The 115343-nt window shown below is 55.8% G+C and carries 104 protein-coding genes and 1 tRNA gene (2 of these 105 cut by a window edge); 45 read left to right on the top strand and 60 right to left on the bottom strand.

Features of this window, described 5'->3' with window-relative positions; genetic code table 11:
* From M2407_RS15245 to M2407_RS15185, 13 genes are all read right to left on the bottom strand, one after another.
* Positions 1 to 241, bottom strand: the start of a protein-coding gene (locus M2407_RS15245) for an aldehyde dehydrogenase (RefSeq protein WP_259218537.1). It extends 1229 nt beyond the left edge of the window; 241 of the gene's 1470 nt are visible here — the first part of the coding sequence; the start codon lies at positions 239 to 241; the stop codon falls past the left edge of the window.
* A gap of 15 nt (positions 242 to 256) precedes the next feature.
* The gene (locus tag M2407_RS15240; protein ID WP_115058061.1) at positions 257 to 1051 is read right to left on the bottom strand and encodes an aspartate dehydrogenase; all 795 of its coding nucleotides are present in this window, start codon (positions 1049 to 1051) and stop codon (positions 257 to 259) included.
* A 17-nt stretch (positions 1052 to 1068) separates the two neighbouring features.
* Positions 1069 to 1863, bottom strand: a complete 795-nt coding sequence (locus M2407_RS15235) for an SDR family oxidoreductase (RefSeq protein WP_020828538.1) — start codon at positions 1861 to 1863, stop codon at positions 1069 to 1071.
* Positions 1860 to 2678 (bottom strand): alpha/beta fold hydrolase, encoded by an 819-nt coding sequence (locus M2407_RS15230; RefSeq protein WP_122080164.1) that lies wholly within the window; start codon positions 2676 to 2678, stop codon positions 1860 to 1862. Before M2407_RS15230 ends, M2407_RS15235 begins: the two co-directional genes overlap by 4 nt.
* Positions 2678 to 3202, bottom strand: coding sequence for a cupin domain-containing protein (locus tag M2407_RS15225; protein WP_020828540.1), 525 nt, complete (start codon positions 3200 to 3202; stop codon positions 2678 to 2680). The genes M2407_RS15230 and M2407_RS15225 overlap by 1 nt, the downstream gene beginning before the upstream one ends.
* A 33-nt stretch (positions 3203 to 3235) precedes the next feature.
* Positions 3236 to 4498 (bottom strand): MFS transporter, encoded by a 1263-nt coding sequence (locus M2407_RS15220; RefSeq protein ID WP_046372673.1) that lies wholly within the window; start codon positions 4496 to 4498, stop codon positions 3236 to 3238.
* A 24-nt stretch (positions 4499 to 4522) separates the two neighbouring features.
* Positions 4523 to 5734: an NAD(P)/FAD-dependent oxidoreductase gene (locus M2407_RS15215; RefSeq protein WP_130016759.1), complete on the bottom strand. Its 1212-nt coding sequence runs from the start codon at positions 5732 to 5734 to the stop codon at positions 4523 to 4525.
* The gene (locus M2407_RS15210) at positions 5731 to 6672 is read right to left on the bottom strand and encodes a VOC family protein (protein ID WP_115058058.1); all 942 of its coding nucleotides are present in this window, start codon (positions 6670 to 6672) and stop codon (positions 5731 to 5733) included. Before M2407_RS15210 ends, M2407_RS15215 begins: the two co-directional genes overlap by 4 nt.
* A gap of 169 nt (positions 6673 to 6841) precedes the next feature.
* On the bottom strand, positions 6842 to 7636 hold the full coding sequence (locus M2407_RS15205) for an IclR family transcriptional regulator (protein WP_020828544.1): 795 nt from the start codon (positions 7634 to 7636) through the stop codon (positions 6842 to 6844).
* Positions 7637 to 7660: 24 nt separating this feature from the next.
* On the bottom strand, positions 7661 to 8416 hold the full coding sequence (locus M2407_RS15200; RefSeq protein ID WP_217331559.1) for an SDR family oxidoreductase: 756 nt from the start codon (positions 8414 to 8416) through the stop codon (positions 7661 to 7663).
* Positions 8413 to 9456, bottom strand: coding sequence for an aromatic ring-hydroxylating dioxygenase subunit alpha (locus tag M2407_RS15195; protein ID WP_128865418.1), 1044 nt, complete (start codon positions 9454 to 9456; stop codon positions 8413 to 8415). The genes M2407_RS15200 and M2407_RS15195 overlap by 4 nt, the downstream gene beginning before the upstream one ends.
* A 20-nt stretch (positions 9457 to 9476) precedes the next feature.
* Positions 9477 to 9785: a recombinase-like helix-turn-helix domain-containing protein gene (locus M2407_RS15190; protein ID WP_044553351.1), complete on the bottom strand. Its 309-nt coding sequence runs from the start codon at positions 9783 to 9785 to the stop codon at positions 9477 to 9479.
* A gap of 2 nt (positions 9786 to 9787) precedes the next feature.
* The gene (locus M2407_RS15185) at positions 9788 to 10105 is read right to left on the bottom strand and encodes a non-heme iron oxygenase ferredoxin subunit (protein WP_020828548.1); all 318 of its coding nucleotides are present in this window, start codon (positions 10103 to 10105) and stop codon (positions 9788 to 9790) included.
* A 395-nt stretch (positions 10106 to 10500) separates the two neighbouring features.
* Between M2407_RS15185 and M2407_RS15180 the strand changes: the two genes are divergently transcribed.
* A complete protein-coding gene (locus M2407_RS15180; RefSeq protein WP_259218535.1) occupies positions 10501 to 11748 on the top strand; it encodes an MFS transporter in 1248 nt (415 codons plus the stop codon).
* Between the two features lie 49 nt (positions 11749 to 11797).
* On the opposite strand, the gene rluF is transcribed toward M2407_RS15180, so the two are convergent.
* The 4 genes from rluF to M2407_RS26330 all read right to left on the bottom strand — a co-directional run bounded on the left by rluF (position 11798) and on the right by M2407_RS26330 (position 16248).
* Positions 11798 to 12661, bottom strand: coding sequence for a 23S rRNA pseudouridine(2604) synthase RluF (rluF, locus tag M2407_RS15175; RefSeq protein WP_128865420.1), 864 nt, complete (start codon positions 12659 to 12661; stop codon positions 11798 to 11800).
* Between the two features lie 223 nt (positions 12662 to 12884).
* The gene (speB, locus tag M2407_RS15170; RefSeq protein ID WP_044553357.1) at positions 12885 to 13805 is read right to left on the bottom strand and encodes an agmatinase; all 921 of its coding nucleotides are present in this window, start codon (positions 13803 to 13805) and stop codon (positions 12885 to 12887) included.
* Between the two features lie 330 nt (positions 13806 to 14135).
* Positions 14136 to 16112 (bottom strand): biosynthetic arginine decarboxylase, encoded by a 1977-nt coding sequence (gene speA, locus M2407_RS15165; RefSeq protein ID WP_044553360.1) that lies wholly within the window; start codon positions 16110 to 16112, stop codon positions 14136 to 14138.
* Positions 16105 to 16248, bottom strand: coding sequence for a virulence promoting factor (locus M2407_RS26330; protein WP_115058053.1), 144 nt, complete (start codon positions 16246 to 16248; stop codon positions 16105 to 16107). Before M2407_RS26330 ends, speA begins: the two co-directional genes overlap by 8 nt.
* A gap of 758 nt (positions 16249 to 17006) precedes the next feature.
* Here M2407_RS26330 and metK point away from each other — a divergent pair.
* Entirely contained in the window at positions 17007 to 18161 is a 1155-nt protein-coding gene (gene metK, locus M2407_RS15160) for a methionine adenosyltransferase (protein ID WP_020828554.1), read from the top strand.
* 126 nt (positions 18162 to 18287) lie between these two features.
* On the opposite strand, the gene M2407_RS15155 is transcribed toward metK, so the two are convergent.
* The 9 genes from M2407_RS15155 to hrpB form a co-directional block, all read right to left on the bottom strand.
* A complete protein-coding gene (locus tag M2407_RS15155) occupies positions 18288 to 18440 on the bottom strand; it encodes a Hok/Gef family protein (RefSeq protein ID WP_041415673.1) in 153 nt (50 codons plus the stop codon).
* Between the two features lie 379 nt (positions 18441 to 18819).
* Entirely contained in the window at positions 18820 to 19104 is a 285-nt protein-coding gene (gene nadS, locus M2407_RS15150; protein WP_046372668.1) for a NadS family protein, read from the bottom strand.
* Position 19105: 1 nt separating this feature from the next.
* Complete coding sequence (locus M2407_RS15145) at positions 19106 to 19438, bottom strand: type II toxin-antitoxin system RelE/ParE family toxin (protein WP_046372667.1); 333 nt, start codon at positions 19436 to 19438, stop codon at positions 19106 to 19108.
* Positions 19439 to 19701: 263 nt separating this feature from the next.
* Positions 19702 to 21690, bottom strand: a complete 1989-nt coding sequence (fhuB, locus tag M2407_RS15140) for a Fe(3+)-hydroxamate ABC transporter permease FhuB (protein WP_142814453.1) — start codon at positions 21688 to 21690, stop codon at positions 19702 to 19704.
* Positions 21687 to 22595 carry a Fe(3+)-hydroxamate ABC transporter substrate-binding protein FhuD gene (fhuD, locus tag M2407_RS15135; RefSeq protein ID WP_259218534.1) on the bottom strand — a complete coding sequence of 303 codons (909 nt, stop codon included), beginning with the start codon at positions 22593 to 22595 and terminating at the stop codon, positions 21687 to 21689. Before fhuD ends, fhuB begins: the two co-directional genes overlap by 4 nt.
* Positions 22595 to 23392, bottom strand: a complete 798-nt coding sequence (gene fhuC / locus M2407_RS15130; RefSeq protein WP_046372664.1) for a Fe3+-hydroxamate ABC transporter ATP-binding protein FhuC — start codon at positions 23390 to 23392, stop codon at positions 22595 to 22597. The genes fhuD and fhuC overlap by 1 nt, the downstream gene beginning before the upstream one ends.
* 47 nt (positions 23393 to 23439) lie before the next feature.
* Positions 23440 to 25638, bottom strand: a complete 2199-nt coding sequence (gene fhuA, locus M2407_RS15125; protein WP_116691766.1) for a ferrichrome porin FhuA — start codon at positions 25636 to 25638, stop codon at positions 23440 to 23442.
* 253 nt (positions 25639 to 25891) lie between these two features.
* Complete coding sequence (mrcB, locus tag M2407_RS15120; RefSeq protein WP_046372662.1) at positions 25892 to 28396, bottom strand: bifunctional glycosyl transferase/transpeptidase; 2505 nt, start codon at positions 28394 to 28396, stop codon at positions 25892 to 25894.
* Between the two features lie 288 nt (positions 28397 to 28684).
* Positions 28685 to 31147 carry an ATP-dependent helicase HrpB gene (hrpB, locus tag M2407_RS15115; RefSeq protein WP_259218532.1) on the bottom strand — a complete coding sequence of 821 codons (2463 nt, stop codon included), beginning with the start codon at positions 31145 to 31147 and terminating at the stop codon, positions 28685 to 28687.
* 56 nt (positions 31148 to 31203) lie between these two features.
* Here hrpB and thpR point away from each other — a divergent pair, with 56 nt between their 5' ends.
* The 6 genes from thpR (at position 31204) to folK (ending at position 36176) form a co-directional block, all read left to right on the top strand.
* Positions 31204 to 31746, top strand: a complete 543-nt coding sequence (thpR, locus tag M2407_RS15110) for an RNA 2',3'-cyclic phosphodiesterase (protein ID WP_142814452.1) — start codon at positions 31204 to 31206, stop codon at positions 31744 to 31746.
* Complete coding sequence (gene sfsA / locus M2407_RS15105) at positions 31743 to 32450, top strand: DNA/RNA nuclease SfsA (protein ID WP_115058047.1); 708 nt, start codon at positions 31743 to 31745, stop codon at positions 32448 to 32450. The genes thpR and sfsA overlap by 4 nt, the downstream gene beginning before the upstream one ends.
* A gap of 183 nt (positions 32451 to 32633) precedes the next feature.
* Positions 32634 to 33089, top strand: a complete 456-nt coding sequence (dksA, locus tag M2407_RS15100; RefSeq protein ID WP_020828563.1) for an RNA polymerase-binding protein DksA — start codon at positions 32634 to 32636, stop codon at positions 33087 to 33089.
* 72 nt (positions 33090 to 33161) lie between these two features.
* On the top strand, positions 33162 to 34073 hold the full coding sequence (gluQRS, locus tag M2407_RS15095; protein ID WP_259218530.1) for a tRNA glutamyl-Q(34) synthetase GluQRS: 912 nt from the start codon (positions 33162 to 33164) through the stop codon (positions 34071 to 34073).
* A 61-nt stretch (positions 34074 to 34134) separates the two neighbouring features.
* The gene (gene pcnB / locus M2407_RS15090; RefSeq protein ID WP_071844533.1) at positions 34135 to 35685 is read left to right on the top strand and encodes a polynucleotide adenylyltransferase PcnB; all 1551 of its coding nucleotides are present in this window, start codon (positions 34135 to 34137) and stop codon (positions 35683 to 35685) included.
* Positions 35685 to 36176 (top strand): 2-amino-4-hydroxy-6-hydroxymethyldihydropteridine diphosphokinase, encoded by a 492-nt coding sequence (folK, locus tag M2407_RS15085; protein WP_046372659.1) that lies wholly within the window; start codon positions 35685 to 35687, stop codon positions 36174 to 36176. Before pcnB ends, folK begins: the two co-directional genes overlap by 1 nt.
* Before the next feature lie 35 nt (positions 36177 to 36211).
* Here folK and qseC read toward each other — a convergent pair whose 3' ends face one another.
* Positions 36212 to 37570 carry a quorum sensing histidine kinase QseC gene (gene qseC, locus M2407_RS15080; RefSeq protein WP_128865423.1) on the bottom strand — a complete coding sequence of 453 codons (1359 nt, stop codon included), beginning with the start codon at positions 37568 to 37570 and terminating at the stop codon, positions 36212 to 36214.
* Entirely contained in the window at positions 37567 to 38229 is a 663-nt protein-coding gene (gene qseB, locus M2407_RS15075; RefSeq protein ID WP_020828567.1) for a quorum sensing response regulator transcription factor QseB, read from the bottom strand. The genes qseC and qseB overlap by 4 nt, the downstream gene beginning before the upstream one ends.
* 169 nt (positions 38230 to 38398) lie before the next feature.
* On the opposite strand from qseB, the gene panB reads away from it, so the two are divergent.
* From panB to panD, 3 genes are all read left to right on the top strand, one after another.
* Entirely contained in the window at positions 38399 to 39193 is a 795-nt protein-coding gene (panB, locus tag M2407_RS15070) for a 3-methyl-2-oxobutanoate hydroxymethyltransferase (RefSeq protein WP_020828568.1), read from the top strand.
* A 24-nt stretch (positions 39194 to 39217) separates the two neighbouring features.
* Positions 39218 to 40072, top strand: a complete 855-nt coding sequence (panC, locus tag M2407_RS15065; protein WP_259218529.1) for a pantoate--beta-alanine ligase — start codon at positions 39218 to 39220, stop codon at positions 40070 to 40072.
* Positions 40073 to 40207: 135 nt separating this feature from the next.
* Complete coding sequence (gene panD / locus M2407_RS15060; RefSeq protein WP_037416822.1) at positions 40208 to 40588, top strand: aspartate 1-decarboxylase; 381 nt, start codon at positions 40208 to 40210, stop codon at positions 40586 to 40588.
* 39 nt (positions 40589 to 40627) lie between these two features.
* Here the strand turns inward: panD and M2407_RS15055 are convergent, their stop codons facing one another.
* The 3 genes from M2407_RS15055 to M2407_RS15045 all read right to left on the bottom strand — a co-directional run bounded on the left by M2407_RS15055 (position 40628) and on the right by M2407_RS15045 (position 43888).
* Positions 40628 to 41908, bottom strand: coding sequence for a polysaccharide deacetylase family protein (locus tag M2407_RS15055; RefSeq protein ID WP_142814450.1), 1281 nt, complete (start codon positions 41906 to 41908; stop codon positions 40628 to 40630).
* 289 nt (positions 41909 to 42197) lie between these two features.
* The gene (locus tag M2407_RS15050; RefSeq protein WP_020828572.1) at positions 42198 to 42968 is read right to left on the bottom strand and encodes an ABC transporter permease; all 771 of its coding nucleotides are present in this window, start codon (positions 42966 to 42968) and stop codon (positions 42198 to 42200) included.
* Positions 42965 to 43888, bottom strand: a complete 924-nt coding sequence (locus tag M2407_RS15045) for an ABC transporter ATP-binding protein (protein ID WP_020828573.1) — start codon at positions 43886 to 43888, stop codon at positions 42965 to 42967. Before M2407_RS15045 ends, M2407_RS15050 begins: the two co-directional genes overlap by 4 nt.
* Positions 43889 to 44125: 237 nt before the next feature.
* On the opposite strand from M2407_RS15045, the gene can reads away from it, so the two are divergent.
* A complete protein-coding gene (gene can / locus M2407_RS15040) occupies positions 44126 to 44782 on the top strand; it encodes a carbonate dehydratase (protein WP_012146699.1) in 657 nt (218 codons plus the stop codon).
* 36 nt (positions 44783 to 44818) lie between these two features.
* Here the strand turns inward: can and hpt are convergent, their stop codons facing one another.
* Together hpt and cueO are read right to left on the bottom strand one after the other, a co-directional pair.
* Complete coding sequence (hpt, locus tag M2407_RS15035) at positions 44819 to 45355, bottom strand: hypoxanthine phosphoribosyltransferase (RefSeq protein ID WP_071827054.1); 537 nt, start codon at positions 45353 to 45355, stop codon at positions 44819 to 44821.
* Between the two features lie 99 nt (positions 45356 to 45454).
* Positions 45455 to 47101 (bottom strand): multicopper oxidase CueO, encoded by a 1647-nt coding sequence (gene cueO, locus M2407_RS15030; RefSeq protein WP_259218526.1) that lies wholly within the window; start codon positions 47099 to 47101, stop codon positions 45455 to 45457.
* A gap of 173 nt (positions 47102 to 47274) precedes the next feature.
* Between cueO and M2407_RS15025 the strand changes: the two genes are divergently transcribed.
* The 3 genes from M2407_RS15025 to speD all read left to right on the top strand — a co-directional run bounded on the left by M2407_RS15025 (position 47275) and on the right by speD (position 49417).
* Entirely contained in the window at positions 47275 to 47622 is a 348-nt protein-coding gene (locus tag M2407_RS15025; RefSeq protein WP_041415681.1) for a YacC family pilotin-like protein, read from the top strand.
* Positions 47623 to 47731: 109 nt separating this feature from the next.
* The gene (gene speE, locus M2407_RS15020; RefSeq protein ID WP_041415683.1) at positions 47732 to 48595 is read left to right on the top strand and encodes a polyamine aminopropyltransferase; all 864 of its coding nucleotides are present in this window, start codon (positions 47732 to 47734) and stop codon (positions 48593 to 48595) included.
* 27 nt (positions 48596 to 48622) lie between these two features.
* Positions 48623 to 49417, top strand: a complete 795-nt coding sequence (gene speD / locus M2407_RS15015; protein ID WP_020828578.1) for an adenosylmethionine decarboxylase — start codon at positions 48623 to 48625, stop codon at positions 49415 to 49417.
* A gap of 34 nt (positions 49418 to 49451) precedes the next feature.
* Here speD and yacL read toward each other — a convergent pair whose 3' ends face one another.
* From yacL to pdhR, 7 genes are all read right to left on the bottom strand, one after another.
* A complete protein-coding gene (gene yacL / locus M2407_RS15010) occupies positions 49452 to 49814 on the bottom strand; it encodes a protein YacL (RefSeq protein ID WP_020828579.1) in 363 nt (120 codons plus the stop codon).
* Between the two features lie 139 nt (positions 49815 to 49953).
* Positions 49954 to 52551, bottom strand: coding sequence for a bifunctional aconitate hydratase 2/2-methylisocitrate dehydratase (gene acnB, locus M2407_RS15005; RefSeq protein ID WP_046372654.1), 2598 nt, complete (start codon positions 52549 to 52551; stop codon positions 49954 to 49956).
* Positions 52552 to 53117: 566 nt separating this feature from the next.
* Positions 53118 to 53261 carry a hypothetical protein gene (locus M2407_RS15000; RefSeq protein ID WP_153263149.1) on the bottom strand — a complete coding sequence of 48 codons (144 nt, stop codon included), beginning with the start codon at positions 53259 to 53261 and terminating at the stop codon, positions 53118 to 53120.
* A 205-nt stretch (positions 53262 to 53466) separates the two neighbouring features.
* Positions 53467 to 54891, bottom strand: a complete 1425-nt coding sequence (gene lpdA / locus M2407_RS14995; RefSeq protein ID WP_020828582.1) for a dihydrolipoyl dehydrogenase — start codon at positions 54889 to 54891, stop codon at positions 53467 to 53469.
* Between the two features lie 233 nt (positions 54892 to 55124).
* Complete coding sequence (gene aceF, locus M2407_RS14990) at positions 55125 to 57005, bottom strand: pyruvate dehydrogenase complex dihydrolipoyllysine-residue acetyltransferase (RefSeq protein ID WP_115058041.1); 1881 nt, start codon at positions 57003 to 57005, stop codon at positions 55125 to 55127.
* A 14-nt stretch (positions 57006 to 57019) separates the two neighbouring features.
* Positions 57020 to 59683: a pyruvate dehydrogenase (acetyl-transferring), homodimeric type gene (aceE, locus tag M2407_RS14985; protein WP_020828584.1), complete on the bottom strand. Its 2664-nt coding sequence runs from the start codon at positions 59681 to 59683 to the stop codon at positions 57020 to 57022.
* A gap of 165 nt (positions 59684 to 59848) precedes the next feature.
* The gene (gene pdhR / locus M2407_RS14980) at positions 59849 to 60613 is read right to left on the bottom strand and encodes a pyruvate dehydrogenase complex transcriptional repressor PdhR (RefSeq protein WP_020828585.1); all 765 of its coding nucleotides are present in this window, start codon (positions 60611 to 60613) and stop codon (positions 59849 to 59851) included.
* Positions 60614 to 61246: 633 nt separating this feature from the next.
* Between pdhR and M2407_RS14975 the strand changes: the two genes are divergently transcribed.
* A complete protein-coding gene (locus M2407_RS14975) occupies positions 61247 to 62626 on the top strand; it encodes an amino acid permease (RefSeq protein ID WP_046372651.1) in 1380 nt (459 codons plus the stop codon).
* Positions 62627 to 62691: 65 nt separating this feature from the next.
* Here the strand turns inward: M2407_RS14975 and M2407_RS14970 are convergent, their stop codons facing one another.
* The 3 genes from M2407_RS14970 to M2407_RS14960 are packed head-to-tail and all read right to left on the bottom strand — an operon-like array spanning position 62692 to position 67267.
* Positions 62692 to 63930, bottom strand: a complete 1239-nt coding sequence (locus M2407_RS14970; protein WP_020828587.1) for a cytochrome c — start codon at positions 63928 to 63930, stop codon at positions 62692 to 62694.
* The gene (locus M2407_RS14965; RefSeq protein ID WP_116691759.1) at positions 63927 to 64481 is read right to left on the bottom strand and encodes a (2Fe-2S)-binding protein; all 555 of its coding nucleotides are present in this window, start codon (positions 64479 to 64481) and stop codon (positions 63927 to 63929) included. Before M2407_RS14965 ends, M2407_RS14970 begins: the two co-directional genes overlap by 4 nt.
* Positions 64478 to 67267 (bottom strand): xanthine dehydrogenase family protein molybdopterin-binding subunit, encoded by a 2790-nt coding sequence (locus M2407_RS14960; RefSeq protein WP_259218522.1) that lies wholly within the window; start codon positions 67265 to 67267, stop codon positions 64478 to 64480. The genes M2407_RS14965 and M2407_RS14960 overlap by 4 nt, the downstream gene beginning before the upstream one ends.
* Before the next feature lie 204 nt (positions 67268 to 67471).
* Here M2407_RS14960 and M2407_RS14955 point away from each other — a divergent pair, with 204 nt between their 5' ends.
* Together M2407_RS14955 and M2407_RS14950 are read left to right on the top strand one after the other, a co-directional pair.
* A complete protein-coding gene (locus M2407_RS14955; RefSeq protein WP_259218521.1) occupies positions 67472 to 68056 on the top strand; it encodes an NTP transferase domain-containing protein in 585 nt (194 codons plus the stop codon).
* Between the two features lie 7 nt (positions 68057 to 68063).
* On the top strand, positions 68064 to 69110 hold the full coding sequence (locus M2407_RS14950; protein WP_020828591.1) for an XdhC family protein: 1047 nt from the start codon (positions 68064 to 68066) through the stop codon (positions 69108 to 69110).
* On the opposite strand, the gene M2407_RS14945 is transcribed toward M2407_RS14950, so the two are convergent.
* Positions 69034 to 69900, bottom strand: a complete 867-nt coding sequence (locus M2407_RS14945) for a helix-turn-helix domain-containing protein (protein ID WP_046372645.1) — start codon at positions 69898 to 69900, stop codon at positions 69034 to 69036. The genes M2407_RS14950 and M2407_RS14945 overlap by 77 nt on opposite strands.
* Positions 69901 to 70069: 169 nt before the next feature.
* Positions 70070 to 71716 (bottom strand): class I fumarate hydratase FumA, encoded by a 1647-nt coding sequence (gene fumA, locus M2407_RS14940; protein WP_020828593.1) that lies wholly within the window; start codon positions 71714 to 71716, stop codon positions 70070 to 70072.
* A gap of 362 nt (positions 71717 to 72078) precedes the next feature.
* Between fumA and M2407_RS14935 the strand changes: the two genes are divergently transcribed.
* From M2407_RS14935 to ruvX, 6 genes are all read left to right on the top strand, one after another.
* Positions 72079 to 72591, top strand: a complete 513-nt coding sequence (locus tag M2407_RS14935; RefSeq protein WP_041414952.1) for a SprT family zinc-dependent metalloprotease — start codon at positions 72079 to 72081, stop codon at positions 72589 to 72591.
* A gap of 151 nt (positions 72592 to 72742) precedes the next feature.
* Positions 72743 to 73438: a deoxyribonuclease I gene (gene endA, locus M2407_RS14930; protein WP_129983980.1), complete on the top strand. Its 696-nt coding sequence runs from the start codon at positions 72743 to 72745 to the stop codon at positions 73436 to 73438.
* 186 nt (positions 73439 to 73624) lie between these two features.
* Entirely contained in the window at positions 73625 to 74356 is a 732-nt protein-coding gene (gene rsmE / locus M2407_RS14925; RefSeq protein ID WP_130016771.1) for a 16S rRNA (uracil(1498)-N(3))-methyltransferase, read from the top strand.
* 10 nt (positions 74357 to 74366) lie between these two features.
* The gene (gene gshB, locus M2407_RS14920; protein ID WP_020828597.1) at positions 74367 to 75317 is read left to right on the top strand and encodes a glutathione synthase; all 951 of its coding nucleotides are present in this window, start codon (positions 74367 to 74369) and stop codon (positions 75315 to 75317) included.
* A 155-nt stretch (positions 75318 to 75472) separates the two neighbouring features.
* Entirely contained in the window at positions 75473 to 76036 is a 564-nt protein-coding gene (locus tag M2407_RS14915) for a YqgE/AlgH family protein (protein ID WP_041414955.1), read from the top strand.
* Positions 76036 to 76458 carry a Holliday junction resolvase RuvX gene (gene ruvX, locus M2407_RS14910; RefSeq protein ID WP_020828599.1) on the top strand — a complete coding sequence of 141 codons (423 nt, stop codon included), beginning with the start codon at positions 76036 to 76038 and terminating at the stop codon, positions 76456 to 76458. The genes M2407_RS14915 and ruvX overlap by 1 nt, the downstream gene beginning before the upstream one ends.
* On the opposite strand, the gene M2407_RS14905 is transcribed toward ruvX, so the two are convergent.
* The gene (locus M2407_RS14905) at positions 76455 to 77477 is read right to left on the bottom strand and encodes a type IV pilus twitching motility protein PilT (RefSeq protein ID WP_020828600.1); all 1023 of its coding nucleotides are present in this window, start codon (positions 77475 to 77477) and stop codon (positions 76455 to 76457) included. The genes ruvX and M2407_RS14905 overlap by 4 nt on opposite strands.
* 20 nt (positions 77478 to 77497) lie before the next feature.
* On the opposite strand from M2407_RS14905, the gene M2407_RS14900 reads away from it, so the two are divergent.
* From M2407_RS14900 to hemW, 6 genes are read left to right on the top strand one after another with little or no spacing between them, the layout of a single operon-like run.
* Entirely contained in the window at positions 77498 to 78205 is a 708-nt protein-coding gene (locus tag M2407_RS14900; protein ID WP_020828601.1) for a YggS family pyridoxal phosphate-dependent enzyme, read from the top strand.
* 20 nt (positions 78206 to 78225) lie between these two features.
* Positions 78226 to 79047 carry a pyrroline-5-carboxylate reductase gene (proC, locus tag M2407_RS14895; RefSeq protein WP_259218518.1) on the top strand — a complete coding sequence of 274 codons (822 nt, stop codon included), beginning with the start codon at positions 78226 to 78228 and terminating at the stop codon, positions 79045 to 79047.
* A 31-nt stretch (positions 79048 to 79078) separates the two neighbouring features.
* Positions 79079 to 79633, top strand: coding sequence for a YggT family protein (locus M2407_RS14890; RefSeq protein ID WP_044553435.1), 555 nt, complete (start codon positions 79079 to 79081; stop codon positions 79631 to 79633).
* Positions 79630 to 79920: a DUF167 family protein YggU gene (yggU, locus tag M2407_RS14885; RefSeq protein WP_020828604.1), complete on the top strand. Its 291-nt coding sequence runs from the start codon at positions 79630 to 79632 to the stop codon at positions 79918 to 79920. Before M2407_RS14890 ends, yggU begins: the two co-directional genes overlap by 4 nt.
* 17 nt (positions 79921 to 79937) lie before the next feature.
* Complete coding sequence (locus M2407_RS14880; protein ID WP_046372640.1) at positions 79938 to 80531, top strand: XTP/dITP diphosphatase; 594 nt, start codon at positions 79938 to 79940, stop codon at positions 80529 to 80531.
* Entirely contained in the window at positions 80524 to 81663 is a 1140-nt protein-coding gene (gene hemW / locus M2407_RS14875; RefSeq protein ID WP_046372639.1) for a radical SAM family heme chaperone HemW, read from the top strand. Before M2407_RS14880 ends, hemW begins: the two co-directional genes overlap by 8 nt.
* A 37-nt stretch (positions 81664 to 81700) precedes the next feature.
* Here hemW and M2407_RS14870 read toward each other — a convergent pair whose 3' ends face one another.
* The 5 genes from M2407_RS14870 to trmB all read right to left on the bottom strand — a co-directional run bounded on the left by M2407_RS14870 (position 81701) and on the right by trmB (position 85047).
* Positions 81701 to 82135: a DUF29 domain-containing protein gene (locus M2407_RS14870; RefSeq protein WP_122080179.1), complete on the bottom strand. Its 435-nt coding sequence runs from the start codon at positions 82133 to 82135 to the stop codon at positions 81701 to 81703.
* A 100-nt stretch (positions 82136 to 82235) separates the two neighbouring features.
* A complete protein-coding gene (locus M2407_RS14865; protein WP_020828609.1) occupies positions 82236 to 82952 on the bottom strand; it encodes a DUF2884 domain-containing protein in 717 nt (238 codons plus the stop codon).
* A gap of 30 nt (positions 82953 to 82982) precedes the next feature.
* Entirely contained in the window at positions 82983 to 83906 is a 924-nt protein-coding gene (gene glsB, locus M2407_RS14860) for a glutaminase B (RefSeq protein ID WP_130016774.1), read from the bottom strand.
* Positions 83907 to 84001: 95 nt separating this feature from the next.
* Positions 84002 to 84328 (bottom strand): YggL family protein, encoded by a 327-nt coding sequence (locus M2407_RS14855; protein WP_020828611.1) that lies wholly within the window; start codon positions 84326 to 84328, stop codon positions 84002 to 84004.
* Positions 84328 to 85047 carry a tRNA (guanosine(46)-N7)-methyltransferase TrmB gene (gene trmB, locus M2407_RS14850; protein ID WP_020828612.1) on the bottom strand — a complete coding sequence of 240 codons (720 nt, stop codon included), beginning with the start codon at positions 85045 to 85047 and terminating at the stop codon, positions 84328 to 84330. The genes M2407_RS14855 and trmB overlap by 1 nt, the downstream gene beginning before the upstream one ends.
* A 177-nt stretch (positions 85048 to 85224) precedes the next feature.
* Between trmB and mutY the strand changes: the two genes are divergently transcribed.
* The 3 genes from mutY to mltC all read left to right on the top strand — a co-directional run bounded on the left by mutY (position 85225) and on the right by mltC (position 87849).
* Entirely contained in the window at positions 85225 to 86292 is a 1068-nt protein-coding gene (gene mutY, locus M2407_RS14845; protein ID WP_259218517.1) for an A/G-specific adenine glycosylase, read from the top strand.
* Between the two features lie 153 nt (positions 86293 to 86445).
* Positions 86446 to 86718 carry an oxidative damage protection protein gene (locus M2407_RS14840; protein ID WP_020828614.1) on the top strand — a complete coding sequence of 91 codons (273 nt, stop codon included), beginning with the start codon at positions 86446 to 86448 and terminating at the stop codon, positions 86716 to 86718.
* Between the two features lie 54 nt (positions 86719 to 86772).
* Positions 86773 to 87849, top strand: coding sequence for a membrane-bound lytic murein transglycosylase MltC (mltC, locus tag M2407_RS14835; protein ID WP_020828615.1), 1077 nt, complete (start codon positions 86773 to 86775; stop codon positions 87847 to 87849).
* A gap of 52 nt (positions 87850 to 87901) precedes the next feature.
* Here the strand turns inward: mltC and speF are convergent, their stop codons facing one another.
* Positions 87902 to 90064, bottom strand: coding sequence for an ornithine decarboxylase SpeF (gene speF, locus M2407_RS14830; protein ID WP_020828616.1), 2163 nt, complete (start codon positions 90062 to 90064; stop codon positions 87902 to 87904).
* Positions 90065 to 90769: 705 nt separating this feature from the next.
* Between speF and M2407_RS14825 the strand changes: the two genes are divergently transcribed.
* From M2407_RS14825 to M2407_RS14770, 12 genes are all read left to right on the top strand, one after another.
* Positions 90770 to 90845 (top strand) — tRNA-Phe (locus M2407_RS14825).
* Between the two features lie 993 nt (positions 90846 to 91838).
* Positions 91839 to 95036: an autotransporter outer membrane beta-barrel domain-containing protein gene (locus M2407_RS14820; RefSeq protein WP_259218515.1), complete on the top strand. Its 3198-nt coding sequence runs from the start codon at positions 91839 to 91841 to the stop codon at positions 95034 to 95036.
* Between the two features lie 216 nt (positions 95037 to 95252).
* Positions 95253 to 96173 (top strand): alpha/beta hydrolase, encoded by a 921-nt coding sequence (locus tag M2407_RS14815; protein ID WP_128865432.1) that lies wholly within the window; start codon positions 95253 to 95255, stop codon positions 96171 to 96173.
* Positions 96174 to 96517: 344 nt separating this feature from the next.
* Positions 96518 to 96928: a GNAT family N-acetyltransferase gene (locus M2407_RS14810; protein WP_020828618.1), complete on the top strand. Its 411-nt coding sequence runs from the start codon at positions 96518 to 96520 to the stop codon at positions 96926 to 96928.
* 25 nt (positions 96929 to 96953) lie between these two features.
* A complete protein-coding gene (locus M2407_RS14805) occupies positions 96954 to 97643 on the top strand; it encodes a PAS and helix-turn-helix domain-containing protein (protein ID WP_259218603.1) in 690 nt (229 codons plus the stop codon).
* A gap of 20 nt (positions 97644 to 97663) precedes the next feature.
* Positions 97664 to 98959 (top strand): cytosine permease, encoded by a 1296-nt coding sequence (locus M2407_RS14800; protein WP_020828620.1) that lies wholly within the window; start codon positions 97664 to 97666, stop codon positions 98957 to 98959.
* 609 nt (positions 98960 to 99568) lie between these two features.
* Positions 99569 to 100183: a helix-turn-helix transcriptional regulator gene (locus tag M2407_RS14795; protein WP_048759767.1), complete on the top strand. Its 615-nt coding sequence runs from the start codon at positions 99569 to 99571 to the stop codon at positions 100181 to 100183.
* The gene (locus tag M2407_RS14790) at positions 100184 to 101080 is read left to right on the top strand and encodes a queuosine precursor transporter (protein ID WP_020828622.1); all 897 of its coding nucleotides are present in this window, start codon (positions 100184 to 100186) and stop codon (positions 101078 to 101080) included. It abuts the gene before it with no gap.
* Positions 101058 to 101900 carry an NADPH-dependent 7-cyano-7-deazaguanine reductase QueF gene (queF, locus tag M2407_RS14785; RefSeq protein WP_130016519.1) on the top strand — a complete coding sequence of 281 codons (843 nt, stop codon included), beginning with the start codon at positions 101058 to 101060 and terminating at the stop codon, positions 101898 to 101900. Before M2407_RS14790 ends, queF begins: the two co-directional genes overlap by 23 nt.
* A gap of 122 nt (positions 101901 to 102022) precedes the next feature.
* Positions 102023 to 104170: a phosphocholine-specific phospholipase C gene (locus tag M2407_RS14780; RefSeq protein ID WP_130016520.1), complete on the top strand. Its 2148-nt coding sequence runs from the start codon at positions 102023 to 102025 to the stop codon at positions 104168 to 104170.
* A gap of 143 nt (positions 104171 to 104313) precedes the next feature.
* Positions 104314 to 105393: an ABC transporter substrate-binding protein gene (locus M2407_RS14775; protein WP_369982364.1), complete on the top strand. Its 1080-nt coding sequence runs from the start codon at positions 104314 to 104316 to the stop codon at positions 105391 to 105393.
* Positions 105394 to 105554: 161 nt separating this feature from the next.
* Positions 105555 to 107684 carry a TonB-dependent siderophore receptor gene (locus tag M2407_RS14770; RefSeq protein WP_128865436.1) on the top strand — a complete coding sequence of 710 codons (2130 nt, stop codon included), beginning with the start codon at positions 105555 to 105557 and terminating at the stop codon, positions 107682 to 107684.
* A 140-nt stretch (positions 107685 to 107824) separates the two neighbouring features.
* Here the strand turns inward: M2407_RS14770 and M2407_RS14765 are convergent, their stop codons facing one another.
* The 8 genes from M2407_RS14765 to M2407_RS14730 form a co-directional block, all read right to left on the bottom strand.
* Positions 107825 to 109561 (bottom strand): PglL family O-oligosaccharyltransferase, encoded by a 1737-nt coding sequence (locus M2407_RS14765; protein WP_232807856.1) that lies wholly within the window; start codon positions 109559 to 109561, stop codon positions 107825 to 107827.
* Positions 109562 to 109650: 89 nt separating this feature from the next.
* Positions 109651 to 110529 (bottom strand): hypothetical protein, encoded by an 879-nt coding sequence (locus M2407_RS14760; protein ID WP_259218514.1) that lies wholly within the window; start codon positions 110527 to 110529, stop codon positions 109651 to 109653.
* A 76-nt stretch (positions 110530 to 110605) separates the two neighbouring features.
* On the bottom strand, positions 110606 to 111151 hold the full coding sequence (locus M2407_RS14755; RefSeq protein WP_232807857.1) for a fimbrial protein: 546 nt from the start codon (positions 111149 to 111151) through the stop codon (positions 110606 to 110608).
* A gap of 11 nt (positions 111152 to 111162) precedes the next feature.
* Positions 111163 to 111663 (bottom strand): fimbrial protein, encoded by a 501-nt coding sequence (locus tag M2407_RS14750; protein ID WP_232807858.1) that lies wholly within the window; start codon positions 111661 to 111663, stop codon positions 111163 to 111165.
* A 19-nt stretch (positions 111664 to 111682) separates the two neighbouring features.
* Positions 111683 to 112171, bottom strand: coding sequence for a fimbrial protein (locus M2407_RS14745; protein WP_128865438.1), 489 nt, complete (start codon positions 112169 to 112171; stop codon positions 111683 to 111685).
* 10 nt (positions 112172 to 112181) lie between these two features.
* Positions 112182 to 112841: a fimbrial protein gene (locus M2407_RS14740; RefSeq protein WP_259218511.1), complete on the bottom strand. Its 660-nt coding sequence runs from the start codon at positions 112839 to 112841 to the stop codon at positions 112182 to 112184.
* Between the two features lie 17 nt (positions 112842 to 112858).
* Positions 112859 to 113551 (bottom strand): fimbria/pilus periplasmic chaperone, encoded by a 693-nt coding sequence (locus M2407_RS14735; RefSeq protein ID WP_269813943.1) that lies wholly within the window; start codon positions 113549 to 113551, stop codon positions 112859 to 112861.
* 142 nt (positions 113552 to 113693) lie between these two features.
* A protein-coding gene (locus M2407_RS14730) for an outer membrane usher protein (RefSeq protein ID WP_165366280.1) crosses the window boundary here: on the bottom strand, positions 113694 to 115343 show its 3' portion. Its footprint extends 912 nt past the window's final position; 1650 of the gene's 2562 nt are visible here — the last part of the coding sequence; its start codon lies off the right edge, out of view; its stop codon occupies positions 113694 to 113696.

Genomic DNA, 115343 nt, shown 5'->3' with positions numbered 1-115343 from the left:
GTTGCGCCATAATCAGGTTGCTGACGCGGTACAGAATGTTGGCTCGCTGATGCGGCACCAGCCCACGCCACTCGGGGGCCCGCCAGGCGCGTTCAGCCGCGGCTACCGCATCATTGACGTCTTCAATACTGGCGGCACGCAGCCGCGCATTCACGCTGCCGTCGGCCGGGAACTGCGAGGCCATTTCATCGCCACGCCCTTCACACCAACGCCCAGCCACAAAAATCTTTAACCTTTCCATACTCGCTCCTGCCGTTCAGGCAATAAAACCACCGTCGATCAGACGGCGGCAGGCTTGTACCGCGCTCAGCGCCGCCAGGGTTGATGTCTTGGGATTGCTTGCCAGCGGGTTGCCGCTCAGCTCAATGTGAAACTCACCGAAATTGCCGCACACCTGCAGCCGGTGGGTATTGCGTCGGGTCGCGGGATCGACCAGCAACCGCACCCGGGTGGCGTCCATTCCCAGGCCGTTGAGCGCAATGGTTGCCGCTACATTGGCGTTCGCCGGGAATAACCGCGCCGCCTCCCGTGCCGAGCCTTCGAAAAACACCTGCGCCTCGCTTACCGCATCGAGATCAATCAATTGCTCTGCCATACTGCCGCGCCAGCTGGCCGGACTTTTACACGCCTGATAAGTGACGCTGTCCAGACCGCCCTCACGTGCCGACGCCAAGCCGTCCATGCCCGCCACCGCACCGGACAGCACGATCACCTGGCCCCGATGCTGCCGACAGGCTTGCTGCAAACGCTGCTGCAACGCGGCATCCGCTAATGCGCCGGTAGAGATCACCGCTAAAGGCCAACCGCGCGTGACCACCGCCTCACCGAACTCCGCCACCGCCTGCTGGCTGGCGCACTCCAGCACCAGATCCGGTTTTTCAGCACAGTGGTCGGGGTGGGTTAACGCCTGCACCTGGCCACCAAAGGCGTTGGCAATCGCCGCATGATGAGCCGCACGCGCGACAATCCAGCCAACGCTCACCCCGTCCGGCAGGCGGGACAGCACTTCTGTGGCCATTGCGCCGTAACCAATCATCATGATCTTCTTCATCTTTTCAGCCTCTGCGGTTAAAGATGGCGGTTAAAGCCGCCGGAGACGTCCAGCGCGGCCCCGGTGGTAAAGGACGCCAGAGGCGAAGCCAGGAACAGCAGCGCCCGTGCCGGCTCCTGCGGTTTTCCCAGGCGTTTCATCGGGATGCCGCGTCGTTCGGCAATCGCCGCCGTCCACTGCTCCCAGCTTTGATCTTTATCGCTGCGCTCGTCGAAGCGGCGGCGCCACTGGCCGGACTCCACCATGCCCAACAGGATCGAGTTGACGCGAATCCCCTTGTCCACCAGCTCTTTCGACAGCGTCAGCGTCATGTTGAGCAGTGCCGCACGCGCTGCCGAGGTGGCGATCATGTGTTCTTCCGGCTGCAAGGCCAAAAGCGAATTCACACAGGTGATGGAAGCGATATCCGAACGCTCCAACGCCGGCAAAAATGCCTGCACCGGGTTAATCACGCCGAACAGCTTTAGCTCCGCCTCATGCAGCCAGGCGGTGCGCGGCGTTTGATCAAAATGCGCAACGAACCCCTGGCCAGCGTTGTTGATCAACAAATCTACGCCGCCGAAGCGTGCAGTCACCTGGGCGGCAAACTGCGTTACCTGCGACTCATCCAGCACGTCGCAGCACAGTGCCAGGATCTCCGCCTGCGGAAACTCATGGCGCAGGCTGGCTTCGGCACCGGCCAGTTTGTCCGGATTGCGGCCGCAAAATGCCACCTTCGCGCCTTCCGCCAGCAGCAGACGCAGGGTTTCGAAACCGATGCCCGACGAACCGCCGGTGACCACCGCGACCCGTTTCTCAAGCTGAAAATTCATGGTTGAATTGCTCCCGTAAAATCCTGCAGATAGCGGTTAAATTGCCCCGGCGCATCGAGATAGCTGGCGTGCCCGGCCCCCTCAATCAGGCGCAGTGCCGCGTCCTGCTGTTGCGCCAGCACCGCCGCCGCTTCCGGTGGCGTGATCCGATCGCAGTCACCGCACCACACCTGCAACGGGCCGCGGTACTGCGCCAGATAGCGGCCGATATCGTCGTTGGCCAGCATCCAGGCGGCATTGAGAAACCCCTCGGGATCCAGCTGCTGCATGCCGTTGCGTACCCAGGCAATATCTTGGGGATCCGCAGCTTCACGCAGTAACGCCGCCGCCCGCTGCTCGCCGTAGCCCTGCGGCCCAAGCTGCTCAATCATCTGTTTTCTCTGGCTATAAACCTGTTGGCGTTTCTCCAGCGGTGCGTTGGCGTAGCCCTGCGCCGGATCCGCCAGCACCAGCCCACATAATCCGTCGGGATAACCGGCAGCATAGGCGCTACCGATCAAGGCACCGAGCGAGTGGCCGACGATCAGCGGTTGCTCCAACTGCAAGTGCGCCACCAGCGCCGCCAGCGCGGCGGCGTAGGCGGCGGCATCCGGCTCGCTGATCGTCAGCGGCAGGCTGCCGCCGTAGCCTGGGGCGTCCCAGGCCAGCAAGCGATGACCGTCGGCCAGCCCCGAGTCATTGAACTGCTTGATCCACGAAGCCGAACCGGAACTGATGCCGTGCAGCAACACCACCGGGCGACCGTGACCCGCCTCGCGCCAGCTCAGGGTAAACTCCCCGCAGCGCGCCTGCTGACGTTGCGCCAGGCCGTTCATCAGTTGCGTTTCACTTTGGATAACGGGTGATCAGCCGGGTAGGTCGGGGTTTCCGGTTTGGCGGTGCCGAGCATCACGCACATCAACGCCTCTTCTTCGCCGTGGTTGAACAACCCACGGTAGACTCCGGCCGGCACCGAGATCAGATCGCGCTCTTTCAGCTTGGTTTCGTAATATTCGCTACCGTCCTGGATCATCAGCGTGATGCTGCCCTTCAGCATAAAGAACACCTCTTCCACGTCATCGTGCAGGTGCAGCGGGCCCTCGCACTTCGAAGGCAGCACCATGGTGGAGAAGGTGAAGTTGCCTGCCGGAATGGTATTGGTGTCGCTGGCTACCCCGGTGGCGCCGGTACCGATGTAGCGCATCTGCGCACGGCGGTATTTCGGGTCGTAATCGGCCTGGAACTTCAACGCGTTCCAGTCATATTTACGGCCTTCAAAGCGGGCGATACGCGATTCCACCCAATGCTCAATCGATTGATCCTGCGGCTTGACGCCGGCTTGCTTCTCAACCTGAGACATGTTGTAACTCCTCTGTTGAATCAAACGGTTAAATCAATACTTCTTCAGCAACGGCAGCAGAATGATGCAGCCGATCAGGGCCATCACCACCAGGAACAGCAAGCCGTTATCCATGTTGCCGGTGGCGGCGATCAGCGCCCCCATCAGCACCGGTGCCAGCGCACCGGCAAAATTGCCCAATCCGTTAAAAATACCGCCGGCGGTGGCGCTGACCTTGCTGCTGGTGGCTTTCGCCAGCAGGGCAAAGATGTTTGGCGCACCGGCCCCCCACATAAAGGTGCTGAAAGCCATGGCGGCGATCACGCTGTAAGTGCCCTGCAGCTGCAGCACCACGGCCAGCCCCAGCCCGGCGCCGCACAGCGAGACAAAACAGGCCAGCGCGCGACGATCCAGTTTGTCCGACAGCCAGGCGCCGACCACTTCGCCCAGCAGCATGGCGATAAACGGCAGCGATGACAGATAACCGGCGTGCTCCAGATGAATACCTTTGCCCTTGATCAGGTAGCTCGGCAGCCAGCCGTTCATGCCCCACAGGTAGGTCAGGAAGGCGATGTTAAACAGGCAGATCATCCAAAAATGCGGATTGCGCAGCAGCTCATGGCGATGTTGTTTACGTTCGGCAATAGCCGGTTTGGAAACGCTAGCCGCCGCGGGGCGTGACACGTTGAGATGACGCATGCCGAACAGCACCAGCAGCATCACCGGCAGCGTCAGGAACGCCATAAAGAAGAAGGTGGTCTGCCAGTCAAAGGTGTTAAGGATGTACAGCGTGACCGGGAAGCCGAGCGCGGCGCCCAATGGCGTACCCAGCAGCCACAACATGGTGGCGCGTGCCTGCAGGCGCTGCGGGAAGGCCTGGCGAATGATGGCGTAGGCCATTGGCAGCAGCGGACCTTCGGCAATGCCGAGCAAAATGCGCAGCGTCATCATGCTGTGATAAGAGCGCGTCATGCCCATCAGCACCATCAGTACGCCCCACACCACCATCATGCCAATCAGCACCTTGACCGGGTTCAAGCGGTCGCCAATTCCGCTCAGCAACATCGAAGAGATGCCGTAGGAGAACAAAAACGCGCTCATCAGCAACCCCAGCCGCGCCGGGTCAAAACTGATGCCCAGCGCCTGCTGAAATTCAGTATCGGAAAACAGCGCCGCGATGCTGATCTTGTCGAAAAACGCCAGCAGCACGCAGGCAAACAGCGCGATGGGCACCGACCAGCGCACTCGTTGCTGCGGATTTTCGGCAACAGCATCCCCCACCCGTTCAGCGCGGGCGTCAATCTCTTGCGTAGTCATGAAACGCTCCCGAGGTTACGGGCGTTATTTCAACGCCATCAAAGAAAACTCCGCATCCGCCAACTGCTGCGGTTCCAGCACGCGCCCACTGGCCAGCCAGCGTTTGCCCAGCTTGATGGTACGAGCGTCGTTAAACGCCACCATTTGCACCAACTGACGATCGGCATTTAACGTAAAGAACACCTGCGATTGCGGCGTGCGCCGCACCACATGGTGCACGCCACCGGTCGGCACGCCGAGGATCTGGATATTGGCATCGTATTGATCCGACCACAGCCAGGCCACGTCATCGTAAGGGGCGGCAAAGGCGTCCAGCATCGCGCAAGCGGTGCTGATCGCCTGATTCTGCGCATAGGCCCAGGACTGCAGGCACAGGCCCAGCGTCGGGTGACGCGCCACGTCGCCGGCGGCGAAAATCGCCGGGTGGCTGGTGCGCCCCTGGCCGTCAACCACGATCCCCACGTCAATCTTCAGCCCGGCACTGCGCGCCAGTTCCAGATTCAACTCGACGCCAATCCCCACCACCACCAGGTCAAACGGCTGAGGATCGCTGACGCCGCTGCCGATCCAGGCGCTACCGTCACGATCTTCCAGCTGAATGTCACCGCAGCCGCAGTGCAGGGTCACGCCTTGCTGTTGATGCAATTCCAGCAGCGCCAGGGAGACATCCGCGCCGACACTGCGCATGCACAGCGCCGGCTGGCGTTCAAAGACCGTCACGTCAGCACCGAGGCGCCGCGCCGAAGCGGCAATCTCCAGCCCAATCCAGCCACCACCGACGATCGCCAGTCGACGGCATCCTTGCAGCGCCTGACGCAGCTTCGCCGCATCATCCCAGGAACGCAGCGTCATCACCCGAGGGTGACTGGCCCAACGGGCGTCCGGCAGGCGCGGTCGGCCACCGGTGGCAATCAGCAGTTGATCAAACTGCAGCTGCCGACCGTCGCTGAGGCTGACGATTTGTTTTTTTGCATCAATGGATTCGGCACGTAACGGCCGGCACCAGTTGAGATTCAACCCGGCGACCACCTGTTCGCTGAACAATCGGCTGAGCGGCGCTTCGCCGTCCAGCAACGCCGCCTTGGAAAGCGGCGGGCGTTCATAAAAGTCATAGGGTTCGTCGCTGATCACCGTCAGCCGGCCCGCATAGCCACGATCGCGCAGCGTTTTCGCCGCCCAACCGCCAGCCTGGCCACCGCCGATAATGACGATCCCCGCCGCTTCTGGCTGGCTCATAGCGCCTCCGGTTTTTTCTGCTGGCGGCGCGTATCGTGGTCGATCCCCCCTTCCACCGCCCACTCTGTAAACGACACCAGCGAGTGTTCCAGCTCGCGCGGCTGCCAGTTTTCAGTCAGATAGTCATCGTTGGTGTAGTACTCAAACGCGCCGCCGGTCGGGCTGTTGACGTACCAGAAATAGGCTGAGGAAATCGGATGGCGACCGGGGCCGATAAAGGTGCTCCACTTCTCTTTGTTCATGGCGATACCGCCGCCGATCACCTCGTGGATGTCGCGCACGGTAAAAGCTACGTGATTCAGGCCACGTGGACGATTCGGCAATTTCAGCAGGAACAGGTTGTGATGCCCGCCGCGCGCCTGAGTGCGCAGGAACACTGCCCGATCGATATAGCGATCCGAGACCTGGAAGCCCAGTACCTCACGGTAGAAACGTTCGGTGGCGGCCAGATCTTCGACGAAGAACACCACGTGGCCAATATTGATCGGCTGTGCCTGCGCATATACCGGGCTGGGCTGATCGATGCGGCGCACATCTCCCCATTGGTTGATCGGCGATACCGGTAAATCGACTTCGCGCTGTTGGCTGACGCTAAAGCGCAGCGTCATACCGTTCGGATCGATACATTCCAGCTCTTCCCCCACCTGACGGAAGCCCGGCATCTGCGCCAACAGCGGCTGCAAAGCGGCCAATTCCGCCGGGCTGCCCACGCCCCAGGTCATGCGGCGCAGAGTCGAACCGCCCTCAAACGCCGCCGGCAAGGTCTCGCTCTGCAACGGATGCAGCACCACGCGCGCCCCACTCAGGGTGGTGAATTCACGTTGACGTTCGCCCCAGTGCTGTTGTGCCGCCTGCAGGCCGAAGTCCTGCATGAATTTTTCGCAGGTTGGCAGATCTTCGACGCCAAATTCCAGTTTTTCGATTCCGATTACGCTCATTGTTGTGCCTCACGTTCTCGCTGAATGCGGTTTTCAGGCATGACAAACCCCGGCCCCTGTTTGCCATGAGCCTTATCCCTGCCTGATTCATTGGTAGGGGACGAATACAGTCGTCCCGATTAATGCGAACGCAGCTTGCAGCCCCCCTACGAAAACAAGGGGTTGTCAGTTAGCCGACGTTAGCCTGCGGCGGCGCGCCCAGAAAGCCGGAGATTTTCTCTGCGGCGTCACGCACTTCCATGCGCAGCCGTTCGCGATCTGCTTTTGGGATCTCATCGAACGGCACCATGATGCTGACCACGGCCTCGACCCGCTGCTCGCGGTTAAAGATTGGATAGACGATCGAAGAGATGCCATGGCGGAAAAACGACTCGCCAATCACATAACCGCGCGCCTTATCCTGCTGCACCATCTGCCACAGCGCTTCACGATCTGCCGGGGTCCCCGGACCGCTGCCCGGCAATTGTTCCTGCGGATAGAGCTGGTCGAATTCGTCGCGGGTAGCGCTGGTCAGCAGCATGCGGCCCAGTGAGGTTTGGTGCACCGGCAGGCGGGTACCGACGCTGACCTGATTGATTTGCGAACCGGCGGCGCTGACGCGGGCGATGTAGATCACGTCGCGCTCATCACGGATCGCCAGATGACTGCTGCACTGGCTGCGATCGCGCAGTTGCTCTATCACCGGCTGACCGGCCTGGGCAACGTCCAGAGAAGCGATATATTCAAAGCCGAGGCGCAGCACTTTGATGCCCAGCGCAAAGGTGTTGGTCCGTGGGTTGCGCTCCAGAAAACCCAGATGCTCCAGAGTTTGCACCACGCGATAGGCGGTAGCCTTTGGCATGTCGACCAGGCGATGCAATTGGGCAAAAGTCATTTCCTTATGCTGCTCGCCAAACGCCAGCAACAGTTGTAACCCGCGATCCAGTCCTGGGATCAGATATTTACACGCTTGATCGTCCGCCATGTGCTGCTCCTGGCTAAAGGTTGATTAGTTAAAAACAAAGCCGCCGTTAACCGGCAACAGTTGGCCGGTCACGAAATTCGCCAACGGCGACAGCAGGTAGAGCACCGAGCCATTAACGTCGTCAGGGTGCTGTGCCCCGGCCAATGCACGCCCTTGTTCGTACAGTTGATGACGCTCGGCGGGCACGTATTCGGTGGCCTCTACCCGCGTCAGTCCCGGTGCGATTGCGTTCACGCAAATCCCCTGCGGACCCAGTTCACGCGCCATTGAGCGGGTCATGGAGATGATCGCTCCTTTGCTGGCCACGTAAGCCATCAGGCGCGGTGCGCCCCACAGTGCGGTATCCGAAGCCACGTTAACGATCTTGGCATGTGGGGTTTGCGCCAACAGGGGTACCGCTGCCTGACTCACCAGCCAGGTACCGCGTACGTTGACCTGCATCACCCGATCCCACAGATCGATATCGTATTCCATCATGGTTTTGCCACCGACGCCGGTAGCCAGCGCCGCGTTGTTCACCAACCCGTCGATCGCACCGCCTTCGGCAATGGCGGTGAATGCCGCGCTGATCGACGCCGGTTCGGCCAAATCGATCACCTGCGTTTCAACCTGTGCGCCCTGCTCGCGCAGGTTCGCGGCGCTGTCTGCCAGTTCATCCGCCAGAATATCGCACATCACCACTCTGGCACCGGCCTCGCTGATGGCTGCGGCGAAACTCCGCCCCAGCCCGCGCGCCGCGCCGGTCACCACAATGCGTTTTCCCGTCAGCAAGCCGTTCACTGCGCCGCCTCCAGCTCACTGAGCTTCGCCAGCTGCTTCTGCGCTTCTTTTTGCATCATGCGGCGCAAGCGAGACAACCCCACATCATGCTGATACAGATACTCGCGGCCACGCGCGTTCGGGGCCATATTTTCCAGCACGATACGATCCTGCTCCAGTACGTCCCAGTGCAGCGATTCCAGGCGGTTGCGATACATAAACCGCCACATGTCACGCTGCCAGTCTTTCACCTTACGGATACGCCAGAAGAACACCCGGCAGTGATCCTTATCTTCCGGCACCACCATGCCGATGATCCAGAAGTGACCACCCGGCCCGAAGCGCTTTTTGTACGGGATCGACAAACGCATCCAGTAGGCGCCGCTGCTGCCAAACTCCACCCAGTCAAAGTTAACGCCGATCTGACCATTCTTCTTAAAGATGAAACCGTTTTCGGTCGGCTCCAGCGCCATGTCCGCCTTGCGATCCCCTTCCGCCATCGAGTGCGAGGACGAATGCAGGTAGGTGCCGTGCATCGGATCCATCACGTTTTCCAGCGCGTACTGGTAGTTGCAGTCCCAACTGGCGGTGCACAGGAAGTTGCTGTAGGCCGCTTCGTCCGCCAGTTCCGGCGGGAAGGTCAATTCAGCCGGCTCTTCATCCGCCGTCACGCCGAAATAGAGGAACACCGCACCGTAGGCTTCTTTGGCTGGGTAAGAGCGCAGGCATTTCTGCCCCACCAGCGGACAACGATCGACCGCCGGCACGTCTTTTACCGTACCGTCGCCGCCCACTTCCACGCCGTGATACCAGCAGGCGATGCGATCGCCCAGGTTCCAGCCCATGGAAAGGCGCGCACCGCGATGCGGGCAGCGATCTTCCAGCGCATGGATCGCGCCGTCGCCGTCGCGCCACACCACAATCTGTTGCTCCAGACGCGTAATGCCCACCGGGTTATTGCCGATTTCCCAACTGGCCAGCACCGGATACCACATGCCGCGCAGCCCCTGGTCGAGATAGTCCTGTAAGGTCTGTGCGGAGGATGTTGTGTTTGCTGTCATTGTCTTCTCCCGGATGCTGCTCAGAAACCGTTAACGTGAAGGAATTCGCGGAACGCCGTCTCATTCCACGGCTGGCCATTGCGATCGAACAGGCGACGCTGATTCAGGGCGCTGACGATCTGCTCCAGCTCTTCTGCACCCTGATCGAAGATCTCTTCCAGCGCCGTGACCAACGCGGTCTCGAAACCGTCGGGTACGCGAGCGCGGGTTTGCCAGATGACGTTCTGAAATTGGCCCGGCTGATGGATTTGGCCATTGCCGCCTTCGCGCGCCGGGATCACCTGTTGGGTGTCCGGCAGCCAGGGATTGAAATCGGTGATGTGCTGCATGATTACTCCTCCGCAATAAAGGTGATTTGGATTTGATTGTCGATCACCCGGGTGGCATAGGTTTGCAGATCGCGGCCGCCTGGCTCACGCAGGCATTGGCCGGTACGTACGTCGAACAATGCTTCGTGCAACGGGCATTCGACCTTGCCGTCATCAACAAACCCCTGGCTGAGCAAGGCATAGGCATGTGGGCAAACGTCTTCCAGCGCGTAATAGTTGCCGTCGATCAGATACACCCCGACCTCTTTCCCTTCCACGTTGGCGGAGAAAGGAAAATCTTCTTTCACCTGAGACACTTCGCACACTTTCGTCCAGCTCATTGCTTTTGTCCTCTATCTGATTGTTTCATATATGAAACTCAGTTTCTTATTTAATACACTCACTATAAGTCTGGTGAAACTTTCGTCAAGAGAGCAAAGCGGCAATTGTTAATGGAAAGTTGTTTAAACATGACAAATGCGGGAAGGATCACGAAAAAATGCACCGATATGAAAAACTGATGAAATCTGTGCTTTCTATCACTAATTCATGGATAAAAAGACGTTGATCTGGCTGATGCAATGCGAGTAAAAGTGCTATCTCGCTGTCTGAAACACCCTTTTTGATAACAATAAATTTACATAAAAACGACTCAAACCTGCTTTTCATCACTGTGAAATCAGCGGGTTAGTTTACTGCTGTCTAAATTCGTTATTCGCCCGCCAAAGGAGCTTACATGGAGCGCATTGTGCAACAACGTCAACGCTGGTTCGGGGTTGTGGCCCTGCTGTTTTTGATCGTCATCGCCTATGCCGATCGGGTCAATATTGCCGTGATGCTGGTAAACCCCGACTTCTTGCAACACTTTCAGCTCGACGGTAACCGTGCGCATCAGGGCATGCTGATGACGGTGTTTTTGCTCGGTTACGGGCTTTCCGCCATGCTGCTGACGCCCTTTCTGGAAACCCTGATGGGCTATCGCCGCGCGCTGACGCTCAGCATTGTGCTCTGGGCGCTACTGACTGCCGCCTCACCGCTGGCGGGGTCGTTATTGCTGCTGTTTGCGGTACGCGCACTGCTTGGCGTCAGCGAAGGGCCGCTGTTCTCATTGAAAACCATGTACATCGGCGATCACTTCGCCGCCGATGAGCGCGGTAAACCCAATGCCGTCAGCACATTGGGCGTTTCCCTGGGCCTGGTGATAGGCTTTCCGCTGGTCAGTTTCCTGATGGCGCACTTCGGCTGGGCGGTCTCTTTCTATCTGCTGGCGCTGATCAACCTGCTGCTGGGGCTAGCGCTGGTGCGGTTGTTTATCCATCCGCGCTCGTTACCGCCGAGCGCCGTCGATCCTCAGCCGGTTCTGAGCCGTGTCTGGCACACCTTCGCCCTGGCCTGGCATACCCCGATGCTGGGTTGGATCATGCTGATCGAGATCGCGACCCTGAGCTACCTGTGGGGCTCCAGTTCCTGGCTGCCGGCTTACCTGACCGACGAGAAAGGATTCTCCATCAAACAGATGGGCTGGATGGCTTCGCTGCCGTTTATCGTCAGCATCGCCTCCAAATATCTCGGCGGCGTGCTGCTTGACCGCATTCGCCCCTATCAGGCACCGTTGATTTTCGCCTTTGGCGGTGCGGCAACTGCGTTGTGTATCTATGGCGTGATGCACAGTCATCAGCTCGGCTGGATTGCTTTCTTCCTGCTGGCGGCCAATGCCTGCTGGGGGGCTCAGGGGGCGGCGATCCCAACCCTGTTGCAACATTATGCGCAGCCGCAGGCGGTCGGCAGCGCCTACGGACTGATTAACGGCATCGGCAATATGTTCTCGGCGTTTGTGCCGATGATTATGGGCATGGTAATGGCTAGCCAGGGCAAGGTGTCTTCAGGATTTGCGGTGCTGATGGTGTCGCAGCTAGTGACGCTGTTGGCGGGCTGTGTGCTGTTTGGCCGGATGCGGATGACGCGAGAAGCCAGGCGGGCGTAAAGCAGTCGGGCCGCACATGCGCCCCGATCCGTATTTATGTTACCGGGACTCAGCGCCCTTTCTTTTTACGACCCGGCTGAGCAAAGCGCTTGCGCGCAGGCGCGCTGTTGCTGGGTTTGTCGGCGCTTTTCGCCCCGCCGCCGGCCGGTTTTCTCACTGCCGGTTTGGCTTTCTTCGCCGGTTTGGCCTCCGAAGTGGAACCCTCTATCGACTTAAACAGTTCGACCAGTTCGTCGTCGGTTAAATCACGCCATTCACCCGGTGGCAAACCTGCCATGCTCACATTCATGATGCGAGTGCGTTCCAGCTTGGTGACCTCATAGCCGAAATGCTCGCACATGCGGCGAATTTGACGGTTCAGCCCCTGTACCAGCACGATGCGAAACACAAAGGGCGCTTCTTTCTTCACTTTGCATTTTTTCGTCACCGTACCCAGCATTGGCACGCCGGCACCCAAACCACGGATAAAGTCGTCGGTGACCGGTTTGTTGACCGTCACCCGGTATTCTTTTTCATGGTCGTTGCCCGCACGCAGGATCTTGTTCACCAGATCGCCGTGATTGGTGAGGAAGATCAGCCCCTGCGAGTCTTTGTCCAAGCGTCCGATCGGGAAGATACGGGTGCTGTGGTTGACGAAATCGACGATATTGTCTTTCTCGCCCTCTTCAGTGGTACTGACGATCCCGACCGGCTTGTTCAGCGCGATAAAGATCAGGTTGTCTTCGTTACGAGGTTCAATCAGCTGACCGTTGACCTTGACGACGTCCCCTGGGAATACCTGATCGCCAAGCGTAACGCGCTTGCCATTGATAAAAACATTGCCTTGTTCGATATAACGATCGGCGTCGCGGCGAGAGCAAATGCCGCTCTCGCTAATATATTTGTTAAGACGTGTGGAAGGCTTGGTCAGCATGTTTTCTCCATACCCGTCGTCTTTCAAGTCACAGCGTTGTTACCTGCACTCCCCCACCCCAGTAACTTACAAAAGTAAGCTCCTGGGGATGAGCGAGCTGGGTGCCTAGCTGCGACTTGAAATCCATAGGGTATATAGATACCGGTTGTGTGTATTTCTCTATGGTACCGTTACAAGCGACTCGGCTTACCGCCCATAACCGCCTGTTAATACTATTAGGAACTTATTTGGTTTTTTTAGCCGCTTGCAGATACAGCATCTCCAGACCCAGGGTCGCCGCAGCCAGCGCGGTGATTTCGGACTGGTCGTACGCCGGGGCGACTTCTACCACGTCCATACCGACGATGTTCAGCGACTGCATGCCGCGCACCAGTTTCAGTGCACGATCGGACGTCAACCCGCCGATGACCGGCGTACCGGTACCCGGTGCGAATGCCGGATCCAGGCAGTCGATGTCGAAGGTCAGATAAACCGGCATATCACCGACGATCTGTTTGATCTGAGCCAGCAGATCGTCAACGCTACGATCGTTAACCTGTGCCGCGTCCAGTACGGTGAAGCCGTTGTCATGGTCGAACTCGGTACGGATACCGATCTGCACCGAGCGAGTGGGATCGATCAGGCCTTCGTTCGGCGCATGGAAGAACATGGTGCCGTGATCGTATTGGCTGCCGTTGGCATAGGTGTCGGTATGGGCATCAAAGTGCACCAGTGCCAGTTTGCCGAAATGTTTGGCGTGTGCGCGCAACAACGGCAGAGTCACGAAGTGGTCGCCGCCGAAGGAGAGCATGCGCTTGCCGGCTTTCAGCAGTTTTTCCGCGTGCGCCTGCAGCTTGTCGCTCATGTCCTGAGCATCGCCGAAGTTGAACACCACGTCGCCGCAATCGACGACATTCAGACGATCGCGCAGGTCAAAGTTCCACGGCCAGCGGTTGCCTTCCCAAGCCAGGTTGGTGGAAACCTGACGGATTGCCGCCGGACCGTGACGGCCACCGGCGCGGCCGGAGGTTGCCATGTCAAATGGAATGCCGGTGATGACCCACTCTGCATCGCTGTCGTAAGGCATAAAGTTCAGCGGAAAGCGCAGGAAACCAAAAGCATTGGACACTAAGGAATTATCGGGCTGATGGCCTAAGGTACTCATAGTAAACCCTCATATTTCAACGTTTCGCCTGTTGAAAAATCACACAGACGCTGGCAAAAAAAAATCCCTCCCGCGTCGTTAGCCCGACGAGAAAGGGATCCATTCGAAATCTGTTTCAGTACTGCCTATGCAGCAGATTATCGCCGCATTTCGCTCGCGCTTCAAGAGCGCGCATCATCATATCGGCTGCTCGTCGTTAGCCAGTATATACCCTGAATCCTACCGTCGTGTGACCGTTGCCCTTACGGGTGCCTGACATTGTGATTTGGCATCAGGGTATAAAAAAGGCCGGACATCCGTTGGATGCCCGGCCTTTCAGAAGCGCTCTACTTATTCATCTTCTAAATAAGTATAACCGTACAAACCGGCTTCGAACTCTTCCAGGAACTGCGCCTGCAGTTCGCTGTCCAGATCGGTTTCTTTCACCTGATCGCGGAACTTGGCCAACAGTGCGGTAGGGTCAAGCTGCACGTATTCCAGCATATCGGCAACGGTATCGCCTTCATCGGACAACTCGGTTTCTACCGTACCGTCAGGGAACACGAACACGTCAACCGAGGCGGTGTCGCCGAACAGGTTGTGCATGTTGCCGAGGATCTCCTGATAGGCGCCAACCATAAAGAAGCCCAGCGCCGGCGGGTTTTCCGGATCGTACGGCGGCATTGGCATGGTGGTCGCCACGCCGTCACCGTCGATGTAGTGATCGATGGTGCCATCCGAGTCACAGGTGATGTCCAGCAGCACCGCGCGACCTTCCGGCGGCTTATCCAGGCCTTCCAGCGGCAGTACTGGGAACAGCTGATCGATACCCCAGGCGTCCGGCATCGACTGGAACAGCGAGAAGTTGACGTAGAACTTGTCCGCCATACGCTCTTGCAGTTCGTCGATGATTGGGCGGTGTGCACGGTTGCTCGGATCCAACTGCTGCTGGATCTTGTTGCAGATGTTCAGATACAGCTGCTCAGCCCAGGCACGCTTGGTCAGATCCAACATGCCGTGTGCATATTGAGTATGAACGTCGTGCAGATCCATTTGGCTGTCGTGCAGCCATTCACGCAGCGAGCGGCGATTTTCCGGCTCGTTCATTTCCTGCCAGGTTTCCCACATGCTTTCCAGCGCGCGTGGCGCGTCTTCAGCTGGCGGCAATGGATCGCTGAATTCGTTGCGTTCAACGCCGATCACGTTGGATACCAGCACCGTATGATGCGCGGTCACTGCACGACCGGATTCGGTGATCACCGTCGGGTGCGGCAAACCGTGTTCATTACAGGCGTCGCCGATGCCCCAGATCACGTTGTTGGCGTATTCGTTCAGGCCGTAGTTCACCGAACAGTCGGACTGCGAACGGGTACCTTCATAATCTACGCCCAGACCGCCGCCCACGTCGAAGCACTGGATGTTCACGCCCAGCTTATGCAGTTCGACGTAGAAGCGCGCCGACTCACGTACGCCGGTGGCGATATCGCGAATATTGGCCAGCTGCGAACCCAGGTGGAAGTGCAGCAGTTGCAGGCTGTCGAGACGGCCCGCTTCACGCAGGGTTTCCACCAGCTTCAGCACCTGAATGGCTGCCAGACCGAACTTGGACTTTTCGCCGCCGCTCGACTGCCATTTACCGGAGCCTTGCGACGCCAGACGCGCACGCACGCCCAGGCGCGGTACCACGTTCAGGCGCTCGGCCTCTTCCAGCACCATGTTGATCTCGGACATCTTCTCGATCACCAGGTACACCTTGTGCCCCAGCTTTTCGCCGATCAGCGCCAGACGGATATATTCACGGTCTTTATAGCCGTTACACACGATCACCGAGCGGGTCATGCCAGCATGCGCCAGCACCGCCATCAGTTCGGCCTTGGAGCCGGCTTCCAGCCCCAGCGGTTCGCCGGAATTGACCAGAGATTCAATCACGCGGCGATGTTGGTTTACCTTGATCGGGTAAACCAGGAAATAGCCACCTTCATAGCCGAACGACTCACGCGCACGTTTGAACGCGGCATTGATCGAACGCAGACGGTGCTGCAGGATCTGCGGGAAGCAGAACAGTGCCGGTAGGCGTAAACCGTCGTTTTGACGCTGCTTCACCAGCTCGGCCAGATCGACACGTGCCTGCGGGACGTCCGGATCCGGGCACACGCTGATGTGGCCCAGTTCATTGACGTCATAATAATTGTTGCCCCAGTAGGCGACGTTATAAGTGCGCAGCATCTTGCTGGCATCACGATCATTCATGGCAACCTCCTGCATGGAGCGCAAAGATATAGATTCGCCCGTTGCTGACGGACGGTGAATCAAAAGATCATCAGACATTACTCGCCTCACATCGCGTACTGACGATACAGTCAGCCACTATCGCAGCTACAACCCGCGAGAACAACCCAACAAACCGTCCTTGCGGCAGCGAATAAAACTGCCGTTCGCGGTCAGCGATCGGTTTATTACTCATATAATTGTAAGACACCCTGTTCAAACCTCGTGAATCGGGTCAAGAAACATCCCACAGGAAGGCTGCAGGCTACCCTTGTTCAGTTCTTCAGACGACCGTTAACCGGCCCGAGAATCCTGAGTAGCGCCAAGTGTTTATCACACCTGGAAGGTGGTGTAGAGACAAGACGGGAAATAGCAGAAGAATGTGCGCCAGAACGGCACTGCTGTTGAGAACCAACAACCGGTAGACAACGGATCATTAATCCAACCACCTCCACGCACGTCGCCCTCTATGAACGACTGAGCCTCTATTAATAGTGTAAGAACGTGACCGTTCTATGAAGCGGCGACGCCAAAGGTTGGCGTCTGCGGCTGACAATCAGACCACCCGTGGAGGCGTCACAGAAGTTTACAACTTCGTACCCCGCACTGTGCACCAAATGAGCCGCGCGCGCAGTTTATACCGATAACACGGGGAAAATGCAAAATGAAAATTTGTCGGAAACTGTTTCAAGCGATGAAAATGGCGCCGGAAGCTTTGCGCAAAAGAGCGAAAGGGCAAAAAAATACTGGCAATCCGGCTAAGGCCTGACCTAAAATAGACGTCCAGATGTTAATCCATCTATACTGGTTAACTGATAAACTGCTTAACGGCTTTGCCTGAGGGGCGTTGCAGGAAGCATCTCGCGCCATCAGCGGAAGACCCTTCGCTTTGATGCCGGATCTCCAGCGCTGTGCAGTAATTTCTAACCCGTCTTATGCAAGGTAAAGAACACCATGGCTAAACACCTATTCACGTCCGAATCCGTCTCCGAAGGACATCCTGATAAAATCGCTGACCAGATCTCCGATGCCGTTCTCGACGCCATCCTGGAACAGGATCCTAAAGCACGCGTAGCCTGCGAAACCTACGTTAAAACCGGCATGGTTCTGGTTGGCGGCGAAATCACCACCAGCGCCTGGGTAGATATCGAAGAGATCACCCGTAAAACCGTGCGCGAAATCGGCTATGTTCATTCGGATATGGGCTTCGACGCCAACTCTTGTGCCGTACTGAGCGCCATCGGCAAGCAATCCCCGGATATCAATCAGGGTGTTGACCGTACCGATCCTCTGGAACAGGGTGCTGGCGACCAGGGCCTGATGTTTGGCTATGCTACCAACGAAACCGAAGTGCTGATGCCGGCACCGGTGACCTACGCGCACCGCCTGGTGCAGCGCCAGTCCGAAGTCCGTAAAAACGGCACTCTGCCGTGGCTGCGTCCGGATGCGAAAAGCCAGGTCACCTTCCAATATGACGACGGCAAAATCGTCGGTATCGATGCGGTGGTACTGTCCACCCAGCATTCCGAAGATATCTCTCTGAAAGATCTGCAAGAAGCGGTGATGGAAGAGATCATCAAGCCGGTTCTGCCTGCAGAATGGCTGAGCGCCAGCACCAAATACCACATCAACCCGACCGGCCGTTTCGTTATCGGTGGCCCAATGGGCGACTGCGGCCTGACCGGACGTAAAATCATCGTTGATACCTACGGCGGCATGGCTCGTCACGGTGGCGGTGCGTTCTCCGGTAAGGATCCGTCCAAGGTTGACCGTTCAGCGGCTTACGCAGCGCGCTACGTGGCGAAAAACATCGTTGCCGCCGGCCTGGCTGACCGCTGTGAGATCCAGGTTTCCTACGCTATCGGCGTGGCGGAGCCAACCTCCATCATGGTGGAAACCTTCGGTACCGAGAAAGTCCCTACCGAACAGCTGACCCTGCTGGTACGCGAGTTCTTCGATTTGCGTCCATACGGCCTGATCCAGATGATGGATCTGCTGCAGCCGATCTACCGCGAAACTGCAGCTTACGGTCACTTCGGCCGCGAGCACTTCCCTTGGGAAGCGACCGACAAAGCAGAATTGCTGCGCGATGCTGCCGGCCTGAAATAAGCCTGCGTATCGAATGTGAAAACGGCAAGCCTTGGCTTGCCGTTTTTGTTTTTAGCGGATGGGTGCTCGTGGATCCACGCTCAAACAACCAACAGGCGGGAGCAATACTCCCGCCGTTGGGTTGCCTTACCTTTTGGATTCGTAAGCCAGAATGGCCGCAACTTCCGTGTTGCCCGATCGGATCCGCAGCTCACAAAGTTTGCTGCGTGTTATCCATGCCAGTGATATTACAGTGGCACAAATAACGACCAGTTTTAGGACACTCCCTTTGTTCGGCATCATGCCTCCTTCTCCTTGCCTCTCGGCGGGTAAGAAGCTAACCTAACGTTGTCTGGCGTTAGAGTTGGCCTCGGGTTGATGTATATCGACACGGGGCTTTTCTCTTTCTATCCCTTACGAATGCTCGGGACGAAAGCTCCAGAGCACCCGCGCGCAGTATATGCACCGCCCCTCAGATCTTAGCCCCCTTTCCACACTGAATACCCGTACTGCGCAGCCGTACGCAAAGCTTTGCAATGGTATGAAAATACGAAAATAAAAAGCGCCAACAGTTGGCTGTTAGCGCTTAAGTGTACCCAGCAATTTTCTGGCTTTACTTGACTGTAATGATCTACTCATCCCAGACACTTTCATCGTGGATAAGAACACCGGAGATCGTCTAGTGTGAGGCAAGCTCACGGAAGAAAGCGGGGTTAGCCTGGATCGCCGCCAACACTTTTGCAGCCAGCCCGGTTGGGTTACGTCTTTTGGTTTCCCAGCTCTTAATGGTATCAACGCTGGTACCCAATACCTTTGCCATTTCGCTCTGAGAAACATTAAGCTGCGCCCTGATCGCCTTCACATCTGCGATATCATAACGCGTAACATTAGCAGGGGACTTAACCCCGTTCTTAATGGCGACAGCTTCTTCAAGAGACGTTTTCATATCGTCAAAAAAGCTCATGTCACACCTCATCTTTCAACAATTTCGTTAATTTCTTCAGCTCTGATTTTTCCATATCGGTCAGACTGTCTTTAATGCTTTTCGGATAGGCCATCACCAGATAGATCACCTCTTTGGTCGCCAGAAAGTAAATCACTCTGGCACTTCCCCTTTTTCCCTGGGGGCCTGTTGCCATCCTGACTTTCCGCAACCCGCCGGTTTTCTGTATCAAGTCGCCTTTACCCGGTGATTCGATGAGTTCTTTCTGGAGTTCTTTTAGCTCGTCGTCCGTGGCTATTAGCTTGATCTGCCGCGTAAACATCGGGGTCTCAATAAATACTAGCGCATGACTCACTGGCACCCTCTCCATTTAAGGTACAAAGTACACCACGAAATGTACTATGTACACCAAGTTAACGTGAGTATGGGCACTCGAGATAGGATCCTGAGCCCCGCACGCAGTATATGCATCGCCCCTCAGATCTCAGCCCTCTTTCCACACTGAATACCCGTACTGCGCAGCCGCACGCAAAGCTTTGCAATGGTATGAAAAGACGAAAAAATAAAGGCCCAGCGATGCTGAGCCTTGGAGGATAGAAACGGCAGGAAGGACGTCGGTTACGAGGTTTGCTTACGCAGCAAATAAACGAAATATGGCGCCCCGATAAAGGTGGCCAGCAGCCCGGCAGGGATCTGGTACGGGAACATCACCATGCGACCACACCAGTCGGCAAACACCATCAGCAAGCCCCCCAACAGCGCAGCTATCACTATCTGCGGTAACGCACGGCGGAAGCCCAGCATACGTGCCATATGCGGCGCCATCAGGCCGATAAAGCTCAACGGCCCCACGGTCAACGTCGCCATCGCCGTCAGCGTAGCAGCCAGCAGCAGAATGACCACTCGCACCGGCGTTAGCGCAATCCCCACCGAACGGGCCGTGGCACTGCCCAAAGGCAGAATACTGAGCCAGCGGCGACACAATGGCGCCAACGCGATCAGCAGCGCAGCAATGGCCGCCGTACGTATCGCCTGTTCCGGCGTCACCGAGTAGGTGGAACCTGAAATCCAGGTCAGCAACCCGCCCATACGCGGATCGCCGCTTGCCAGCAGCAGGAAAATAGTGGTGGTAAAGGCCGTGCTGAGCGCAATACCGGCCAGCAGCATGCGTTCGGTGGAAAAACCACCGCGCCCGGCGGCGATCATAATCACCAATAGCGTCGCCGCTGCCCCCAGGCTGCCGGCCGGCAGCAGCCAGACAAAGGCATCCCCCGGCACGATAAACAGCATGACCACCACGCCAAAGGCCGCGCCGGAGCTGATACCCAGCACTTCCGGGCTGGCCATCGGGTTGCCGGTCAGCTTTTGGATCAAGGTCCCCGCCACCGCCAGCATCATGCCCGCAGCCAGCGCTGACAGCACGCGTGGCCAGCGCCACGGCATCAATGACTCCAGCTCTGCGCCCTGGCTCCAGTGCCAGCCTGTGGCGTTCTGACCAAACATCAATGCCACGGCAATGCCGGCCAGCAACACCGTCGCTGCCAGTGCTGCCCACCCCCACAGATGACCGCGTTCGGCAGGTACCCTGTCACCCAGGTTCATTGGTGGCGGCGTAGCGGCACTGCGCAACCGCGGCAACAACCACAGCAACAGCGGAGCACCAAACAGCGCCGTTGCCGCCCCGGTCGGGATCTCACGCCAGACCTGCGTCAACCAGATCATCACCTGGTCGGTCAACCACAGCAGCAGCGCCCCCAGCAACGGCGCCAGCATCATGCGATGCGCCAGACGGCGCGCGCCCAGCATTTTTGCCATCAGCGGTGCAAACAGGCCAATAAAGCCAATGACGCCTACCGCATTCACCAACATCGCACTGAAAATTATCGCCACCGCCAGCGCGCAAAAACGCGCCATCGACAACCCTAAACCCAGATTGCGCGCAACACCATCGTCCAGCCCCAGCAAGGTCAGCGGGCGCAACAGCAGCACAGCCAACACCCCGGCAATCAGCAGGCGCGGCAGGATAAACTGCGCGGTGCTCCAGTCCTGCTGGTTTAACGCACCGGTGCTCCACAGGAACAGACCCTGCAGTTGATCGTAGTTGAACAGTGCCAGCAGACTGTTGACCGCCCCGCAATACAGCCCCAGCACCAGCCCGGCCAGGATCAGCGTCACCGGGGACATACGTTTGCCCCAGGCCACGCCGAACACCAGCCCGCCGACCAGGATGGCGCCAGCCATTGCCGCCAGTTGCCGGGTCATCTCACCGCCCGGCAACATCCACAAAGTGGCAATAGTCAGCCCAAGCTGCGCCCCAGCTGACACGCCGAGCGTCGCCGGTTCCGCCAGCGGATTGCGCAGCACCTGCTGGAACAGTACGCCAACCAGCCCCAAGCCGGCACCGGCCAACAGAGACACCGACAGCCGTGGCAACAGGCTGTAGTGGAACAGCATTTGGCGCACATCGTCGATGTTCGGCGCGCTCAGCGCCTGTCCCCACAGTGCCCAGGGCAGCTGTTGCAGCAGATTGTAGATCGTCAGGCCGCCCGCCGCCGCCAACAGTAACAGCAGCAATGTCAGCGGTAATGCGCGAATGCGTGCGCTCATGAATAACTCTCCTGCACCTGCTCCAGCAGATGGCAAAAACGCATCGCTGACAGCGTCGCGCCGTAAAACCACACAGCCGGCACCTGACGCAATTGGTTCTGCCTGACAAACGGCAATGCCTGCCACAGTGGGGTAGAACTGACTTTTTCCATCATGGCCTGATTGCCGTGATCGAGATAAATCGCGCGCGCATTTTTTACCGCCGTCAGGCGCTCAATGCCCACTACCGCCGTACCCCAGAAATTGGTTTCCCCCTCCCAGGCATTTTGGATCCCAAGCTGGTCCATCACCTCCTGGAACAGGCTTTTCTGTCCAATGACCAGCGCATGGCGCGTGTCCAGCAGGGAGAACAGCAGCAGCGGATGTCGGCTGTAAGACTGCAGCCGCTGACGCGCATCCTGGATAAATCGATCGAACTGGATCAGGTGCTGCTCTGCCCGTGCCTCAAGGCCCAGCCGCTGCGCCAGTTGCACTAACGACTTCCGGCCCACCGTCAGCGGTTTGCCGCTGCCGTCATTGAAGCCGAAGCTCATGGTCGGGCCGATAGGGGCCAGCTTTTGCGGCGTCGGCCCGTATCCCCGCGACAGCAGCAACAGCGAGGGCCGCAGCTGCTGCAGCAATTCCAGATTCGGCTCGGTGCGTTGACCGACGTCGATCACCGACGCCGGCATTTTCGGCTCTTCTACCCACAGGTTGTAGTTGTGGATATCCGCGACGGCCAGCGGCGTGATCCCCAGAGCCAGCAGCAGCTCGACAGGCAACCACTCCAGCGCCACAATGCGCGCAAGATCGGGTGGCGTTGCCGCCGCCTGGCTCGGCAAGGAAAATAGCAGGGGCGACAGCGCCATGGCCGTCAGCAGGCGACGGCGAACGGCATCATGATGAAAATCAGAAGAATCAGGCATCAGTAGACAAAACTCACCGGCGCGCCGCCGCTTGGATGCGGCAGCGTACCCATAGGAATACCGTAGATTTGCTCCAGCACGTCACCCTGCATCAACTCCAGCGGGGTGCCCTGGGCAATCATCTCGCCGCCGCGCAACGCCACCAGATGGTCGCAGTAGCGTGCGGCCATATTGATGTCATGCAGCACCGCAATCACCGTCAGGCCACGCTCATGGCTCAAACGTTGGATCAAAGCCAGTACCTCAACCTGATGGGCAATATCCAGCGCCGAGGTCGGCTCGTCCAGCAACAGGCAGCGGCTGTCTTGCGCCACCATCATCGCCAGCCAGGCGCGTTGACGCTCGCCGCCGGACAGGCTGTCGACCAGGCGGTTGGCAAACGGCTTCAGCCCCACCAGCGCAATCGCCTCTTCCACCTGCTGGCGATCGTTAACACCAAAGCGGCCCAAGGCGCCGTGCCAGGGGTAGCGGCCAATCGCCACCAGTTCGCGCACCGTCATCCCTTCCGCGGCGGGCAATTGTTGAGGGAGATAAGCGACCTGACGTGCGAAGGCCTTGCTGTCCCATTGGCTCAGCAGCTGCTGGTTAAGCCGCGCCGTACCGGCGGTTGGATTTTGGTGGCGACCGAGAATTTTCAGCAAGGTCGATTTGCCGGAGCCGTTGTGGCCGATCAGCCCGCAGACTTTCCCCACGGGAAAGGTCAACGACAAGGGTTGTAGCAGCACGCGGCCGGGAACGGCAAAGCTGGCGCTGTCCAGGGTAAAGGTGGCGTCGTGATTGAGGTGTTTATCCTGCATAGGTCCTACTCTGTCCGGGGCGACATGGCGCCGCCCCGGTAATCCGATTAGAAGCGGAAGGTTGCGGTGGCGACCACCTGGCGTTCAGCGCCCCAGTAGCAGCCATAGGTGGCAAAGCAGCTGGAAACGTATTCTTTATCAAACAGGTTGTTCACGTTGATGCCAATCGAGGAGCCTGGCAGATTGAAACGCGCCAAATCGTATTTTATCGCCGCATCTACAACCGTATAGTCCTTTACTTTAAAGGTGTTGGCTTCATCACCATAGCTGGAACCGACATAACGAACGCCGGAGCCCAGGGTCAACCCGCTGAGTGCGGTTTCATGGAAGGTGTAATCCGCCCACACTGAAGCCATATGTTTTGGAATCGCCGCCGGGGTATTGCCCTGTAGCGTGGTGTCCTTGGTGTACTCGGCATCCGTGTAGGTATAAGACCCCAGCAGGTTGACGTTGGCCGTCAGTGCGGCTTTGCCTTCCAGCTCTACCCCGCGGGAGCGGATCTCCCCTCCTAGCACGCTGGCAAACGAGTGATCCGGATCGGGATCCGCCACCTTATTGTTGGTTTTGGTCAGCTGATAAATCGCAATGCTGGCAGTAATTGGGCGATCTTTAGGTGCAAACTTCACCCCGGCTTCATACTGCTTGCCTTTGGAAGCGGCGAAGGTATTGCCACTAAAGTCAGTCCCTGAAGTAGGTTCAAAGGATTCACTGTAGCTGACATAGGGCGCAATGCCGTTTTCAAATACATAGTTCAAACCTGCGCGGCCGGTGAACTCGTTGTCCTTCTGTTTTGATACCAAATTCTGTTTCAGGCGGTTAGTGCTGTTGGTGTCACTCCAGTCATAACGCCCGCCCATGGTCAGCACCCAGTTGTTCCACTCGGCCTGATCCTGCACGTAAAGCCCGGTCTGCTCTTGGCGGTTAACCTGGCTGGCGCCGCCGGTAATGGTATAGCTTTGATTGCCGTACTGCGGCGCCACCACATTAAGGCTAGAAGCACTGCCATACTGATAAACGACGTCGTTACGCATACGCATGTAGTCCACCCCCATCAGCAAGGTGTGATCAACCGCTGCCGTCGCAAACTTTGCCTGCGCCTGAGTGTCCACTGCAAAACTCGACAAATGCTCTTTCGAGTTCATCACCCCACGCGTCAACTCTGCAGGATTGGTCGCGCTGATGCCCTGGCCATAGATAGAACGGTAGTCCACGTCCATCTTGGAATAACGCAGGTTTTGACGCAGGGTCCACACATCATCAAAGCCATGCTCAAAGGCGTATCCCACCATCTGTTGCTTACGCGAGATGTTGTTATAACCCGGCTCACCGTCGTTGAAACTGGTTGGCAACTTGCCGTTAATCCCATTTTGTACCGTCCCCTCTTTCGGCAGCCAGCCATAGAAGCCCACGCTTGGGTCATCCTGGAAACTGCTGAGGAATGTCAGTGACGTACGATCATCCGGCCGCCAGCTGAAAGAAGGCGCAATCGCATAGCGTTTGCTCTTCTCACCGACCTGCTGCTGATCTTCATCTCGCGCCAGACCGGTCAAGCGATAGGAATAAATGCCGTCATCATCCAATGCCCCGCCAAAGTCGAAGCCGGTCTGGAACAGATTGTCGGTACCCATTTTAAACTGAACTTCACGCAGGGTTTCCGTGGTCGGCCGCTTACTGACCAAGGCGACAACCCCGCCCGGGTTGCTCTTGCCATAAAGCACCGACGAAGGACCGCGCAACACTTCCGCACGTTCCAGGAAGTAAGGGTCAATTTGGTAAATGGAATAGTTATCGTCCTGCAGCTTCAGCCCATCCAGGTACATGTTGGTACCTACCGAACTGAAACCACGAATATTTACGGCATCATAAGCGGTAGAGGCGCCGCGGTTGCCCACCATCACGCCCGGCGTATAAGCCAGTGCGCCTTTTACCGTATCCGGCTGGCGCATATCCATCTCTTCACGCGTCACGACGGAAACCGACTGCGGAGTCTTTTCAATCGGCGTGTCGGTCTTGGTTCCGGTGGCACTGTGTTTGGCCGCGTAGGTCCCTACCGGTCCCCAGGCGTTTTCCTGCTGCGATTGGCTGCTGCCCACCACGGTAAGGGTCTCTTCCTTGGCGGCGGACTTGGTATCGGCGGAAAATGCCGGCATAGCCAGCGTGCCAAGGGCGGCAGCGATAGTCATCGCTAACCCACTGACGTGAGAACGGCTCTGCTTGGCCGCGGAAGGAAGACGCTTGGTCGACATAGGTGGTTTCTCTGATGAATTATTTGATAACGAATGTAAACGATAATAATTATTATAATCGCGGCATTTTATGCAGAAGCTAAATTAAACTGCAAGTCGAATTCAGCCGGTAAATTGGTGTGCGATTAACCGCTTAGCCACATCAAGCAGGTGGAAATAAACTGCGCAGAGAAATAAAAAAGCCCGCAACGGGAAGTTACGGGCTTAATAATAAAGAAAAACTTTTCACCTGAGCGGTGACATGCAAGGTCGCTTACTTGCCGAACATGTCCTTGATCCAGCCGGCAACGCCGTCAGCATCTTTTTGTTCGCCCGCTGGCTGTTGCTGCTGCTCTTGTTGCTGCTGCTGAGCGGCCTGACTCGCCTGGCACAACCCCTGCGGATTATCGGTCCATACCGGAATGGTACGCCCACCGCCGCCACAGACGAAGTTACCGCTGCCGTCGATAGTCATCTGGTTGATACCTTCCGGCGGTTGCAGCATCAGCGGCAGCGGCGTCTGGTTTTCCAGATAGCGGCGATACAGCGTCAGCGCACCGTTGGCACCGGTCAGCTTGGCTGGGCCGTTGTTATCGCGCCCTACCCAGGCGATAGCCACTTCTTTACCGTCGATACCGGCAAACCAGCTGTCGCGCAGGTCGTTGGTGGTACCGGTTTTCGCCGCCAGATTGTAGTTGGGGAATTTCACCGACAATGAGCGGGAAGTCCCGCGCGCTACGCCCTGCTGCATCGCATACAGCGTCAGGTAAGCCGCCTGGGCCGGTACCACGCGTTCCGCCTGCGGGAAGCTCTGGTACAGCACTGAGCCGTCTTCAGCAATCACCGAACGCACCGCAGACAGCGGAGCACGGTTACCGCCACCGGCAATGGTCTGGTATTCCTGCGCCACTTCCATCGGCGTCAGGCCAATCGCGCCGAGCAGCATCGAAGGCACCGGATTGATTTCAGCTTTCGGAATGCCCAAACGCTGCAGCGTTGCGCTGACCTGATCCAGGCCAACCGACATACCCAGGTTTACCGTCGGTACGTTGAGTGAAAAGGCAAGGCCATCCACCAGCATCACCTGCCCGCGGAACTTGCGGTCATAGTTGTTTGGCTGCCAGACGGTGCCGTTCGACAATTTCAGCGTCAGCGGCTGATCCGCCAGCCAGGTGTTCAGACGATATTTGTCCGGCTCAGACAGCGCAGTCAGGTACGTCGGCGGCTTGGCCAGTGAACCGACCAGGCGACGCGCCTGCATGGCACGGTTAAACCCGGCAAACTGCGGGTTGGCACCGCCGACCATGGCGCGAACTTCGCCGCTGAAACGATCGACAATCACCATCGCCGCTTCCAGATCCTGAACATGACGAGCCGCTTTCAGGGCCGGCACGCCGTCTTCAACCGCTTTTTCCGCCGCATCTTGCGACACCGGATCCAGCGTGGTGAAGATTTTCACCCCGGACAAGTCGTTAACCTTGTCGCCCAGCTTGGCTTGCAGCTCCTGACGCACCATCTGCATAAACGCCGGCTGCGGTGTGATCACCCCACCTTTCGGCTGCACGCCCAGTGGACGAGCGCTGAGCATGTCGTACAGTTCAGCATCAATAACGCCCTGGTTCTGCAACAGTTTGAGCACCAGGTTACGACGTTCCAGCGCCAGCTTCGGGTTACGCCAAGGGTTATACAACGACGCGCCCTTGACCATGCCCACCAGCAGCGCCTGCTGATCCAGGCTCAGTTCGTCCACCGGACGGCCGAAGTAGTACAGGCTGGCCAACGGGAAACCACGAATTTGATCGTTGCCGCTCTGGCCGAGATAAACCTCGTTCAGATACAGCTCAAGGATGCGATCCTTGCTGTAACGGTAATCCACCAACAACGCCATGTAGGCTTCATTGGCCTTACGCCACAGCGAACGCTCGTTGGTCAGGAACAGGTTTTTTACCAACTGCTGCGTCAGGGTACTGCCGCCCTGCACCGCACGTCCGGCGGTCAGGTTAGCCAGCACCGCACGACCGATGGAGTAAGGACTGATACCGTCATGCTCATAGAAGTGACGGTCTTCGGTGGCAATCAGCGTATCCACCAGCAGGTCAGGGAAACCGGCGCGCGGCACGAACAGCCGCTGTTCGCCGTTCGGCGACTGCAACATGGTGATCAGACGCGGATCGAGACGGAAGAAGCCGAAGCTGCGCTGGTTTTCCATGTTCTCGATATTCGCGAGACGGTTGTTCTGGAAATTCAGACGCGCGTGGATCTGCCCTTCTTTGCCGTCCGGGAAATCAAACGGACGACGCAGCAACTCAATGCTGTTGGCCTGCACGGTAAACTCACCCGGGCGCGTCATGCGGCTTACCTGGCGGTATTGCATGCCCTCGAGTAAATTGACCATTTCCTTTTTGCTGTACGGCATGCCCGGTTCCAGGTTGACCATGCGGCCATAAACCGCCGCCGGCAACTGCCAGACCTTGCCGTCAATGCGGCTGCGGATCTGCGAATCCAGGTACACGCCATAGATCGCCAACAGCACGGCAACCACCAGAATCAGTTTGATCAGCAGGCCGAGCCAACGGCGTTTTTTACGCGGCGGAGTCGCTTTTACCTTACGCGGCATGCGTTCTTCCTCGTCTTCATAATCATCATCGTCATCCTGGTACTCGTCTTCCTCGTAATCATCGTAATCGTCATCTCGACGACGGCGCGGCGGCTTGCGCGACGCGGTGCGTGTTGGTTGTTTCCCTTTGCGCCCGATGGGCTCGCGGTCATCCCCAGCCATTGCTGTTGTTCTCCAGACTTGGCGGCACTGCCGGCCATTATGAGTCGCTTAATCTGTCGCGGCGCCAGACCGCTGAACAGAAGAAACATCTGAATTCTTCTTCTAAATAATTGGCGTTGCATCACAACAAAACCAACGGTTTTGTTGAACAGCGCTTGCGCTGGCCCCAACGGGGCGAGGCTCTGCCGAGTAACGCGATGAGAGAGCTTATCCCGATGAGCTTACTCTAGTAAGTGATTCGGGTAAGTGAACACAGCCAACACAGATGCGGCGTCAAATATGACGAGGCTACTGATATTTTTTCGTGCGCCGCGTCGGGGCGGTATTCGCCGGATCGTCCGGCCACACGTGTTTCGGGTAGCGCCCTTTCATCTCTTTTTGCACTTCCCGGTAAGCCCCCTGCCAGAACGCCGCCAGATCGCCGGTAATTTGCAACGGCCGGTGCGCCGGTGAGAGTAACTCAAGCACCACCGGGATGCGACCTTCGGCCAACATCGGGCTGCGCTGTTCACCGAACACTTCCTGTAAACGCACCGCCAGCGCCGGAGGTTTTCCGGCATCATAACGGATGGGCAAGCGGCTGCCGGTCGGCACAGTGTAATGAGTGGGTAGCGCATTATCCAGCCGCTGTTTTTGCTGCCAGTTAAGCAACCGCGCCAAAGCCTCGGCGATATTCACCTGTTTTAATCCGCGCATGTCCCGCACGCCACCGAGCGACGGCAATAACCACTGCTCCAGCGAGGCCAACAGCGACTCATCGTCGACCGGCGGCCAGGCGGCCTCCGGCAACCAGTTTTGCGCACACTGCAAGCGCAGCCGCAGCTGTTCGGCGGCGGTATCCCAGTTGAGTACCGCTATGCCCTGAGCGCGAACCCAGTTAATCAATGCCTGCTGCAGCTCTTCGTCCGCCGGCTTGGCCAACGGTTGAGCACGCAGCGTCAGACGACCAATTTGCTGGCGTTTCCAGGCACGTAAAGTGCCCTTTTCTTCATCCCATTCCACCGCCGTTTGCTGGGAAACCATCGCCGGCAACTGCGCCGCCAGTGCATCAATTTCCACCGGCAACGCGAGCAGGATACGCGCATCGGGGCTGTTGTGCCCCTGTAGCAGGCTTGGCACGATAAGCCAGGGGGCACGTGACAATGCTTCATCCTGATTCATCGCCGCGCCCATGCCATTGGCCAGCAGATAGCGGCCATCCTGCCCCCGTCGTTGGGCAATGCGATCGGTAAACGCCAATGCCAGCAGCCGCGGTGCCAGTTCGACATCGATCCGCCCCGCTTTCACCTGCAGACGGCGAGCTAGCTGTGTGGCGCGGCGCTGCCAATTTGGCTGCGGACGACTCAGCCAGTAGCCGATATCCATTTGCCCACCGCGCGGGGGTTCCTCCAGCAACGCAGCCAAAGCAGCGGCCGTCGCCAACCCATCCGCCCCCAGTTCTGCGCCGTGGGTCAGCATCGCCGCCAAACGCGGCTCACAGCCCAGAACAGCCATTTGTCGGCCCCGCGCCGTGAGCTTATCGGCGTCATCGGTGGCGCCAAGCTGCTGCAATAGCCTTTTTGCAGCGGTCAGCGCCGTTTCCGGCGGACGGTCGAGCCAGGTCAGTTGCCCGACGTCATGGCAACCCCATTGCAGCAGTTCCAGCCAAAAACCGGCGAGATCGCTTTGCAGGATTTCCGGCTCGGCGTGCTCTGCCGCCCGTTCAGCCTGCTCTTTGGCAAACAGATGCCAGCAGATGCCCGGTTCCAGACGCCCGGCGCGGCCTGCACGCTGGATCATCGACGCCTGGCTGACTCGCTGAGTCACCAGCCGCGTCAGACCATTGCGCACGTCATAACGCGCAACGCGTTCCAAGCCACTGTCCACCACCAACCGAATACCTTCGATGGTCAGACTGGTTTCGGCAATATTGGTCGCCAGCACCACCTTGCGGCGCCCGGTCGGCGCCGGTTGAATCGCCTTCTGCTGCTGCGCCAGCGGTAAAGCGCCGTACAGTGGGCACAGCTCGGTATCGGCCGCCACTTCACCGTTCAACCGCTCCAGCACCCGGTTGATTTCTGCCACGCCGGGCAGGAACAGCAGCAGCGATCCCGTTTGCTCAGACAGCAGGCGCTTCACCGCCGCCGCCACGCCGTCCTCCAGCCGTTGGTGGCTGGCCAGGGGCTGATACTGGCGCTCTACCGGGAAGCTGCGCCCGGCAGATACCACCGCCGGTGCCTGTGGCAACAGCTGCGCCAAACGGGCATTATCCAGCGTCGCCGACATGATCAGCAGTTTCAGATCGTCGCGCAGCCCTTGTTGTACGTCCAACAGCAGCGCCAACGCCAAATCGGCCTGCAGGCTGCGCTCGTGGAATTCGTCGAGGATCACCAGTGAAACGCCCTGCAGCTCGGCATCCTGCTGCAGCATGCGGGTGAGAATGCCTTCGGTCACCACCAGCAGCTTGGTCTCCGGCCCGCTTTTGCTTTCGGCGCGCATGCGGTAGCCCACGGTCTGACCGGGCTCTTCCCCTAACTGCTGCGCCAACCGGTACGCCACGTTCTTCGCCGCCAACCGCCGGGGTTCGAGCATGATAATGCGGCCAGGCAATCCGGCTTTAGCCAGGATCTGCAATGGCAGCCAGGTCGATTTACCGGCGCCGGTCGGCGCATGCAGCAGAACCTGCGGAGCGGATTGCAGCGCAGTAAGCAATTCATCAAGAACCGCGCTGACGGGCAGTGAAGACACAGAACTCTCCGTAGTGGTTAACATTAGACGGCGCACATTGTAGCATTAGACTCTGCGTTTCATTTACTTGCCGGGTATCTATGTCCAGTTCGCGCCGCCTGTTTTTCGCCCTGACCTTGCCTGATGCGCTGCAGCAGCAGGTGATCCGCTGGCGTGCCGATGCCTTTACGCCGGAAGCCGGTCGGCCGGTCGCGGCCGCCAATTTGCACCTGACGCTGGCCTTTCTCGGCGACGTCACGGCGCAGAAAGAAACGGCGTTGAAAAAACTGGCCGGTCGCATCAGTCAGCCCGGTTTCAGCATGGTGCTCGATGATCTCGGTCACTGGCAGCGTCCCGGCGTCGTTTGGCTTGGCACCCGGCGCGCACCACGTGGGCTGTTGCAACTGGCGGAATTGCTGCGCTCGCAGGCGGCGCGCAGCGGCTGCTACCAAAGCCCAATGCCGTTTCATCCGCATATCACCCTGCTGCGCTCCGCGACCCAGCCGGTCGCCATACCGCCCGCAACGCCGGGCTGGCACTTCAGCGCCAACGAATTCGCCTTATACCAGTCAGTTTTTGAAAACGGCCGCACGCGTTATCAGATGCTTGAACAATGGCCCTTAGCCCCTCAGGACACCCCATGATTTTTACGCCCCCCCTGCGCCATGCCACGCTGATTAAACGTTACAAACGCTTTCTGGCGGACGTCGTCACGCCAGAAGGGGAAACCTTCACGCTGCACTGCGCCAATACCGGGGCCATGACCGGCTGTGCGACTCCCGGCGACACCGTTTGGTACTCCACCTCGGATAATGCCAAACGCAAATACGCCCACAGCTGGGAACTGACGCATACCCAACAGGGGGATTGGATCTGCGTAAATACCCTGCGTGCCAATGGGCTGGTACGCGAGGCAATCGAACAGAATCTAATCAATGAATTATCCGGTTACAGTAAAATCAGCAGCGAAGTAAAATATGGCAGTGAAAATAGCCGTATCGATTTGTTATTACAGGCAGAAAATCGAGCCAACTGCTATATTGAAGTTAAGTCAGTCACATTACTGCAACAACAACGTGGTTACTTTCCTGATGCGGTAACGCTCAGAGGACAGAAACACTTGCGTGAGTTGCAAAGCGTGGTTGAAAACGGGCAACGGGCGGTATTGTTCTTTGCTGTGTTACATAGCGGTATTGAGCAGGTCGCACCGGCACATCATATAGATGAGCGTTATGCGGCACTGTTGGCACAGGTTCAGCAGTTGGGCGTAGAAGTGGTTTGTTATGGGGCTAAATTATCACCTGACGGTATATCTCTCTGCGATAAGTTACCGTTTTTTATCGATTAGCGCTGACCGGGTACAAATAATCCGACTACCGGTTATCGCATCGCCAAATACGCCTTCCTTCACACCATTGTCAAGCAGGCGACAGGAATAATTGCCAACCTACTCCCCATCTGGTATTTATAGCGGCCTGTTTTTCCCCCGCATTGGGGATTCGATAGTGCGTGTGTATGTAGGAGAAGCAACATGCAAGAAGGGCAAACCCGTAAAACCTCGTCCTTGAGCATTCTCGCCATCGCTGGGGTGGAGCCGTACCAAGAGAAGCCGGGCGAAGAGTACATGAACGACGCCCAGTTGTCGCATTTCAAGCGCATTCTTGAAGCATGGCGCAACCAGCTCAGGGATGAAGTGGACCGTACTGTATCGCATATGCAGGATGAGGCAGCAAACTTCCCTGACCCGGCCGACCGTGCCACTCAGGAAGAAGAATTCAGCCTTGAACTGCGTAACCGCGATCGCGAACGCAAACTGATCAAAAAGATCGAGAAAACGCTGCGAAAAGTAGAAGACGAAGATTTCGGCTACTGCGAATCCTGCGGCGTGGAGATTGGCATTCGTCGCCTCGAAGCGCGTCCGACTGCCGATTTGTGCATCGACTGCAAGACTCTGGCCGAAATCCGCGAAAAGCAGATGGCCGGCTAATACAGTTGTTATCGCTGCGGCGTGCGCGTCAGTGTGCGCCGCACAGAGAAAAGGGAAAGTTTCCCCTCTGATATGCAAGAAAGACATTATGTGGGGCGCTTTGCCCCATCGCCTTCCGGGGATCTGCATTTTGGTTCGCTGATTGCCGCTCTGGGAAGCTACCTCCAGGCTCGTGCCCAACACGGGCAATGGCTGGTTCGCATTGAAGATATCGATCCCCCGCGCGAAGTCGCCGGTGCGGCCGATCGTATCTTATCCGCTCTGGAACACTATGGTCTCCACTGGGACGGCCAGGTCATCTATCAATCCCAACGTCACGAAGCTTACCGCGCCACTCTGGAACACCTGCATCAGCAGGGACTGAGCTATTTCTGCAACTGCACCCGCAGTCGTATCCAGCAGATTGGCGGTCTTTATGATGGTCATTGCCGTGCTTTGAATCTCGGCCCGCAGGGCGCCGCCATCCGTTTGCGCCAATCCAGCCCGGTTTATGCCTTTCACGATCGCCTGCAGGGTGAATTGCAGGCCGATCCGGCGTTGGCGCGGGAAGACTTTATTATCCGTCGACGCGATGGGCTGTTCGCTTATAACCTGGCGGTGGTGGTTGATGACCATTTTCAGGGCGTGACCGAAATCGTGCGCGGCGCCGATCTGATCGAACCTACCGTGCGTCAGATTGCGTTGTACCGTCAGTTACAGGCGCCGGTGCCCGCCTATGTTCATCTGCCGTTGGCGCTGGGTGCCAACGGCATCAAATTGTCGAAGCAAAACCATGCGCCCGCGCTGCCCACAGGCGATCCGCGCCCGGTGCTGGTTGCCGCACTGAAGTTTCTGCGCCAACCGGTGCCGGAAAGCTGGCAAGATCTTGACCTGCCGTTATTATTGAGCTGGGCGATCGCACACTGGAAGCTGGATGATGTGCCGCGTCAGGAGGCTATTCCCCTGGACGAAAACACATCAGCATTCTCAAAAGAGCCATGGTGAGCTATGATTAGCCGCTATTTTTTGTTAGCGCCATTTTTTTCAGACACTATCGAGGTGTACCATTTTTACCCGAGTAGCCAATTTCTGCCGTAAGGTGCTAACCCGCGATGACAAGCTGCCGCGTGACGATGCGCCGGTCAGCGATACAAACGTAGTCCGCGAAGAAAGCGCGGTGGCTGCGAAGCCGTCTGCGCCGCAGCAACGTTCCGCCGATCGCGGCAGAGATACTCCTGCCCGCCGGCAGGCACCGCGTAAACGCCCACCTTTTCCTGCCGCAGAGGGAACCGGCCCAATGACCGTTATCCCCCGCGATCAGCACTCCATCTCACGTAAAGACATCAGTGAGAACGCGCTGAAGGTGCTGTACCGCCTGAATAAATCCGGCTTCGAAGCTTATCTGGTCGGCGGCGGTGTACGTGACCTGCTGCTGGGCAAAAAACCGAAAGATTTCGACATCACCACCAACGCCACGCCGGAGCAAGTGCGCAAGCTGTTCCGTAACTGCCGCCTGGTGGGCCGCCGTTTCCGCCTGGCGCACGTGATGTTCGGGCCGGAAATCATCGAGGTTGCCACCTTCCGTGGCCACCACGAACAGCAAACGCCGGATTCTGACAAGAACTCTTCCCAGCAGGCCCAAAACGGCATGCTGCTGCGCGACAACATCTTCGGTTCGATCGAAGAAGATGCTCAGCGTCGCGACTTCACCATCAACAGCCTGTATTACGGCGTGGCGGACTTCACCCTGCGTGATTACGTCGACGGCCTGCGCGACCTGAAGCAGGGCGTGATTCGTCTGATCGGCGATCCGGAAACCCGCTACCGCGAAGACCCGGTACGCATGCTGCGTGCAGTGCGCTTTGCCGCCAAGCTGGACATGACCATCAGTGACGAAACCGCCGAGCCGATCCCGCGTCTGGCCTCGCTGCTGCATGAGATCCCACCGGCACGCCTGTTTGAAGAGTCGCTGAAACTGCTGCAGGCAGGCTACGGTTACCCAACCTATCTGAAGCTGTGTGAATACCAGCTGTTCCAGCCGTTGTTCCCGCAGATCGCACGTCACTTCACCCCGACCCATGACACGCCAATGGAGCGTATTCTGGTTCAGGTGCTGAAGAACACCGACTACCGTCTGCAAAACGACATGCGCGTCAATCCGGCATTCCTGTTTGCTGCTATGCTTTGGTATCCGCTGCTGGAACATGCGCAGAAACTGGCGCAGGAAAGCGGTCTGGCGTACTACGACGCCTTCGCACTGGCGATGAATGACGTGCTGGACGAGCAATGCCGTTCATTGGCGATCCCGAAACGCATTACCACGCTGGTTCGCGATATCTGGCAGTTGCAGCTCCGTCTGTCTCGCCGCCAGGGCAAGCGCGCGCACAAGCTGATGGAACACCCGAAATTCCGCGCCGCTTACGATCTGCTGGCGCTGCGTGCCGAAGTGGAAGAAAACCAGGAGATGTTGCGTCTGACCGAATGGTGGGGCGAGTTCCAGGAAGCCACCCCGGCGCGCCAAAAGAACATGTTGAGTACCTTGGGTGACGATCCGGCGCCGCGCCGCACACGTCAACGCCGCCCTCGCCGTCGGACGCCGCGTAAAGAAGGGGAATAATGATCCGCGTTTATATCGCGCTGGGCAGTAACCTGGCGCACCCGTTGCAACAGGTCAAGGCCGCACTGGAAGCGCTCGAGCATCTCCCGCGCACCCGGTTGATCCTTTGTTCTTCGTTTTACCGCACCAAGCCGCTGGGGCCGCAAAACCAGCCGGACTTTCTCAATGCGGTGGTGGCGCTGGATACCTTGCTACCCGCGGAACAGCTGCTGGATCATACCCAGGCGATAGAACGCAATCAGGGCCGCGTGCGCAAAGATGAGCGCTGGGGCCCACGCACCCTCGATTTAGACATCATGCTGTACGGCGATCAGGTTATTCATACCGATCGCCTGACGGTGCCGCATTACGGCCTGAAAGAACGCGAGTTCATGCTCTACCCGCTGGCGGAAATCGCCCCTGACCTGATTTTCCCGGACGGCGAGTCGCTGACCAGTTGCCTGAAGCGCGTGCCGGAAAACGGCATGGAACTGTGGCATAAACCCAAGTAAACGCCAGCGTCGGGCGCAGTTCATATACGGCGCCCTCACAGCACCACCTGCGCGACAAATCCCCCTTCCGGCCGATTGGCAAAGCTGACGCGCAGACCGTGCAAACTGGCGATACGCTGCACTATGGATAATCCCAGCCCGCTGCCGGTTTGTTCCTGTCCTGGTGGGCGATAAAAACGTTCCCCCAGCCTTGTCAGGTGTTCCTCCGTCACGCCCGGACCATCGTCTTCGACCCTCAGCATCCGCTCTGTAAGCTTCACCGTAACGGTGCCGCCTGCCGGTGTGTAACGCACTGCGTTATCCACCAGATTGCGCACCAGCAGCGACAGCAGCAGCGCTTGCCCCTGTAACGGCGGTGGTGTGCCCTGCTGTTCATAGCGCAGCGTGACACCTGCGGCATGGGCATGACGATCCTGTTCGGCCAGGGTCATCGGCACCAGTTGCCCCCAGTCGACCGCTTCCAGTTCGGCCAGATCAGACAGTGAATCCAGCCGCGAAAGCGTCAGCAGCTGATCCACCAGCCGGGTTGCGCGATCGATACTCACCGTCAGGTTTTCCAGCGCATGCTCGCGCATCTGTTCATCATCACCCGCCAGTTGCACCACTTCCGTCTGCACCCGCAGCGCCGCCAGCGGGCTGCGCAGCTCATGGGCCGCATCGGAGGTAAAGCGCCGCTCACGCACCAATAGCGCATTAATGCGGGCAAACAGCGCGTTAAGCGCATCCACCAGTGGGCGCACTTCGGTAGGTACCTGGCGCGCGTCCAGCGGTGTGGCGTCATCCGGAGCGCGCTTGCGCAGTCCAGCGGCGACCGTGCGCAATGGCTTCAGTTCTCGCCCGACCATCAAGGCAATCAGCAGCATCAGGATCGGCAGCGTCACCAGCCAGGGCACCAGTTGCCCGGTCACCATGCCCAACGCCATATCGCGTCGATAGTCCCACTCCTGCCCCACGACGATGCGATAACGCCCGTCCGGGCTGGTCAGCCACAGCAGGCGCCAACTGTCGTCATCACCTTTGCGTTCACCATCGGTAAAGCCTTCTCGCTCGCCATCAAACAGGAAATCCGCCCCGTTCTCGCCATCATTGAGCAACATCTTGCCGTTACGGTCGAAAATGGCGAACGCCAGCGCGTCGTCGTCCTGCTCGCCGCGTTTACCGTGATGCACCAGCTTCTTGGTTTTCGGCAGGCTGCGTGCATTTTCGTCGGCCAAAAGATCCCCCAGATTGGCGGTCGCCAGGCGTTTGGCGAACAACATCTGTTGGGTATCGAACACTTCGTTGATGTTGTTGCGCGTCATCATCCACGCCACCAAACTGGCGGAGCACCAGGTCAATAATGCCAACAGGCTGAAGATCAGGATCAGCCGCAACCGCAGACTAAGATGTTTCACGGCACATCCCCCAGGGTATAACCCACGCCGTGAATGGTGCGGATAAAACTATTGCCCAACTTGCGTCGCAGGTGGTGAATATGCACTTCTACCGCGTTGCTGCTGACCTCATCGTCCCAGTTGTACAATTTTTCCTGGATCAGCGGCCGCGCCAGCACCCGCCCCTTGTTGTGCAGAAACAGTTCCAGCACCGCCAGCTCGCGCGGTGTCAGCGTGACCGGTTCACCGTTACAGCTCACGCTGCGGGTGGCGGCGTCAAATACCACATTGCCATGCACCAACTGCGGCATCAGTTGGCCGTGGCGACGACGGATCAACGCCTGCAGGCGAGCCGCAACTTCCGCCAGGGCAAAAGGCTTGCACAGGTAATCGTCAGCGCCGCTCTGCAAGCCGCTGACCCGCTGCTCCAACGCATCACGCGCGGTGAGGATCAGCACCGGCACGTCATGGCCAGCCTGCCGCCACTGTCGCAGCAGATCCAAACCGTCGAGACCCGGCAGGCTGAGATCGAGAATAACCGCGTCGTAAGGCGCGCTTTCCAGCGCGTTTTTCCCCACCAGACCATCGGTAAACCAGTCCAGATTAAAGCCGAGTTTGGTCAAGCCGGCCTTGATGCCGTCGCCAATTAACTTGTCATCTTCTATCAGCAAAATTCGCATGTGCGTCCTTTTTTAGCCATTGCCGCCCATTACACCACAAGGTTCTTAAGAAGCTCTTAAGCATGATGATCTGCGCTACCCACCCCGTTAGGGTTACAGTAGAATGACAGCACTTTTTTGCAGCCAGGGCCCTGTGCATACCGCTCGGCCCTATTCAGGAGACGTAGTGATGAAACCCACCACCGTGACCCATTTGCGCCAGTGGAAGCAGGAACAACGCAAATTTGCTTCCCTCACCGCCTACGATGCCAGCTTTGCCAAACTGTTTGAAGAGCAAGGCGTTAAAGTGTTGCTGGTAGGCGACTCGCTGGGGATGACGCTGCAGGGCCACGACTCCACGCTGCCGGTCACCGTCGCCGACGTTGCCTATCATACTCGCGCCGTCCGCCGCGGCGCCCCAGCCTGTCTGTTGCTGGCCGATATGCCTTTTATGAGTTACGCCACGCCGCAATCGGCCTGTGCCAATGCCGCCGAGCTGATGCAGGCCGGCGCTAACATGGTGAAGCTGGAAGGCGGCAGCTGGCTGTGCGAAACGGTGAAAATGCTGACCGAACGTGCCGTGCCGGTGTGCGGCCACCTTGGCCTGACACCGCAATCCGTTAACGTGTTTGGCGGCTACAAAGTGCAAGGCCGTGATGAGCTTGCCGCCAAGCAACTGCTGGAAGATGCCAAAAATCTGGAGCTGGCCGGCATGCAGCTTCTGGTGCTGGAATGCGTGCCAACCGAATTGGCGCGTAAGATCACCGAAGAACTGACCATTCCGGTGATTGGCATCGGGGCCGGCAATGCCACCGATGGCCAAATCCTGGTGATGCACGACGCGTTCGGCATCACCGGCGGCCACACGCCTAAATTCGCTAAAAACTTCCTGGCGCAAAGCGGCGATATCCGCTCGGCGGTGCAACACTATATTCAGGACGTGGAGCAAGGAATTTACCCCGCTGAAGAGCACTCATTCAACTAAAGTGACTGCGTTAGGAGTTATGGAATGGTAATTATCGAAACCCTGCCTCTGTTGCGTCAGCAGATCCGCCGCTGGTGTCAAGAGGGTAAACGCATCGCGCTGGTGCCGACCATGGGCAACCTGCACGAAGGCCATATGACGCTGGTCGATGAAGCACGTGCACGTGCCGATGTCGTGGTGGTCAGTATTTTTGTCAACCCGATGCAGTTCGAACGCCCTGACGATTTGGCTCGCTACCCGCGCACCCTGCAAGAGGACAGCGAGAAGCTGACCCGTCGCGGCGTAGAATTGGTGTTCGCACCCGCGCCGGCCGATATCTACCCGCAGGGGCTGGAGCAACAAACCTATGTCGACGTACCTGGCCTGTCCTCCATATTGGAAGGGGCCAGCCGTCCGGGCCACTTCCGCGGCGTCGCGACCATTGTCAGCAAGCTGTTCAACCTGGTGCAACCGGATCTGGCCTGTTTTGGCGAGAAGGATTATCAGCAACTGGCGTTGATCCGCAAAATGGTGGCGGACATGGGTTACGACATCGACATCGTCGGCGTGCCTACCGTACGCGCTAAGGATGGCCTGGCGCTCAGTTCACGCAACGGCTACCTGACCGCCGAAGAGCGTAAAATCGCCCCTCAACTCAGCAAGATCATGAATGCGCTGGCAGAACAGCTCAGCAACGGCGAACGCCATGTCGACGAGTTGCTGGAACACACCGCCGCTCAGTTGCGCAGCGCTGGTTTCACACCGGACGAACTGTTTATCCGTGACGCCGACAGCCTGCAACCGCTGGGCGTGGAAAGCCAACGGGCAGTGGTGCTGATGGCCGCCTGGCTCGGCAAGGCGCGCTTGATTGACAACCAGCAGGTTGATCTGACGCTGTAAGCTACTTTTTGTGCAGTCGTCACTGTTACAGCCCCTCTGAAAGTAGACATGGAGGGACTTATCGGTGACGATAAACGCCGGATGGATGTTCAACCTCAATCGCCTGTGAAGGCGGATACTCAGTTAGGTAAAGTTATGATACGTACTATGCTGCAAGGCAAGCTGCATCGGGTGAAAGTGACTCAGGCCGACTTGCACTATGAAGGTTCCTGCGCCATCGATCAGGACTTCCTGGAGGCCGCAGGCATTCTGGAATATGAAGCTATCGATATTTATAACGTTGATAACGGTCAGCGTTTCTCAACCTATGCCATCGCCGCCGAACGCGGCTCGCGCATTATTTCGGTCAACGGGGCGGCAGCGCGTTGCGCCTGCGTCGGCGACAAGCTGATCATCTGTTCTTACGTGCAGATGAGCGATGCCGATGCCCGTCAACACCATCCGAAAGTGGCCTACTTCGAAGGCGACAATAACCTGCAGCGCAAGGCGAAAGCCGTGCCGGTTCAGGTCGCCTAAAAGTCACAACGGGCGCCGTCGGCGCCCGTTTCTTCCTGATTACTGCACCACCAGCGTTCCCGGCTTGTTGGCGATTCTGTCCGCCATGGTCTGAATCGAGTCGGTACGCAGAATGTACAACCGCTTCAGCGTATAGGGGTTGTCCCCCGGCTTCACTTTGCCCTGCACCGTGGTCACCGCCATATGGAAACCGGCATCCTTCGCCGCCTGTATCGCCCGTTGGTTATAGCCGCCAAACGGATATGACACATACAGCACATGCGGATTAAACTGCGACAGCGCGCGGCGCGAGTGCTCAAAATCGAATTCTATGTTGTGCAGCGAACGGCTCAGCAGGATCGGCTGACGATTGCCGTCGGTACGATGCAGGAAATGCGTATGCGACTGCACGTCGAACACGTCCTGGATCTGCTTCAGTTCGGAAATGCTCATAAACTGCAGCGAATCAGGATTCCACTTTTGCGGGTGGCGCTTGATGCGTGAAGATATAATAAACGCCGTGGCGCGGAAGCCGTAATTCTTCAATACCGGGTAAGCGTAACGGTAGACCGATTTCAGCCCGTCATCGAACGTCAGCACCACGGCCTTGCCGGGCAGGTTGATCTGGTTGTTCAGATAGGCTTCCAACTGATACAGGGAAATCGTGTCGTAGCCCGCCTGCTTCAGGTAGGTCATCTGATTGCTGAACGCCACGTCGGAAGTGGTGGTCGAGGTATGGCGGAAACGCTTGTTCTCTTCGTTTTTCAGCAGGTGATGGTAGGTCAGCACCGGAATACCGGTGTCGATCTCGCAGTCCAGCTCACTGACATAACCCAAACGATCGCCAATGTTGATCTCATACCAGGTATTGTTGAGCCGATCCTTCAGCTTGCCGATAATCGGGTAGCGCAGATTCTCTTCCAGCACGCCAAACACATCACTGGTGTTATCCGCATCGGTATAGACGTTGATCGCCTTTTGAGTGATCAGGTTCTGGTTGGTCAGCGGCTTATTCAGTTCGCCAAGATCGTCCTTCACCTTGCGCGATTTTTTAAGATCGCGCACATCGTCTTTATCGATAAACCCGGTGCCGTGACCGAATTTGAACTCGTAATACTCCGCATCCGCCGGGAACACCTGAATCAGTTGCCCCTGCTTCACTTCGCCGACCGGAATAACGTGTTCGCCAATCAGCGAATAAACCTCGCTGTCGCGCTGCGCTTCCATATATTCGGATTTAACGGCGCTGTCTTCCGACAACAAACTTGCCAGGCTGGCCGGGGAAGCAAACGACAACAGGATGCCGAGTACTCCAGCCGCTATCTTGTGTGTAGACCGCATGGTTATATTCTACTTACGAGTACGTAATACCCGTCGTATTTCAGACTGCAGCGTTGTTACCTGCACTCGATCATCTCATGATTTACCTGAGGATGAGTGAGCTGGCCGCCTGGCTGCAACTTGAAATTCATAGGGTATATAACAAAATGGAGAAAATGTGGAGCGTCAGCATAGCACGATTTGAACAGCGGGGAGAAAGGGGTTATTCGAGCAATTTTATTGATTTACGGGATGCCTGCCGCAGATTGATAAACGCGTCCCCGTACGTCTGCCCGGGGACGCCATACTATCAGGTGCGCAAACCGCGGCCGCGCTCGATCAGGAACCAGACCAGCAGATAGAACACCGCGATAAACGCCACCAGCACTGCCATGGTGAACGCCAACGGTACATCGCTGATACCCAGGAAACCGTAGCGGAAACCGCTGATCATGTAGACGATCGGGTTCAGCTTGGACACCGCCTGCCAGAACGGCGGCAACAGCGTCAGCGAGTAGAATACCCCGCCCAGGTAGGTCAACGGCGTCAGCACGAAGGTCGGGATCAGGCTGATATCGTCAAAGGTGGTGGCAAACACCGCGTTAATCAGGCCCGCCAACGAGAACAAGATCGCCGTCAGTAGCAGCGTGACCACAATCACCCACCAGGCATGCACCTGCAGCGGCACAAAGAACAGCGAGATCACGGTCACCAACACGCCGACGCAGATACCTCGCGCCACGCCGCCGCCGACGTAACCGGCAATCACCACGTGCGTCGGCACAGGAGCCACCAGCAGTTCTTCGATATTGCGCTGGAATTTGGCGCTGAAGAACGACGAGGCCACGTTGGCGTACGAGTTGGTGATCACCGCCATCATGATCAGGCCGGGAACGATAAACTGCATGTAATCGAAACCGTGCATTTCGCCGATACGTGAACCAATCAGGTTGCCGAAGATGATGAAATACAGCGTCATGGTGATCACCGGCGGCACCAGGGTCTGGATCCAGATACGGGCAAATCGGTTGATCTCTTTAGCCCAAATGCTCTGCAAAGCCACCCAATACAAACGCGTCATGCTTTTTCTCCATTACCGTTAACCAGGGTGACAAACAGCTCTTCCAGCCGGTTGGCCTTGTTACGCATGCTCAGGACCTGGACGCCCTGTGCGCTAAGTTGGGTAAACAGGCCGTTCAGGCCCTGCTCGCGCATCACTTCCACCTCCAGCGTCGAGGTGTCCGTCAGGCGATGACGGTAGCCGTCCAGCTTCGGCAGCGGGCTTTTCGCCGCCAGATCGAGGATAAAGGTTTCGGACTTCAGCTTGGCCAGCAGGCCTTTCATCGAGGTGTTCTCCACCAGATCACCGTTCTGGATAATGCCGATATTGCGGCACAGCATTTCTGCTTCTTCCAGATAGTGAGTGGTGAGAATAATGGTGGTGCCCTGGGCGTTAAGCTCTTTCAGGAAGCCCCACATCGAGCGACGCAGCTCGATATCCACCCCGGCAGTCGGTTCATCGAGGATCAGCAGTTTTGGCTGATGCATCAAGGCCCGGGCGATCATCAAGCGGCGCTTCATGCCGCCGGACAACATGCGAGCGCGTTCTTCGCGCTTGCCCCACAAATCCAGCTGAGTCAGGTATTTTTCCGCACGAGCCAAGGCTTCGCGGCGGGTCACGCCATAGTAGCCCGCCTGATTGACCACAATCTGCATCACGGTTTCGAACGGGTTAAAGTTGAACTCCTGCGGTACCAGCCCGAGCTGACGCTTGGCGTTAACGATGTCTTTGTCGATGTCGTAGCCGAACACCCGTACGCTGCCGGAGGTTTTGTTAACCAACGAACTGATGATGCCGATGGTCGTGGATTTTCCGGCGCCGTTCGGCCCCAGCAGGGCGTAGAAATCCCCCGCTTCGACATTGAGATCGATCCCGCGCAACGCCTTGACGCCACCGGCGTAAGTCTTGGTTAACTGCGCTAATTCCAGTGCATAATTCATAAGTTAAAAAGTACCTTGTGACGATGAGTATGCTGCTGCGTTTTTGTAATGAAGATGATCTTATCATCAGCAGCGTTTTCACTGAGGCAAATCCGTGCGGTATATTCAGGTTCCATCCCGCCATATTGAATAAAAAGTGGCCGAATATCGCCCGGCGCCACTGTTCCGATATCCAAATTGTGACGCTTGTCCTATATTACCCCAACGCAATCTGTTCGTTACAGGCCTATAACCGCCATGAAAGAGATCGAAAAGCTTATCGCCAATAACCACACCTGGTCAGCTAACATCAGCAAGGAAGACCCAAACTTTTTTGAACGCTTAGCACAGGCGCAAAAGCCCCGTTTTTTATGGATAGGTTGTTCTGATAGCCGCGTACCGGCGGAAAGACTGACCGGATTGGAGCCGGGTGAACTGTTTGTTCACCGTAACGTGGCGAACCTGGTGATCCACACCGATTTAAACTGCCTGTCGGTGGTGCAATACGCCGTTGACGTGTTGGAAGTCGAGCATATTATTATCTGCGGTCACCTGGGCTGCGGCGGCGTGGAAGCGGCGGTCGAGAACCCGGAACTGGGGCTGATCAATAACTGGCTGCTGCACATTCGCGACCTGTGGTACAAACACAGCTCACTGCTGGGTGAACTGGAACCGGAACAACGTCTCGACGTGCTGTGTGAAATCAACGTTATTGAGCAGGTCTACAACCTGGGCCATTCCACCATCATGCAATCAGCATGGAAACGCGGCCAGAAAGTGATGATTCACGGTTGGGTGTACGGGATCCAGGACGGCCGCCTGCGCGATTTGGAAGTGGCTGCGACCAGCCGTGAAAGCCTGGAAATGGGCTATCGCAAAGCCATGGCCACGCTGCAACAGGATAAAGGCATCTAAAGCTCATAGGGCGCGGCATGCCGCGCCCACAGCAGTTTACTCGTCCAGCAGCACCACTTTGCCGACGTACGGCAAATGGCGGTAGCGCTGAGCGTAGTCAATGCCGTAACCCACCACGAATTCGTCCGGGATTGAGAAACCGACGTACTCAACCGGCACTTCCACTTCACGGCGTTCAGGCTTGTCCAACAGGGTGCAAATCGCCAAGGATTTCGGCCCACGCAGCGCCAGAATTTCACGCACTTTGTTCAGCGTATTGCCGGAGTCGATGATGTCTTCCACGATCAGCACGTCTTTGCCGCGGATATCTTCATCCAAATCCTTAAGGATTTTCACGTCGCGAGTCGTGGACATGCCGCTGCCGTAGCTGGAAGCGGTCATAAAGTCGACCTCATGCGGCACTTCGATGGTGCGACACAGGTCAGCCATGAACATGAAGGAGCCGCGCAGCAGCCCGACCAGCACCATATCACTGCCGCTGTCGCGGTAATGTTCGGTGATCTGGCGGCCAAGTTCGGCAATACGGGTCTTAACTTCCTGCTCGGAAATCATTACGTCTACAGTGTGTTTCATAGTTTTCAGGTCAGTTGCCGGAAGAAGGGCGCAGAGTTTAGCATAGCCTGAAGCCGGTGGCGACGCGAGTGCGCCGCCACTTGAAAGACAACGAGGAGATCAGTCAGCTACCGTAAAGCCCATCATCATGCCGGTATCTTCGTGTTCCAGCAGATGACAGTGAGCCATATAGGCGTGATCGCTATTGGCCAGGTGATCGAAGCGCACCAACACTTCACTGCGCCAACCCTCTACGCGCACCGTATCTTTCCAGCCGCTGCGATGGGCCGCCGGCGGTTTACCGTTTTCCGACAGGATGCGGAATTGAGTGCCGTGAATATGGAACGGGTGCAGCATCATGTCGCCTTCGCCGGAAAGGGTCCACTTTTCGTACTTGCCGCGTTTGGCTTCAAACATCGGCTTGGTCATGTCGAAGGCCTTACCGTTGATCATATTGCCATGGCTGAAATCGAACGGCTTCGCGCCGTGATCCATGCCTTTCATATTGCCGTGGTCCATGCCCTTCATACTGCCGTGATCCATACCCTTCATGCTGCCGTGATCCATCCCTTGCATACCGGACATATCACCGCTGTCGCCTTTGCCCATGCCACCGTGATCCATACTCATGCCGGCCATGGCCTGATGGCCATAGCGATCCATCAGCGCCTGCATACCCAGCTTATCCAACTGCGGGTTCATCATCAGCTGCAGCCAACGCTCCTGAATGCCGGTCACCGCAGGCAGCGCTGGCAATTTCACCAGGCTGTCTGGCATCGTCTTGATGCCCTGCGCCAGCGAAGGCTGGATATGCAATACCGGCAGCGGCTGGTCGAACGGTGCCAGCGTCATGCCCATCTGTTTGACCGGTAGCGTGACGATATCGAAAGCTTTGCCGTCAGAGGCATCCACCAGCACTTCGAAACGTTCGCCCATCAGCATCGGCAATTCGGTTAGTTTGACCGGCTCGGCCAGAAAACCGCCGTCGCTGGCAATCACATAGAGTGGACGGTTATCGCTGGCGGCCAGGTTTAGCGAGCGTGCATTACAGCCATTGAGGAAACGCAGACGCAGCCAGCCGCGAGGGGCCACGTGGCGCGGATACTGAGCGCCGTTGGTGAACATGCGGTCGCCAAACCAACCAACGGCAGCACTCATCACGTCCAGTTGGTATTCAATTTGCGCGTCCTTACCCAGCCGCTTGTCCTGCAGGATCACCGGAATATCATCCTGCCCCCAGGTTTTCGGCAGCGGCAGCTTACTGCTTTCGTCATCTTCCAGCAGCACCAGCCCGGCCAAGCCCTTCATCACCTGCTGGCCGGTCTTGCCGTGGGTGTGCGGATGGAACCAGCAGGTAGCTGCAGGCTGCTCGATAGTGAACTGCACCCGGCGCGTTGCGCCTGGCTGAATCAGCGCCTGCGGTCCACCGTCTACGTCACCGGGGATTTCCAGACCGTGCCAGTGAACGGTACTGGCTTCCGGCAACGCATTGCGGATATCCACCGTGACCGATTTGCCACGCTGTAGGCGCACCGCCGGCCCCAGCAACGCGCCATTAAAACCCCAGGTTTGGGTCGCCTTGCCCGGCAGCCAGTTCACCTCACCGGTTTGCAGCGCCAGAGCAACGTTCCCTTGTGCGTCCGGCATCAGCAGTGGCGGGATCGGTAACGCCGGCAATTCAGCCGCCCACGCGCCCCGGCTCCACAACGGTAAAGCGCTTGCCGCGCCCAGCGCAGCGGTCAGTTTGATAAAATCACGGCGTAACATCGCTGACTCCCTTTTCTCAGTGATCTAACTCATCTAAACGTCAGCCTAAACCCTCCCCTTAGCGGAAGGTCAAGCCTTTGCTGCCGGTTATGCTACCTGTGAGTAATAAAATTTGGTGCCTTTACAGGCAAGTGTGATAACGTCTGTAGACAACAAACAGGTCTATTTTCATGATGAAAAAAACAAGTTTACTGGTGCTGTTGCTCACCATGCTGGGGTTCTCCAACGCCAGTCTGGCGCTGAATGAGTCCGAAGCGGAAGATCTGGCCGATCTGACGGCGGTGTTTATTTATTTGAAAAACGATTGCGGCTACAACGACTTGCCCAATGCGCAAATCAAACGCGCCATCGTTTATTTCGCGCAGCAAAACCGTTGGGATCTGACCAACTATAATAGTTTTAATATGAAGGCTCTGGGTGAAGACAGCTATCGCGATCTCAGTGGTATCGCCATTCCTACCCCGAACAAATGCAAATCTCTGGCACGCGACTCGCTAAGCCTGCTGGCCTACGCTAACTAATCCCCCGCCTTCCGCTATCTCTGTTTGAAATTCAGCCGTGCATCACCAGGCAGAGTTAGCTATGATGTTGCGCCAATTTTTCATGGCTGTTATTACGGAGTTCCCGCACATGACCCAGAAAGAAATTTGGTATGAAACACTGCATGCCAACTTCGGCCAGTACTTCTCGGTAGAGAACGTGCTGTATCGTGAGAAGACCGAGCATCAGGATTTGGTGATTTTTGAAAACCCGGTTCTGGGGCGCGTTATGGCGCTCGACGGCGTGGTGCAAACCACCGAGCGCGATGAGTTCATCTATCACGAGATGATGACCCACATACCGCTGCTGGCTCACGGCCAGGCGAAGAAAATCCTGATCATCGGCGGTGGTGACGGCGCTATGCTGCGCGAAGTCAGCCGCCATCAGGGCGTTGAACAAATCACCATGGTCGAGATCGACGCCGGCGTGGTGGAATTCTGCCGCCAATACCTGCCTAATCACAATGCCGGTGCTTACGACGATCCACGCTTTAAGCTGGTGATCGACGACGGCGTCAACTTTGTTAATCAGACCGATGAAAAATTCGATGTGATTATCTCTGACTGCACCGATCCTATCGGCCCCGGCGAAAGCCTGTTCACCTCGGCATTCTACGAAGGCTGCGCACGCTGCCTGAACGAGGGCGGCATTTTTGTTGCGCAGAACGGCGTGTGCTTCCTGCAGCAAGACGAAGCGGTCAATAGCCACACCAAGCTGAGCCAATACTTCAAGGACGTCAGTTTCTACCAGGCGGCGATCCCGACTTATTACGGCGGCATTATGACTTTCGCCTGGGCCAGCCAAAATCCGGCGCTGCGTCAGCTCGACTTGCCAACGCTGCAACATCGCTTTCATCAAAGCGGCTTAAACTGTCGTTATTATAACCCGGCAATTCACGCGGGCAGCTTTGCACTGCCGCAGTATTTGCTCGACGCACTGAACGTTTCACGTTAAGCGAGAAGATAAAGGAGGTGAACCAAATTGCATAAGCTAAAACTGCACGGCTTCAACAACCTGACCAAAAGCCTGAGTTTTTGTATTTACGATATTTGTTACGCCAAAACCGCGGACGACCGCGCTGGCTATATCGCCTACATTGACGAGCAATACAACGCCAACCGCCTGACCGAGATCCTCAGCGAGACCTGCTCGATCATTGGCGCCAATATTCTCAACATCGCACGTCAGGACTACGAGCCTCAGGGCGCCAGCGTCACCATTCTGGTCAGCGAAGAGCCGGTCGACCCGGACGATGTCGATACTTCAGAACACCCGGGCCCACTGTCAAAGACGGTAGTCGCACATCTGGACAAGAGCCACATCTGCGTTCATACCTATCCGGAGAGCCATCCGGAAGGCGGTCTTTGCACCTTCCGCGCCGATATCGAAGTGTCCACCTGCGGCGTGATTTCACCGCTTAAAGCGTTGAATTATCTGATCCACCAGTTGGAATCTGACATCGTCACCATGGATTACCGCGTGCGCGGTTTTACCCGCGACGTAAACGGCTTGAAGCATTACATCGATCATGAGATCAACTCGATCCAGAACTTTATGTCTGATGATATGAAGGCGCTGTACCATATGATGGACGTGAATGTTTATCAGGAAAACATCTTCCATACCAAGATGTTGCTGAAGGATTTCGATCTGAAGCACTACCTGTTTAATGCCAAACCGGACGCGCTGAGCGAAGCCGAGCGTAAAGAGATTACCGATCTGCTGTGGAAAGAGATGCAGGAAATCTATTACGGCCGCAATATTCCGCATCTGTAATCTGTATCGGGCGCGGCACGCCGCGCCCTTACGTTCAGTATTTCAGCATAAAAGAACGGTAGGCCTTCAATACCTGCAAAAAGTCTTCGACGCCGCAGAATGAGAGGCTTTCTTCGTCATAGTAATTCATCCCCTCCTCCATCTCGTCGCCCTCGAACTCCAGCAGGTTAGCGCGGATCATCACTTCTTCCCCGTCCATCAGCAACGTGTATTCATGGCCTTCCAGCTGCCATTGACGCTCGCTGCCCTTCACTTGCGCCGCCCCGGCTTCGATGCGATCGAGCAGGTTGAAGTCGCCTTTGAGTTCTTCGTTGATCCAGTGGCCAATCGCCTCATGCCCCATCGAAAATCTGACCACTACCTGACCGGTAACGTCACGCAGAAATTCGTAATCCATAGCACGCCCTCCTGAGCCCTTTCTCTTAGTGTAAACATTAATTCATGACTAACTCAGTGAGCGCTCGCAAAGTTGGCAACTGAGAAAAATAAAACGGGAGGCCAAGGCCTCCCGTTAAACAGTTGCGCAATATAGCGACTTAAACAGCGGTTTGGAAGATCACGCCGTCGGCTTTTTCCGTGTACTGACCCAGTTGGTCAAAGTTCAGATAACGGTAGGTATCCGCCGCTGACTTATCGACCTGTGCCATGTACGTCTGGTACTCGTCCGGCGTTGGCAGACGACCCAGCAGCGAAGCCACCGCCGCCAGTTCTGCAGAAGCCAGATACACGTTGGCACCGGTCCCCAGACGGTTCGGGAAGTTACGGGTCGAGGTGGAAACCACCGTCGCACCGTCGGCCACGCGCGCCTGGTTACCCATGCACAGTGAACAACCTGGGATCTCGATACGTGCACCGCTCTTGCCGAATACGCTGTAGTAGCCTTCTTCGGTCAACTGAGCCGCATCCATCTTGGTTGGCGGAGCCACCCACAGACGGGTCGGCAACTGGCCTTTGTGCTGATCCAGCAGCTTGCCGGCCGCGCGGAAGTGGCCGATGTTGGTCATGCAGGAACCGATAAACACTTCATCGATCTTGCTGTTGGCCACGTCGGACAGCAGACGCGCGTCATCCGGATCGTTTGGTGCACACAGGATTGGCTGAGTGATCTCTGCCAGATCGATGTCGATCACCGCAGCGTATTCTGCATCCGCATCGCCTTCCAGCAGTTGCGGATCCGCCAGCCATTTTTGCATGCCCTGAATACGACGCTCCAGGGTACGACGATCGCCGTAGCCTTCGGAGATCATCCACTTGAGCAGCACGATGTTAGAGTTCAGATACTCTTCAATCGGTGCCTTATCCAGCTTGATGGTACAGCCGGCAGCGGAACGTTCGGCCGAAGCGTCAGTCAGTTCGAATGCCTGCTCGACTTTCAGATCCGGCAAGCCTTCGATCTCCAGAATGCGGCCGGAGAAGATGTTCTTCTTGCCCTTCTTCTCTACGGTCAGCAGGCCCTGCTGGATGGCGTAGTAAGGGATTGCGTGTACCAGGTCACGCAGAGTAATGCCAGGCTGCATCTTGCCTTTGAAGCGCACCAGGACAGACTCTGGCATATCCAGCGGCATCACGCCGGTAGCGGCGGCAAAGGCAACCAGGCCGGAACCCGCCGGGAAGGAGATACCGATTGGGAAACGGGTGTGGGAGTCACCGCCGGTGCCTACGGTATCCGGCAGAAGCATACGGTTCAGCCAGGAGTGAATAACGCCATCACCCGGACGCAGCGACACGCCGCCACGGTTCATGATGAAGTCCGGCAGCGTGTGGTGGGTCGTCACGTCAACCGGTTTCGGGTACGCAGCGGTGTGACAGAACGACTGCATCACCAGATCGGCGGAGAAGCCCAAACAAGCCAGATCTTTCAGCTCGTCACGGGTCATCGGGCCGGTAGTGTCCTGTGAACCGACAGAGGTCATCTTGGGTTCGCAGTATTCGCCCGGGCGCACGCCGGCAACGCCACAGGCGCGGCCAACCATTTTCTGCGCCAGGGAGAAGCCTTTGCTGCTGACAGCCACTTCTTTGGCAATGCGGAACACGTCGCTGTGCGGCAGGCCCAGCGCTTCACGCGCTTTGGTGGTCAGACCGCGACCGATGATCAGCGGAATACGGCCACCGGCACGCACTTCGTCGAGCAGTACGTCGGTTTTCAGTTCGAAGTTGGCAATCAGCTCACCGGTTTCGTGGTTGCGCACTTCACCCTTGTACGGGTAAATGTCGATCACGTCGCCCATGTTCAGGTCATTGACGTCCACTTCAATCGGCAATGCACCGGCATCTTCCATAGTGTTGAAGAAGATAGGCGCGATTTTACCGCCCAGCACTACACCGCCACCGCGCTTGTTAGGCACGTAAGGGATATCGTCGCCCATAAACCACAGCACCGAGTTGGTGGCGGATTTACGAGAAGAACCGGTGCCGACAACGTCACCGACGTAAGCCAGCGGGAAACCTTTCTTGTTCAGCAGTTCGATTTGCTTGATAGGCCCAACGCTGCCCGGCTGATCCGGCACTATGCCTTCACGTTCGTTTTTTAGCATCGCCAGAGCGTGCAGTGGGATATCCGGGCGTGACCAGGCATCCGGCGCCGGCGACAGGTCATCGGTGTTGGTTTCACCGGTGACTTTGAATACGGTAACGGTGATTTTTTCCGCCAGTTGCGGACGAGACAGATACCACTCGGCATCGGCCCAGGACTGCATAATCTGCTTGGCGTGCGGGTTACCCGCCTTGGCTTTTTCTTCCACGTCGTAGAAGTTGTCGAACATCAGCAGCGTATGGGACAGCGCTTTGGCGGCAATCGCAGCCAATTTTTCGTTATCCAGCGCGTCGATCAGCGGATGAATGTTATAGCCACCCTGCATGGTGCCTAACAGCTCTACGGCTTTCTCGGGGGTAATCAGGGGGGAGGTCGCTTCGCCTTTGGCGATGGCTGCCAGGAAACCGGCTTTTACATAGGCGGCTTCGTCGACGCCCGGTGGCACACGGTTAATCAGCAGGTCTAACAGGAATTCTTCTTCGCCTTTTGGCGGATTTTTTAATGATTCAACCAGCGCTGCCATTTGGGTGGCGTCTAACGGCTTAGGGACGATGCCCTCTGCAGCACGCTCGGCTACGTGCTTACGGTATTCTTCTAGCACGACATTCTCCTCGCTCTCATTGTCATTTATTGTGCCTGGCGTTCTCTATTCAAACCGGGTTTAGCGCACGGTGTTGATGCCATTGATCCTGACGGGGCACTGCTGTCGATGTCCTGGACTGTAAGTACAGTGCCCGGTTCCGCTCAGCCAGCATATCAGGATTTGAATTGGTTGTTAATTCGTTCACATAAAAGCAACATTAAATCTTTGCTGAATCGTTGAGCGCAGTGTAATCGGCTGCGACACAGGCCCGACGGGGCTGCAGGAAGGTTCCGTTCCCAACATACATCAGCCTGACGAGCACAACACAATAACCATTCTCTTACAATGGTTATTGGTCGCAAATAGTAAAATTTGAGAGCGGAAGGCACAAAAAAACCGCCATTAAGGCGGTTCTGTTGTTCCGTTCGGTGTTAGCAGGCACCTCACGGATTTCTTACATCGTTAAGAACGATACAAGCGCCACAAAGCAGGGACATTGTGCGCAACGATGATTAAAAAATCAACAAAAAGAATGTCTGAAAATTCATTTCAACGTAATATTTAGCCGGGTCTGTTCTGCCGGTTTAGCAGTCGGTCATCGGGCTTGAGAACAGTGCTGCAACAACTGCGATACAGGCGCCACAAAGCGCTTGTTCCGCCGGGATTTTTCCGGTGAAGTCGCGGTGGTCGTGGTTCCACAAGGATCGCGCAATGAAAGGGAGTTCCATGTTTATCCTGCTCATTGTACTGGGATCGGCGTTTGGCGTAAGCAAAGGCGGTTGGTCGGTTAACGGCAACAGCCTCACGTTCAACGTGATATTCCAGAACAAGTAAGCTACTGGCCGCTCATCGAGCGGCCTTTTACCTGGATGCCGTGCATAAAAAAACGGCCCCTTTTCAGGAGCCGCTTATTCACCTTTCAAACCAGCAGAATTACTTCTTCTTGGCTTTCGGGTTAGGCAGATCGGTGATGCTGCCTTCAAAGATCTCTGCCGCCAAGCCTACGGATTCGTGCAGGGTTGGGTGAGCATGGATAGTCAGCGCGATGTCTTCTGCGTCGCAACCCATCTCGATAGCCAGACCGATTTCACCCAGCAGCTCGCCACCGTTGGTGCCGACAATCGCGCCACCGATGATACGATGAGTTTCTTTGTCGAAAATCAGTTTGGTCATGCCGTCTGCGCAGTCGGAAGCGATAGCACGGCCAGAAGCTGCCCACGGGAAGGTGGAAGTTTCGTAGCTGATGCCTTTTTCTTTCGCTTCTTTCTCGGTCAGACCCACCCAGGCAACTTCCGGCTCGGTGTAAGCGATCGATGGGATCACTTTCGGGTCGAAGTAGTGCTTCATGCCGGCAATAACTTCAGCGGCAACGTGGCCTTCATGCACGCCTTTGTGCGCCAGCATCGGTTGACCGACGATGTCGCCGATAGCGAAGATGTGCGGCACGTTGGTACGCAGCTGTTTGTCGACGTTGATGAAGCCACGCTCGTCAACTTCCACACCGGCTTTACCCGCTTCCAGCAGCTTACCGTTCGGCACGCGGCCGATAGCCACCAGCACCGCGTCATAACGCTGTGGTTCTGCAGGCGCTTTTTTGCCTTCCATAGTGACATAGATGCCGTCTTCTTTGGCTTCTACCGCGGTCACTTTGGTTTCCAGCATCAGGTTGAACTGCTTGCTGATGCGCTTGGTGAAGACTTTCACCACGTCTTTGTCAGCCGCCGGGATCACCTGGTCAAACATTTCGACAACGTCGATCTGTGAACCCAGCGCATGGTATACGGTGCCCATTTCCAGGCCGATGATACCGCCGCCCATAACCAGCAGACGCTCTGGGACAGTTTTCAGCTCCAGTGCATCGGTAGAGTCCCACACGCGTGGATCTTCATGAGGAATGAATGGCAGTTGGATCGGACGAGAACCTGCAGCGATGATGGCATTGTCGAAGTTGATGGTGGTTGGACCATTTTCGCCTTCAACAACCAGGGTGTTAGCGCCGGTGAACTTGCCCAGGCCGTTAACCACTTTCACTTTACGGCCTTTAGCCATGCCAGCCAGACCGCCGGTCAGCTGATTGATGACTTTTTCTTTCCAGACGCGCACTTTGTCGATGTCAGTTTTCGGCTCGCCGAAAACGATGCCGTGCTCGGCCAGCGCCTTGGCTTCTTCGATCACTTTGGCTACGTGCAGCAGTGCTTTGGAAGGGATACATCCCACGTTCAGGCAAACACCGCCCAGCGTGGAATAACGTTCAACCAGAACGGTTTCAAGACCTAAGTCAGCGCAACGAAAGGCAGCAGAGTAACCTGCCGGGCCCGCCCCAAGTACCACGACCTGAGTTTTAATTTCAGTACTCATCATGACCTCTTAATTGATTGTCCGGCGGGTCAGACGTCATTTTTATTGCTAATCGATCTCATAACGCCCTTCATCCACCGGGACGCTTACACCGCGAGCAGTTTACAGAATTGTTAATAATCTGCAAAGCGTGTTCGAGTGACCCGTGTCTCAACAATTTTGTCGAGTCGTGCAAAAACCGACAAAACTGCTACAGAAGCGATAAGGGCGCAGCATGCTGCGCCCTTTTTTCATTACATCACCATACGGCGGATATCAGCCAGCATGTTGTTGATGATGGTAATAAAGCGCGCACCATCTGCACCATCGATAACACGGTGGTCGAAGGAGAGCGACATTGGCATCATCAGGCGCGGCACGAACTCTTTACCGTTCCAGACCGGCTCCATAGCAGACTTGGAGACACCCAGGATAGCCACTTCCGGCGCGTTCACAATCGGCGCGAAGTGAGTTGTCCCGATACCGCCCAGGCTGGAGATGGTGAAACAGCCACCCTGCATTTCGCCGGCGGTCAGTTTACCGTCACGCGCTTTTTTGGAGATAGCCATCAGCTCACGGGACAGTTCGGTGATGCTCTTCTTGTTCACATCTTTGAATACCGGAACCACCAGGCCGTTTGGCGTATCAACCGCAACACCGACGTTGATGTACTTTTTCAGCGTCAGCTTCTGACCATCTTCGGACAGAGAGCTGTTGAAACGCGGCATCTGCTCCAGAGCGGCAGCAACGGCTTTCATGATGAACACCACCGGGGTGAACTTCACATCCAGCTTACGCTTGGCCGCTTCTTCGTTCTGCTGCTTGCGGAAAGCTTCCAGATCGGTGATGTCGGTTTTGTCGAAGTGAGTCACGTGCGGGATCATCACCCAGTTACGGCTCAGGTTGGCACCCGAGATTTTCTGGATGCGGCCCAGTTCAACTTCTTCGATCTCACCGAACTTGCTGAAGTCCACTTTCGGCCATGGCAGCATGCCTGGCAGACCGCCACCGGCAGCAGCAGCTGGCGCCGCTTCTGCACGTTTGACCGCGTCTTTCACGTAAGTCTGAACGTCTTCGCGCAGGATGCGGCCTTTACGACCGGTACCTTTCACTTTCGCCAGGTTTACGCCGAACTCACGCGCCAGACGGCGGATGACCGGGGTGGCATGCACATAAGCGTCGTTCTCGGCGAACTCACCTTTGGCAGCTGGAGCAGCCTGTTTGGCTGGTGCCGCGCTGGCAGCCGGTGCCGGCGCTGCTTCTGCTTTTTGAGCAGGAGCAGCCGCTGGTGCAGCGCCTTCAACTTCGAACACCATGATCAGGGAGCCGGTTTTCACTTTATCGCCGGCGCTGATTTTGATTTCTTTCACGGTACCTGCGAACGGTGCCGGCACTTCCATAGAAGCCTTGTCACCTTCAACGGTGATCAGTGACTGCTCAGCGGCAACTTTGTCGCCCACTTTCACCATCACTTCGGTCACTTCTACTTCATCGCCACCGATATCCGGTACGGCAACGTCTTTGGCCGCAGAGGCAGCCGGTGCCGCTGGAGCAGCAGGCGTTTCTGCCGCAGCCGGAGCGGCAGCAGAAGCTGCGCCAGCCACTTCGAATACCATGATCAGAGAACCGGTGGTGACTTTGTCGCCAGTGCCGATTTTGATCTCTTTCACGGTGCCTGCGAACGGTGCAGGGACTTCCATGGAAGCCTTGTCGCCTTCAACGGTGATCAGGGACTGCTCGGCTTCCACCTTGTCGCCCACTTTCACCAGGATCTCGGTCACTTCCACTTCGTCAGCACCGATGTCCGGTACGGCAACGTCTTTGGCAGCCGCGGCAGCCGGAGCAGCAGGTGCCGCAGCCGGCTTTTCTTCAGCCTTGGCAGCAGGTGCGGCCTGAGCCGCCCCTTCCGCTTCAAAGATCATCAGCAGTTTGCCGGTTTCGGTTTTATCACCGACGGCAACTTTGATCTCTTTAACCACACCCGCCTGCGGGGAAGGGACTTCCATGGAAGCTTTGTCACCTTCAACGGTGATCAGCGATTGTTCAGCTTCAACTTTATCGCCCACTTTCACCAGAATCTCGGTGATTTCCACTTCGTCTGCACCGATGTCCGGTACTTTGATTTCGATAGACATTTCTTCTGTACCTCTTATGCCAGACGCGGGTTAACTTTTTCTGGGTTGATGTCGAATTTCTTAATCGCATCAGCTACCACAGAAGCTTCAATTTCACCGCGTTTAGCCAGTTCACCCAGTGCAGCAACCACAACGTAAGAAGCGTCAACTTCAAAGTGGTGGCGCAGGTTTTCGCGGCTGTCTGAACGACCGAAGCCGTCAGTACCCAGTACGCGATAGTCGCTGGCTGGAACGTAAGTACGAACCTGTTCTGCAAACAGCTTCATGTAGTCGGTAGACGCAACCGCCGGCGCATCGTTCATCACCTGAGCAATGTACGGTACACGTGGAGTTTCGGTTGGGTGCAGCATGTTCCAACGCTCGCAGTCCTGGCCATCACGCGCCAGTTCAGTGAAGGAAGTCACGCTGTAGATGTCAGAACCCACGCCGTAATCGTCTGCCAGGATCTTCGCCGCTTCACGTACGTGACGCAGGATAGAACCTGAACCCAGCAACTGAACCTTGCCTTTGCTGCCTGCCAGAGTGTCCAGCTTGTAGATACCTTTGCGGATACCTTCTTCTGCGCCCTGCGGCATGGCCGGCATGTGGTAGTTTTCGTTCAGCGTGGTGATGTAGTAGTAGACGTTTTCTTGCGCGTCGCCGTACATGCGGACCAGACCGTCGTGCATGATCACTGCCACTTCGTATGCATAAGCTGGATCGTAAGAGATACAGTTAGGGATAGTCAGAGACTGAATGTGGCTGTGGCCGTCTTCGTGCTGCAGACCTTCACCGTTCAGGGTGGTACGGCCTGAAGTACCGCCGATCAGGAAGCCGCGCGCCTGTTGGTCGCCTGCTGCCCAGCACAGGTCACCGATACGCTGGAAACCGAACATCGAGTAGTAGATGTAGAACGGAATCATCGGCAGATCGTTGGTGCTGTAGGAAGTCGCTGCGGCCAGCCATGAAGATGCTGCGCCCAGTTCGTTGATGCCTTCCTGCAGGATCTGACCTTTTTCGTCTTCTTTGTAGTAAGCAACCTGCTCACGGTCCTGCGGGGTATATTGCTGACCGTTCGGGCTGTAGATACCGATCTGGCGGAACAGACCTTCCATACCGAAGGTACGCGCTTCGTCAGCGATGATTGGAACCAGACGATCTTTGATCGACTTGTTCTTCAGCATCACGTTCAGGGCACGCACGAAGGCGATGGTGGTGGAGATTTCTTTGTTCTGCTCTTCCAGCAGTGAGCTGAAGTCTTCCAGAGCCGGCATTTCCAGCTTCTGGGTGAAGGCTGGCAGACGGGTCGGTACATAACCTTTCAGCGCCTGACGGCGTTCGTGCAGGTATTTGTACTCTTCAGAGTCTTTCTCGAAGGTGATGTACGGCAGTTTTTCGATGTCGGCATCGGCAACTGGCACATTGAAACGATCGCGGAAGTGGTGAACCCCTTCCATGTTCATTTTCTTCACCTGGTGAGCGATGTTTTTACCTTCCGCGGTTTCACCCATGCCGTAACCTTTAATGGTATGGGCCAGGATAACGGTTGGTTTGCCTTGGGTGTCCTGCGCTTTTTTCAGTGCAGCGAAGACTTTCTTCGGATCGTGACCACCGCGGTTCAGCGCCCAGATTTCGTCGTCGGTCATGTCTTTGACCAGGGCGGCGGTTTCCGGGAAGCGGCCGAAGAAGTGCTCACGTACGTAAGCGCCGTCTTTGGATTTGAAGGTCTGGTAGTCGCCGTCCAGGGTTTCGTTCATCAGCTGGATCAGCTTGCCGCTGGTGTCTTTACGCAGCAGTTCGTCCCAACGACCGCCCCAAATCACTTTCAGTACCTGCCAGCCTGCGCCGGAGAAGATACCTTCCAGTTCATTGATGATCTTGCCGTTACCGGTGACTGGGCCGTCCAGACGTTGCAGGTTACAGTTGATGACGAACACCAGGTTGTCCAGTTTCTCACGGGTGGCGATAGTGATCGCACCTTTGGATTCCGGCTCATCCATCTCACCGTCGCCCAGGAAGGCGTAAACGGTTTGAGCAGAGGTGTTCTTCAGGCCACGGTGTTCCAGATATTTCAGGAACTTCGCCTGGTAGATGGCGCTGATTGGGCCCAGGCCCATGGAAACGGTTGGGAACTGCCAGAATTCAGGCATCAGTTTAGGATGCGGGTAAGAAGACAGGCCTTTACCGTGAACTTCCTGACGGAAGTTGTTCATTTGGTCTTCGGTCAAGCGGCCTTCAAGGAAGGCACGTGCGTAAACGCCCGGAGAGATGTGGCCCTGGAAGTAAACCAGATCGCCGCCGTCTTGCTCGTTGCGTGCACGGAAGAAGTGGTTGAAGCAGACTTCATAGAAGGTCGCGGAAGATTGGAAGGAAGCCATGTGGCCGCCCAGGTCCAGATCTTTCTTGGAAGCGCGCAGCACGGTCATTACCGCGTTCCAGCGGATAGCGCTGCGGATACGACGCTCAAGATCCAGGTTACCAGGGTAAGCAGGTTCGTCTTCCACCGCGATGGTGTTGACGTAGTTGTGAGCCGCAGCACCGGCTGCAACGCTAACACCGCCTTTACGGGCTTCACCCAATACCTGATCAATCAGAAACTGAGCTCGCTCAACACCCTCTTCACGGATGACCGATTCGATCGCCTGCAGCCAGTCGCGGGTTTCGATCGGATCCACGTCATTGTTTAAACGTTCTGACATGGTGGTATTCCTTATCTGTCTAATGGTTTGTTTTGGAGCCTGTCTTCCTGTGTTCTGAGGCAAAACACACGAAGACAGGCCCATCAGTTTAGTTGCCGCTTAAATGCTTAACTAAGCACTTCGAACGAAAGCTCCGCAGGCTGGTGTGCCCTGAAGAGAACGCTCTTAATCCTTGCGTTGCTGGAGACGCCGTAGCGATCTCTCGCGCCGAGTATGCTCCCGGCTGAGATCCAGCAAGATTTCCTCGATAAACGCCAAATGGCGGTGCGAGGCTTCACGGGCCTTTTCCGGCTCGCGTGCCACAATCGCCTCAAAAATTCCGGCGCGGTGGCTGCTCACCTTTGCCAACATCTCACGGCGCGAGTAGAGCAATTCAAAGTTCTGACGTACGTTCTGTTCCAGCATCGGCCCCATGCAGCGTAGCAGGTGAAGTAACACAACGTTGTGGGCAGCTTCGGTCACGGCGATTTGGTATTGCATGACCGCGTCGGCTTCGGCGTCGAGATCGCCGCTTTCCTGGGCCTGCTGGATCACAATGTGGCAATCGCGGATGCGCGCCAGATCTTCGTCGGTGCCGCGCAACGCCGCGTAATAGGCAGCAATGCCTTCGAGGGCATGACGGGTTTCCAACAGATCGAATTGTGATTCAGGGTGGTCGGCCAACAGTTCAGCCAGAGGATCGCTGAAGCTCTGCCACAGATTAGTTTGCACAAAGGTACCACCGCCCTGACGGCGCAGGAGCAGCCCTTTGGCTTCCAGGCGCTGGATGGCCTCTCTCAGAGAAGGACGGGAAACATCAAATTGTTTCGCCAGCTCGCGCTCCGGTGGCAGTTTTTCGCCTGGACGCAGTGTTCCCTCGAGGATCAGGTGTTCGAGCTGCTGCTCGATAACATCTGACAACTTGGGTTGGCGGATTTTGCTGTAGGCCATGGGTGAATTCTTCTCTGCGAATGGCGCGGAGTCAATTGGTAATACCAATTTCAAAAACGTGACGGTAAAGTAACAAAGTATTCACCTCCTGTCCATATGGGCCTTGATCGAAATCAGGTTACCCGCACATTTTAACACCTCAATACCAGAGCTGCTGCAAACCGCTAACGCACGCTTGGTAATACCATTTACGAGGTAGGTTTTTGATTTAACTTTTGCGAAACCTGCCGTCAGGCAGACTGAAGCATCAAAGGCAGGATTTTATTGCATGTTTATTAAGCTTTAACGAATAGCTATTTGCAGCGCATAAGGTGCGCTTAACCGGTCAATATTTCGCCGAACCAAAGCGACCAGCGCTAAATTATTTTTGCGCATTATGTGATTTGCTGCTTATTTCATGCACTGAATCCCCCCTGCCGTCACACAACCCGCATTTTGTTTCCTAAACTGCTGAAATCTTAATCACTCACCCTATAAAGCAGGTGCAAACTGACGCGCATAACATTATTCTTTGCCAAACGGTAGCGGCTCCGTGGAATTAATAGATATAACGCCGTAAATAAAATAAAACACACATCGTAACCACTGCTTTACAGCATGTGAGTAATTCTGCAACGACAGAGGGTTTCATTGATGGATGGTCAACAGCATGGCGACCAGCTGAAGCGCGGCCTGAAAAACCGCCATATTCAGCTTATTGCTCTAGGGGGCGCTATTGGTACCGGGCTATTTCTCGGGATCGCGCAAACAATAAAAATGGCCGGTCCTTCGGTCATTCTCGGCTATGCCATTGGCGGCTTTATCGCATTTCTGATCATGCGCCAACTGGGTGAAATGGTAGTGGAAGAGCCGGTAGCCGGTTCCTTTAGCCACTTCGCCTATAAATACTGGGGCAATTTTGCCGGCTTTGCTTCCGGCTGGAACTACTGGGTGCTGTATGTATTGGTGGCGATGGCGGAACTGACCGCGGTCGGTATCTATGTGCAGTACTGGTGGCCGGAGATCCCAACCTGGGTATCGGCGGCGGTGTTCTTCCTGGCCATCAACGCCATCAACCTGGCGAATGTTAAGGTCTACGGCGAGATGGAATTCTGGTTTGCCATCATCAAAGTCGTGGCGATTATCGGCATGATCGTGTTCGGTGCCTACCTGCTGTTCAGCGGCCTGGGCGGCCCGGAAGCCACCGTAACCAACCTGTGGGCACAGGGCGGCTTCTTCCCGAACGGCATCATGGGGCTGGTGATGGCAATGGCGGTGATCATGTTCTCGTTTGGTGGGCTCGAGCTGGTGGGTATTACCGCCGCGGAGGCCGACAACCCGCAGAAAAGCATTCCCAAGGCCACCAACCAGGTGATCTACCGCATCCTGCTGTTCTATATCGGCTCACTGACCATTTTGCTGTCGCTGTACCCTTGGGGCAAAGTGGTGGAAGGCGGCAGCCCGTTCGTGCTGATCTTCCACGCGCTGAACAGCAACCTGGTAGCAACCGTGCTGAACATCGTGGTGTTGACCGCCGCCCTGTCGGTGTACAACAGCTGCGTTTACTGCAACAGCCGCATGCTGTACGGCCTGGCGAAACAAGGCAACGGTCCGAAGAGCCTGCTGAAGGTGGACGGACGCGGCGTACCGGTCATCGCTATCGCCGTCTCCGCCACGGCCACGGCGTTCTGCGTACTGATTAACTACCTGATCCCCGGTCGCGCATTCGAATTGCTGATGGCGCTGGTGGTCTCGGCGCTGGTGATCAACTGGGCGATGATCAGCCTGGCGCACCTGAAGTTCCGCGCAGCCAAGAACCGCGAAGGCGTAGAGCCGAAGTTCAAGGCCTTCTGGTATCCGTTCAGCAACTACCTGTGCCTGGTGTTTATGGCCGGCATCCTGGTGATCATGTACCTGACGCCGGGCATTCAAATCTCGGTGTTGCTGATCCCGGTTTGGGTGGCAATTTTGGCCATTGGCTATATCGTCAAGCAACGTAGCCAGCGTGCAATGAGCGCAACCAGCCGCAGCTAGTTCACGCCAAAAACAAAATGGCCCGCAGTTTTACACTGCGGGCCATTTTTTTAGCCTGACTTAGGCTACTTCTTGCGCAGGGCCTTCACCTGCTCGGCGGTGATATCCGCCGGCAAGCCCCCCCAGGTTACGCGCAGATAGTTCACCAGCTCCGCCACTTGCGCATCGTCCAGACGTTCGCCAAAGGCCGGCATGCTCTGCATACTTTCGCCGTTGGGGAATTGCTGCGCCGGTAAACCGTCCAGCACCGAGACAATCAGATTCTTGGCATCCGGTTGGCGCAGCGTGGCGTTATCGCGCATCGCCACCGCTACGTGCGGTTTGCCCTCACCTTCCCGTGCATGGCAGCCGGAGCACTGATCCAGATAGCTGATACGCCCGGCATCGCTGCCCTGGCCGATTTTAACCGGCACTGCGGCCGGCGGCTGTTCACCCATCAGATAGGTCGCCAGTGCTTGATGGTCTTCCGGCGTCAGATGACGGGTGCTGAGATCCACCACCATGTGCATCTCACTGAACGCAGATCCCTGAGGTGCCATCCCGGTTGCCAGGAAACGGTTGAGGTCATCCGGCGTCCAGCCGCGCTGGGCCAATCCGTGCGGCGTGATGTCCGGCGCCATAAAGCGCCCCAAATCGCCCCCCTGCATCGGCTTGCCAAGATTCATCTGCCCCAGCATGCCGCGTGGCGTATGGCATTCCCCGCAGTGACCCAGCGTATCCGCCAGGTAACGGCCGCGTTGCCACTGCGCCGAATTGCCTTGTGAACTGGCTGGCAACGGCGCCTGGCTGCGGAACAGCAGGTTCCAACCGATCAGCGCCATGCGTTGATTAAACGGGAACGGCATGTCGTTTTCAGGAATGGCGACGTCCACCGCCGGTCGGGTCATCAGATAGGCGTAGATGTCATCGGCATCCTGGCGTGAAATACCTTTATACGAAGTATAGGGCATCGCCGGGTACAGATGACGCCCGCCCGGTGCCACACCCTGAGTCAGCGCAAGGAAGAAATCGTCTTTGGTCCAGCGGCCAATGCCATGATCGGCCGAAGGCGTCAGGTTACTGCCATAGATAGTGCCGAACGGCGTCTCCAGCGGATAGCCCCCGGCCAAGGGCGCGCCGCCGCTGGCGGTATGGCAGGCGGCACAGTCGGCGGCCTGCGCCAGATAGCGACCGCGGGCAACCTGTTCCGTGCTGGCGGTTACCTGCTGCACCGGGCCATCGTAACGGCGGTTTTCCCGCCACCACAGCACGGCGATGACGATGATGACCACCAGCAGGATCAACAGTGCGAGACGTTTTTTCATTGCGCCGTCTCCTTCAGCAGGCCCGGGGTTTTGAGCACCACGTCACGAACCGCTTCATAGTAACGAACATAGCCGGTACAGCGGCAGATATGGCTGTCCAGCGCCTGCTCAATGGCGCTTTCCAGTTGCTCACGGGCAATGGGTTCACGCTTGAGTTTTTCCACAAAAATGGTGGCGGCATTGACAAAGCCCGGTGTGCAGTAGCCGCACTGGAAGCTGTAATGCTCCAGAAACGCCTGCTGGATAGGTGACAACTCCACCACTTCGCCCTGCGCGTCCACCTTGGCATGCCCCTCTACGGTGCGGACTTTTTTGCCGCTGAAGAAGTGCGCGCCGGTGATACAGGTACGCACCTCTTCGCTGGTACCGCTTGGGTGATCGACAATTGCTACGCAGGCGTGGCAGATACCCTGCCCGCAGCCAAGACGCGATCCGGTCAGATCGAGATACTCGTGCAGGAAATCGATCATCATCAACCCTTCAGGTACGTCGATCGGGCCGTATTGCTTATCGTTGATGGTCAGGGAAATCGGCTGGGTTTTGATGCTCATTGTAATACCTCACGAATATTTTCTGCACGAACGGGCAAATCACGGAAACGGTGGCCAGTGGCGTCGGCGATGGCGTTGACCAAGGCCGCGACCACCGGGATCATCACCACTTCGGCCATGCCTTTGGGCGGATCGGTTTCCGACAACGCGGGCAGGATGTCATCGGTCTGTTTCCATACCGCCACATCGCTGGCGCGTGGCAGGTGGTAACGGTTAAAGTTCCAGGTACCGTTACCGGGCCCGTCTTCGTACAGCGGTAAATATTCGTGCAATGCATGACCAATTCCCATCGCCAACCCGCCCTGTAACTGGCCGGAAACCAGTTCCGGCACAATCAGGTTGCCGCACTCCATGATCGAATGGTGATTCAGCAGTTCTACCTGGCCGGTGGCGATATCCACCGCCACTTCCGCCAGGGTTCCGACGGCACTGTAATAGGTCACCGCCGCGTTATTGCGTTGAGTCGGGGGATAATAGACCTGATTGCGTGGCAGCGTTTTGAACTCGCCACCGGCGTTGCGCACAGCCAGGCCATCAATCGGCAGGCGTTCGCTATTGCCGCTCAGGGTAAAGTCCGCTTCCGCCCACTGCCAGCGGTTGAAAACGTGCACCGCTGCGCCTGCGATCCCGCCCATCTGGTAAAGTTGTTTTGCCAGCCGCTCCAGGCTCAACACCTCCATACCGGCAGCGGTCAATCCCCCCTCCACCCAACGCGCATCCTCTCGGCGCACCACTAAAGGTGCCGCCTGGCCGCCACCGGGGCCGGATTGCCAAATGGCCATCGCTGCCGGCCACAGGCCATGATCGAATATCAGCCGCGCCGCTTCGCGCGTACTGTGCGAGAAGTAATACGCCGAGTTGCTGGCGCTGGAAGGTGAGCAGTAGCTTGGCGTCCAGGCCGGATTGGTTTGCAACCGATCCTGATCGGCCTGCGACATAACGTAGGGATCGCCACTGGTAACCATCGGCAGCACAGACCAGTCGGTCACCGAGAAGTGAGCCTCGTCTGCCGGTTTGCCCAGCCACTGTGCGCACAACACCGATTGTGAGGTCGACATGCCGGTGCCCATCTCGGCACCGCTGTGATGCAGCATAATGCGCCCGTCTTCTCCCAGTTCGACGCGGGCGAATGAAGTTTCGGCACCGGTACCGAAGTCTTTTTGCACGCAGCCAAAGCCTACGCCATAGCGTTTGCCCGGATGCTGGCTTTCAAACTCCGCCTTACGCTTGGCGCGTTGCAGCCACATCTCATGCTTCGCCGCCTTCTCCAGCACTTCATCGGCGCGAATAGCCCCGGCAGGAATGGCCCCCTGCGTATTTTTCATGCCGGATTTCAGTACGTTGCGCAAACGGAATTCAATCGGGTCAATCTTCAGTTCGGCAGCCAGCTCATCGACCATCATCTCGGTGGCGGCCATGCTTTGCAGCGTGCCGTAACCTCGTGCCGACCCTGCGTCGATAGCGCGCGAAGCCAGCCCCACCGCAGACAAATCGCTTTTCGGGAAGTAGTAAATCGACTGCGCCGCGGTCGCCGCCACCATCACCACCGAAGGCGTAAAGTTGCTGCGGCCACCGCCGTCTGCCGTCATCTCACCATGGAATGACTGCAGCACGCCGGTTTGGCGGTTTACCGCAATGCGGTAATTCATGTCGAAGGCATGGCGTTTCAGCGCAGTCTGGAACTGTTCGAAACGGTCGTTGGCCAGCCGAACCGGGTGCCCGTCGCCGTACATCGCCGCCACCGCGCCGTAATACGGGAAATTAAAGTGATCTTTCGAGCCGTAACCGACGGTGTAGCATGGGTGCAGAATCAGCTGTTTAACCGGCGGATTGCGTTTTGCCAGCATGCGCGGCATTTCATCGGCCACTTCCTGCGGCGACTGAGTCGGCACCACCAGATGCAGCGTTTGCGTCTCGGCATCGAACCAGCCGTTGGCGTTGTCCGGCTCCAGCGCGGAGGTGTCGACGGACTGCGTGGTATAGCGGCGTGACAACACCAGCCACTCATCCGGCGGCGTTTTCAACTCATCGGCAATCATGCCGGCGTAATACATGCCTTCCTGATCCAGCTTGCCGCCTTCGCGTCCTTCCGGCCAGACCGGCAGGTGTTTCTTCATCGAAACCGGGAAAATCGGGGTATCCTTCAGGCTGGAAAAACGGTCGTCATCGAACGGCTTGTCTCCTCCCACCCGCACATAGCGGAAAGTGCCCCAAGGGTCGCGCTGTAGTGGGCCGGTTTGCGCCCCGTATTTAATCGTGCCTTCGCGGAATTTCAGTTTGTCTTTGGCAAAGCGGAAGCGGGCAAAATCGTGATAAATCAGGATTGCCACCGCCTGGCCCAGGTAAGCCGGAGTTTTGCCAATCGGCAGCAGCATGTCGTCGCCGTAAAATGCCGGGAAGGCCAAACCGTCGCGCGCCAAATCCTCGGCGGTTACCAGCCGATCGGGCTGCAGGTCGTCGCCCAGCAATGAGAGATCGATACCTTCGAACAGCTTGTCTGCTTGAGTGACACGCAAAATAAAGGCGTGCGCCTGCTGCTGTGGCCAGTGCGGCATATCCACCGCGCGAATATCACGGGCAAAGACCTTCTGCCCCATGACCTTGGCACGGCCATCGATACGAAAGCGTATACGTTTCTCGTGGGCATCCCAGTTCGGGGACTGGAGGATCTTCTGTTCAAACAGCGCGGCATAGGCACGGCTGTACAGGGGCGCGAGGTACACGGAGACCCCCGCTATCACGGCGCTTTTGATAAAGCGACGCCGCGACGGGTTGAAATTGCTCATAAAAAGTCCTTTGCATCTTTATTGTAGTTTTGTGTTCAGCGGTGGTGTTGCGCAAACGCTGACGACCTTGCCGTAGACGTCATAAGCATATGCTTATAACCAAAATTATGTGATGATTAACATGCGATTTTCAATAAAAACACATCTCAACAACACATATTTTTAGTAAGGTAATTAGAAGTTACGCAAATTCGGGCGGATAAGATGACAACAGGCATAGTGATCGCCGCTGCCGGACGTGGAGAACGCTTCTCTCAAGCCGGTGGCGCAGGCAATAAATTAAATGCCGAGTTTGCGGATGCCACAGGCCGCCAACGCTCGCTGTTTGAACAGACGCTGCGTCAAGCGTTGGCTTCCGGCCTGCCCCTATGGGTGGTCACCCGGCCAGACAACCGCCAGGTTCAACAGATTTGCGCCGCCTATCAGGTTCCGGTCACGCTGCTGGCCAGCGTCGGCCTTGGCGATTCCATTGCCGCCGGCGTTAACGCCACGCCGCACTGGCAAGGCTGGTTGGTTCATTTGGCGGATATGCCGTTCGTTACCCCGGCGGTTTTCCAGCAGGTAGCCGGCGCGTTGCAGCACCACGCCATTGTCCGTCCCCGTTTTGAACAACAGCCGGGTCACCCGGTTGGGTTTTCCGCTCTATTGCGCAAACAACTGAGCCAATTACGTGGCGATAATGGTGCACGCGATCTGCTTAAAGAGCAGGCGGTACACTGGCTTAATCTTGATCAACCCACTGTCGTGCAGGATATAGATCTTCCGTCACAGCTACCGGTCAGCGAGTAACTCATCTATGCAACATCTCGATATCACCGTGGTCAGCCAGGCGATAAACTGGCTGAAACAACAACCGGTGTGGCTGTGCACCGTGCTGAGCACTTACGGCTCCTCACCGCGATCGCCGGGGGCGCTGTTGGCCGCCACGCAGGACGGACATTATTGCGGCTCGCTGTCCGGAGGATGCGTGGAAGAAGACTTTCTGCGGCGCCTGGCGGCCGGGGAGTATCAGGCTGCCAGCCAGGTCATTCGTTACGGTGAGGGCGGTCTGGAGCCCAACGTAGCGCTGCCCTGCGGCGGCGTGCTGGAGGTGCTGATTGAGTATTTACCGGCGGGCGACGAGAGCATCGATTATCTGACAACCCTCGCCGGCGCGTTAAACGGACACCATGCGCTGGTCAAACGCCTCACTCTACCGGATGCCTGCGGCAGCCTGACGTTGACCGATTTCGCCAGTGCGACCCAGGTGGAACGCCGCGGCCCGCAAATTACCCTGCATATTGCCGCAGCCCCGCGTTTGCTGATCGCCGGTCTTTCCAGCGTGGCATTGTACTGCGCCGATTTCGCCAGTTCGCTGGGGTTTGAAGTGTTGGTGTGCGAGAACCGTCCGGAGGCGCTGGAAAATTTCGCCCCGCAGCTGAGATCCAACGTGACGCTACTGCGTCAGTTTCCGGCCAAGTTTATTGAAGACGGCGGCTGTCACGCCAATACCGCGATTGTCGCGCTGACGCACGATCCCCGCATGGACGATCTGACGCTAATGGAGGCTATCCATACCCCGGCGTTTTATATCGGCGCCATGGGATCGTTGCGCAACAGCGCGCGTCGCCGCCAACGCCTGCAGCAGATTGCCGAATTCAGTCCACAAGAGCTGGAGCGAATTCATGCCCCGATTGGCTTACCACTCGGCAGCAAGACCCCGGCTGAAATCGCGCTGGCGGTGATGGCAGATATCGTGCAGCAAAAGAACCGCTCTGCCACCCCGCTCAGTCAAGGGGAGTCACCGGCACCAGGTGTTGGAGCTCAAGATGCAGCTCCTCCCGCTCATTTAGCGAATAGTTGAACATCGTCAGGTCAGGCCCTTCCCGGCGAGCCAGGCCAAGTTGCGGCAAGACCTGAGTGTACATCTGCACAATATGATCGTTCAGGGCCACTGGCTTGCCGGCATAGCAAAAACGACAAAAATCACCGGAGATATCCGGCAGCGCTTCAAGCCCGGCACCGTCACTGACCGGGCAGTCTGCCGCAACGCCCAGGGTATAATCCACCCGCACTCGTTCCCCATCCGGCACAAACTGGGCCAGCGAATAGGTCAATGCAGGGCGCTCACCCAGCAGAGCATAGAACGTCTCTTTGATTTTGCTGCGGATGGGAAGGTGCGACTTATCCAGATCGGTAATGTCCAGATGGTAAGGGTAACTCTTCCCTCGGATAGCATACTGCCCCTTGGCGACCTTAATGCGATCGACCTTAATATCCCCCGGCTGATTCACCGACAGCGAGCGAACCAGATGGCTGAAGTCCTGTTTACGCGCATGGCGATAAACACTGGGAGATTCGGCAAAGTGCTTTTTGAAGCAGCGAGAAAAGGTTTGTTGGTTATCGAATTGATATTCAATAGAAATATCAAGAATGCTTTTTTGCGTATAACGCAAGGCGAAAGCGGCGAGGTACAAGCGGCGCGCGCGAATATAGGAAGCCAGCGACAAACTGGTCTGCTTTTTGAACATTCGCTGCAGATACCATTTCGAGTAGCCTGATTTGGCAGAAACGATATCCAATGACAAGGGATTGGTTAGGTTGTCTTCAATCCAGACCAGCAATTCCCTGATATGACTTTCCTGCGTTTCCATGAGTTTGCCGAACCTTCTGTTCCAAATATGCCTTTATGCGCGTATTAGTGCTTTGCGCGTAGGGTATACAGGTTAAAACATCGCGTCCAGCGGGCTACAGTAATTTACACAGGGGTTGATAAAACCTGAAATTTGCCGCCCCACTGCGGGCGGCAAATCCTTTCGGCGGTTACTTCACGCAGCGAGAACACTGGCCAGACTGGATCTTCTGGAAGAAGTCATTGCCTTTATCATCCACCAGAATAAACGCCGGGAAATCTTCCACTTCGATTTTCCAGATCGCTTCCATACCCAGCTCCGGGTATTCGACGCAGGTCAGGCTCTTGATGCTCTGCTGCGCCAGTACCGCCGCCGGGCCACCGATGCTGCCGAGGTAGAAGCCGCCGTGCTTGTGGCAGGCGTCGGTCACCTGCTGGCTGCGGTTACCTTTCGCCAGCATGATCATGCTGCCGCCATGAGACTGCAGCAGGTCGACATAAGAATCCATGCGCCCGGCAGTGGTTGGCCCCAGTGAACCAGAGGCGTAGCCGTCCGGCGTTTTGGCCGGGCCTGCGTAATAAATCGGATGATCCTTAACGTATTGCGGCAGACCTTCGCCTCTGTCCAGGCGCTCTTTCAGCTTGGCATGCGCAATGTCGCGGCCCACGATGATGGTGCCGCTCAAGGACAGGCGGGTGGATACCGGGTATTGCGACAGCTGCTTGAGGATCTCGGCCATCGGGCGGTTAAGGTCAATCTTGATTGCCTCACCCTCACCGGCCTGACGCAGCTCCTGCGGGATGAATTTGCCAGGATTATGCTCCAGCTTCTCCAGCCAGATGCCGTCACGGTTGATCTTGCCTTTAATGTTACGGTCAGCGGAGCAGGAAACCCCCATTCCCACCGGGCAGGATGCGCCATGGCGCGGCAGACGCACCACGCGAACGTCATGCGCAAAGTATTTGCCGCCAAACTGCGCGCCCAATCCCAGGTTCTGCGCTTCTTTCAGCAACTCTTCTTCCAGCGCCACGTCGCGGAATGCCTGACCGTGCTCATTGCCTTCGGTCGGCAGGCCATCATAGTACTTGGTCGACGCCAGTTTTACGGTTTTCAGCGTTGCTTCCGCCGAGGTGCCGCCGATAACGAACGCCACGTGGTACGGCGGGCAAGCCGCGGTGCCCAGCGTACGCATTTTCTCGACCAGATAATCCTTCAGCTTGCCCGGAGACAGCAGCGCTTTGGTTTCCTGATAAAGGTAGGTTTTGTTGGCAGAACCGCCGCCTTTAGCAATACACAGGAATTTGTATTCTTCACCGTCGACGCTGTAGAGGTCGATCTGCGCCGGCAGGTTGCTGCCGGTGTTGACCTCTTTATACATATCCAGCGCGGCGTTTTGCGAATAGCGCAGGTTGTCTTCGATAAAGGTGTTGTACACCCCGCGTGACAACGCTTCTTCGTCGCCGCCACCGGTCCAGACGCGCTGGCCCTTTTTACCGACGATAATGGCGGTACCGGTGTCCTGACAGGTCGGCAAAATACCTTTGGCGGCGATTTCTGAGTTACGCAAAAATTGCAGCGCAACGTATTTGTCGTTTTCGCTGGCGTCCGGATCCTTGAGGATATCGGCAACCTGCTGCTGGTGCGCCGGGCGCAGCATAAATGAGGCGTCATGAAACGCGTGCTGGGCAAGGAGGGTTAACGCTTCAGGGGCTACTTTCAGAACTTCCTGGCCTTCAAATTCGCTCACGGAAACGTGATCGCGGCTTAACAGATAGTATTCGGTATCGTCTTTCTTCAGCGGGAACGGATCTTGATAATGGAACGGTTTATTCGACATTGATCTCTCACTTGCAACATCAGCTGCGTTAAATTCACACTTACTCAGCCAGCTCGGGGCAGGCCGCGTCAAAAAACTTCCCACACCTTACGTATTTTTAATCAGTCGGTTATTGCGCTAAATCGCATAATAACCCCTGCGTTAGAAAGGTATTTTCTCGGGATGCTTTCCAATCTTTTCTGTGAGCGCTGCGGGTACAGACTCAGCATGTACGGTTTATTATCCCGCAGTTAACACATTGATTACAATCCATCAGCGTCGATCGGGTTATCAATGCGATGAAAAACCGGCCCGGCAGGCGGGATGAGAATTAGTTTTTCGTCTTATTGCCAGCCGTCGCGCCATTGCTTAAGCTAGCCGCAATGAACAAAGTAAGAATCCCCATAGCGCTGCAACAGGCGGTGATGCGCTGCCTGCGTGAAAAACTGCTGCTGGCGCGTCAGCATTTTTCCGTCGAGTTTCCGGAACCCAAAGTCGTTTACCAGCAACGCGGAACCAGTGCGGGCACCGCCTGGCTGCAAGCCTGGGAAATTCGGCTGAATCCGGTTTTGCTGATGGAAAACCAACAGCCGTTTATCGACGAAGTGGTGCCGCACGAACTGGCGCACCTGTTAGTCTTCCGCCAGTTTGGCCGCGTGGCCCCACATGGGCGCGAATGGCGCTGGATGATGGAAAGCGTGTTGCAGGTACCGGCCAGCCGCACCCACCAGTTTGAAATTGCCTCGGTGCAAAGCAAAACCTTCCCCTACCTCTGTCGTTGCCAACAGCATCAGCTCACCGTACGTCGGCATAATCGGGTGCTTCGCGGAGAAAGCGAATACCGCTGCCGTCAGTGCGGCGAAAAATTGAAATTTATCGCCGGTGAGCCTGTTTAAGCGAAAAATCCAACCTCTGCTCCCTACGTCCAAAGTTACAGCCAGGCCCCGGTGCTAGCTTGGAAGGTCACGAGTTTAACGCCCGTCGTTTGCCACTGCCGTTGACTTCCGCTACCCTGCCTGCCTTTCCAATTTTGAGCAGTTTTGGAATATGCTTCGCAAAATTTTGTTTACGGTTATTTTCACCACCGGCGCCGCACAGGCGCACGGCATCAATAATTTTTCTCAGGCCAAGGCGGCAGCGGCCAAAATCAACCAGGACGCGCCCGGTTCTTTCTACTGCGGCTGCCAGATCACCTGGCAGGGCAAGAAAGGCATCCCAGATTTAAACAGTTGTGGCTATCAACCACGCAAGAACGCCCAACGCGCACAGCGTATCGAATGGGAACATGTGGTACCGGCCTGGCAGTTCGGCCACCAATTGCAGTGCTGGCAACAGGGTGGCCGCAAAAACTGCAACAAAGACGCGAGCTACCGCCAAATCGAAACTGACCTGCACAACCTGCAGCCGGCGATTGGCGAAGTGAACGGCGATCGCAATAATTTCATGTACAGCCAATGGAAAGGCGGCGAAGGTCAGTATGGCCAGTGTCCAATGAAAGTGGACTTTAAAAATAAGCAGGCCGAACCGCCCGCACGCGCTCGCGGTGCGATCGCCCGCACCTATTTTTATATGCGCGATCGCTATCAATTACGGCTTTCCCGCCAACAGACCCAGCTTTTCGAGGTGTGGAACCGTCAGTATCCGGTCAGCCAATGGGAATGCCTGCGGGAGGCACGCATCGCTAAGGTACAGGGCAACCATAACCTCTATATTCAACAGGCTTGCCAGCAACGAAAGGGCTAAATCCCCTTCGTACTTAAAACTGCAGCGGTGTTGACTGCGTGAGCGCCCCCGAATCACTTACTTAAGTAAGCTCATCGGGATGCACTCACTTGCCGCCTTGCTGCAGCTTCAATTACTTTGGGTATATACTCTTTTTTTTCAAGCTGCAGCACTGATGACTGCATATTAGTCAGGATCGAATATTCAATGCGTATACCCCGTATTTATCACCCGCAGCCGTTAATCGACCATGCAGAAATCGCACTGAGCGAAGACGCCGCCAACCACATCGGGCGTGTACTGCGAATGGGCGCCGGCCAGGCACTGCAGCTCTTCGACGGCAGCAACCAGGTATTTGACGCCGAGATCACCCAGGTCGACAAAAAAAACGTGCTGGTGCGGCTAGCCGCCGGCCAACCGGAAGACCGTGAATCGCCACTCAATCTGCATCTGGGCCAGGTGATTTCTCGCGGTGAGAAGATGGAATTCACCATTCAGAAATCCATCGAGCTCGGGGTCAATGTCATTACTCCGCTGTTTTCCGAGCGCTGCGGTGTGAAGTTGGACGGCGAGCGTCTGGCGAAAAAAATCCAGCAATGGCAGAAGATCGCCATCGCCGCCTGCGAACAATGTGGCCGCAACCGTATTCCGGAAATTCGCGAGGCGATGAAACTGGAAGACTGGTGCGCCGAGCAAGATGGCAGCCTGAAACTCAACCTGCACCCACGCGCCAACCACAGTATCAATACCCTGCCGCTGCCGGTGGAACATGTCCGCCTGCTGATTGGGCCGGAAGGCGGTTTATCCGCCGACGAAATTGCGATGACCACAGGCCACGGATTTACTGATATCCTGCTTGGGCCACGCGTTCTGCGTACAGAAACCACAGCGCTCACCGCAATTACCGCTTTGCAGGTACGTTTCGGCGATCTGGGTTAAAGGAGAAAAGATGATTAAGCTCGGCATCGTGATGGACCCTATCGCCTCCATCAACATCAAGAAAGACACCAGCTTCGCCATGCTGCTCGAAGCGCAGCGCCGTGGCTGGGAACTGCACTACATGGAGATGGACGATCTCTATCTGCACGCCGGTGACGGCCGCGCCCGCACTCGCCTGCTGAGCGTGAAGGAAGATAAAGAGAGCTGGTTCAGCTTTGGCAGCGAGCAGGATCTGGCGCTGCATGATCTGGACGTGATCCTGATGCGTAAAGACCCCCCTTTCGATACCGAATACATCTACGCGACCTATATTCTGGAACGCGCAGAGGTCAAAGGCACGCTGGTAGTTAACAAGCCGCAGAGCCTGCGTGACTGCAACGAAAAGCTGTTCACCGCCTGGTTCCCGGAACTGACGCCGGACACCCTGGTCAGCCGCAGCGCGGCGCACATCCGCAAATTCCACCAGCAGCACGGCGACATTATTCTCAAACCGCTGGACGGCATGGGCGGCGCGTCTATCTTCCGCGTGAAGCAGGACGACCCTAACCTGTCGGTGATTATCGAAACCCTGACCGAGCACGGTAGCCGTTTCTGCATGGCGCAGAACTTCTTGCCGGCAATCAAAGAGGGCGATAAGCGCATTCTGGTGGTTGACGGTGAGCCAGTGCCTTACTGCCTGGCGCGCATCCCGGCGCAGGGCGAGACCCGTGGCAACCTGGCGGCCGGCGGCCGTGGTGAAGCGCGTCCACTGAGCGAAAGCGACTGGAAAATTGCGCGTGCGGTAGCCCCGACGCTGAAAGAAAAAGGGCTGATCTTTGTGGGCCTGGACGTGATTGGCGATCGCCTGACTGAAATCAACGTCACCAGCCCAACCTGTGCGCGTGAAATAGAAGCGGCCTTCCCGGTTTCCATCACCGGTATGCTGATGGATGCAATCGAGAAGCGTCTGGCAGCGAAGTAATCGAAATGCGGGTGACTTGCGTCGCCCGCCTTCCCGACCTCCCTGAATGACGCTGTCAGCCCGCGTCAACCGAGTCGTGGCTTGAAAGGCGATGGGGATAGCCGCATACTGGCGGCTGTTTAACTTCTCACCAATCAAATACCTTAAATAACACCATGAATTTACAACACCATTTTCTTATCGCTATGCCATCACTTCAGGATCCTCGCTTCAAACGCTCGGTGATTTATGTCTGCGAGCACAATGAAGACGGCGCCATGGGCCTGGTGATCAATAAACCGGTGGAACAGTTCACGGTGGAAACAGTGCTGAGCAAACTGAAGATCATGCCACAGGCACGCGATCCGGCCATCAGTCTGGATAAACCGGTGTTTGCCGGCGGCCCGCTGGCTGACGATCGCGGTTTTATCCTGCATACGCCGTGCAAAGGCTTCGGCTCCAGTATCCAGATCTCGCCGGATACCATGATCACCACCTCGAAAGACGTACTGGAAACCTTGGGCACGCCGGAACAGCCGGAGGACGTACTGGTCGCGCTCGGCTATGCCGGCTGGGAAAAAGGCCAGTTGGAACAGGAAGTGCTGGAAAACGCCTGGCTGACCATCGAAGCCGACACCGACATTTTGTTCCATACGCCGATCGCCAGCCGCTGGCGCGAGGCCGCCAATCGCCTTGGCATTGATATCCGCAGCATTGCCAACCACGCAGGACACGCCTGATGACCAACCGCACCATTATCGCCTTCGACTTCGGCACCAAAAGCATCGGCGCGGCCATTGGCCAGGAGCTAACCGGCAGCGCCCGTGCGCTGGCGGCTTTCAAAGCGCAGGACGGCTCGCCGGACTGGCAGAAGATCGAGAAGTTGCTGAAAGAGTGGCAACCGGATCTGGTGGTAGTCGGTTTGCCGCTGAACATGGACGGCACCGAACAGCCGGTCACCGAGCAAGCGCGCAAGTTCGCCAACCGCCTGCACGGCCGCTTTGGCGTGCAGATCGCGCTGCATGATGAGCGTCTCAGTACCGTCGAAGCCCGCGCCAACCTGTTCGATCGCGGCGGCTTCCGCGCCCTGGACAAGGGCAGCGTGGATTCCGCCTCGGCGGTGGTAATCCTGGAAAGTTGGTTCGAACGGCAATTGGGTTAATCCCTTGGCAAAGTCCCCTCCGCGCCGCCCAGTAATCCCGCACAGATCCGCTGTTGCAGACCTTGCTCAAAGGTCTGCATGCCGGACTGCCCACCGGTTTGCAGCACGCTGGCAAGCTGATGGGTTTTGCCCTCGCGGATCATGCTGCTGACCGCCGCCGTCGCCGTCAGCACCTCAAAAATCGCCACCCTGCCGCCCCCGGGCCGACTCAACAGCTTCTGTGCAATCACCGCCTGCAGGCTACCGGCCAACTGTGCACGCACGTAGGGCTTTTCTTCCGCCGGGAAAACATCCACCAGCCGATCGACCGCCTGCGTCGCGCTACGGGTATGCAGCGTCGCCAGTACCAGATGGCCGGTTTCCGCAGCGGTAAGCGCCAGCCTGATGGTTGTGGTGTCACGCAGCTCCCCCAGCAAGATGACGTCTGGATCTTCACGCAGGGCAGCACGTAATGCGTCGTCAAAACTGTGGCTGTCGCGGCCCAATTCGCGCTGCTGAATTAAAGAGTGTCGACTGCGGTGAATAAATTCGATCGGATCCTCCAGCGTAAGGATATGCCGCCGCTGGTGCTGATTGATGTCGTCAATCATTGCCGCCAGGGTGGTGGATTTACCGCTGCCGGTCGCGCCGGTCACCAAAATCAGGCCATCCTCCCTGCGCACCAGGGCCGGAATGATGTCTGGTGCTGCCAACGCCGCCAGCGTCGGACACTCGCCGGCAATCAGCCGCAAGGCAAGCGAAACCCCGAGGCTTTGCAGAAAGAAATTGGCGCGCAGCCGAATATCGCCCGCAAGCGTCAGCGCCAGATCAAGCTGCCCCTGCTGTTGCAATTGCTGCCGCTGCTGGGGTTGCAGCAGCGCGTTGCACAAGCGATGCATCTTGGTCTCGGTCAGTTTTTCCGCACCTGCCAGCGGCTGTAATTCGCCATCGATGCGCAACATCGGCTGATGCCCCGTACAAAGGTGCAGATCGGAAGCATTATGCTTTACACTAAGGGCCACGAATTCACCGATATCCATATCAATCTCCTGGGTCAATGATGAGCACTATCCAACAGAATCTGCAGGATGTCAGAAACCGCATTGCCGCGGCCGCTCAAGGCTGCGCTCGCGCTCCAGAAGAAGTGACGCTGCTTGCAGTGAGTAAAACCAAACCTGTGGCGGCGATCGCAGAAGCTATCGCGGCAGGCCAGCGGACCTTCGGGGAAAACTATGTACAGGAAGGCGTGGATAAGGTTCAGCATTTTGCCGCGCTGCCGGAAGGCGCAACGCTGGATTGGCACTTTATCGGCCCTTTGCAATCCAATAAGAGCCGGCTGGTGGCAGAGCACTTTGCCTGGTGCCATACCGTCGATCGGCTGCGTATCGCCCAGCGGTTAAGCGACCAGCGCCCGGCAGACATGCCGCCACTTAACGTTCTGATCCAAATAAATATCAGCGATGAACAGAGTAAATCTGGCATTGTACTGGCTGAACTGCCGGCGCTGGCAGAAGCGGTGGTCGCCTTGCCGAACGTTCGGTTACGCGGGCTGATGGCGATTCCGGCTCCGCAAGAAGACTACCAGAGCCAATTGGCGGTATTCCGCCAGATGCACGACGCCTTCCTGGCGCTGCAACAGCATTATCCACAGGTGGATACGCTGTCGATGGGCATGACCGATGACATGACGGCGGCCATTGCCGCAGGCAGCACTCTGGTTCGTATCGGTACCGCCATTTTTGGCGCGCGAGATTATTCGCAGTCCTGACACACTGACGAGGAATTTTAATGCAACACCGTAAGATTACCTTCATTGGCGCCGGCAACATGGCCCGCGCAATCATCGCCGGCCTGGTGGCGGGCGGTTACCCGGCCAAATCCATCAGCGTCTGCGCGCCTTCGGCTAAAAACCGCGATGCGCTGGCTGCCGACTACGGCATCGTTAGCAGCGGCGATAACCTTGCCTGCGCACGCGAGGCAGACGTCATCGTACTGGCGGTGAAGCCACAGATGATGGCAGATGTCTGCCAGCCGTTGCGCGATCAGATCGATTTCAGCGGCAAACTGGTGCTGTCGATCGCCGCAGGCATTCAGGTCAGCCGTTTTTACCAGCTGCTGGCCGACAATCTGAATATCGTACGCATTATGCCAAACACGCCATCGCTGGTGGGTAAAGGCATGAGTGGCCTGTATGCGCCGCAGCAGGTCAGCCAACAGGATCGTGACTACACCAGTGATTTGATGGCGTCAGTTGGCAAGGTATGTTGGGTGGATGACGAAAACGGCATCAACAGCGTGATCGCCGCTGCGGGCAGTGCCCCGGCCTATTTCTTCCTGTTTATGGAAGCCATGCAGCAGGAAGCCGAACGTATGGGCTTCGACAGCCAGACGGCCCGTACGCTGGTGCAACAAGCGGCATCCGGCGCCGCTGCGCTGGTGGAAGCCAACCCGGAGACGCCGTTGTCGACCTTGCGTGAGCAGGTAACGTCCAAAGGCGGCACCACCGCCGAGGCGCTGCGGGTATTCAACGAGCAACAGCTGCCGGCAACCGTGGCCAAAGCCATGCAGGCGGCAGTTTCCCGTGCGCAGGAAATGGAAAAATCATTTTAAATAATCGAGAGTTAAGGAGAAGGACGACTTCATGCTAACGCTGACTTTTTTGGTCAAAACCGTTATTGATCTTTACGTCATGGTACTGCTGCTGCGCATCTGGATGCAGTGGACACGCGCTGACTTTTACAACCCATTCGCGCAGTTTATCGTGAAGATCACCCAGCCGGTGATTGGCCCGCTGCGCCGTATTATCCCGTCAATGGGACCTATTGACAGCGCATCCCTGCTGTTGGCTTTCCTGCTGATGACCATCAAGTACCCGCTGTTGCTGCTGATTCAGGGCGGCGCGATGTCACTCAGCCCGTATAACCTGCTGTTTGGCCTAATCTCTCTGGTGAAGTCGGCCGGTTATCTGATCTTCTGGGTGATGATTATCCGCGCGCTGATGAGCTGGATAAGTCAGGGCCGCAGCCCGATTGATCAGTTGATGTATCAACTTACCGAACCTTTGATGGCGCCAATCCGCCGTATTCTTCCGGCAATGGGCGGCATTGATTTTTCAGCGATGGTAGTGATCCTGATCCTGTATCTGATCAACTACCTGGGTATGGATCTGTTCGGTGAGATCTGGTTCCTGCTGTGAGTGCAGTCACCCCGGTGCTGGACGGGCTGGCAATCAGGCTATATATTCAGCCGAAAGCCAGCCGCGACCAGATTGTCGGTTTGCATGGCGACGAACTTAAAGTCGCCATTACCGCCCCGCCGGTAGACGGCCAGGCCAACGCTCATCTGATCAAGTTTCTCGCCAAGCAGTTCAAAGTGGCGAAAAGCAACGTCACCATAGAGAAAGGCGAGCTGGGGCGGCATAAACAGTTACGCATCGTTAATCCGCAACAGATCCCCGCCGTGGTCGCGGCGCTAATCGAATAAATTTCAAGGTAGTCATCATGCAAAAAGTCGTTCTTGCCACCGGTAACCCGGGTAAAGTGCGCGAACTCGCCGACCTGTTGGCCGATTTCGGCCTGAACGTGGTCGCTCAAACCGAATTGGGCGTGGAGTCCGCCGAGGAAACCGGCCTGACGTTTATCGAAAATGCCATTCTGAAAGCCCGCCATGCGGCGCAAATCACCGGTCTGCCGGCGATCGCCGACGACTCGGGTCTGGCGGTTGATGCGCTGGGCGGCGCGCCAGGCATCTATTCTGCACGTTACGCGGGTGTAGACGCCTCTGACCAGCAAAACCTCGACAAGCTGCTGGTTGCGCTGAAAGACGTGCCCAAGGGCAGCCGTGGCGCACAGTTCCACTGCGTGCTGGTGTATATGCGCCACGCGGAAGATCCGACACCGCTGGTGTTCCACGGCAGCTGGGCCGGTGAAATCACCGATGCCGCCGCCGGTGAAGGCGGTTTTGGCTATGATCCTATCTTCTACGTTCCGGAGCTGGGCCGCACCGCTGCCGAGCTGAGCCGTGACGAAAAGCGCGCCGTATCACACCGTGGTAAAGCCCTGAAGCTGATGCTGGAAGCGATGCGCAATGCTTAAGTTGCCCCCGCTGAGTTTGTACATTCATATTCCGTGGTGCGTGCAGAAATGCCCGTACTGCGACTTCAACTCGCATGCGTTGAAGGGCGAAGTGCCGCATCAGGAATACGTCGATCACCTGCTGGCGGATCTGGATGCCGATCTGCCGCTGGTCAGTGGTCGCGAAATCAGCACCATTTTTATCGGCGGCGGCACCCCCAGCCTGTTGAGTGCCGAAGCGATGCAATCGCTGCTGGACGGCGTGCGGGCACGCATTCCGGTGATTGACGGCGCCGAGATCACCATGGAGGCCAACCCGGGTACCGTGGAGGCCGATCGCTTCAGCGGCTATCAGCGCGCCGGTGTGAACCGCATTTCTATCGGCGTGCAGAGCTTCAGTGCCGAGAAATTGACTCGCCTGGGTCGCATTCACGGCCCGGAAGAGGCCAAACGCGCAGCTCACCTGGCTACCGGCCTGGGTTTGCGCAGTTTTAACCTGGATCTGATGCACGGCCTGCCGGACCAGTCGCTGGAAGAGGCGCTGGACGATCTGCGCCAGGCCATTGCCCTCAATCCACCGCATCTGTCGTGGTATCAACTGACTATCGAGCCCAATACGCTTTTCAGTTCACGCCCGCCGGTGCTACCGGACGACGACGCGCTGTGGGACATTTTCGAGCGGGGCCATGAATTGCTGAGCGCCGCCGGCTATCAGCAGTATGAAACTTCGGCCTACGCCAAACCGGGCTATCAGTGCCAACATAACCTCAACTACTGGCGCTTTGGCGACTATCTGGGGATTGGCTGCGGCGCGCACGGCAAGTTAACCTTCAGCGACGGCCGCATTCTGCGCACCGCGAAAACCAAGCATCCGCGTGGTTTTATGCAGGGCAAGTATATGGACAAGCAGCATGAGGTGACGGCGGCGGACCGGCCGTTCGAATTCTTTATGAACCGCTTCCGCCTGCTGGAAGCCGCACCGCGTGCTGAATTCGTCAACTACACCGGGCTGGATGAAAGCGCGATCCGTGCAGCGCTGGACGAAGCGCTGGCGAAAGGTTATCTGGTAGAAACGCCGGAATATTGGCAGATCACCGAGAAAGGCAAACTGTTCCTTAATTCGCTACTGGAGTTGTTCCTGGCGGATGAATGAAAAAAAGCGCTGAGTTTTCAGCGCTTTTTTATTTGAATCAATCTGGGTAAAAATCTTGAGCAAGGACTTGCTGAATGTCCCAAATACCGTTTTCCGGATAAACATCCAATCCGGTCTCCGTGGTGGCAAAGGCGACTGCTTTTGACCATACCACATCCAGCCAGTCTGCATCGCCGAGTTTGCTTTTTAAGCTGGGCGACTCTTTCAAGCTATAAAGCACCTCTTTACGCTGTGCCTTAATCGTTCTTTCCCAACTGGTTCCGCGCCGAGCCGGCTGGTATTTCCATTTCAGCAAGTGTGCTATCAGCACCGTCATTCGGCTCGCAAGTTCCCTTTGCTCGCTCTTTCCCACGTCCTCAATCTCCTCGGCGATCTTTTCAACATCGATCTCAGACAATTTTCCGGAGCGCAAAAGAGCTGCCTGTTCATTTGCCCAGGCGACAACATCAGTTTCGTAGCGAGTATGGCTCATAGCGTTCTCCGTAAACACCCATGAATCTGTACGTAGTTTAACCAGTCTGTCAGATAACTGTCAGGAGGTCAAAAAACACGCTATCCGCTGTGATTTCATGTTACTTCAATGCATTAAGCAAATCTTTGCGCTGGGTTTCCAGGCCGGTAACGCGGTTGCACACGTCGTGGCCGAAGTTCTGGAAATCCTGCTCCTGGTTATTCCATTCGTTCTGAATCGCCTTCTGCAGGCCGCCCAGATTGCCCATGATCGCCTGCAGCGGGTTGCCGCCGCTATTGGCTGCCTGCTTGACGCCCATCTCATTCAGGCTGTCCTGCAATACGCCGCCCATGCTCTGCTGGACGATATTGCGGCCATCCTGCTCAACCTGATCAATCGCCTTGTGATGGAAGGTCAGGCCGTCGCTGCGGTGCTCAATGATACGGTTCATCTGTTGCTTAAGCTGACCGTTCAACGTGGTCAGGCGGTTACGCACGTTGCTGTCGCTGCCCAACTCTTTGACGATCACCTTGTCCAACGCCACCCGCGCTTTTTCCAGATGTTGCTGAGCGCCGTTGTCGATCCACGGCAACTCTTTGCGCAATGCGCTCTGGTAACTGAAGGCCTTCTGGCGCTGGCTGTCTGTCAGGCTCAACGCCTGGCCATTGCGGGTTACATCGCCATCCGGTGAAATCTGCAGATTGCCGCTGGCCCCGGTCACCTGTACGTTCTGCGGGCTGATAATCACGTCGTCCTGGGGTTTAACGCTGCACTGATACTCGGCATGGGCCTGTGAAGCAGTCAACAGCAGTAAGGCTAACCCGGTTTTCTTTAACATATATTCTCCTGACGCCCTTCCGTGGTGGGGCTAAAAAATCGAACGGCTAATCCGTTGAGACAACAGTTCCAGCGCCGCAGTTCCCGCCAATGAGTTACCGGAAGCATCCAGTTCCGGCGACCAGACGGCGATCGACAGCTCGTCGGGGACGATAGCGACAATACCGCCACCCACGCCGGACTTGCCCGGCATGCCCACGCGATAGGCAAATTCCCCCGCGCCGTCGTACATGCCGCTGGTCATCATCAGCGCATTAATCTGGCGCGCCTGCAGGGGGCTTATCACCTCGCGTCCGCTAAGATCACGACCGTGATTGGCCAGATAAACAAAGCTGCGAGCCAGCTCCTCACAGCTCATTCGCAGCGCGCAGTAGTGGAAATAGGTTTGCAGCACGGTAAGCACGTCGTTTTCGAAATTGCCGAACGACTTCATCAGGTAGGCTATCGCCGCATTGCGATCGGAGTGTTCGAACTCGGAACGGGCCACCCGCGAATCATAGGCCAGGTCATCTTCACCGGCCAGTTGACGCACCACTTCCAGCATTCGCTGCTTGGGCGCGCTGAGCCGGGTTTGCAGCATGTCGCACACCACCAGCGCACCGGGGTTGATAAACGGATTGCGCGGTTTGCCCTGCTCCATCTCCAGCTGCAGCAGCGAGTTGAACGGCAGACCGGAAGGCTCCTTGCCAACCCGACGCCAGATCTCCGCCTCCTGGTAGCGCGTCAGCGCCAGCGTCAGGCTCAACACCTTGGAGATCGACTGAATAGAGAAACGCTCGTCGGCGTTACCGGCCTGGAACATTTCGCCGTCGACGGTGCAAACGGCGATCGCCAGACGATCGGCCGCCACTTCCGCCAGCGCCGGTATATAGTCCGCCACCTTGCCCTGGCCAATCAGCGGGCGCACCTGTTGCAGGATCTCATCCAGCAACGCGTTATCCAATGTTGTTACCACCGCGGTCACACTCCGGACAAAATAAAGGTGCCGTAAAGGCACCTTAAATCAATAGATTCAGCGCGACGCCAGGCCGCGCTTATCAGGCAGGAAAATCAGTCCCACCAGATATCGAACAGATCGCTGACCTTAACGTCGGTCAGTTTACGCGCTTCCAGCCATTTTTTGACCAGTTCGCGTTGCTCGTCAGTGCAGTGACCGATGGTCTGCAGACAGATCAAGCCTTCCCACTGCAGGTAGCCGCTACCGTCAAAGGCCATGCCGTTCGGCTCAATCACTTCGTCGATAAAAGCGTCCAGCGTGCTGTCGATATCTTCAACCGCGGTGCCTTCGGCAAAGCGCCATGCAACGGAGAAGCCCAGCTCCTGAAACTCTTCAATGTGTAACTTTTTACGTAAACGACGACTGCGGTTCTTAGCCATTATTCTTTCCTCTCAAACATCAAGTCCCAAACGCCATGTCCCAGACGCTGGCCGCGTAATTCAAATTTTGTCAGTGGGCGTGAATCCGGACGCGGCACATAATCATTATCGCTGGAAAGATTGCGATAGCCTGAGATCCCGTTCATAACCTCTAACATATGTTCTGCATAAGGTTGCCAGTCGGTGGCCATGTGGAAGACGCCGCCGACTTTCAGTTTGCGACGCACCAGTTCAACAAACGGCGTCTGTACGATGCGGCGTTTGTTGTGGCGCGCTTTGTGCCACGGATCGGGGAAAAACAGCTGAACCATGTCCAGCGAGCCGTCCGGGATCATATTCTCCAGCACCTCAACCGCGTCGTGACACATTACGCGCAGGTTGCTCAGTTCCGCTTCGGTAGCGTCGGCCAGGCAGGCACCCACGCCCGGCGAATGGACTTCTATCCCCAAGAAATTCTGCTGCGGGTTATTGCCCGCCATGGTCACCAGCGAGGCGCCCATGCCAAAACCGATCTCCAGCACGGTCGGCGCGTCGCGCCCGAACAGTGCGGCGATATCGACAGGTTCAGCCTGATACTCCACGCCCATCACCGGCCAATAGTTGTCCAACGCGTGCTGTTGGCCTTTGGTCAACCGCCCCTGGCGGCGGACAAAACTGCGGATACGGCGCATCGCGCGGCCGTTCTCATCAAATTCCGGGGAGATGACGTCATTAATCATAGTGCTTTCTGTCTGTTTGGCTGCCAATTAGGGAAACGCGCATTATGCAAAGATACATTGGTTTAGCAAGTGTTCATCTAATGTACCTGCCGTGCGACGTCGGAAAGTTCCGGTTTACAGCATCATGACTCTATGCTGCAATCGCGCTTCATTTTCTGCCGGATATCGAATCAGCTTATGATGCAAGCACAGCAGTTCGCACAGGTGGTGCTTGACTGGTACCAGCGTTACGGCCGTAAAACCCTGCCGTGGCAGCTTGATAAGACCGCCTATCAAGTATGGCTCTCTGAGGTCATGTTGCAACAAACTCAGGTTGCCACCGTGATCCCTTACTTCCAGCGCTTTATGGCACGTTTTCCCAACGTGCGTGCGCTGGCTGAAGCGCCGCTGGACGAAGTGCTGCACCTGTGGACCGGCCTGGGCTACTACGCCCGTGCGCGCAATCTGCATAAGGCGGCGCAGGCTATTGTCGCACAGCACGGCGGTGAGTTCCCGACAACCTTTGAAGAAATCCACGCCCTGCCCGGTATTGGCCGTTCAACGGCAGGCGCAGTGCTGTCGCTGGCGCTCGGCCAACACTACCCAATCCTCGACGGCAACGTAAAACGCGTCCTGGCCCGCTGCTATGCCGTCGAAGGCTGGCCGGGCAAGAAAGAGGTAGAAAACCGACTGTGGGAAATCAGCGAAAACGTTACCCCGGCCAAGGGCGTTGGCCAGTTCAATCAGGCGATGATGGATCTGGGGGCGATGGTCTGCACCCGCTCCAAGCCGAAATGCGAACTGTGCCCACTCAGCCTCGGCTGCATCGCCTATGCCCACCACAGTTGGGCAAAATATCCGGGTAAAAAGCCCAAGCAGACCCTGCCGGAAAAAACCGCCTACTTTTTATTGCTGCAGCACGGCGAACGCGCCTGGCTGGAACAGCGCCCCGCCGTCGGTCTGTGGGGTGGTCTGTTCTGCTTCCCGCAGTTCAGCGAACGTGAAGAGATGGAACTCTGGCTGCAACAGCGCGGTCTGAAAAACAATCGCCAGGAGCAACTGACCGCATTTCGTCATACTTTCAGTCATTTCCATCTTGATATCGTGCCAATATGGCTGGAAATGGACGCTGCAGGCAGCAGCATGGATGAGGGCGCCGGTCTCTGGTATAACTTAGCGCAGCCGCCATCGGTCGGGCTGGCCGCACCGGTTGACCGCCTGTTGCAACAGTTGGCAAAACAGTCTCCGCGCCAACAGGGTTTATAGCCTAAATAATTCGAGTTGCAGGAAGGCGGCAACTGAGCGAGTCCCGATGAGCTTACTGAGGTAAGTGATTCGGGTGAGAAAAGGCAGCCAACACACCTGCAGCTCAAAGTATGACGGGTTTATTGGCAATAGCGCCATTGATGAGGAATTAGCATGAGCAGAACCATTTTTTGTACCTTCCTGCAGCGTGACGCCGAAGGGCAGGACTTCCAGCTTTATCCAGGGGAAGTCGGCAAACGCATCTATAACGAGATCTCGAAAGAAGCCTGGGCAGAATGGATGAAAAAACAAACCATGCTGATCAACGAGAAAAAACTGAACATGATGAACGTTGACGACCGCAAATTGCTGGAAGCGGAAATGATCAAATTCCTGTTCGAAGGGCATGACGTCCATATCGAAGGCTATACGCCACCAAGCGAATAATGCTGTTGGGGCCAGGCGCTGGCCCTTCCAATACTTCTCGTATACGGCTTTAAGATGAAGAAAATTTTAGCTTTGCTAGTGATAGCGCCCCTGCTGATATCCTGTTCCGGCAAAAAAAGCACTGAAGTCAACGAAGCCTGGGTCAAAGACACCAACGGCTTCGAAATCCTGATGGGTCAGTTCGCCCACAACATCGAGAATATCTGGGGTCTGAACGAAGTTCTGATCGCCGGGCCGAAAGATTACGTTAAATACACCGACCAGTATCAAACCCGTAGCCACATCAACTTTGATTCTGGTGCCATCACTATTGAAACCATCGCCACCACCGATCCTGCCGCTCACCTGCGTCAGGCGATTATCAGCACCTTGCTGATGGGGGACGACCCGGGTTCTATCGATCTCTATTCCGACGTCAACGATATCCAGATCAGTAAAGAGCCGTTCCTGTACGGCCAGGTACTGGATAACAAAGGTGCGCCGATCCGTTGGGAATGGCGTGCGGCGCACTTCGCCGACTATCTGTTGCAGACCAAGCTGCAAAAACGCACCTCCGGCCTGCACGTAATTTACTCGGTCACTATTCAGCTGGTGCCAAACCACCTGGACAAACGTGCCCACAAATACCTGCCGATGGTTCGCAAGGCGTCGGAGAAATACGGCGTGGAAGAGTCGCTGATCCTGGCGATCATGCAGACCGAATCGAGCTTTAACCCGTATGCGGTGAGCGGTTCAGATGCGTTGGGCCTGATGCAGGTGGTGCAGCACACTGCCGGTAAGGATGTGTTCCAGATGCGTGGGAAATGGGGCAAACCAAGCCGCAGTTACCTGTTCGACCCGGAAAACAACATCGATACCGGTACGGCTTATCTGGCCATTTTGCAGAATAACTATTTGGGAGGGATTCAAAACCCGACCTCACGCCGCTACGCGGTTATCACCGCCTATAACGGCGGCGCCGGCAGCGTGCTGCGCGTGTTCTCTAGCGACAGGACCCGTGCGGTGAGCATCATCAACGGCATGCAGCCGGGCGACGTCTATCAGACGCTGACCACCAAGCATCCGGCCGGCGAATCTCGCCGTTACCTGGTCAAGGTGAACAACGCCCAGAAGAGTTACCGCAGAAGATAATTTGCGGTGGCGTTATCAATAATAAGGGCCGGTGCAAACCGGCCCTTATTTTCTATTGCTTGATCATATAGCCGAAAATGCGTTTCCAGCCGTGATCCTTTTTCTCGATATAAACGCCCTGCAACTCCGGCGAGAAGCCCGGCAGCCGGTTGATGCCCTCTTCCAGCGCCATGAAATAACGCTGTACCGCCCCGCCCCAGACTTCGCCCGGCACTACGCATAGCACGCCCGGTGGGTAAGGCAACGCGCCCTCTGCCGCAATGCGCCCTTCGGCCTGCCCGATCGGCACCAGTTCAACGTTGTCACGGATAAACTCCACGTTGGCGTCCTGCGGGTTCATCATCACCTGCGGGAAATGACGCTGACGGAACATCTCTTTTTGCAGCTGCTTAACGTCGAAGCTGACGTATAAATCGTGCATCTCCTGGCACAGCTGGCGAAGGGTATAGCCGCGATAACGCTGCTCGTTCTTGCGATATACCGTTGGTAGCACCTGGCTCAGCGGCGCGTCCTCTTCCACGTAACGTTCGAACTGCACCAGCATATCCACCAGTTGTTGCATCTTGGCCGGGTTTTCCGCCGGCGTCAGCAGGAACAGGATCGAGTTAAGATCGCACTTCTCCGGCACGATACCGTTCTCGCGCAGGAAATTGGCCAGAATGGTGGCCGGCACGCCAAACTCGGTGTATTGGCCGGTGGCGGCATCAATACCCGGCGTGGTCAGCAGCAGTTTGCACGGATCGACCAAATACTGGTCCTGCGCGTAACCTTCAAAACCGTGCCATTTCTCATCCGGCACAAAATTGAAGAAACGGGCGTCGTTGGCGATCAAATCGGTGTCGTAATCCTGCCAGTTCTTGCCCGCGATCTGCAGGGGGACAAACGGCCTGAGCTGCGAACAGCGTTCCAGCAGTTGCTTGCGCGTCTCGATGCCAAGCTTCACGCAGTCCATCCACATACGGCGACCGGCGGCCCCGGCATGCATCTTGGCGTTGACGTCCAGCGCCGCAAACAGCGGATAGAACGGGCTGGTAGAGGCGTGCAGCATGAAAGCGTTGTTCAGGTGCTTGTGGTTGCAGTGACGCTTCTGGCCCTTGATATGGTCATCTTTCTTGTGGATCTGCGAGGTTTGCGAGAAGCCGGCCTGCTGCTTGTGTACCGACTGGGTAACAAAGATGCCCGGGTCAAGCTCGTCCAGCTCCAACAGCAGCGGTGAACACTCTTTCAGCATCGGGATAAACCCTTCGTAACCCACCCAGGCCGAATCAAACAGGATGTAGTCGCACAGGTGACCAATGGTGTCGATCACCTGACGCGCATTATAAATAGTGCCGTCGTAGGTGCCGAGCTGAATGATTGCCAGGCGGAAAGGACGCGCTGCCTCGGCTTTCTCCGGCGCTACCTGACGAATTTGTTCGCGCAGATAACGCTCGTCAAAGCAGCGGGAATCGATACCGCCGATAAAACCAAACGGGTTGCGCGCGGTTTCCAGATACACCGGTGTCGCACCGGCCTGGATCAACGCACCATGGTGGTTGGACTTATGGTTGTTACGGTCGAACAGCACCAGATCGCCACGGGTCAGCAGCGCGTTGGTTACCACCTTGTTGGCGGCCGAGGTGCCGTTGAGCACAAAATAAGTTTTATCGGCGTTGAACACCCGTGCCGCATGCTTTTGGGCGTCCTTGGCCGAGCCTTCGTGGATCAGCAAATCGCCCAATTTAACGTCGGCGTTGCACATGTCGGAACGAAAAAGCGTTTCACCGTAAAACTCGAAAAACTTGCGGCCCGCCGGATGCTTGCGGAAAAACTCCCCGCCCTGATGCCCCGGACAGGCAAAGGTCGAGTTCTCCATTTCCACATAGGTTTTCAAGGTTTTGAAAAACGGCGGCAGCAGCGCCTGCTCGTAAGCATCCGCCGCGGCTTCCAACTGCGCCATATAAAACGCCTTGCTGGCACCGTCCAGCGCGAAAACACCGCTGATAAACGGCAGGTAGTCCGGCGAGAGATGCTCATCTCCGGCCACCGCCACAAAGGTGGGGATCTCGAACCCGGTGGCTTTAAGCTGTGCCAGGATGCCGGCGTTGACGTCATCAACCGACACGACCAATGCCGCAACGTCGGTATAATCCGTCTGCTCGACGCGGACAATCTGGCGCAGCGTTTCAATGGCGGCGACCAGGCTGGCGCTGGTGGCTATCTTCAATTCTTTCATAGTGCTAACTCTCAAACGGTTAAGGATGAGGCTGTGCCACAAGGCACGGTGATGAGATAACAAAGGTTATCCCGGCAACTTGATGTCCGGGGTGGCAGCATAGAGCGCATACGTGACCGGCTGACTCTCTTAAGATTATCAGGCCACTATCGGGAACTGGTATCGGCAGCGTCCGATAGACATCAGTAAAATCAGAGCCACAGCTCTATTTTTAATAATGCCTAACAGCGAGCATGAAGTTGCCTTACCGCATGTTGGGCTGGGCGTTTATGGAGGACGACGTTCGGGAAAGATCGCGGCGGAGTAGCGGCATCATCAGATGTCTGGTGCGCAGTAGCGCTTGAGTAGCCATACCAGTCATGCCTGCAACCCTCTGACTTAAATGAGCGGAAACGCCGTTAGGGGACGTAGAGTGCTAAAATTTGCGCAATGATTGCATGTTTTTTTATGAGGTTCAAGTAACTATTATGTCGATTAATTACATAATAATTTAAGCATAACCAATTGTTATAAAACACATAATAATAACCAACAGAAAAACCAAAACGGTATAAATACACGGATTCTTTGCATATTTATCACTTCCCCCCCTCCTCCATGCCCCACGAACCTTACCCGCCACTGCATGAAAATAGAGCAACCGATCGGCTTTGTGATAGAAACCGATTGACGATATCCGGCCAATAGGGTTAAATGCGCCCCGTTGCCCGGATAGCTCAGTCGGTAGAGCAGGGGATTGAAAATCCCCGTGTCCTTGGTTCGATTCCGAGTCCGGGCACCATATTTAGAAGAACCCGCCTATGGCGGGTTTTTTGCTTTCTGGGGTAGGACTCTTCATCGAACACGTTCGATTATTCGGCCAGAGGCCTCACCCTGCGGGCCAACGCTAAAGCGTTGTTCAATCCGGTGCAAGCACCGGTTGTCCGAGTCCGGGCACCACTATTTAGAAAAACCAGCCTTAGGGCTGGTTTTTTGCTTTCCGAGACAGGACTCCTCATCGAACACGTTCGATTATTCGGCCAAAGGCCTCACCCTACGGGCCAACGCTAAAGCGTTGTTCAATCCGGTGCAAGCACCGGTTGTCCGAGTCCGGGCACCACTATTTAGAAAAACCCGCCTATGGCGGGTTTTTTGCTTTCTGGGGTAGGACTCTTCATCGAACACGTTCGATTATTCGGCCAAAGGCCTCACCCTGCGGGCCAACGCTATTCCCCCACAGGAAGGAACAATCACCATTCTTAAATAGCTTATTTAAATGATTACATTACCTCTCATATATCACGCGCTATAAAATTATAATTACAGTAGTAAACATTCATATTATTTATTTAAAGCATGATATAAGTAATTCTACTTTCTTATAAATCAATTAATTATTAATTCAATCAAAATTATACCAGAATATTTTAGTTTTCAACGTTAAGCCCCCGGTAACCCAGGCTCTCATAAACCCAAAACAAAAACCACAACCCTTTGACTTTAAATAAAAATACATAGAAAATAAAAAACATAAGCAGTAAGTACATTACATATTAATTCATAACAAAAACAAATAACATCAAATAGTCTAACCCACTTTCAATAATCAATAAAAATCAGAACTGAAAGCTTTACCCCAGTTTCAAGCTGAGCTATTTTAGCCATGTTAGATACTGAGAGAGATAACAATCAGCCTCAAAAAACAAATGCATTACCACCCTATTCTTCGGCCAACTCTCCCTCAATCAAATAAAATATCAATCATATATATGTTAACATAAGGGACGTTAATACCATGTTAAGTTTTAAAGTTAAAAGAATATCTTACGCCATTAATGGCGCATTAATACTAGGCACTTCGTGTTTTTTACCTGGCCTGCCGAATGCTTTGGCAGAAATGCTTATTGTCAATAATGGTAAGCAAATCGATGTAGAGAACAAAACATTCGATATCATTATTTCCTCTGGAAAGGATAGTTCTATCACAGGAAAAAATATAACTGTACTTACCGCTAATTCAGATTATAAAACTGGGGTGATTGCCCTTGACCAGTCGCATATATCACTGACGGATGGAAGTATTACCACCCTTGGAAATATGGGGTCTGGGCTTATGGCGTCTGGTAACGGTTCGACTATCAACACCACGGGCACCACGCTGGATATCAGAGGAAATGGCACAAAAGGGGCTATGGCTCAGGATGCTGCGACAGTAGCCCTGAGCGGCGGCAGTATAAAAACTGCGGGTGAGATGAGCGATGGGCTCCAGGCAGTTGGCGTCGACAGTTCCGTTAAGGCATCTGATGTCGCCGTAGAAACAAGTGGTAAAGAAGCCTATGGTGCGGCAGCTTACCAGGGCGGGAAAACCATCGTCAGCGCCGGGAGTATAAAAACCACAGGAGACAAAAGTTATGGGGTCTATGTCAAAGATGCTGATTCATCCATTGAAATCTCCGATGCCAGTATAGAAACAACAGGTAAGGATTCTTATGGTGTAGCCGCATATCAAAGCGGAAAGCTCATCATCAACGGCAGTACGATAAAAACCACAGATATAAACAGCCACGGTATTGCCGTTACTGATACGGGATCATCCGCTGAGGTTGCTAAATTAGCCATCGAAATCACCGGGGACAACTCTGTAGGGGCAGTGGCTCTGAATAATGCCAAAGTCACTGTTCGTGATAGCAGCATAAAAACCGCCGGTGAAGAAAGCGTGGGGATCCTGGCCAAGGATAATAGTGCTGCTATTGAGACGTTTAACGTAAACACCGAAACAACCGGAAATGCCTCATATGGCGCGGTGGCCTATAAAAGCGGCAAAGTCGCCATCAACGGCGGTACGATAAAAACTTTCGGTGACAAAAGCCTCGGGATAGGAGCTGCAGATGAAGGCTCATCTGCATCTGCAATTAATGTGGCCATAGAAACACAGGGGCTCAATTCTGTAGGTGCCGGTGCCGGCAACAAAGGAGAAATAACTCTGGTTGGCGGAAGTATAACAACAACCGGTGAACTCGCTCACGGCCTGATCATATATAACGGCGGCCGGATGACCACCACTAATACTCAAATCCAGACAGAAGGGAAAAATGCCGCTGTTATTTTTGCCAATAGAGACACACTATCCAAAGATAATGATGTCAGTACTGTCAGCATAACTGACAGCACGCTGAAGTCTTCCCTGGGGAGTATTCTGATTTCCTACGGAGCCGCGTTGGATGTGACGTTTAAAAATGTCATTGCCCCACGCTCCGGCAGCGGCCTGCTGATTACCTCCTTTGACGCAGATCCCGGTGAACATGGCGTTGTCAATCTCACTGCACAAAAATCCAGCCTCTATGGTGATATCATGGCCGCCCCAGAAAACGTGGTATCGGTCAGGCTGGAAGATGCCACGCTTACCGGGGCAGCCAAAAATGCCACTAATATGACCCTCGACCAAGGCGGCGTATGGACGGTAACCGGTAATTCAACCGTATCACAATCTGTCAGCAACGCCGGCACCCTTGCCTTCTCACCCCCGACCGGCGGGCAGTTTAAAACACTCACCACCCAAAACTACACCGGTAACAATGGCACTCTGATCTTCAATACCCTGCTGGGTGACGATAAGTCGCAAACGGACCGGCTGGTGATCACCGGTGACTCGGCGGGTAATTCAAACGTTCAGGTAAATAAGGCCGGCGGCGGCGGCGCACAAACTGTCGAAGGCATTGAGCTGATTTCCGTCGGCGGAAAGTCTGAAGGCGTTTTCACCAAAACAGGACGTATTGCTGCCGGTGCCTATGATTACGAGTTGGTGAAGAAAAACAAAAACTGGTATCTGTCCAGCACGCAGACAAACCCTGTCTCCCCCGGCATATCGGAAGAAAAACCTGTTATCCCCCCTGTAGACCCTGGGACGCAGGAAAAACCTGTAACGCCAGCGGAGCCTGTAATACCGGGGGACCCCGCAAAACCGATTTCGCCGGTATACCCTCTGGAACCAGAACGTCCCACCGAGCATATCTTCCGCCCAGAAGCAGGCAGCTATGCCACGAATATGCTGGCCGCCAATACGCTATTTACTCTCTCGCTGCACGACCGTTTGGGTGAAACTCAGTACACCGACGTGCTTACCGGTGAGAAAAAAGTGACCAGCATGTGGTTGCGTAATCAGGGTGGGCATCAACGCAGCCAGATGGCTGATGGTCAGAACAAGACTCAGGCCAACCGTTATGTGGTGCAGTTGGGTGCCGATCTCGCTCAGTGGAGCACTGATGGACTTAACCGTTACCACCTCGGTGTAATGTCAGGCTATGCCAACCAGAAAAGCCATACACACTCATCAGTTACCGGCTACGGCTCACGTGGGAACATTGATGGCTACTCCACCGGCATTTACAGCACCTGGTATGCGAATGCGGCAAATAAGTCTGGTCTTTACATGGATGGCTGGCTGCAATACCAATGGTTTAACAACGAAGTGAATGGCGATAACCTCAACGCCGAGAAATATAAATCCCGTGGATTTACCGCATCATTAGCCAGCGGTTACAGCTTCCTTCTCGGTGAAAGCAAGAGCCGCCAGGGCATGATCAGAACCTTCTGGTTACAACCTCAGGCTCAGGTTACCTGGATGGGCGTGAAAGCGAAGGAACATACCGAATCCAATGGCACTCGCGTGCAGGGCGACGGGCAAAACAACATCCGTACCCGTCTTGGCGTCAAGGCGTACCTTAAAGGGCACAGCGCTATCGACGAAGGTAAAGATCGGATATTCCAACCCTTTGTCGAAGCCAACTGGCTCCATAACAGTAAAAACTTCGGCGTAACCCTGGATGACACCAGGGTCTCTATGGCCGGCACTCGCCACATCGGCGAAATAAAAACAGGTGTGGAAGGGCAACTCGGTAACAATCTGAATCTGTGGGCAAACATTGGGCAACAAATGGGGGATACAGGCTACAGCGACACCCAGGCTGCGCTTGGCGTGAAATATCTTTTCTAAAATGCACTTCTGACTGATGTCAGAGTTGGCCGGGGTTTAGCTCCTTAAAGGAATTTCCTCCCCGGCCAACACCTCTTTTACAGGATGATGGTACAACCACCGCTAACGCCGGCCGTCCAAGGTCGGCTTCCTATGCAAAGATAGGGTCGAAAGACAGGTTTTTTGCTTCCCAACATAAATGCTAATATCCCCTTTTCCTGATAAACAGAATCCAGCATGCCATCGTCTTATCGTCGCTGTCTCACCCTCGTTATCGCGCTGATTATCGGCGTTGGCTCCCCCATGCTGGCGCAGGCCAGGCCCGATCTGGAACGTAAAATCGGCACAACCCTGGTCGATTCAAAATCGCCTGATTATCAATTCAGCGATCTGCGCTTCACTTCGGCGGACGGTCAGCGCCGTTATCGTGTCCGCATAATAAAACCGCGCATTGCTCCGCCCTTGGGCGGCTATCCGGTTATCTACTTCCTGGACGGCAACGCAGTATTGATGGAGTTGAACGCCCAGTTGCTGGCTCAGCTTGCCGTACAAAAACAGCCGCCGGTTCTGGTGCTACTCAGCTATGACAACGATCTGCGTATCGACTCCAGAGGCCGTAGTTACGACTACACACCGGCTTCGCAACAAGGTTCAGGAAAGCAGCCCCATGGTGGCGCAGACGCTTTCCTTAAACTGATCGAAACCCAGATTAAGCCTGCCGTTGCCGCTCAGGTCACCGTTAACCCGCAGCAGCAAACGCTGTGGGGGCACTCTTATGGTGGCCTTTTCGTTCTGCATACTCTGTTAACCCAACCTGCTACTTTCCAGAATTACATCGCGGTGGAACCTTCGCTGTGGTGGGGGAAAGGCTTTATCCTGCAAGAAGCGCAACGTGTTATGGATAGGCATCCGTCTTTGTCCGCCCATTTGCAGTTATGGATCGGCGGTGCGGAGAAAATGCGTGAAGCCCCGCCGATTATCAGGCAGAGTCAGTTACCCGCAGATGCGGCTCATGGCCTGGCCACACGGCTGGCGACACTTGACGGACTTAAGGTTGACTATCGGGAATGGCCCGGTTTAGACCATGGGGCAATGTTCGGTGCGGCCATACCGCCGGCTTTGGCAGGCATAACCAAAGGCGAAGCGGCGGGTAAATAAGGGTTTAAAAGCGGGTTTCGGGAAAAGGCTGTACGCGGCGGCTCCCCTTTGGCAAGTTAACTTGCTCTACCGGTGGAGCCTGAATAGCTAATGTATTTCCTGGATGGGGCCCTGGTGAGGCACAATAGGAATAGATAGACTGAGCAGGACCAAAGGCTATTTATTACCGCGTATTACGTTATTTTCTGGCCCTGTCGCAGCTAATATAGCCCCTTGAGTACGTGACGGGAACGGGTGAAAACCACCCTTGTAATACATTATGAAAAGTGATAGTTAAACCGGTTGGAGTAACCTCCGTTTGATTGCACCGCCTAATAATTATCACAGGGAATTATATTATAACGATGAATATTAATATTACCGACCAACCGAACCCGAAAGACGAAGAATTTGTGATTGACAGTCTTTGGGCCCACAACGCCAAAATTGAACCCGTCGATATCCACCCCTTATTCCTGACCGTCACCGATGACGAGGGTAAAATCGTTGCCGGACTGGTTGCCAGAACCTGGTGGGGCGGGCTTGAAGTGCAGTATCTTTGGGTCAGCGACCAATACCGTAAAAGCGGTTATGGCCGTCAACTGATGGTACAGGCCGAAGAAGAGGCCAAGAAACGCGGTTGCCACATGGCCTATGTCGATACTTTCGATTTTCAGGCCCGCGGCTTTTATGAAAAATTGGGCTATCAGGTTTACGGCAACTTAGGCGACTATGCCAAACAGCATACGCGTCACTACCTGGCGAAAAAGATTTAACCCAATTCCAGTCGGTGAGGTCAGAATGGATTCGCCCGATAAAAGTAATGAATTCTATTTGAAAGGCCTGATTGCCATGATGGAGCACTTAAGTGAGCCATGGGGCATCAAGGACCTGGCATCCCGTCATCTTTACATGAACCGGGCCGCCTACCTCTATACCAATACGCCATTAAATTTTGATATAGCCGGTAAACGAGACGACGAGTTCCCCGCCGACTGGGCCGAATCTGCAGCCGATTTTGTTGAACATGACAAAATGACCGAGATCTCGCGGGATCGGGTTGCCGTGATAGAAACACATTATTGGTACGGGAAAGACAGCCTGACACCGTTTATCAGCGAAAAACTGCCTATCTACAACGACAAGAAAGAAGTCTTCGGGGTAATGTGGAACGCCAAACCGCTTAACAACTTATCCCCGCTTAACTATATCAACCATCAAAAACCCAGCGTACTGACCACAGAAACCAACAGCACCATTTTTACCCGGGCTGAGCTGGACGTTATATTTTTAATGCTGCAACGGCTGTCGGTGAAAGAAATCGCCAAAATATATAACATCAGCAATAAGACCATAGAAAATAGAATATATAACATTTATCAAAAATCTGATGTCCACACACAGCAGCAGTTTGAGGAATTTTGCAAATATGCTCAGCTGGACAGCTACATTCCCGATCGCCTGATAGCTAAAGGCATCCAGTTTATTTAAATAGCAAGGAATACCTCACCGTGATCAAAATCGAAGACTATCCGTTAACCCGGGTACCTCAGGATAAAAGAGTCTCGTTTTTAAGCGTAGCCATAGTGCATATGGGCATGCTGACCGCGCTCGATCAGTTTATGCTCGGTGCCGTACTCGGCCACTCCATGACGCTGCTCGATGCATTTACCGCCATTTTCATCGGCAGCCTGATCTTTGGCGTGGTGACCTATGGCCTGGGCCTGGCGGGCATGCGCGAAGGGATCTCCGGCAGCCTGTTGGCCCGTTGGTGCGGCTTTGGGCGACTCGGATCGGTGTTGATCGGGGTGGTAGTGGCCGTCAGCCTGCTGGGCTGGTTTGGCATTCAAAACGCCATCTTCGCCAAGTCGCTGGATTTCGCGTTGGGGAACAAGCTGGGCTTTGGTCTGGCGGCCGGTCTGTCCGGCACCCTGCTGACCATTCTGGTGGCGTTCGGCTTTAAAGCCTTGCGTATCGCCGCCAGGATTGCGGTACCGATGTTTATTATGCTGGTGGCCTATATCTCCATCATCACCCTCACCGGCCACAATCTGCCTGAAATTATCCAATTGGTGCCACCAGGCGAACCGCTGTCGATCAGCGCCGGTATAACTATCGTGGTCGGCGGTGCGATTGTCGCCAGCCTGATGACGCCGGATCTGACGCGCTACTCCAGGAACGGCAAGCATGTCTTTGGCGTCACCATTTTCACCATCATTGCCGGGGAATTCGTGGTTAACGGCCTGGCGATACTGATCGCCAAAACGCTGGGCACGGCGGATGTGGTCACCATCATGTCACAGGTCGCCGGTGGTGCAGGCCTGCTGGTCGTGGTGTTCTCTACCCTCAGGGTTAACGACCTCAACCTGTATTCCTCTTCGCTGGGCATCGTTAACGCCGTCGAAGGCATGACGGGCAAAAGACTGAAGTACACCGCCACCACCCTGGTGATCGGCGTGCTGGGCACCACATTGTCGGTACTGGGGATCCTCGACCGCTTCGTCGACTTCCTGACGGTGCTTGGCGTGGTGTTCCCGCCGATTATCGGCGTCATGCTGGTGGATTATTATCTGCTGCGTACTCACCGTAAAATTCTCGACGAGAGCCGTCGAGAAGGGAAATTGCCGGACCAGACGCCGACTATCGGCTGGGCGGCGATCATCGCCAGCATCGTCGGCAGCATTGTCGGCTTGGTGACTGAGTGGGGCGTGCCGACCATCAACTCTCTGCTGGCTGCCAGCCTGATCTATTGGGTATTTAAGTTGGCCACGAGCCGTTCTCAGAAACCTGCGCCTGCGCAAAGCTGATTGATATCCCTACTCTCCCGCGCTGGGGAGTGGGGGTAATCGGTACAGAAAGGGTTTTTGATTAAGTTGTCGCCACCTTTTTTAGGCGCAACAAATTGATATCGGTCGGCTAAAAAGCCGACTGGCATCAATACGAAAGCGGGTTTTTTACTGTGAAGGTAAAACAGAAGACGTAGTGGGGATCCCTGGTGTCGGTAGCTAAAACATCCTTTAATACCCAGAGAATGGAAACGCCTCCCTCCCCGAGCTTTTTATTATAGAAGTTGTCAGACAATCGTTTATTAACCGTTTTGACCGTCAAGAAACACTTCAGTGTGGATGAACAGTAGCTCACGGAAACCACCGTGGTCAACACAAAAGTAGACACAAAACCCACTTTTGTGTCCACTTTCTCCAGTCTTAAACCTAACCAATTGATTTATATTTAATTACCTTTGTTTTACATTTTACTCATCATGATAAAAGCATCAGTTGGCATGATACGTGAGAGATCAAAGCCCATTTCCAATGATTAATCAGCCGGTTACCACCCCAGCCTCAGCGTCAGTTCTGGACAATGTCGGCGCGTGCGATATAGTAATGCCGGCCAGAATATTGTAAGGAATGCTTATGAAGACCACTAACGCGCAGCGCAAAATCAACATCATTAAGAATATTGAATATCTGATGCGCACCCGGGGCGAAACTAAAGCATCCTTCTCTAACCGCACTGGCCTGACGCGTACCACCATCTATAAAATTCTCGACGGCCGGGTTAACAACGTGCAGCAGGCCACCATCAATCGGATTTCAGATTTCTTTGGCGTTTCCTGTGAAGAGATCGAAGATTATGATCTGGCCAAGCTGGAACTGCTCAATGAAACGCTCTCTACCGAAGGCAATAAAAACCCGTCCGCAGTGCCCGTTATTCCTCAGTCGCGTTTTTTAGCAGTTGCCGGTTGGAAAGTCGGTCAGTTGGTAACGGAGTTCCCTTTGACTTATTTCTTCGGCGATGAGTCAAATATGGTAGCAATGAAAATAGAGACCGAAATAAAAGGTTCATTTATTCCAGGCGAGGTGATTATTATAAAACGCCCGCCGGTGCTGGTTTGCGATTCGCCTTTATTGTATCACTCGGGAAAAAATGGCTTCTTTGTGGTTAACGACAAAGAAGATTACTGCATGGAAAAAAATCATCAGGATACCGTGCAATTCCTGGGTTATATCTTTGGAGAACGGCTATAAATGGAACCGAATCAAAAGTTCAAGCTATTGGGCTTTACCCGGCATGGCACCCTCGCCGCCAATGTCATGATATTGGCCACCGGCAAAACCATCACCATGGGGCTAAATGAGCTGGCCGACAGCGAAATATCGGAAGATCTGAGCCGGCATGAGCTGCAGGCGCTGTACCGCAAAATCTACGGTAACAATCAGCAGCAAACCGCCTATGAGCTCAGCGATCGCCATGAACGATCGTGGTACGCCTATCTGATCATTACCGTCGCACTCAGCGTGATTTATATCTTCTCAACCCTGTGTGGCGTCAAACCGATTCAAATTCCCGCATTGAACCTCATCACTCCCCCGGCGATTTTTATTTACCCCCTCACCTTTATCCTGGTGGATATTCTGAACGAGTTTTACGGGCTGCGACTGGCCAGGCGCACCATCATCATCTCGTTTATGGCAAACCTGATTTTCGTGCTGGGCGTCTGGGTCACCACCTTGGTACCCAGTATTCCGCAATGGGAATTCAGCAAGACCTATGACGGCATCGTCCACAGCATCATGGCGGTCCTGGTGGCGTCGTCTGCGGCCTATTTAATCTCCGAGAACGTCAACTCTTACCTGCTGTGCAAAATCAAAGAGCTGACCAACTCCCGCTACCTGTTTGTGCGCGTGATCACCAGCACCGTGGTCGCCTCGGCCATCGATAGCGTGGTGTTTTGCACGCTGGCGTTCTACAACGTTCTGAGCTGGGATATCATCAAGACCATGATCCTGTCACAATTCTTGATCAAGGTGGTCTACGCCCTGGTGGGTGTCGGGCCGATTTACGCCGCTCGCAGCCTGTTTAACCGCTATATCAATACCGATCATGCAAGGAGCAATGAATATGCATATCAAAAAACAAGATAAAATCACCCATCTTGGCGCAAACTCCGATTATCCGGACCAGTACGCTCCCGAATTGCTCGAGGCCCTGCCACGCTCACGCGGTCGGGATCTGATCGGTGTAGATGAACAAAACCTGCCGTTCAGCGGCTTTGATCTGTGGACCGCCTTCGAGCTTTCCTGGCTCAACGCCAAAGGCAAGCCGGTGGTGGGCATTGGTGAATTCACCCTGCCCCATTCTTCCACCAACCTGATCGAGTCCAAGTCATTCAAACTTTATCTCAACAGCTTTAACCAGACACGCTTCGACAGCGTGGAACAGGTGAGTGCCGCGATGCAAAAAGACCTGTCGCAAGCGGCAAACGGCCAGGTTGGGGTTAAGCTCTATCCGGGTCTGGACGGATATTCGCCGCAGATCGATAGCCTGCCGGGCATCAATATCGACGATCTGGATATTGCCGTCGATGATTTCGACTTTAAGCCGGAATATCTGCACGGTGCAGCAGACCAACATGGGGACATCGTGACCGAAACCCTGTCGTCCAACCTGCTGAAATCCAACTGTCTGGTCACCAACCAGCCGGACTGGGGCAGCGTGGTGATCCACTATCAGGGCCGGAAAATCGATCGCGAGCGCCTGCTGCGCTACCTGATCTCCTTCCGCCAGCATAACGAGTTCCACGAGCAGTGTGTCGAGCGCATTTTCAACGACATCAAGCACAGTTGCCAACCGGAAAAGCTCAGCGTTTTTGCCCGCTATACCCGCCGCGGCGGCCTGGACATCAACCCGTTCCGCAGCGACTTCGAAACGGCGCCAACCCTCGGTCGTCTGATCCGACAATAAGCTTCCCCATCAATGCCCCCATGCGGGGCATTATTTTTCCCCTGTTCATCTCCTTGTTATTTTTCGCTATTACCGTCGTTAGCAACTATCTTCAAAGCAAACCTCAGGGAGTTTAACGACGCATGCCTGACTTTTCGCGCAGAGAAATACTGCGGGCTGCCGCCATCGGATCGGCTTTTTCACTGTTACCCGCGTCGATCCGCAAAGCCTTGGCGATCCCAGCCAATAACCGCACCGGCACCATCAACGATGTCGAACACGTGGTGATCCTGATGCAGGAAAACCGTTCCTTCGACCATTACTTCGGCACGCTGCCCGGCGTACGCGGCTTTAGCGATCGCATAACCATTCCTTTGCCCGACAACCGTCACGTCTGGCAACAGCAAGGGGAAGATCGACTGGTGCTGCCTTACCATCTGGACAGCAAACGTGGCAATGCCCAGCGGGTGAGCGGCACGCCGCACTCGTGGGTGGATGAGCAAGCTGCCTGGGACAGCGGCCGCATGAGTGCGTGGCCAACCTACAAAACGCCGACCTCGATGGGTTATTACCGTCGGCATGAGCTGCCCTTCCAGTTTGCCCTGGCCGAAACCTTCACCCTGTGCGACGCCTATCATTGCTCGATCCACGCCGGCACTAACACCAATCGCTTGTTCCACTGGACCGGCACTAACGGCCCGACGGCAGCCGAGGTCGCCGTAGTGGTCAACGAATGGGACAGCCCAGGCCCACCCGGCGTAGGCTACCAATGGCAAACCTATCCCGAACGGCTGGAAGCCAGCGGCGTCAGTTGGAAGGTCTACCAGTTTTTACCGGATAACTTCACCGACAACCCTTTGGCGGGGTTCCGTCAGTACCGTGCGGCCAGCGTGAAAGTGGGCAATCCGGCGCAGCCGCCGAAGGACTTTACTGCCTTTGTCCCCTACCGCGACGAGCTGAACGCCGAAGCGCCGTTATACAAAGGCAATGGCAATACGCTGCCGGCGGCGGACGGCAACGATTTAGAGGCCATGTTGGCCGGTTTCCGCGCCGACGTGCAGCAAGGCAAATTGCCGCAGGTAAGCTGGATCATCGCTCCGGCGGCCTACTCGGAACACCCAGGGCCTTCCAGCCCGGTGCAGGGTGGGTGGTTTACCCAGGAGATCCTCAATGCGCTGACGGAGAATCCCGAGGTGTGGAGTAAAACCGTGCTGCTGGTCAATTACGACGAGAACGACGGCTTCTTCGATCATATGCCGTCGCCCTCCGCACCGTCACTACGTGAAGATGGCACCTTCGCCGGTAAATCGACGGTGCCGTTCGACAGTGAAATCTTTCAGCATGTCGCCCCGCCAGGTTCACAGGAACAACCGCCGCCGGACGGCCGCATCTATGGCCCCGGCCCGCGTGTGCCCATGCTGGTGCTGTCGCCCTGGAGCCGCGGTGGCTGGGTTAATTCACAGGTGTTCGACCACACTTCAGTGCTGCAATTTCTCGAGAAGCGCTTCCAGGTACACGAACCCAATATCAGCGCCTGGCGACGCGCGGTATGTGGCGATCTCACTTCGGCCTTCAACTTTGTCGATCCCAACGGGGAAACCTTGCCCAATCTGCCCGCCACCAGCCGCCATTCCGCCGATAGCCTGCGCCAGCGGCAGGAGCAATTGCCGCAGGTGCCTCTGCCAGCAGCAGACAAGCAACAGTTGCCGCATCAGGCACGGCTGGCACGCCCTTCACGCGCCCTGCCTTACCAATTGCATGTTGAAGAAACTCTCTCCCCCGGCCAGCAATTACTGACGCTCAACCTGTACAACACCGGGGCACAGGGAGTGGTATTTCACGTTTACAACCGGTTGGATTTGAACCAGATCCCACGGCGCTATACCGTCGAGGCCAGCAAAGCTATCAGCGATAACTGGCCCGTGGTGAACCAGTATCACCTGTGGCTGCTGGGCCCGAACGGCTTTCATCGTGAACTGCGCGGCGCCACTGGGCAACCGCAGCCGCAAGTCCGCCTGACGCCGCAAGGCGACCACTTGTCATTAACCCTCACTAACCCCACCCGCCAGGCTATAACCGTGACTATCGCCCGCTGCCCTTATACGCAAAACGGCCCCTGGTCGATTGAGCTGCCGGCAGGAGAGCGCCACCAGCAGGCCTTTGACGCCAGGGCCAGCGGAGGTTGGTACGATATTTCACTGCAGGCTTCTGACGGTTGGCAACGCCGCTTGGCCGGGCGGCTGGAGAACGGCGAGCACAGCGTCAGCGATCCGCTAATGGGCAAAGCCTAAGATATCCGCACGGGGGTGTTCAAAAAGCGAAAGGATATGGATTATCATTAGCCTCTTTATTCAACACCCCATGCCCAAGGATCTCCATGCCTGCCGTTCTTATTGCCAAAGCCAGCCGTTGGCTGGCCGTCTGCGCCCTGCTGATGGTCAGCGCCGTACAGGCCGCACCGATCGTCGTCACCGATGTCGCGGGTCGAGAAGTCACCCTGCAGCAGCCCGCCCAACGGGTGATCCTGGCCGATGCCCGCGCGCTGCTGGCACTGAATATCCTGCATCCGCAGGAGCCGTTGAAAAATATCATCGCCTGGGATAACTCGCTGAAGGTGAAGGCACCGGATCTAGTGGAGGCCTACGCGAAAAAATTCCCGCAGGTGATGCAGATCCCCACCTTCGATAACCCTTACGTCAGCGATTTCAGCGTAGAAAGCGCCGTTGTCCGTAAGCCGGATCTGATCATTTTCGACATCGGCCTGCTGAGCAAGCTGAAGGACAGCGGCGTGCTGGCCCAGTTGGAAAAAATCGGCATCCCGGTACTGATTATCGACTTCCGTCAGCAGCCGCTGACCAACACCGTCGCCAGCATGCAACTGTTGGGCAAGGTGTTTGACGAGCAGCAAAATGCCGACGCCTTTATCCAGCTCTACCAGCAACGTCTGGATCTGGTACGCCAGCGGGTGGCTACGCTGAAGCCGGAACAGCGCCCCAGCGTGTTTATCGAACGCAGCGCCGGCATGAAAGGCGAGCAGTGCTGCAACACCTTCGGCAAGGGCAGCTTTGGCCAGTTTATCGATACCGCCGGCGGCAACAACATCGGCAGCAAACTGTTCCCGGAAATGGGCGGTGAGGTGAACGTGGAACAGATGATCGCCAGCAACCCGGATTTCTATCTGATGACCGGCGCCGACTGGAGCCGCGGTCATAAAGGTACATTGGCGGTTCCCTTGGGCTATGCCACCGATACGGCCACCACAGAGAAAAAGCTGGCGGTACTGATGAACCGCACCGGCCTGAACGTGCTGAAGGCGGTAAAGGAAAAACGCGTGATGGCGATTTACCACCAGTTCTATGACACGCCGCTGAATTTTATTGCGGTCGAGGCCATCGCCAAATTCCTGCATCCGGACTTATTTAAAGATATTGATCCGCAAGCGGATATTGAAATGGTGCACCATAAATTCACCGCGCTGGATTACAGCGGCGTGTTTTGGGTCACCGCAAAATAACCCCCGCTCGGGGCCCGCCGGCCGGGCTCCGACACCTTTCCCCGCCACTTGCTTACCGGTTGAATTATTCCGCAACAAAGCTATTTACTTGCTAATAATTATCATTAAGATTGTCATTTCTAAAAAAACACATCCGGGTTCGAAACTTTTAAGGCATTATTATGTCAATTCTTTTTCGTCTTTCGCTGTTGGCGGCTTCCGTTGCCATGGCAATGCCAGTCCTTGCTGCTGATAATAAATCTCAAAATGATGCGCCAGCCGACACTATTACCGTCGTCGGCAACTGGCTGGATAACCCGGATACCAGTTCGGTGTTGCTCAACCACCCCGGCGCACGTTCCATCGTGACCGAACAACAAATGCATGAACAAGGCGATCAGACCATTGCCGATACCCTGCGCGGCGTGCCTGGCGTGCAGGTGCGCGACAGCAACGGTACCGGCGGCAGCGATATTTCGCTCAACGTCGGCGTACGTGGCCTGACTTCGCGCCTTTCACCTCGCTCCACCATTTTGATGGACGGCGTCCCCTTGGCGGTCGCGCCTTACGGTCAGCCACAGCTGTCGATGGCACCGCTGTCGATTGGCAGCCTGCAATCGGTTGACGTGGTGCGCGGCGGTGGGGCGGTGCGTTACGGGCCGCAAAACGTCGGCGGCGTGATTAACTTCGTCACCAAGGACATCCCGAAAACCTTCGGTGGCGCGGCCAGCGTCCAGACCCAGGGGGCCAGCCACGGCGGCCTGAAAACCCTGACCAGCACCTCGCTCGGCGGCACCGCCGACAACGGTTTCGGTGCAGAGCTGCTGTATTCCGGCCTGCACGGCCAGGGCTATCGCGACAACAACGACAATACCGACATCGACGATTTCATGCTGAAAACGCGCTATGCGTTTACCGATCGTGATGAGTTACTGGCCAATTTCCACTATTACGATGCAAAATCCGGTATGCCGGGCGGGCTGAGCAGCGCGCAGTATGCGCAAAATCCGTTCCAGTCGACCCGTCCGTGGGACCAGTTCGAAGGCCGCCGCAAGGACATGTCGTTCAAATATAAGCACCAGGAAGACGACAAGCAGTTCGAAGTGCTGACGTATTTCACCGACAGCTATCGTGGCAGCAGCATCGAATCGGAAGGCACCGGTAAAAACGCCGGGATGAAACGTATGGTGTCTTACCCACGCCACTACTCCACCTGGGCGATCGAACCCAGCTACTCGCAGGTCTTCCGTTTCTGGGACATGGCGCACGAGATCACCCTCGGCTACCGCTACCTGAACGAAACCATGGATGAAAAAGCGTCCCGTTCTGCCTGGTACAACCCGGCAGATATCGGTTCTACGCCGGAAACGCCGGATTACTATCAGCACACCTCCGGCGGCACCGCAGCCCACGCACTGTACATTGACGACACCATTAACGTCGGCAACTGGACGGTTACGCCGGGCCTGCGCTATGAAAGCATCCGCACCCATGTGGACGATTCGTTCAACAACATCAGCCGCGAGAAGAGCTACAGCGAACCGCTGCCGTCACTGAACGTCATGTACCACATGTCAGACGCCTGGAAGCTGTTCGCCAACGCCAACACCTCGTTCGGCAGCATGCAGTACTTCCAGCTGACCAAGGGCGGCAACGGCAACCAACCCGCGCCGGGCCTGACGGCGGAAAAAGCCCATACCTATGAATTCGGTACCCGTTATGACGACACCATCGTCAAAGCCGAAGCCACGCTGTTCTATATCGATTTCGATAACCAGCTGCAGTACATCAGCAACGATGTCGGCTGGACCAACATGGGCGCCACCAAGCACAAGGGTATCGAGCTGGCGCTCAGCTACGATCTCAGCGAACTGAACCGCGCGCTGGATGGCGTAAGCGTCTACACCAGCTACACCTATACCAAAGCCAGCACCGACAAGGGCGACTTCGCCGGTAAGGATTTGCCGTTCTATTCGCGCCAGGTGTATACCGTCGGCACCCGCTACGCCACCGGCAGTTGGGTGTGGAATCTGGACAGCTATGCCCAGTCCAAGCAGCACTCGCCGGGTACCGGGCCGGATTACGTCACGCAGGAAAGCGCCGACGGCCAGTTTGGCAACATCGCCGGGTATATGGTGTGGAATATGCGTGGGGAGTATAACTTCGGGCCGCAGCTGTCGAACCTGACGCTGGGTGCCGGGGTGAAAAACCTGTTTGATCAGCGCTACTTCACCCGCTCCAACGACAACAACTTCGGCAAATACGTCGGTGAACCACGCACCTTCTTCGTGCAGGGTTCCGTGGCATTCTAAGCGTTTAAAGCCCCCCGGCTCGCCAGAACCGGGGGGTTAATCTTGCGAACGACGCGTAACCTCAGAGTCGTAAGCACGACAAGCCAGAGCACGGGAATAAAAGCCCCTGCTGAGCTTTTTGTTCAAAGCCACGCTGGATATTACTGTTGCTGATACCAAGGCTCATCAGAAAAGCGTCGATCGGCGGGGAATAGCATGGCGGCCTCCAGACGGTAGCGTTCAGCCAACACCATTCGCCTCTGGTGGCGTAAGATAGTTATCAGGCTGGCGTAGACATTGACATCAATGCGCCGTAACAAATAGGCCCGTGCCCAAGTGACATGTTCCACCAGCAGTAACTCGTCATTCGTCTGGTTATAGCTCATCAAAGCGTTAATCTGCAGGTCAAACTCTCTGCGCTCATCATGCACCCACGCAGACAATGGTGACATCTGTTTCAGTGGTTCGATATCGCGCATACCATTGCGTTCAACCGCCGTCAGCTCTATCCCGCCCCGAAAGGCAGCGATCATCACACTGATGATCATCACAGCCATAACCAGCATTCCCCCTTTTACCAGTATTCCGCTGCCCACCCGACGACAAGCTATACGCTTTTTCGTTAAGCCATCTAATGTGGCTAACAGCAGTAAAAACAGTACCCAATGCGCGGCAGAAATATGAAATGGATATTCAAGTTGGCTATGAATCAGGATAGGAACCAGTACCCAACAGAGCGCGGTTGCTTCTCCGGCTCCACTTCGCCCAGCCCTCCATGCCTGCCGGTCATTATACATTGCTCGTATCAGCAATAGTCCTCCCGCCACAGCGATCATCGCCATGCCCACTAAAGCAAGTAATCCTCCCTCAACCCACCACAACAAAATTTCGTTATGAGGATGCCGAGCGATTTCCAACACTGCAGTTGGAGGGCTCTGATTAATACGAAAGTGCTGGAAACTGAATTCGAAACCACCGTATCCCCAACCGCTCAAAGGTTGCCGGATTATCATTGCCAATGTGTCCATCAGCATCGACAATCGCGCGTGGTTAGATGACTCATGGCTGATATAGCGTAGCATTTCACTATGCTGCCACTGCATCACGATAATCCCCAACAACAACCCCACGGACATTAACCCAACCGCCTTCGCACAAAACAATGGCTGATGCCGCCAGAAACTCAAACAGAAACCCAACGCCATCAATCCTGAGCCTAACCAAGCGGCCCTCGACTGTATCCAGATCAGTAATGCCGGGAGTAAAACTAGCAGCAAAGCGAGCGCCAAACGGTGATAACGTCCATAACCCGAAACCGCCAGCATTTTCCTTGGTAGCAGATAGAGCATCAATGTTAGCCCCAGCCCGGTGGCGATAAAACTGCCCAGCACGTTAGGTTGCTGGAAAACACCAGATACCCGGCGTCCTCCCGGCGGCATACCACTCCATTCAGGGGCAAACAGCTGCAATAACGCCATACCCGCCTGTTGCACAACGAGCAGTAACAGCAGTACGTATAAAGTACGCCGATAGTGACGGTTCAAGGGGAGTTGCAGCCAAGAGAAATAGAGCACCAAGCCAGCAAAAAACGCCGCCATTCGCCAAGCTGCAGCTGGCAACCATTCTGGGCGCGTAAACAATAGCGGAATACTCAACATAATCCCGCCAAAGAAAAAATAGCGGAACGTCGAAGTGATGGTTATGGACCGCCTTCTTACCATCCGCAGCCATATGAGCAATATCAAGCTTGCGCTGGCAGCATAGACCAATGTATTCACCGGCAGATTTAATCCCACCCCTCCCATATTTGGGAAGTAGCGAAAAACAAAAAATGAAACAACAAGAAAAAGTAGAAACAAATAATTATCACAATACTTTATTTTATATAATACACGCATATCTTTCCCAACCTATACATATCCCCGCTCATTGTAATGAGGGAAAGCGTTAATAACCCAAGGAGTATTAATTCGCGGTTCTATCTGTGCTAATCAATAGTCATTAAAACGATCAATGCTTTCGAATAAGTGCCTGGTGTGACCGTCGTTCCAGTTTTTTCTAATATCGAATAGACAACCACCGTGGCTGCCTGCCAACTCGGTACCGAGACATTTAAATCGCTGTCTGCCGGTGCGCCGTTGAGAGTTAAGTGTGATATTAACGACCGGTCGTCAGTCAACGCCAGACCACTGGAGTGGCTATAGCCATTAATCCTGAGTCGCACTCCGGCTGCTTTATTGCAAGAAATCGTCAGGTTGCCTGTCGCGATATTGCCCTGCAAGTCAGCGACACTCAACGTCTTATGATCAAGCGTCGTACTTGACGCTAAACAACTGGTGGGCGGCTCAACGGGTGTAATCGGGATACCTTCAACACCACCACCTCCTCCTCCACGTTGTTTGGGAAGATAGTTGTTAGAGCTCCCGGAGGTGCCGCTCACTGACAATATAAAAATCATGCTCCCCTGCTGGGCAGACCCGACATACGCCATCTTACCCGTGGCAGACAACAGATTTCTCAATTGGGCCACTGACAACGCATTAATATTAGTGGATTCAAACAACTTTGAATATTCACATCTGGCTCCGCACAATTCTCGTTCAACGCGGCAAGAAACAAACCGGCCAATACCAGCAACGAGATTAAAAGCACTTAGACAAGGATTGGTCACTGTATTTACACGCAGCGACAAGTCGGCCTTATCGACAACAGCATACCCATCCTGATCAATATGCCATTCATAATTATTGAAAGATGACACATTAAAATAGCCACTACCATAGTCAGAGGGCATTCCATAAGAAATGGATGTATAAAAACAAAATAAAAGACACCCAATACGTAATGAAATTTTTCTTATTTCCATAATTATTCTCGTAGAAAACACCAGTCAGAAATATAGAATATGGTTGAAAACCTATATCGGGGAGATGTTGTCCACCTTATTCATACGTCAACCGAAAAGTGGACACCGCGGTAAAGGCTCCCAGCACAACGGACCTGTTAGCCAATGCCAGTGGTTCCACCTGCACATAAGCTTTGAGATGTATCACGTTGCTGCCTTGCGTCAGCGGGTAAAGTTCACTCGCTTTATCAAGCTTAATGGTTTGCCCTGATGCTGTTTCCAGCCCTATAGCAATTCCCCTCGCGTTACCAACGGGAACCAACAACCCTGGCAGCTCACGGCTCTCTTCCGATGTCGTAAACGTTACCGAGATGGATTTGGCTAAACTCAGGTCGCACTGTGCCAGACGCAGCTCGAAGGGCATTCCAACCGTTCGGACATTCTGGTAAAGATATTTATCGACGATTACACCAAACGCCAACTGAACCTCTTCGTCCCCCGGTGCGATAACGCAAGGTTCTGCCACCAACGCACCACGAAAACGAAGGTTGTCTTTTTCGGCAAGAGCACTCGTTGTACTTAGTACCGTCAACATCCCCAGAACACACACCAAAGGATGGTGTTTCATTTTTATGGTTATCATGCATTTCTCTGCTACTGATAATTAACCTGCAGGGTCGCAGTGGCCTCAAACTGGCCTTCGCTCAACACCGCACCGGGACGCTGTACTGGCACCGCCTCCAGTTGCGGTGGGCTAGAGGGATTAATGGCAATCTTGCTACCCGGCGCCATCGGTTGATCATTCTGATAAATGCGGATGCCCAGATCACTCATGCTAGTTTGCAGTGCTGCCTTATCGAAAGTGCTGACAGCGCCACTAAAGATAAGTGTCATGCCGTCCATGCCAGTACTCCCCTCACAGCTAATTCGGTAATTCACGGCTTGTCGGTAGTTCACGCCATCAACCTTGTTCACACCCAACCGATCGCCAAAGTTCACATCCACAATCCCGCCATCATTAATCGAGCAAACTGGCGGCTCTATCAGTTTGCCCCGAAATTGCATCTCGGTTGCCTGCCCCACCCCAGCCTTCCCCAAAGCCAACAGCAATAGAGCGTGAATATGCCAATATCGGCGCATATTTATAGATTGCATGAGACTCATCCCGCATTTGTCATTGGTAATCCACCGCCAAGGTTGCACCAGCGCTAAATTCCCCCCCGGTTAACGTTACACCAGCGGCTTTAACCGGAACCGACGCCAATACCGGTGAGTTTGGGTAAGTAAAGTTGACCCAACGATTAAGAGGTAGCCGGATATCGTTATGTAATAAAGCGATACCTAACCCCGTCTTATTGGTCAGCAGCACTTCGTGATCAAACAATGCGCCACTGCCTTTAATTTGTAATTTCATAGCGTTGGATACTGCGCCACTACATGCGAGGCTATAACTGATCGTTTGACGATAGTTGCTGCCGTCAACCTTCATCGTACTGACTTCGCCAAAATTCACTTCTATTGGTTGATTTTGATTAACGACGCAGGGAGGGGGTTGAACAACAACCACTTTTACCGTTACCGTGGCGGCCTGTATCACCCAAGGCGCAGACAACGCCAATAAGCTCAACAGACTTGCTGCCATGCACAGGTTTTTCCCCGCCATCTTAGTCACCTCATTCATAAAACAGCCGGAAGTGGATCACCGCACTATATGCGCCAGCTTGCAACGCAGCGGGTGTACGCACGGGTGTCACCCGATAAACCAACGCATTATTACCAGGGGAGAGCATCAGTGGCGTACCAGGAAGATCAAGACTCACGGGTTTTCCCTGACGGTCAGACAACAATAGCGCAATACCCGATGCCCCCTGCACTTCAACTAATCCCGTCGTATCTGCATCTTGTAGGGCACTGAAACTCACCGTGCCCGTGGGATATTCGATTCCCCAGGCTCTTTTTCCCACGAGCTCATCCCGCTGGTCGGTCTGAATACGTAAACAATCTTTCAGCCGCAACTCGAGCAATACTGAGGCACCGCGATCACCAGGTTGCTGTAACTGTGCCGTTCCTAAACTCCCCAGACTCACAACCTGATCAGCACTCGCCATATCCAGTCGACAGGCACTTTCCGTCAGTGAACCCGTGATCAGTAGCACACCATTGGCACCATCAACCTCACCACCATCGGCTTGGGCTTGTTGTATCAATAGCATCATCATGACCAATGTCAGCAACACCATCAGCAGCGCCGCAATAATCAACCCTATCCAGCGATGTAGGTAGCGACTATAGCCGTCGTCCCCCCCACAATGCTTAGCTCCCTGCATTGCCATTTCCTCTCCAAATACCTTTAGGGTTTATCCATGACTACATGGCATTCACTACCGCTGCAGGTAAAGGTGAGCTGCGGACGCCCACCGTAATCATTCACATAGGTCAACACAGGGGTTTGCCCCAGAGCCGCTGAAGATACGTTCAGCATGCCGTTGCCTTTAGGTGGCAACATCAACGGTTCAAAACCCGTAATGCCCGGGCTCCCTTTTTTGACGCCGCCATCGACAATCGTTACGTAGTACGGTGTCGGGTTATTGACGCGGTAGGTATTCCCTATCTTGGTCAGCGTCAGTTTTTCCTGCCAAGGCGCGGCGTTTTGCTGAGGCGCTATGGCCGCCGGGCGATAGAACAGTTTGATCCGCGTCTGCAGCGCAATCTGCAGCGTGTTCGGCTTACTACTTTTTGGTGGGATCTCACGGAGGTTGAAGTAATACAACGTCTCTCGATCCTGTGGTAGCTGTGCGATCTTCGACAACGCCAACAACTTCACCTGACTCGCTTTCCCCGGCTCAATACGCTGAACCGGCGGCAGCACTGTCAGTGGGCTTAGGATTTTATTCCCCCGTTCGTCTTCCAGCCACCCCTGAGCTAAATATGGCAACTGTTTGTTTTGGTTGCTAATATTAAGACTTACGGATTTCAAGTCACCGTCAAAAATCACTCTAGTGCGATCCAGAGCAATAGCGCCCTGCACCTGCCAAGCCGTCATAAAACCTAGCAAAACAGCGATAACCGCACTCAATTTGGATATGCCACGGCGTTTTACATAAGTCATGATCATCAATACCTACATCCTGATTGTTATTACATTATTCTTTGTGCTGAGGAGAGAGCCTCCCCCTACACACTGTTCATGGCAGCATCATCGCCCGCACACTTTGCTGGCTTAAATCGCTCCCCCTACCTACCGGTTCACACGGCAATAGCAGGTTATTCATCAGCAAATCCGCTGGCAGCGACGCCGGCATTTTCACCTCGCATTGCACATGGCCCGCCCAGCTCACCTTCATGGTCTCACCTGCATTGATACCACTCAGGTAAACACTGCCACCGTCGTTAACAATGCCAGTTTCCTGATTGCGCACGTTCAACACCGTCGCACCAAAAGGCGGCTCACTGCCATCGGCGAGTCTGATCATCGCCATAGCCTTTTCACCGGCTATCACGTCAAATCGTCGAGAACCAATCGCGCCTTCGGTGAGCGTTGCCTGCACCACCGAAGTTATCGCCTCCGCGCTATCACTTAGCTGGTTCAAATCGATGCTCACCTTATTGCGGTAATAACTGTTTACTTCTGCGACAACCGCTTTGCCAAAGCGGTTGCTTCTGGAGGTACTGCCATATCCACGCACCGGCACACCACTGACCCCATTGGTGTCAATCAACAAACGTGTGCCTCCCATCATGTTGCTGCGGTGTAATGCCCCACCTTCGGACGTTAACGTCATACCCCCCTGCGCATAGGCACCCAATGCGCTATAGCTGCCTTGCTGATAGCTGGCATTGGCACTGACCCTGGCAATATCCCCTTCATAATCGTAATAACCACTCAGGTTGCCACCACGGCGCGATGTGCCAGCGGACAACTGGTAGCTGCTATGCTCGTCAATCCGATCGTAATAGCCAGCACGGTGCACTGTGTCCTTATGATCAAGCATTAGGCTGTAATTAAGTGATGCTCTATTTCCCCATGGCATCGACACGGACAACGTCATTCCATCCTCATTGCGACCGTTAAAACGGTTGCGGTAAGCCCCTATCGACAAGCTGAGATTTTTGATATTGCCGAAATCAAAGTAGCGCGACAGCGTCAGGTTATAGCGATCATTGGTTGGTCGATTCCAATAGGTCTGGTGGTTGTAGTTGAGATAAGTGCTTAATCCCCAGTCCCGAAAGTTCTTGTTCAGGGTGACGGTGTACATTTCCCTGCTGCTACCGCTTCTGTGGCCGGTATAGCGCGCATCAAGATATTCGCTCATTGTCATAAAGTCCTGCGCCGAGAAACGGTAACCAGCAAAGGTCACTTGACTGTCCAATTCGTCAAAGGTCTTCGAATAACTGAGGCGATACGAGCTGCCGCTAAAGGCTCTCTCTTGTCGCAGCTGTGTCCGTGACTGGGTCGCATCAAATGACAGCGCACCCAGTGCCATTAGATCGCGCCCAATCCCCAATGACAGCGCGTTATAATCGCCACCGCCTAATCCACCACCGTACAGCGACCAACCGTTGGTCACTCCCCAAGAAAACTCCCCGGCAGTAAACAACGGGCCTCGCAGCTGATGCCCCCATTCCGCTGGCCGTCCTGCCGCCAGTTTGAAGCGCACCAAACCTGGGCGCGTTAAGTATGGAATGCTGGCCGTGTTGACCGTAAACGTTTGCACCACACCTCCGTCCTGCTCCTCCACCCGCACATCAAGCTGCCCTGATACAGCGTCACTAAGCCCCTGAATACGAAATGGTCCAGCAGCAACCTGTGTCTCATACAACACCCGCCCCTGTTG

Source organism: Serratia sp. BIGb0234, assembly GCF_024809915.1.
Taxonomy (GTDB): domain Bacteria; phylum Pseudomonadota; class Gammaproteobacteria; order Enterobacterales; family Enterobacteriaceae; genus Serratia; species Serratia liquefaciens.
Note: the sequence above shows the minus strand (reverse complement) of the source record. Positions and strands in the feature narration are given on the sequence as shown.

Excerpts from the sequence above, each read along its gene's own strand:
- M2407_RS15240 (WP_115058061.1), bottom strand. The coding sequence starts at position 1,051 with ATGAAGAAGATCATGATGATTGGTTACGGCGCAATGGCCACAGAAGTG.
- M2407_RS15235 (WP_020828538.1), bottom strand. The coding sequence starts at position 1,863 with ATGAATTTTCAGCTTGAGAAACGGGTCGCGGTGGTCACCGGCGGTTCG.
- M2407_RS15230 (WP_122080164.1), bottom strand. The coding sequence starts at position 2,678 with ATGAACGGCCTGGCGCAACGTCAGCAGGCGCGCTGCGGGGAGTTTACC.
- M2407_RS15225 (WP_020828540.1), bottom strand. The coding sequence starts at position 3,202 with ATGTCTCAGGTTGAGAAGCAAGCCGGCGTCAAGCCGCAGGATCAATCG.
- M2407_RS15220 (WP_046372673.1), bottom strand. The coding sequence starts at position 4,498 with ATGACTACGCAAGAGATTGACGCCCGCGCTGAACGGGTGGGGGATGCT.
- M2407_RS15215 (WP_130016759.1), bottom strand. The coding sequence starts at position 5,734 with ATGAGCCAGCCAGAAGCGGCGGGGATCGTCATTATCGGCGGTGGCCAG.
- M2407_RS15210 (WP_115058058.1), bottom strand. The coding sequence starts at position 6,672 with ATGAGCGTAATCGGAATCGAAAAACTGGAATTTGGCGTCGAAGATCTG.
- M2407_RS15205 (WP_020828544.1), bottom strand. The coding sequence starts at position 7,636 with ATGGCGGACGATCAAGCGTGTAAATATCTGATCCCAGGACTGGATCGC.
- M2407_RS15195 (WP_128865418.1), bottom strand. The coding sequence starts at position 9,456 with ATGACAGCAAACACAACATCCTCCGCACAGACCTTACAGGACTATCTC.
- M2407_RS15190 (WP_044553351.1), bottom strand. The coding sequence starts at position 9,785 with ATGCAGCACATCACCGATTTCAATCCCTGGCTGCCGGACACCCAACAG.
- M2407_RS15185 (WP_020828548.1), bottom strand. The coding sequence starts at position 10,105 with ATGAGCTGGACGAAAGTGTGCGAAGTGTCTCAGGTGAAAGAAGATTTT.
- M2407_RS15180 (WP_259218535.1), top strand. The coding sequence starts at position 10,501 with ATGGAGCGCATTGTGCAACAACGTCAACGCTGGTTCGGGGTTGTGGCC.
- rluF (WP_128865420.1), bottom strand. The coding sequence starts at position 12,661 with ATGCTGACCAAGCCTTCCACACGTCTTAACAAATATATTAGCGAGAGC.
- speB (WP_044553357.1), bottom strand. The coding sequence starts at position 13,805 with ATGAGTACCTTAGGCCATCAGCCCGATAATTCCTTAGTGTCCAATGCT.
- speA (WP_044553360.1), bottom strand. The coding sequence starts at position 16,112 with ATGTCTGATGATCTTTTGATTCACCGTCCGTCAGCAACGGGCGAATCT.
- M2407_RS26330 (WP_115058053.1), bottom strand. The coding sequence starts at position 16,248 with ATGAGTAATAAACCGATCGCTGACCGCGAACGGCAGTTTTATTCGCTG.
- metK (WP_020828554.1), top strand. The coding sequence starts at position 17,007 with ATGGCTAAACACCTATTCACGTCCGAATCCGTCTCCGAAGGACATCCT.
- M2407_RS15155 (WP_041415673.1), bottom strand. The coding sequence starts at position 18,440 with ATGCCGAACAAAGGGAGTGTCCTAAAACTGGTCGTTATTTGTGCCACT.
- nadS (WP_046372668.1), bottom strand. The coding sequence starts at position 19,104 with ATGAGCTTTTTTGACGATATGAAAACGTCTCTTGAAGAAGCTGTCGCC.
- fhuB (WP_142814453.1), bottom strand. The coding sequence starts at position 21,690 with ATGAGCGCACGCATTCGCGCATTACCGCTGACATTGCTGCTGTTACTG.
- fhuD (WP_259218534.1), bottom strand. The coding sequence starts at position 22,595 with ATGCCTGATTCTTCTGATTTTCATCATGATGCCGTTCGCCGTCGCCTG.
- fhuC (WP_046372664.1), bottom strand. The coding sequence starts at position 23,392 with ATGCAGGATAAACACCTCAATCACGACGCCACCTTTACCCTGGACAGC.
- fhuA (WP_116691766.1), bottom strand. The coding sequence starts at position 25,638 with ATGTCGACCAAGCGTCTTCCTTCCGCGGCCAAGCAGAGCCGTTCTCAC.
- mrcB (WP_046372662.1), bottom strand. The coding sequence starts at position 28,396 with ATGGCTGGGGATGACCGCGAGCCCATCGGGCGCAAAGGGAAACAACCA.
- hrpB (WP_259218532.1), bottom strand. The coding sequence starts at position 31,147 with ATGTTAACCACTACGGAGAGTTCTGTGTCTTCACTGCCCGTCAGCGCG.
- thpR (WP_142814452.1), top strand. The coding sequence starts at position 31,204 with ATGTCCAGTTCGCGCCGCCTGTTTTTCGCCCTGACCTTGCCTGATGCG.
- sfsA (WP_115058047.1), top strand. The coding sequence starts at position 31,743 with ATGATTTTTACGCCCCCCCTGCGCCATGCCACGCTGATTAAACGTTAC.
- dksA (WP_020828563.1), top strand. The coding sequence starts at position 32,634 with ATGCAAGAAGGGCAAACCCGTAAAACCTCGTCCTTGAGCATTCTCGCC.
- gluQRS (WP_259218530.1), top strand. The coding sequence starts at position 33,162 with ATGCAAGAAAGACATTATGTGGGGCGCTTTGCCCCATCGCCTTCCGGG.
- folK (WP_046372659.1), top strand. The coding sequence starts at position 35,685 with ATGATCCGCGTTTATATCGCGCTGGGCAGTAACCTGGCGCACCCGTTG.
- qseB (WP_020828567.1), bottom strand. The coding sequence starts at position 38,229 with ATGCGAATTTTGCTGATAGAAGATGACAAGTTAATTGGCGACGGCATC.
- panB (WP_020828568.1), top strand. The coding sequence starts at position 38,399 with ATGAAACCCACCACCGTGACCCATTTGCGCCAGTGGAAGCAGGAACAA.
- panC (WP_259218529.1), top strand. The coding sequence starts at position 39,218 with ATGGTAATTATCGAAACCCTGCCTCTGTTGCGTCAGCAGATCCGCCGC.
- panD (WP_037416822.1), top strand. The coding sequence starts at position 40,208 with ATGATACGTACTATGCTGCAAGGCAAGCTGCATCGGGTGAAAGTGACT.
- M2407_RS15055 (WP_142814450.1), bottom strand. The coding sequence starts at position 41,908 with ATGCGGTCTACACACAAGATAGCGGCTGGAGTACTCGGCATCCTGTTG.
- M2407_RS15050 (WP_020828572.1), bottom strand. The coding sequence starts at position 42,968 with ATGACGCGTTTGTATTGGGTGGCTTTGCAGAGCATTTGGGCTAAAGAG.
- M2407_RS15045 (WP_020828573.1), bottom strand. The coding sequence starts at position 43,888 with ATGAATTATGCACTGGAATTAGCGCAGTTAACCAAGACTTACGCCGGT.
- can (WP_012146699.1), top strand. The coding sequence starts at position 44,126 with ATGAAAGAGATCGAAAAGCTTATCGCCAATAACCACACCTGGTCAGCT.
- hpt (WP_071827054.1), bottom strand. The coding sequence starts at position 45,355 with ATGAAACACACTGTAGACGTAATGATTTCCGAGCAGGAAGTTAAGACC.
- cueO (WP_259218526.1), bottom strand. The coding sequence starts at position 47,101 with ATGTTACGCCGTGATTTTATCAAACTGACCGCTGCGCTGGGCGCGGCA.
- M2407_RS15025 (WP_041415681.1), top strand. The coding sequence starts at position 47,275 with ATGAAAAAAACAAGTTTACTGGTGCTGTTGCTCACCATGCTGGGGTTC.
- speE (WP_041415683.1), top strand. The coding sequence starts at position 47,732 with ATGACCCAGAAAGAAATTTGGTATGAAACACTGCATGCCAACTTCGGC.
- yacL (WP_020828579.1), bottom strand. The coding sequence starts at position 49,814 with ATGGATTACGAATTTCTGCGTGACGTTACCGGTCAGGTAGTGGTCAGA.
- M2407_RS15000 (WP_153263149.1), bottom strand. The coding sequence starts at position 53,261 with ATGGAACTCCCTTTCATTGCGCGATCCTTGTGGAACCACGACCACCGC.
- lpdA (WP_020828582.1), bottom strand. The coding sequence starts at position 54,891 with ATGAGTACTGAAATTAAAACTCAGGTCGTGGTACTTGGGGCGGGCCCG.
- aceF (WP_115058041.1), bottom strand. The coding sequence starts at position 57,005 with ATGTCTATCGAAATCAAAGTACCGGACATCGGTGCAGACGAAGTGGAA.
- aceE (WP_020828584.1), bottom strand. The coding sequence starts at position 59,683 with ATGTCAGAACGTTTAAACAATGACGTGGATCCGATCGAAACCCGCGAC.
- pdhR (WP_020828585.1), bottom strand. The coding sequence starts at position 60,613 with ATGGCCTACAGCAAAATCCGCCAACCCAAGTTGTCAGATGTTATCGAG.
- M2407_RS14975 (WP_046372651.1), top strand. The coding sequence starts at position 61,247 with ATGGATGGTCAACAGCATGGCGACCAGCTGAAGCGCGGCCTGAAAAAC.
- M2407_RS14970 (WP_020828587.1), bottom strand. The coding sequence starts at position 63,930 with ATGAAAAAACGTCTCGCACTGTTGATCCTGCTGGTGGTCATCATCGTC.
- M2407_RS14965 (WP_116691759.1), bottom strand. The coding sequence starts at position 64,481 with ATGAGCATCAAAACCCAGCCGATTTCCCTGACCATCAACGATAAGCAA.
- M2407_RS14960 (WP_259218522.1), bottom strand. The coding sequence starts at position 67,267 with ATGAGCAATTTCAACCCGTCGCGGCGTCGCTTTATCAAAAGCGCCGTG.
- M2407_RS14955 (WP_259218521.1), top strand. The coding sequence starts at position 67,472 with ATGACAACAGGCATAGTGATCGCCGCTGCCGGACGTGGAGAACGCTTC.
- M2407_RS14950 (WP_020828591.1), top strand. The coding sequence starts at position 68,064 with ATGCAACATCTCGATATCACCGTGGTCAGCCAGGCGATAAACTGGCTG.
- M2407_RS14945 (WP_046372645.1), bottom strand. The coding sequence starts at position 69,900 with ATGGAAACGCAGGAAAGTCATATCAGGGAATTGCTGGTCTGGATTGAA.
- fumA (WP_020828593.1), bottom strand. The coding sequence starts at position 71,716 with ATGTCGAATAAACCGTTCCATTATCAAGATCCGTTCCCGCTGAAGAAA.
- M2407_RS14935 (WP_041414952.1), top strand. The coding sequence starts at position 72,079 with ATGAACAAAGTAAGAATCCCCATAGCGCTGCAACAGGCGGTGATGCGC.
- endA (WP_129983980.1), top strand. The coding sequence starts at position 72,743 with ATGCTTCGCAAAATTTTGTTTACGGTTATTTTCACCACCGGCGCCGCA.
- rsmE (WP_130016771.1), top strand. The coding sequence starts at position 73,625 with ATGCGTATACCCCGTATTTATCACCCGCAGCCGTTAATCGACCATGCA.
- gshB (WP_020828597.1), top strand. The coding sequence starts at position 74,367 with ATGATTAAGCTCGGCATCGTGATGGACCCTATCGCCTCCATCAACATC.
- M2407_RS14915 (WP_041414955.1), top strand. The coding sequence starts at position 75,473 with ATGAATTTACAACACCATTTTCTTATCGCTATGCCATCACTTCAGGAT.
- ruvX (WP_020828599.1), top strand. The coding sequence starts at position 76,036 with ATGACCAACCGCACCATTATCGCCTTCGACTTCGGCACCAAAAGCATC.
- M2407_RS14905 (WP_020828600.1), bottom strand. The coding sequence starts at position 77,477 with ATGGATATCGGTGAATTCGTGGCCCTTAGTGTAAAGCATAATGCTTCC.
- M2407_RS14900 (WP_020828601.1), top strand. The coding sequence starts at position 77,498 with ATGAGCACTATCCAACAGAATCTGCAGGATGTCAGAAACCGCATTGCC.
- proC (WP_259218518.1), top strand. The coding sequence starts at position 78,226 with ATGCAACACCGTAAGATTACCTTCATTGGCGCCGGCAACATGGCCCGC.
- M2407_RS14890 (WP_044553435.1), top strand. The coding sequence starts at position 79,079 with ATGCTAACGCTGACTTTTTTGGTCAAAACCGTTATTGATCTTTACGTC.
- M2407_RS14880 (WP_046372640.1), top strand. The coding sequence starts at position 79,938 with ATGCAAAAAGTCGTTCTTGCCACCGGTAACCCGGGTAAAGTGCGCGAA.
- hemW (WP_046372639.1), top strand. The coding sequence starts at position 80,524 with ATGCTTAAGTTGCCCCCGCTGAGTTTGTACATTCATATTCCGTGGTGC.
- M2407_RS14870 (WP_122080179.1), bottom strand. The coding sequence starts at position 82,135 with ATGAGCCATACTCGCTACGAAACTGATGTTGTCGCCTGGGCAAATGAA.
- M2407_RS14865 (WP_020828609.1), bottom strand. The coding sequence starts at position 82,952 with ATGTTAAAGAAAACCGGGTTAGCCTTACTGCTGTTGACTGCTTCACAG.
- M2407_RS14855 (WP_020828611.1), bottom strand. The coding sequence starts at position 84,328 with ATGGCTAAGAACCGCAGTCGTCGTTTACGTAAAAAGTTACACATTGAA.
- trmB (WP_020828612.1), bottom strand. The coding sequence starts at position 85,047 with ATGATTAATGACGTCATCTCCCCGGAATTTGATGAGAACGGCCGCGCG.
- mutY (WP_259218517.1), top strand. The coding sequence starts at position 85,225 with ATGATGCAAGCACAGCAGTTCGCACAGGTGGTGCTTGACTGGTACCAG.
- M2407_RS14840 (WP_020828614.1), top strand. The coding sequence starts at position 86,446 with ATGAGCAGAACCATTTTTTGTACCTTCCTGCAGCGTGACGCCGAAGGG.
- mltC (WP_020828615.1), top strand. The coding sequence starts at position 86,773 with ATGAAGAAAATTTTAGCTTTGCTAGTGATAGCGCCCCTGCTGATATCC.
- speF (WP_020828616.1), bottom strand. The coding sequence starts at position 90,064 with ATGAAAGAATTGAAGATAGCCACCAGCGCCAGCCTGGTCGCCGCCATT.
- M2407_RS14820 (WP_259218515.1), top strand. The coding sequence starts at position 91,839 with ATGTTAAGTTTTAAAGTTAAAAGAATATCTTACGCCATTAATGGCGCA.
- M2407_RS14815 (WP_128865432.1), top strand. The coding sequence starts at position 95,253 with ATGCCATCGTCTTATCGTCGCTGTCTCACCCTCGTTATCGCGCTGATT.
- M2407_RS14810 (WP_020828618.1), top strand. The coding sequence starts at position 96,518 with ATGAATATTAATATTACCGACCAACCGAACCCGAAAGACGAAGAATTT.
- M2407_RS14805 (WP_259218603.1), top strand. The coding sequence starts at position 96,954 with ATGGATTCGCCCGATAAAAGTAATGAATTCTATTTGAAAGGCCTGATT.
- M2407_RS14795 (WP_048759767.1), top strand. The coding sequence starts at position 99,569 with ATGAAGACCACTAACGCGCAGCGCAAAATCAACATCATTAAGAATATT.
- M2407_RS14790 (WP_020828622.1), top strand. The coding sequence starts at position 100,184 with ATGGAACCGAATCAAAAGTTCAAGCTATTGGGCTTTACCCGGCATGGC.
- queF (WP_130016519.1), top strand. The coding sequence starts at position 101,058 with ATGCATATCAAAAAACAAGATAAAATCACCCATCTTGGCGCAAACTCC.
- M2407_RS14780 (WP_130016520.1), top strand. The coding sequence starts at position 102,023 with ATGCCTGACTTTTCGCGCAGAGAAATACTGCGGGCTGCCGCCATCGGA.
- M2407_RS14775 (WP_369982364.1), top strand. The coding sequence starts at position 104,314 with ATGGTCAGCGCCGTACAGGCCGCACCGATCGTCGTCACCGATGTCGCG.
- M2407_RS14770 (WP_128865436.1), top strand. The coding sequence starts at position 105,555 with ATGTCAATTCTTTTTCGTCTTTCGCTGTTGGCGGCTTCCGTTGCCATG.
- M2407_RS14765 (WP_232807856.1), bottom strand. The coding sequence starts at position 109,561 with ATGCGTGTATTATATAAAATAAAGTATTGTGATAATTATTTGTTTCTA.
- M2407_RS14760 (WP_259218514.1), bottom strand. The coding sequence starts at position 110,529 with ATGGAAATAAGAAAAATTTCATTACGTATTGGGTGTCTTTTATTTTGT.
- M2407_RS14755 (WP_232807857.1), bottom strand. The coding sequence starts at position 111,151 with ATGATAACCATAAAAATGAAACACCATCCTTTGGTGTGTGTTCTGGGG.
- M2407_RS14750 (WP_232807858.1), bottom strand. The coding sequence starts at position 111,663 with ATGCAATCTATAAATATGCGCCGATATTGGCATATTCACGCTCTATTG.
- M2407_RS14745 (WP_128865438.1), bottom strand. The coding sequence starts at position 112,171 with ATGGCGGGGAAAAACCTGTGCATGGCAGCAAGTCTGTTGAGCTTATTG.
- M2407_RS14740 (WP_259218511.1), bottom strand. The coding sequence starts at position 112,841 with ATGGCAATGCAGGGAGCTAAGCATTGTGGGGGGGACGACGGCTATAGT.
- M2407_RS14735 (WP_269813943.1), bottom strand. The coding sequence starts at position 113,551 with ATGACGGCTTGGCAGGTGCAGGGCGCTATTGCTCTGGATCGCACTAGA.